Below are 113,785 nucleotides of genomic sequence, written 5' to 3'. Positions count from 1 at the left end.
GAGGTTGTGGCAGGGTTGGTCATGCGTCCGTCCATTATCGGGGGATGTGAGGCAAGATAATGGTTTCCCGGCAGTTCCGCGAGGGGCTTGGCCGTCACATTACGGAAACGATAGGATTGGCACGGGAGTAAGGGGCCCTGACGCGGATGCCGATCGGTGCTATGCTAGTTTCATGAATTACCGAGATATCATCTCGATTGAACCTGGCAAACGCGGTGGGCGACCCTGCATCCGCCACATGCGGATCGCTGTGGCAGATGTGCTCGGCTGGCTGGCTGCTGGCCAGACCCACGCTCAAATCCTCGACGACTTCCCCGAACTGACCGAGGACGATATCCGCGCTTGCCTGGCCTATGCCGCCGACCGCGAGAGGCGATTGGTGACCGCACCGATATGAGGCGCTGTTCGATCAGAACCTCAGTTTTGCAGAGCTACCAGGCCAGTGAATTCGTCCCCTTTGTGCTCTCTTTTGGCAAGATGGCCTAAAATTGGTTGCGGTGCGCAAGCGATTCTTATTTTGCGTGTACAGTCGGCGACAAGATATTCTGCCATCGCGAATCCTGAGAGGTTTGGGATGGCGAGTAAGGTCAGTTTCTGGGAGCGGATGTGGCCGACATCTTTGTCAGTTATACGTCTAAGGACCGCGAATGGGCCTTCTGGATAGGGCAGGAACTTGAGAAGCTGGGACATATTCCACGGCTTCATGAATGGGAAATCTCCGCCGGAGGCGATATTTCTCAATGGATGGAGGAAAGACATCACAGCGCCGATCACGTTCTATGTGTGGTGAGCGCTGCCTATCTCGACGCCCCTTATTCAAGCTGGGAGCGCCGCGCGGCTCATTGGGCCGCAACCACAGCCCGGCCGGGCTTCCTGATACCGATCTTTGTTGAATCCTGCGAGCCGCCCACTCTGTTCGCACCGCTGAAGCGCTGTGATCTGCATGGCTTGGGCGAGGCAGCGGCGAGGTCAAAGCTTGCGAGTTTTCTGACACCAGCATCAAAGCCGTCTCAGCCAATTCCGTTCCCGCGTGAGCCGCAGTCTTCAACAAATCATCATGCATTCCCTGGGACTGGTCCGTCTGTATTGGACGCACTCGGTCACGACGCTCCAAATTTGAACTTACCTCGACCACCACTTTTGGCTGCTGTGCCAAGATATCTCGGCTCGCACGATTTCGTCGGGCGAGAATCAGAACTGCAGACACTTTCTGATTGGTGCGCGGCGGCTGACCCGAATCCAATGTTGCTTCTCGAAGCCATCGGAGGATCAGGAAAAAGCATGCTCACTTGGGAGTGGACAACGAAACACGCGCAAACAGCGAGACCCGATTGGGCGGGTTTGTTCTGGTACTCGTTCTACGAGAAGGGAGCAGTCATGGCGGATTTTTGCTGCCAAGTGCTCGCCTACATGACGCAGAGGCCAATCGGAGAGTTTAGAAAGTTGGGGCCGGCGACACTCAGCGAATATCTTGTCGGAGAGTTGCAGCAGCATCCGTGGCTCTTAGTGTTAGACGGACTTGAGCGCATTCTTGTCGCCTATCATCGGCATGATGCCGCACAGGCACCGGACTCCGATGTTGGCTCAGAAGTTGATCAACTAGCACACCGAGATCCTTCTGCCGCAATACGCCCCGAAGATGGCGAGCTACTACGCCGGTTGGCGGCGGCAGCACCATCGAAAATTCTGGTGTCCTCAAGATTAACGCCGCGAATCTTGATCAATTCGTCGCACATGGCTGTGCCGGGCGTGCGTCGGGAGATATTGCCGGGCCTCCGCCCGGTTGATGCGGAGGCTCTGTTTAGGCGATGCGGAGTTACAGGCAATTCGAGGGAAATTCGTGCTTATCTCCAACACAACTGTGATTGTCATCCACTTGTTGTGGGGGTGCTCGCAGGTCTAGTCAGCGATTATCCTTATGACCGAGGCAATTTTGATCATTGGGTCCGCGATTTCAATGGTGGGATGGCGCTCAAGCTAGGTGAGCTTGGCCTTGTGAAGCGCCAGAATCATATTTTGCTGGCAGCTATCGATGCTTTGGATTCGAATGGTAGCCAACTGCTGCATCTTCTCTCAATTTTGCAAGGAGCTGTCGATTTCCAGACTTTAGGGGCTCTGAGTCAGACCCGCGAAGATGCCATCCCCGTGGGCCAGCCGAATGATGCGGAAATAATTGCTCAGCAGCGCTCTAGTTCGCGTGACCTTAATACGACGCTTCGCGACCTCGAGAAACGCGGGCTGCTGCAGTATGACGCCACAGAGAAGCGATATGACCTGCACCCTGTCGTTCGCAGTGTTGCAGCTGGTCGAATTGAAAAACAGGAAACGGATCGGCTTGGTCAAGGTATCGTCGATTATTTTACTCGACGTCAGCACGATCCGTGGGTGAACGCCGACACTCTCGAAGAGGTTGCTGACGGCATCCAAATTGTGAGTACGTTCCTGAGAATGCGGCGATATTCTGAAGGCTTCTACGCCTTACAAGGAGACCTCGCCAATGCTCTATATTTCAATCTTGGTGCGATCGCCGAACTGATTGCGTTAGCCGACGGCTTCTTTCCCGATGGACTGGATCGCGACCATCATTGAATGAACCGGAGGAGCGCTGGTACATCACAAATCTCGCAGCTGCATCGATCTCGCCAATTTCTCAAGAGCGTGCCCAAGACCTTTTTGAACGGGCTATCCGCCTTAGCCTTGAAAAGCGAATGATCAACTGCCTCTACGTCTCGATCTACGGCTTCGCTAATGCGCTCGCCGATGGGGTCAGAATGGCCGACAGCCTGAGGCTTCGTTCGCTCAGTCTCAATCTCGCGAAGGTTTCGCGAGATCCGGAGTTGCTCTTTATTTCGAAGCTCAGGGAATACGCCTTATCTGTACTTGGGAGTGACTGGGCATTAGCTGACGCCCTGTGGACCGAAATTGAAGCTCTTGGCCGGGATTGGACTCCGGGTAACTATAGGCCCGGCGATGCGGAGGGCGAGCGAGCTCGCGATCTGCTGTATCGCGGGAAGCTGACCGAGGACGCGATATTGAGCGCGGAGGAATTAGCTAAGCGGGGGGGCAATCGTCGCATGGTCAATTTCCTGCACGAAATTCGTGGAGAATGGCATCTCACGCGCAAGGAGCCTCATTGCGCAGCTGAGCACTTTTCTCGCGCGCTAGCGATGTACAAGGAAAACGGGCTTGGTAGCTCATACTGTGAATCTCGTCTCATCTTAGCCAGAATTCTGGCTGGCGAGGAATTTGATGCGATGAACCAAGCAAACGAAATCGAGAGTACTAGCGTGCGGTGCAGTTTGGCGATGGCTGAGCTGTGGCAGGTGCTGGGGGAGGAGAAAAGGGCGATCGAAAACGCGGCTGCGGTGTATAGTTTCGGTAAAGAGTGGGATGCTTACGTCGCACGTTGTCATCTTGATGCGGCGGAGGAGATCCTTAGAACTCTAGGCGCCGAGTTGCCGCCCTTGCCTGAGCAGAGTCGTGCACAGGGGCAGATGCTCCCGTGGGAGGCCAAAGTGTCTTCGCTGATTGATCAACTTCGCTCGGAACTCCCCACCGCGGGATGAATCTGACGTAAGTTCCGTCAAACCGCCGTGGTTAGCCAGCCGAGCGGAGCTAGCCTACGGCAGCTTGTCATATCCCTCGCCGAGCCCGTTCAGGCTGAGCGGGAAGCCGATGCCTTCTTCCGGGGTCTCGAAGATGATGAAGGTCGCGGTCTTGGCGGTGCGGAGCTGGCCGAGCAGCTTGTCGTCCATGACGACCTCGGCGACGCAGCCATTGGGCAGGCAGCGGACGAAGCCGGCGCGCCCAACGTCCTGGTTGTCGAGCTTGAGACCGAGGCCGGAGGGCAGCAGGACGCCCAGCGGGGCGACCACGCGCATCAGGCGGCTCTTCTGGTCGGCGGTCTTGAGCACGATCACGGTCAGGCCGGCATTGGAGCGGTCCTCGGCGACCACGCTCTGGATCAGGGCGCATTGCTCGGACTGGGCGCCCGGCGGGGTGTCGCAGCGGATCTGCCAGTCGCCATGGACGGAGCGCACCGCGCCCTGCGCATGGGCGAGGCCCGGCAGCGCCATGCCGATAGCCGCCGCCAGCAGGGCCGCCGCCGTCGTGAGGCCGCCAGCCTGCCTTTTAGCCCGCCTTGCCATGCCTCTCGAAAACCCCATCGGGTCGGTCCCTTTGCTCGCCTGGGTCGCTCGCTCCGGGCGGACTGATACGGGAATGACGGCGTCTTGAAGGCGATTCGCAAGCAAATTCCACGCCGCCACGGCCGCCGTCGCCCGCACGAATCAGGTTCCTGTGCGGCTGTCCGCCAGTGCCTACCGCGGGCAATTCCGCTGTCAAGCGGCAGCATCCCGGGAAATGGTATTTTTGTCTGATGTTACTAGGAAATATCTTGCGGGTGATGGCTGACAGACGAGGCTCAAGACTGCATTGCGATAGATCAAGAATTATGGTTTGAGAGGCTTGATTTCGGCGTTCTAGCGATCTGGCCCCAATTCCTCTTAGAGGTATTCTTGCGCGGCGGTTTGTCAGACGGGGGGATCGAATAAAGCGTTTCCCGAAAATAGGGGAATGCACTTGGGGTGATTTCGTTAGGGGAGCGCGAACGGCATGAAGATGTCGATGGGCCCGGTGGGCCGGCACTTGCTGGGATTGGCCGTAGCGGGTCTGACGCTGGCGACGGGCGGTGCGGCATCTGCCGAGCTCGGGCAACCGGCTGCGTGGGAGTGGACGCTGCAGCAGTCCGGATCCCCGGTGATGGACAACATCGTCTGGTTCCACAATTTCCTGTTCGTGCTGATCACGCTGATCACGCTGTTCGTTCTGGCGCTGCTCGTGATCGTGGTCGTGAAGTTCAACGCGCGAGCCAATCCGGTGCCGTCGCGGACCACGCACAACACGCTGATCGAGGTAGCGTGGACGCTCGTTCCGGTGCTGATTCTGGTCGGTATCTCGGTGCCGTCGTTCCGGCTCCTGTTCCTAGAGCTCGACGTGCCGAAGGCGGATCTGACCATCAAGGCGACCGGCAAGCAGTGGTACTGGTCCTACGCCTATCCTGATAACGGCAAGTTCGAGTTCGACTCGCTGATGGCCCAGGACAAGCAGCCCCGCCTGCTCGGCGTCGACAATGAGATGGTGGTGCCCGTCAACAAGGTGGTCCGGGTTCAGGTGACCGGGGCCGACGTGATTCATGCCTTTGCGCTGCCGTCCTTCGGCGTCAAGATCGACGCCATTCCGGGCCGGCTCAACGAGACCTGGTTCAAGGCCACCAAGACCGGCATGTTCTACGGCCAGTGCTCGGAATTGTGCGGCAAGGACCACGCCTTCATGCCGATCGCCATCCGCGTGGTGAGCGACCAGGAGTTCGCCTCCTGGGTCGAGACGGCGAAGAAGAAGTACGCGAGCGGCGGCACCAGCACCTACGCCTCCACGGCCGGCCCGACGCAGTGAGCGCCGGGCGAAGGGTTCGAGGAAACTGAAAGCGACATAAGGGCGGGACCTCCAGAGGTCCGATCGGGACGCAAGGCAGGATTAGAAAATGGCAACGAGCGCAGCGGCACACGGCGATCACGCGCAAGACCACGGACATGACGAGCACGCCCATCCGACCGGATGGCGGCGCTACGTCTATTCGACCAACCACAAGGACATCGGCACGATGTACCTGATCTTCGCGGTCATCGCCGGCGTCATCGGCGCCGCGATGTCGATCGCGATCCGTGCCGAGCTGATGTATCCGGGCGTGCAGATCTTCCACGAGACGCACACCTACAATGTGTTCGTGACCTCCCACGGTCTGATCATGATCTTCTTCATGGTCATGCCTGCGATGATCGGCGGCTTCGGCAACTGGTTCGTGCCGCTGATGATCGGCGCGCCCGACATGGCGTTCCCGCGCATGAACAACATCTCGTTCTGGCTGCTGCCGGCCTCGTTCGCGCTGCTGCTGATGTCGACCTTCGTCGAGGGCGAGCCGGGCGCCAACGGCGTCGGCGCCGGCTGGACCATGTACGCGCCGCTGTCGAGCTCGGGCCATCCGGGCCCGGCCGTCGACTTCGCGATCCTGTCGCTGCATCTGGCAGGCGCCTCCTCGATCCTCGGCGCCATCAACTTCATCACCACCATCTTCAACATGCGCGCGCCGGGCATGACCCTGCACAAGATGCCGCTGTTCGTGTGGTCGATCCTGGTGACGGTGTTCCTGCTGCTGTTGTCGCTGCCGGTGCTCGCCGGTGCGATCACGATGCTGCTCACCGACCGCAATTTCGGCACGACGTTCTTCAATCCCGAAGGCGGCGGCGATCCCGTGCTGTTCCAGCATCTGTTCTGGTTCTTCGGTCACCCCGAAGTGTACATCCTGATCCTGCCCGCCTTCGGCATGGTCAGCCAGATCGTCTCGACCTTCTCGCGCAAGCCCGTGTTCGGCTATCTCGGCATGGCCTACGCCATGGTCGCGATCGGCGGCATCGGCTTCGTGGTGTGGGCGCACCATATGTACACGGTCGGCATGTCCTCGGCGACGCAGGCCTATTTCGTCGCCGCCACGATGGTCATCGCGGTCCCGACCGGCGTGAAGATCTTCTCGTGGATCGCCACGATGTGGGGCGGCTCGATCGAGTTCCGCGCGCCGATGATCTGGGCGGTGGGATTCATCTTCCTGTTCACCGTCGGCGGCGTCACCGGCGTGGTGCTGGCGAATGCCGGCGTCGACCGCGTGCTCCAGGAGACCTACTACGTCGTCGCGCACTTCCATTACGTGCTGTCGCTCGGTGCGGTGTTCGGTATCTTCGCCGGCTGGTACTACTGGTTCCCGAAGATGTCGGGCTACATGTACAATGAAGGGCTCGCCAAGGCGCACTTCTGGGTCACCTTCATCGGCGTGAACCTGGTGTTCTTCCCGCAGCACTTCCTCGGCCTGTCGGGCATGCCGCGCCGCTATGTCGACTATCCCGACGCGTTCGCGGGCTGGAATCTGGTCTCGTCGGTCGGCTCCTACATCTCCGGCTTCGGCGTGCTGATCTTCCTCTACTGCGTGATCGACGCCTTCGCGAAGAAGGTGCCGGCTGGCGACAATCCGTGGGGTGCAGGTGCGACCACGCTGGAATGGACGCTGCCCTCGCCGCCGCCCTTCCACCAGTTCGAAGTGCTGCCCCGCGTGCAGTAAGCAAATGCTCGCGGCGCCCGTGACGGGCGCCGCGGCTCGACAACCAAGCGAGTCAGTCTAGTGTCCGTCCTCGACCACAACGCCGTCGACATCAATCCCCGCATCTCCGAAGCGGAGGTTGGCGATTACATCGCGCTCCTGAAGCCGCGGGTGATGTCGCTGGTGATCTTCACCGCGCTGGTCGGAATGGCGATGGCACCCGGGCATTTTCACCCGGTGCTGGCCATCACCTCGCTGCTCTGCATCGCCGTCGGCGCCGGCGCGTCCGGCGCGCTCAACATGGCGCTCGAAGGCGACATCGACGCCAAGATGTCGCGCACGGCGAACCGCCCGATTCCGCGCGGCCGCATCACCCGCCCCGAGGCGATGACCTTCGGCATGACGCTCGCCTTCTTCTCGGTGATGACGCTCGGCATCCTGGTCAACTGGATCGCGGGCGCGCTGCTCGCCTTCACCATCTTCTTCTACGTCGTGATCTACACGATCGGTCTGAAGCGCTGGACCGCGCAGAACATCGTGATCGGGGGTGCCGCCGGCGCGCTGCCGCCAGTGGTGGCCTGGGCCGCGGTCACCGGCACGGTCGACGTCGAGCCGCTGCTGCTGTTCGCCATCATCTTCTTCTGGACGCCGCCGCACTTCTGGGCGCTGGCGCTGTTCCGCTCCGACGATTACGCGCGCGCCGGCATTCCGATGCTGCCCAACGTCGCCGGCCCCGACGCAACCCGGCTTCAGATCCTGCTCTATACCATCGTGCTGATCGCGGTCGCTGCTGCGCCCTGGGCGCTCGGCTATTTCGACGCCATCTATGGCATCGTCTCGCTGATCCTCGGCGCCGGCATGCTGGCGTTCGCCGTCAACGTCTATGTGCGTCGCGAGCGTAGCCAATCGCTGCGGGCGACCCGCAAGCTGTTCGCGTTCTCCATCCTTTATCTGTTCGCGCTGTTTGCGACCTTGCTGGCCGAGGTCGTGTTCCGGGCGCTTGCGCCGATGGTAGGGGGCGCATGATCGCAGGAATGGCCGACAAACCCGAGATAGATGGAATCGTCCTCACCGAGGCGCAGAAGAAGAGCCGTCGTCAGCGCTCGATCGCGATCGCACTCGCGCTCGGTGTGCTCGTGGTGCTGTTCTTCGCCGTCACCATGGTCAAGGGGCCGGCCGTGCTCGTCCGGCCGATGTAGGAAACATGGATCAGAAGCCGACCATATCGCAGGATCAGAGCCGGACGGCCGCCAAAGGCCGCAGGCCTTCCAAAGGGCTTGGCCGCGACGTGGTGGTCGCCTCGATCTGCGGCGGCGTGGTCGCGCTGATGGTCGGCGCCTCCTACGCGGCGGTGCCGTTCTACAACTGGTTCTGCCGCGCCACCGGCTTCAACGGCACGACCCAGGTCGCGACCTCGGCGCCGGCCAGCGGTCCGATCGCACGAAAGATCGCGGTGCGCTTCGATTCCAACGTCGCGCCCGGCCTGCCCTGGAAGTTCGAGCCCGAGCAGAGCGAGATCGAGGTCAATATCGGCCAGGTCGTGACCGTCTTTTACACGGTGACCAACCAGGCCGCGCGGACCACCGCAGGCCAGGCCGCCTACAATGTCGCGCCGCTGACGGTCGGATCCTATTTCCAGAAGATCAACTGCTTCTGCTTCACCGAGCAGACCATGGCGCCGGGCGAGAAGCGAGAGATGCCGGTCGTGTTCTACGTCGATCCGTCGATCGCCGACGACCACGAGAACGACGGTCTCAATACGATCACGCTGTCCTATACTTTCTATCCGGTGAAGGATCCGGTGGTGAAGCCGCTCGCGGCCAGCGAAGACGACAAACGCAAGGGAAATCTCTGATCTCCGGGCTCACGCGCCGGGGTTGGAAATAAGGGGATAAGTGCCTGACAGGCACGGGATTGAGGAGCGAGACCGCAAATGGCAACGGCGCACACCAAGCATCACGACTACCATCTGGTCGATCCCTCGCCATGGCCCGTCGTCGGCTCCATCTCCGCCTTCATCATGGCGGTCGGCGCGATCACCTGGATGCACCACATGTTCTCGGCTGCGCCGATCATCTTCGGTGTCGGCACCGTCGGTGTGCTCTACACCATGGCGAGCTGGTGGGGCGACGTGATCAGGGAAGCCCAGTACAAGGGTGACCACACCCGCGTCGTGCAGCTGCATCACCGCTACGGCATGATCCTGTTCATCGCTTCGGAGGTGATGTTCTTCGTCGCCTGGTTCTGGGCCTATTTCAACGCGGCGCTATTCCCGGCCGACGCCGTCCACGCCACCCGCGATGCGGTGTTCGGCTGTGGTCTCGGGACAGCGGCCGGCGCCTGCGCCGTGCCAGGCACCTGGCCGCCGCACGGCATCGAGACCTTCGATCCCTGGCATCTGCCGCTCCTCAACACGCTGATCCTGCTCACCTCCGGCACCACGGTGACCTGGGCCCACCATGCGCTGCTCGAGAACGATCGCCAGGGCCTGAAGTATGGCCTGATCCTCACCGTCGTGCTCGGCGCGCTCTTCACCTGCGTGCAGGCCTATGAGTACAGCCACGCGGCATTCTCCTTCGGCGGCAACGTCTACGGCGCGACCTTCTTCATGGCGACCGGCTTCCACGGTTTTCATGTGCTGGTCGGCACCATCTTCCTGCTGGTGTGCCTGTTCCGCGCCTATGCCGGCCACTTCACGCCGACCCAGCATCTCGGCTTCGAGTTCGCCGCCTGGTACTGGCACTTCGTCGACGTGGTCTGGCTGTTCCTGTTCCTCTGCATCTATGTCTGGGGACACGGCGCCGAGACCATGGCCCACGGCGCGCACTGAGCGGGCTGACTTCGGATCGAGAAAGGGCGGCCCCGGGGCCGCCCTTTTGCTTTTCTGCGCGCAGGGGTTTCGGCAGAAACTGTGATAGACCCTGTCATCATGAACAAAGCCGACGACACGTCCGAGTCGCAAGCCACCGTCCTGCAGAGCGCGCTGCGCGGGCTTGCCTGCAAATGCCCGCGCTGCGGCCAGGGCAAGCTCTATGCAGGCTTCCTGACGCTTGCGCCGTCCTGCGAGCATTGCGGCCTCGACTACGCCTTCATCGATTCCGGTGACGGTCCGGCGATCTTCATCATCATGCTGGCCGGTGCGATCGTGGTCGGCTGCGCGCTCGTCGTCGAGGTCAAGTACCAGCCGCCGTATTGGCTGCATGCGGTGCTGTGGCTGCCGCTGATCCTTGCGACCACCCTGCTGCCGTTGCGCGCCATGAAGTCGCTGCTGATCGCGCTGCAATTCCACCATAAGGCGGCACCGGGCCGGCTGGTCGACCGCGCGAAATGAACGAGACCGCGCGCAAGCCCCGCGTGGCCGGCTTCGCGCTGTTCACGCTATTCCTGACTGCGGTCTGCATCGTGCTCGGTATCTGGCAATTGCAGCGCCGCATCGCCAAGCACGAGCTGATCGCCGCACTCACCGAGCGTCTCGCGGAGGCACCGGTCGCTCTGCCGACGCCGGCGCGATGGGCCGCGCTAAGCCCCGCGCGCGATGAATTCCGCCGTGTCAGCTTTACCGCGACCTATGCGCCGTTGCCTGATGCGATGGTCTATTCCCCCGGATCCGCCGTACGCAAGGATGCGTCAGGCCCCGGCACCTGGGCGTTCCTGCCGGCGCGGCTGCCGAGCGGCGAGACGGTGGTGATCGATGCGGGCTTCGTCGAAAATACCATGCAGGATCGCAGCGTCGAGGATCGCGCGGTCAAGAAGCTCGTCACGGGCCAGGCGGTCTCGTTCACCGGCTATCTGCGCTTCCCCGAGGCACCTGGCTGGCTGACCCCGGCGGCGAACCGCGACAAGCGGCTGTGGTTCGTGCGCGATCACGTGGCGATCGCGAGCGCGCTGGGCTGGGGCGCGGTTGCGCCGTTCTATGTTGACCTCGAGCAGCCCGCGCCCGAGAACGGCATTCCGCGGCCGGGGCCGCTCGACGTGCATCTCAAGGACGATCACCTGCAATACGCCATCACCTGGTTCACGCTTGCAGGCGCCGTGCTCATCGCCTTCGCCGTTTGGGCAAGAGGGCGGCGACGGGGCTGAGCTCCGTAGATCCGCATATGACGTCTCGGCGGCGCCAGAGCGAACGCCTCATCCTTCGAGACGACCGCTTCGCGGCCTCCTCAGGATGAGGCTCAGCTGCATCCATCCGCGTTGAAATGCTGCCGCATACTCATCCCTCATCCTGAGGGCCCGCCGCAGGCGGGCGTCTCGAAGGATGGCCGCAGTCGAATATATTTCTTCATATGCGACAGCCCTGCCAGGGAACCCGGTATCGCCCGGGGTTTACCATTCAGCGCACATTCACGAGTGTGGTCCTAAGCCGCCATCGTTTTTCCGCGGCCGACAGGATTGCAGCGTGAGCGATTTCGACCAGATGGGAATTGTCGTCGACTGGGTGGATGCCTGCAGGAAGGGCGACCTCGCGGCGCTCCTCGACCTCTATGCGGACGACGCCCACGTCGAATGCACGTGCAACGGCACGCAGCGCTATCGCGGCCGGAGCGAGCTCGAAGCCTATTGGCAGCCGCGGCTCAGCGCTTTCTCGTCGGTCGGTTTCGGGCTGGAGGAAATCCATCCTGCGCCACACGGCGTCGATCTCGAATATTCCGTCGCCGGCGCGCTACGCTTCCGCGCCTCGTTTTGTTTTAGTCCGGACGGCAAGATCCGCACCACGCTGTGCGAGCCGGCGCGACAGAACGCGCAGCTTGGCTGGGCGTGCTAGAGTTTCCGTCCTGATTAAGTCAGAACCGAACACCAGATTCTGTTTTGACGCGTTTTCTTCACGCGAACTGGTATCCACTTCGCTCGAAAAGGCTCTAGCCGGTGACCGGCGCCTCGCGTGCCGGCTCGGCGGGAAGGCGGCAGCGCACATAAGTCCTGTCGTCCACGCGCAGCAGTGACAGCGATCCGCTGAGTGCGCGCACGCGCTCATGCATGCCGGTCAGGCCGCGGCCGAACACATTACCTTCGGGAAAGCCGCCGCCATCGTCGGAAATCTCGATGACGACCGTCTCCCCGGCGAAGGTCGCCTGCACATGGGCATTGCTGGCGCCGGCATGACGCAGCACGTTGGTCAGCGCCTCCTGAATCACGCGATAGACGGTCTGAGCCAGCGGCCCGCCGATCGCGTTGAGATCCGGATCGATCGTGTCCGTCAGGTCGATAGACGGCGCCTGCTTGCGAAAATTCCGGAGCAGCGTCTGCACGGTGGTCTCCAGACCCAATTCCTCGATGTAGAGCGGTCGCAACCGGTCGAGGATGCGGCGGTTGGTCTGCTGGAGCGCCTCGACCGATTGCAACACATCCTGCGCCGAACTGCCGGGATTTCCCGCCGGGGGCGAGGCGTCGGCCAATGCGATCGTGCCGGCGCGGATGCTGAACAGCAGCGGGCCGAGTTCGTCGTGCAGTTCGCGCGCGAGATCGCGCCGCTCGTCGTCCTGGAGCGACACCAGGCGGTGCAGCAGGTCGCGATTATCCTGGCTCAATTGCGCCAGCGTTTCGGCCAGCGCATTGGCCTCCTCGCAGCTTTGCCGGATTTCCGGCGGTCCTCTGACCGGGATCGGCGTTGCGTAGTCGCCGCGCCGCATCCGCGTGAGTCCTTCGCCGAGATCTTGCAGCGGGCGCAGGGCCGATCCCGCGAAAACATAGGCAATGGTGCCGGTGAGCACCATCAGCACGGCAACGAGGATGGTCAGCGCGAGAAAGCCGATCCACTTCTCGAACAGGTCAGCCGACAGGTCCGGCAGGAAGACGAGATCGCCGACACGCTGGCCGTCGATCGTCACCGCAGCTGCCGCGTCCATGTCTGGAATGGTGAGCAGGTCGACAAACCATTGCGGTACGCCATGCGGCTTGCGCAGGCCGCCCCTCGCTGAGGACGCTGGACCCGTCTCCACGGCACGGAATTGGATATCGGAGGAGGTGTCCAGAGAATGGACAAAGGCGTCGAGCGTCTGCCGCGGGTTGTTCGAGGTGCGCAGGGTATTGTTGAGCGCGGCGGCAATGGTCTGAATCGAACGCCGCCCCGGCTCGTTCTCGTCCGCCAATTGGCCGGTCGCGAAGGTTTGGAGCAGCACGCCCCCCATGATCAGCGCGGCGAGGAAGCTCAAGCCGAGCGGCAGAAACAGTTGGGTCCTGAACGAGAAGCGTTGCCACATTAGGTCAATTCTAACGCGCGTCAGGGGATTTTGCTCTTTCCATTTGTTCCCGTCGGTTTATGAGTCGAAAAACTAGAGAATTACAATGCAAGATACTGCCAAGCCGGCGACCCGCGTCCTGATTGTCGACGACCATCCCGTGGTGCTGTCCGGTTGCCGCACCCTGTTCGCCACCGACCATTCGATCCGGATCGACGAGGCGACCGACGCCAAATCCGGGCATCGCGCCTATGTCAGCAAGCGGCCCGACGTCACTGTGATCGACATCAGCCTGCCCGACGTCTCCGGCTTTGAACTGATGCGGCGCATTCGTAAGGACGATCCTGACGCCAAGATCATCATGTTCAGCATGAACGACGATCCGGCCTTCGTGGTGCGGGCGGTCGAGCTTGGGGCGCAGGGCTACGTCTCAAAGGGCGACGATCCCCGGATCCTGCTCAAGGCGGTGCGCAAGGTGGTTGCGGGCGACAATTTCATCTCACCGCAGCTCGCGGAAGCCGTGACGTTTTCCGGCGCGGCGATCAAGGCCAATCCTGCCTCGCAGATGACGCCGCGGGAGCTCGAGATTCTTCGCCTGCTGGGTCGAGGCGACAAGATCGTGGAGGTCGCCGAGGCGCTCGGTATCTCCTACAAGACCGTCGCCAACACCACCTCCCTGCTCAAGCAGAAGCTCGGTGCCAAGAACCATTCCGACCTGATCCGGATCGCGGTGGAAATCGGGATGAACTGACGCCCGGGCGCCGAACCGGCTGCTCCAGGATGCTGCCGGTTCGGCGGGCGGACCGGTCTCGGCGCTCAGCCGGGCAATGCATGGATAGCGCCGATACCATCCGCCGACACAATGAGCGCAGCCATCGTTCGTTCCCGAACTGTCCGATCGTTCGGGATATAATGGCAGTGCGTGACGCAAGACCGCTCGCGAACGTTTGCCCGCGCCGAAGCGCGTCGGGAAAAACAGGAACATTTTCTCGCACATCCCGTTTTGTCCCTTGACGATGTCGTGACAGCCGACGAAAGCTTGCGCGAACAGTTTTTGCGGGTCGGTGACCCCAAGAGGCCAAACCGGTCTGCACACAACGACAGACCTTCCAAGAGAGGGCTGCGGCATTGCCGCAGCCCTTTTCGTTGGTAGCGTTTTTCCTTGGATGGCCCCCGGCGCGAAGCGGTTTCCTGATGCCGCAAAACACTTTATGGTGGCCCAAAGCCTCTGGCTGTTAACAAGTAGTTTCGTAAAATCAAAGGCTTGCGGATCGAGCCCAGGCTCGGCCGGCCTTTGGAGGGCAGTTTGACTCGTTATATCTCGACCCGGGGCGAGGCCCCCGAACTCGGCTTCTGCGACGTGATGCTGACCGGGCTCGCTCGCGACGGCGGCCTGTATGTGCCGGCCACCTGGCCGCAACTCGCGCCTGACGCCATCGCCGGCTTCTTCGGTCGTCCCTATTGGGAGGTCGCGGTCGAGGTGATCCGCCCCTTCGTCGCCGGCGAGATCTCGGACGCCGAGCTCGGCCGCATGGCGAACGAGGCCTACGCCACCTTCCGCCATCCGGCGGTGGTGCCGCTGCGCCAGATGGCGCCGCACCAGTTCGTGCTGGAGCTGTTCCATGGTCCGACGCTCGCCTTCAAGGACGTGGCGATGCAGCTGATCTCGCGGCTGATGGACCACGTGCTCGCCAAGCGCGGCCAGCGCACCACCATCGTGGTTGCCACCTCCGGCGACACCGGCGGTGCTGCGGTCGACGCGTTTGCAGGGCTCGAAAATGTCGATCTCATCGTGCTGTTCCCGCATGGCCGCATCTCCGAGGTGCAGCGGCGGATGATGACGACCACGGGCGCGGCCAACGTCCACGCGCTCGCCGTCGAGGGCAATTTCGACGATTGCCAGGCCATCGTGAAGGCGATGTTCAACAACCATCGCTTCCGCGATGCGACCTCGCTGTCCGGCGTCAATTCCATCAATTGGGCGCGCATCGTCGCCCAAGTGGTTTACTATTTCACCTCCGCCGTTGCCGTCGGCGCACCCGCGCGCGCGGTGGACTTCGTCGTGCCGACCGGCAATTTCGGCGACATCTTTGCCGGCTATGTCGCCAAGCGCATGGGTCTTCCGGTGCGGACCCTGGGCATCGCCGCCAACGTCAACGACATCCTGGCGCGCACGCTGAAGACCGGGATCTACGAGGTGCGCGAGGTCCACGCGACGGCGTCGCCGTCGATGGACATCCAGATCTCCTCGAATTTCGAGCGGCTGCTGTTCGAAGCTGGCGGGCGCGATGCCGCCGGCGTGCGCCGTCTGATGGATTCGCTGAAGCAATCCGGCCGCTTCGTGCTGCCCGATGCGACGCTGGCCGCGATCCGCGAGGGATTCGACGCAGGCCGCGCCGACGAGACCGAGACCGCGGCCGCGATCCGCGCCGCCTGGCGCGAGGCGGGCGAACTGGTCGACCCCCACACTGCGGTCGCGCTTGCGGTCGCCGACCGCGACACCACGGACAGGACGGTTCCCAGCATCGTGCTGTCCACCGCGCATCCGGCCAAATTCCCCGATGCGGTCGAAGCGGCCTGCGGCCAGCGGCCGCAACTGCCGGCCTGGCTCGATGGTCTGATGACCAAATCCGAACACATGAAGGTGATGAAGAACGACCAGGCCGAGGTCGAGCGGTTCGCGCTGTCGGTCAGCCGCGCCGCGAAACAGGGAGTTGCCGGATGAGCGTCGAGATTTCCAAGCTTGCGTCCGGCCTGACCGTCGTCACCGACAAGATGCCCCATCTCGAGACCGCGGCGCTTGGCGTCTGGGCCGGCGTCGGCGGGCGCGACGAGAAGCCCAACGAGCACGGCATCTCGCATCTCCTGGAACATATGGCGTTCAAAGGCACGACGAAGCGCTCGTCGCGCGAGATCGTCGAGGAGATCGAGGCGGTCGGCGGCGACCTCAACGCCGGCACCTCGACCGAGACCACGTCCTATTATGCGCGGGTGCTGAAGGCCGACGTGCCGCTCGCGCTCGACGTGCTCGCCGACATCCTGGCCAATCCGGCCTTCGAGCCCGACGAGCTCGAGCGCGAGAAGAACGTCATCGTGCAGGAGATCGGCGCGGCGCAGGACACGCCTGACGACGTCGTGTTCGAGCACCTCAACGAGCTCTGCTATCCCGACCAGCCGATGGGCCGTTCGCTGCTCGGCACCGCGAAGACCTTGCGTGCCTTCAGCCGCGACTCGCTGCGCGACTATCTGTCGACGCATTACCGCGGGCCGGACATGGTGGTGGCGGCCGCCGGGGCGGTCGATCACAAGCAGGTGGTCGCCGAGGTCGAGCAGCGCTTTGCCAGTTTTGAGGGGACAGCGGGTCCCAAGCCGCAACCCGCGCAGTTCGGCAAGGGCGGCACCAAGGTGGTGCATCGCGAGCTCGAACAGGCGCATCTGACGCTGGCGCTGGAGGGCGTGCCGCAGACCGATCTGTCGCTGTTCTCGCTCCAGGTCTTCACCAACATCCTCGGCGGCGGGATGTCATCGCGGCTGTTCCAGGAGGTGCGCGAGAAGCGCGGCCTCTGTTACTCGATCTACTCGTTCCACGCCCCCTATACCGACACCGGCTTTTTCGGCCTCTACACCGGCACCGATCCGGCCGATGCGCCCGAGATGATGGAGGTCGTGGTCGACATCATGAACGATTCGGTCGAGACCCTGACCGAGGTCGAGATCGCGCGGGCGAAGGCGCAGATGAAGGCGGGGCTGCTGATGGCGCTGGAGAGCTGCTCGTCCCGTGCCGAGCAGCTCGCCCGGCATGTGCTGGCCTATGGCCGGCCCCAGACCGCCGAGGAGCTGGTGGCCCGGATCGACGCCGTCAGCGTCGAATCGACCCGGGATGCGGCGCGTGCACTGCTTTCGCGCAGCCGCCCTGCGGTTGTCGCATTAGGCAGTGGCAGGGGTCTGGACACGGCGGTGTCTTTTGCGGAAGGATTGACCCGGGCACGCGCCAAGGCGCGGCTGCATTAGGAGCCGCGCACGGGTTGATCCGCCCCGGGGAAGCATCACCATGGCCCTCTTTCGCCTGCCATCCAGTGGACCCGCCGCTCTCGCGCCGCGCGGCAACGGCCTGTTGCTACGCGCGCCGCAGATGTCGGACTTCCTGCAGTGGGCCCATCTGCGCGAGTCCAGCCGCGATTACCTGACGCCCTGGGAGCCGATCTGGCCGTCGGACGATCTCACGCGCTCCGGTTTCCGCCGTCGCCTGCGCCGCTATTCCGAGGACATCGCCGCGGACCGGTCCTATCCCTTTCTGATCTTCCGGGAGCTCGACGGCGCCATGGTCGGCGGCATCACGCTCGCCAATGTCCGCCGCGGCATCGTCCAGGCCGGCACCATCGGCTATTGGGTCGGGAAGCCCCACGCTCAGCGCGGCTACATGACGGCCGCGCTGCGTGTGCTGCTGCCGACGCTGTTCGGCGAGCTCAATCTGCACCGGGTCGAGGCGGCCTGCATCCCGACCAATGCGCCCTCGATCCGGGTGCTGGAGAAGTGCGGTTTCTCGCGCGAGGGGCTGGCGCGCCGCTATCTCTGTATCAACGGGGTCTGGCAGGACCATTTGTTGTTCGGCCTGCTGCACGAGGATTTCCGCGGCTGAGCCGTTCGTTGATGTGACCAAAGTCTCCTGTGTGCCTGCCTTGGGTTCGCCGGTTTTGACGATATAACGGCGCAACCCGGCCGGTGATCGGCCGTGATGTTGTCATGGAGTGTGGGTGTTGATGGTGCAGGAGCTTCGGTCATCGCGGAATGCGTTGCGGCGGGGGGCGGCGGTCGCGCTGGCGTTGTCGGTTGCACTCGTCTCCGTCTCGCCGGTTGCGGCGCAGTCGCTGACCGATCGATTCAAGGGCCTGTTCGGCGGCAAGTCGGACGAGCCGGCTCAACCCAAGCCGGCACCTGCGCCAGGCCAGCCGGCGGCCGATGACGATCTTGACTGCCCGCAGGTCACGGTGCGTGCCGGAGCCTCCACCTATGCGGTCGGTGCCACCGGCAAGCCGGCCGTCGGCAACGAGATCCGCTTTCAGGCCACCATCACCAAGATGGCGCGCGAATGCGCCCGCAATGGCGGCGATATCACGGCCCGGATCGGCATCCAGGGCCGCGTCATTGCCGGTCCCGCCGGCGCGCCTGCGACCGTCGAGGTGCCGCTGCGCGTCGCCGTGGTGCAGGGCGGCGTCGGCGAGAAGGTGATCGCTTCCAAGGCCTACCGGACCACGGTCGGAATGTCGGAGGGCGGCAGCGTGCCGTTCACCTTCGTGGCCGAGGATCTGGTCTATCCGATGCCTTCGGCCAAGGACGCCGATAGCTATATCTTCTATGTCGGCTTCGATCCGCAGGCGCTGTCGCCCGAGCCGAAGGCGCGGGTGAAGAAGAAGTAGGGCGGTCTCGTGCCCCGGACGCGGCGCAGGCGCGCAGCGGTGCGACGCAGAGCCGGGGCCCATGTTGCGGTCAGCGTTATCGTGTGAGGCATGGGTCCCGGCTCTGCGGAGCAGCGTTACACGCTGCGCCGCGTCCGGGACACGGGAAGAAGCCATACCAACAAAAAAGCCGGCGCTCATCGCACCGGCTTTTTGATGGGTGAAGGCGAAGCCCCTCAGTTCAGCTTCTGCCTGACCTCGGTGATGCCCTTGGCGAGCAGATCGTCGGCGACCTGGCCCCTGACCGACTGCGACAGGATGGTGGAGGCGGCCTGGACGGCGGCTTCGGCGGCTGCGGCGCGGACATCGGCCACCGCCTGGGCCTCGGCGAGCGCGATCTTGCCCTCCGCGGTCTTGGTACGGCGAGCGACGAAATCTTCCACCTTGGCCCTGGCCTCGGTGGCGATGCGCTCGGCTTCGCTCTTCGCGTTGGCGATGATGTCGGCGGCCTCGCGTTCGGCCGAGGCGGTGCGCGCCTTGTAGTCGGCGAGTACCTTGGCGGCTTCCTGCTTGAGGCGCGTCGCGTCGTCGAGCTCGGCCTTGATGCGATCGGCGCGATGGTCGAGCGCAGTCATGGCTTTCTTGAAGACACCGAGATAGCCGAACCCGACCATCAGGATCACGAAGGCGATGGCGACCCAGGTTTCAGGATCGAAGAACATATCGATTAACCCTTCAAGGACGCATCAACGGCGGCATTGACCAATGCCGCGTCCGGAACCACGCCGGTGAGCTGCTGCACGATGGTGCCTGCCGCATCGGCCGCGATGTCGCGGACGTTGCTCATGGCGGTCGCACGGGTCGAGGCGATGGTCTTCTCCGCCTCGGCGAGCTTGGCCGCCAATTGCTCTTCCAGCGCCTTGCGCTCGGCGTCCGCCTGCGCATTCGCCTTGTCGCGGGATTCGTTGCCGATGGCCTGCGCGCGCAAGCGTGCCGAAGCAAGCTCGCTATCATAGGCCTTCAGCGCCGCTTCGGACTGGTCCTTCAGCTTCTGCGCTTCGGCGAGGTCGCCCTCGATCTTGTTCTGACGCGCCTCGATCGCACCGCCGACGCGCGGCAGAGCGAGCTTGGACACGATCACGTAAAGCGCGACGAAGAAGATCGCGAGCGACACCAGCTGCGAAGCATAGGTGCTGCTCTCGAACGGCGGAAAACCGCCACCGTGGTGACCACCGTCAGCCTCGGTGTGAGCGCCCGCCGCCGGACCTTTTGCGCCGCCATGACTTTCAGCCATGGAGTACTCCTGTTGCTGTCATGCGCGTCGCTTCGGCTGAAGCGGCGCGAAAATCGTCCTCAGAGCGGAACGAACAGCAGCAGCAGCGCGATCAGCAGCGAGAAAATGCCGAGCGCTTCGGTCACGGCGAAGCCGAAGATCAGATTGCCGAACTGGCCCTGAGCGGCCGAGGGGTTGCGAACGGCTGCGGCGAGGTAGTTGCCGAAGATCACGCCGACGCCGACGCCCGCGCCGCCCATGCCGATGCATGCGATGCCCGCGCCGATAAGTTTTGCTGCTGCCGGATCCATTTTAGACTCCTTGGAAGAAAGATTGGGTTTTGGGTGGAAATTCCCCGGACCGCTCAGTGTCCCGGATGAATGGCGTCGTTGAGGTAGATGCAGGTCAGGATCGCAAACACATAGGCTTGCAGGAATGCGACCAGAATCTCGAGAGCGTAAAGCGCGACCGTGAGCGCCAGCGGCAGCACGCCGCCGACCCAGCCGAGGGCGCCGAGCGAGAAGCCGAGCATGGCGACGAAGCCCGCGAACACCTTCAGCGCGATGTGGCCGGCCAGCATGTTGGCAAACAGACGGACGCTGTGGGAGACCGGCCGCAGGAAGAACGACAGGATCTCGATGAACATCACCAGCGGCAGGATGTAGCCGGGGACGCCGTGGGGCACGAAGATCGAGAAGAATTTCAGGCCGTTTTTGGCAATGCCGTAGATCAGCACCGTGAAGAAGACCAGCAGCGCGAGGGCCGCGGTGACGATCAGATGGCTCGAGATCGTGAAGGTGTAGGGAATGATGCCGACCAGGTTCGAAACGCAGATGAACATGAACAGCGAAAAGATCAGCGGGAAGAACTTCATGCCTTCCGAGCCGGCCGTCGAGCGGATGGTCGAGGCCACGAACTCGTAGGAGATCTCGGCGACCGACTGCAGGCGCCCGGGAACCAGCTGCGTGCCGCTGGCGAGCATCAGGATCGAGATGATCGCGACCGCCACCAGCATGTAGAGCGACGAATTGGTGAAGGCGATCGTGTGGTTGCCGATATGGCCCAGGGTGAAGAGAGGCTCGATGTTGAACTGGTGGATCGGATCGATTTTCATCAGCGCGGCATCTCTTGGTCTGCCGGGCGATGCCGGCGGGTCTCGGTCTGCCGGTCGGGCCCGGCCCGTACCGGCTCAAGCCGGCACGATCATTCCTCTCCTGGAGTGGATCGCTTAAGAACCACCGCGCCTGTTTTGACCCGCGCCTGCCGTTCTCACCACATTCACCACGCCGGCGACGAAGCCCAGCAGCAGGAACACGATGAATCCGAAAGGCGACGTCGACAGCAAGCGGTCGAAACCCCAGCCAATCCCCGCTCCGACAACGACCCCGGCGACCAACTCGGAGGATAACCGGAAACCAAGCGCCATCGCCGAGGCTCTGGCCGCTCTGTCTTCACCGTCACCTGCGGGTTGCTCGGTCTTGACGTGGCGGCCGCGAAATTCGGACAACCGCTGATCAAGATTTCCGAGCCGATCGGAAAGCGCAGCTTCCTCGGGCGATCTATCGCGATCTCCATTCTCGCCGTGTCCCGTGCCCTGTGTCATGCAACGAAGACCCGAAACGCCGCGGCTGAATGGAAATTGCGCCCGCCACCCTCAAAAGCCGCGCGGACCATACTGATGGCCCATAATCAAGTCAAGCCAAGTCACGATTGTGTCCATTCCCGTTATGTATATGATTTCTTTGGAAATATCGGCGCGGCCGGCAGCGCTGCACACAGCGTGACGCCGCACCGCAGCAGGTCTCCGCTGGATCGGCGAACGCAGTCGCCATTTCGCCCGGCTGCCGGGATCAAAGGGGGCCTCGCGATCGTTCATGTCAAAGGCGCGTTTTGGGCGGCGGATCGCCTCGCCGGGGTGTAGCATTTGCGAGACGTGCCACCTTTATGAGCGCCATCTTTGGACGTGCGACCGGCGCGTCGTGGCGGAGAACGCGATGAGACCAGCGAATTCATCCCCAGCATCATGGCTTGCGGCGGCGGCGTTCGCCGCGGCGATGGCCATCAGCGTCGGCTGCCTTGCCGCGCAATCCGCGCCCGACAGCGAAAACGGCCGCTACAGCATGACCCCCATCCCCGAGGGCGTGCTGCGGCTCGACAGCCGCACCGGCACCGTGTCGACCTGCACCCGGAGCGGCGCCGGCTGGGCCTGCTACGCCGTACCCGATGAACGTACCGCGCTCGACGCCGAGATCGGCAGGCTCCAGGCCGAAGTCGAGATGCTGAAGGAACGGCTTGCGGCGGGGCCGACCGTGTCAGGCAAGATCGACGAGGCGCTGCCGAAAACCGATCCGCTCAAGAAGGCGGAGCCGCAAGCACGAGAACCAAGGGCCGCCGAGGGCGAGCGCAGGATCGAGATCCCGCTGCCGAGCGACCAGGACGTCGATCGCGTGATGTCGTTCCTGGAAAAAGCCTGGCGTCGCCTGATCGACATGGCCAACCGCGTGCAGAAGGACGTGTCGGGGAAGATTTAGCGCGTGGTGAGATGCCGTAGGGTGGGCAAAGGCGCGAAGCGCCGTGCCCACCATTTGCGTCTCCGTTGAGTGAGTCGGTGGGCACGCTTCGCTTTGCCCACCCTACGGCAGCTTTCCGAATTGAGAGTGATGATGATGACATCAGCCAAATCCATCTCGCGCTCGGCGCCGTCGTCAGGGCCGGCCACCACCATCGCATCTTCGCTGCTGACCGTGCAGACGCCGGGGTGCGGCTTCAGCGACCTCACCGCCGAGGCGGCGCGGTTCATCGCCGACGTTCATGCGCGGGACGGCGTGCTCACGCTGTTCATCCGTCACACCTCGGCGTCTCTGACAATCCAGGAGAATGCCGACCCGTCGGTGCTGGTCGACCTCACTACGGTGCTGGCGCGGCTCGCGCCCGACGATGAAGATGCGGGCTGGACTCACGACACCGAAGGGCCGGACGACATGCCGGCGCATATCAAAACCATGCTGACGGGGACGTCGCTCCAGGTGCCGGTGCTGAACGGCAGGCTGGCGCTTGGCACCTGGCAGGCGATCTATCTGATCGAGCATCGCGCCCGCCCGCATCGGCGCGAGGTGGTGCTGCAATTCCTCGGCAGCAATCAGTAGCGCGTTTTCGAGCGAAGTGGCTGCCGGTTCGCGTCAAGAAAACGCGTCAAAACAAAGAATCCGGAGTTCAAAACAAAACCGGCCGCGGAGACCGCGGCCGGTTGGTGTTGATCTCGATCTGCGTCGATCAGGTCGACTTGATGTCGACGTCCTTGGTCTCCGGCAGGAAGAACAAGCCGATCACGACGGTAATCGACGCGAAGATGACCGGATACCAGAGGCCCGCATAGATATCGCCCGTCGAGGCCACGATGGCGAAGGCGGTCGCCGGCAGCAGGCCGCCGAACCAGCCGTTGCCGATATGGTAGGGCAGCGACATCGAGGTGTAGCGGATGCGGGTCGGGAACAGTTCGACCAGCATCGCGGCGATCGGGCCGTACACCATGGTGACGAAGATCACCAGGACGAACAGCAGTCCGACAACCGCCGCCACCTGCGGACGGAAGATGTCGAACGGATGCGCCATCTTCACGATGCCCGCATCGCCGGCCTTCGGATATCCGGCTGCCTGCACGGCGGCGAGGACTGCCGGATTGCCGTCCTTGGCGTTGGCGTAGGCAACTTCCTTGCCGTTGACCATCACCTTCACGCCGGAGCCGGCCGGACCTGGCGTGGTCGAGTACTTGACCGATGATTGCGACAGGTAGGCACGCGCGGTGTCGCAAGGCGAGGTGAAGACGCGGGTGCCGACCGGGTTGAACAGGTCGCCGCAACCTGCGGGATCCGCCACGACGTCGACCTTGACCGACTCGATCGCCTTTTCCAGCGCCGGGTTGGCGTTGGTGGTGATCATCTTGAAGATCGGGAAGAAGGTCAGCGCCGCGATCAGACAGCCGCCGAGGATGATCGGCTTGCGGCCGATCCTGTCGGAGAGCATGCCGAACACGATGAAGAAGCCGGTCCCGAGCAGGAGCGACCAGGCGATCAGCAGGTTGGCGGTGTAGCCGTCGACCTTGAGGATCGATTGCAGGAAGAACAGCGCGTAGAACTGGCCGGTGTACCAGACCACGCCCTGGCCCATCACGCCGCCAAGCAGCGCCAGCAGCACGAGCTTGCCGTTCTGCCAGTTGCCGAAGGCTTCCGTCAGCGGGGCCTTCGAGCTCTTCCCCTCGTCCTTCATCTTCTGGAAGATAGGGGATTCGTTGAGGCGGAGCCGGATCCAGACCGAGACGCCGAGCAGCAGCACGGAGACGAGGAACGGAATGCGCCAGCCCCATGCCGCGAAGTCGGGTTCGCCGAGCGCGGAGCGCGTGAACAGGATCACCAGCAGCGACAGGAACAGGCCGAGCGTCGCCGTGGTCTGGATGAAGGAGGTGTAGTAGCCGCGCTTGCCGTTCGGAGCATGCTCCGCGACGTAGGTCGCCGCACCGCCATACTCACCGCCGAGCGCCAGGCCCTGGGCGAGACGCAGCGCGATCAGGATGATCGGGGCCGCGATGCCGATGGTCGCCGCATTGGGCAGCAGGCCGACGATGAAGGTCGACAGACCCATGATCAGGATGGTGACGAGGAAGGTGTATTTGCGGCCGACGATGTCGCCGACACGGCCGAACACGATTGCGCCGAACGGGCGCACCAGGAAGCCCGCCGCGAAGGCCAGCAGCGCGAAGATGTCGCGGGTTGCCGGCGGATAGGCCGAGAAGAACTGCGCACCGATGATGCTAGCCAGCGAACCGTAGAGATAGAAATCGTACCACTCGAAGACGGTACCGAGCGAGGAGGCGAGAATGACGAACCGTTCGTCCTTCGTCATCCCTCCCGCGCCTGCTTGAGACACAGCCAATGTCGACATGTTGAGTCGCTCCCCGAAAAATCGTTTCCTCGCGCCCTGGATGTCCGGTCATGCCGGATCAACCCAAGCCTTGCCCCCAAGGTAACATTGGCGTGAAACCCGCCCCAATACGACTTTCGGCCTTTCGCACTGACGCTCGCCTGACGCCGCGGCCGTTCCATCCGGCAACATAGTGCCGGCTTGTGGATTAACCCCGTTGCCGCAAAGGGATAATGTCCACTTGCATGCCACGGCTGGTCGGGAAACAATTGACCAAGGCCCTGCGCCGGCCTACTGGCCCGGTGCGATTGCCAGCAAGAGAACGATGAACGCTCCCTCGACCCATCTCGTCATTGCCGATGACCATCCATTGTTCCGCGCCGCGCTGCGGCAGGCAGTGGCGGGCGTCCTGAGCTCGGCCAGGATCGACGAGGCTGGATCGTTCGAGGATCTGACCAAACTTTTGGAACAGACCTCCGACGTCGACCTGATCCTGCTCGACCTCTCGATGCCCGGGATCTCCGGCTTTTCCGGCCTGATCTATCTGCGCGCACAATATCCGGCCATTCCGGTGGTGATCGTCTCGGCGTCCGACGACAGCGCCACCATCCGCCGCTCGCTCGATTTCGGCGCCTCCGGTTTCATTCCGAAGCGATTCGGCGTCGAGACCTTGCGCGACGCCATCCTCAAGGTGATGGAGGGCGACGTCTGGGTTCCCGCCGACACCGATCTGTCGGCGGTCGCCGATCCCGACATGACGCGCCTGCGCGACCGGCTGGTGACGCTGACGCCGCAGCAGGTCCGGGTTCTGATGATGCTGTCGGAGGGGTTGCTCAACAAGCAGATCGCTTATGAGCTCGGCGTCTCCGAGGCCACCATCAAGGCGCATGTCTCGGCGATCCTGCAAAAGCTCGGCGTCGAAAGCCGGACCCAAGCCGTGATCGCTGCCGCGAAAATTGCCGGCGGCCAGTGGAAGCAGGGTACCCCGACGGGGTGAGCCTGGAAGAGGGCCTCTCGCAGCCTGTAGCCCGGATGAGCGAAGCGACATCCGGGACCGCTAGTGCGGCTAGCTAGCGAACCCCGGATATCGCTTCGCTCATCCGGGCTACGGGACCGCGCCTGTGTCGCTCCTCTGTCAATCGTTGGCCGCAAAAATATTCCACTTTACCGAAATTCGGTTTTAGCGTATGTGTCGCTCATCCCGGCTCATCCTTGAGGGGCGATCTTGTGGTCGTCACGTTCGCGAGCCGGGCTTGCGGTGGACGCGGCAGCGTTCGGGTGCGAGTGGCCAAGGGCAGGGCGGATTGCTCTCCGTGAGCCCAAGGCTTCGTTCCGACGAGCGGCGCTGCTAGGCTTCGTCTCGTCTGTAAGTTTCCGGCTCTGTCGACAGGGCTGGAAAAACTGCGGCGAAATGGCGAACCGTGCGTACGGCAAAACCGTGTGGTCCTGGCCGTCGTTGCTACGGTCAAGCCCTGGCGAATGCGGCATCCGCGTCAACCGGCGCGGTGCCGGTGAATTTCACGAAGGCGAGGGAGGCCAAAGAGAACTCGGCTCCCGGGAGAGCACGGCATAAGCCGTCCAACCATCGCGCAGGGAAGGCCGAGTGATTGGCACCACCTGTATGCTGCTGTGCGGTTTCATTGCGCTACATTTTCGCGCAGCGGACCGCGGGTGCGAGGTCAGCACCCGGCCTTCCCTGCGCCCTCTTGGACAAGAGGGTGGAGTGACGAAGCAAAGCTCGGGCGAAACACGCCGCGAGGACGCGAAGGTGTGTCTGCAAGTTGAATCTGCATTGGAGGATGACGATGCTGCCCCTTGCTCCGTCATTGCGAGCGCAGCGAAGCAATCCACTGTCTTTCCGCAGAGGGATTCTGGACTGCTACTCCGCTCTCGTGCCCCGGACGCAGCGCAGCGTCCCTTCGACGATGCGCTGCAGAGCCGGGGCCCATCTCGCCGCACTGTATCATGTCACTGCTGGGTCCCGGTTCTGCGCAGCAACGCAAGAGCGTTGCAGCGCGCCCAGGACACGAGCTGCACCGAGTCCGCGTCACAATGTTTGCAACAACTTGTCGGCGGCCCGGATATCGGCTGTCTCTGAGCCCTGGGCGAAGCCTTCATACGCCAATTGAAGCCATCGCTTCGCTTCCTCGCGCCGGCCGCGTTCGGCAAGGAGCCCCGCGAGATCGATCGCGGCCCGCAGCTCCCAGGCTTTGGCGCCTTTGCGACGACTCAATTCCAGTGATTGGACGAAGTGGGCTTCTGCCTGATCAGCGTCGGGCTGGGGCCTCGCCAAGAGAACCCTTCCCTTCATGCGCAGCAGCTCGGGCATGTACAGATGATCGCCGCTTTGCTCGACGAGGCGGATCGCATCGTCGATCAGGCCCGCACTCCGCTCGATCTGCCCAAGCGCCATCAAGCCCTGAACAAGCGCGATGTTGAACGTCGTGGTGAGCAGCTCGTAGCCGGCATCGTGGAGCTCACGCAGACACGTCCCGATCGTCTCGACGCCTTCGGCGGCATGGCCGCGCCGGATCGCCAGTTCGCCTTTGACGCCGCGGCCGACCGCAAGATAGGGGCCCATGGAGCGCGATTCGGCATGGGCGATGAAGCGGTCGATGTTCTCTTCCGCGGCCTCGAGGTCTCCGCTCCAGAGATCGATCGAGACCGCCCAGATCAACGCAATGCAGAGCGTGATCGGATGGTCCATCTGCGCGGCCTCGACGACCGTCTGTCGGGCCAGTTGCAGCGCATCCGCGGGGCGGCCCTGCAACCAGAACTCGCGCGCGAGCGAGATGCCGGCCCGGTTGCGGTGATCGAAGCCATAGACGGTGCTGATCCGTTCCGTGCCCGGCCCATGCCAGGCGGCCTCCAGCATCGTCAGCGCGTCGCGGTGCTCGCCGGCAAGATGCAAGGAGACACCGAGGAGCGAATGGGCGAGGGCGAGGGAGGCGGCATCGGCGAGTGTCCCGGCGACCGTAAGGCTTTGCTGCGCATAGCCGAGCGCGGCGTCGAACTGTCCCATCCGCTCGTGGAAAATATGCATGCGCCCGAGCAGTTGGAGCTGGTTCGGCGCGTCGCCGCGCGCCTCGGCGATCGCAAGGCTCCGGCTCAAGGCGGCGCGCGCCGCTTCGCTGCCGCCGCGCGTGAACATCAAGGTCAGTCCGAGCGCGCCCTGGATATGCATTTCCTCGGCGCAGCCGCGCGAGGACGGATCGATCGCAAGCAGCGCCCGTTCAGACCAGCGCCGGCACTCGACCAGCAGGGACATGGCCAGAAAGATGGGAGCGGCTGCAGCGGCGAGTGCAACGCCGATGCTGGCATCGCCGTCCGTGCCAAAACACCAGTCCAGCGCCGCGCGCACGTTGTGAAGCGCGGAAAAGTGGATCGCGCGCTCGTCGGCGCTCGGCACCGTGGCCCACGTCGTGCCGGCCTGCTCCAGCCATTGCCGGTAATAGGTCGCGTGCCGGGCGGCGAGCGCCGCGTCATCAGGCTCGATCTCGAGCAGATAGGCGCGCGTCGTGTCGAGCAGACGGTAACGCATCATGGCGCCGACCGGCCGCGCCGCGACCATCGACTTGGCCACCAGGCCGTCGATGGCGTCGAACAGGCGGGAGCGGTCGACACGTTCGTCCGGCACGATCTCGAGTGCGGCGTCGATGGTGAAGTGACCGGCGAAAACCGCGAGCCTGCGAAGCACGAGGCGTTCGATGTCGGACAAGAGCCCGTAGCTCCATGCCAGCGTCGCCTGCAACGTCTTCTGTCGCGGCGGCGCCGTGCGCTGGCCCTGCCAGAGCAGATTGAGGCGCTCGTCGAGCAGTGCTGCGGTCTGCTCCAGGCCGTAGGCTTCGACGCGGCCGGCGGCGAGTTCGATCGCCAGCGCCATGCCGTCGAGCTTGCGGCAGATCCCGGCGACGATCGCGGCATTGACATCGTCGAGCGCGATCTGCGCGCCGCCGGCCGTGGCACGTTCGAGGAAGAGTTGAAGCGCGGGATAAGTCTGCGCCGCGGCCGCCGTCAGCCCAGGATTGTCGGGCGGAACGGCGAGCGGCGCCAAGCGATAGACCTGCTCGCCCTCGACCCGCAGGGCTTCGCGGCTCGTCGCCAGGATATGGACATGCGGTGCGGCGTGGAAGATGTCGGCGGCCAGCGGCGCCGCCGTGGCGATGACGTGCTCGCAATTGTCGAGGATCAGCAGCATCCGCTTGTCCCTGAGATGGGCGAGCAGCGCAGGCAGAGGATCCTCGGTTTGCGCCGGCAAGCCCAGCATCAGCAGGATCGAGGTGATCACGAGATCGGGATCGCTCAGCGCGGCAAGATCGACGAAATGTGCGGCGTCGGAAAATGTCGCGAGCAGATCGTGAGCAATCGCAACCGCAACGGCGGTCTTGCCGACACCGCCCGGGCCGGCGATCGTGACGAAGCGCGAGGCGACGAGCCTGTCGGAGACGGCGGCGACCGCATCGTCGCGCCCCACCATCCGTTGCAGCCGGTTCGGCAGTTTGACGGGCGGCAATTCCGTTTGCGCGGCGGTGCGCCGCTCTGCCGGGATATTCACCTGCGAGATTGGCGCCACGAAGCAATAGCCGCGGCCGGAGAGTGTGGTGATGTAGCGGGCACCGTCCTTGCCCTCGCCAAGGGCCTTACGAAGCGCCGCGACGTGAAAGCGGAGATTGGCGTCCTCGACCGTCATGCCGGGCCACACCAGCGCCATCAGATCATACTTGCTGACGACCTGGTTCGGCCGCGACATCAGTGCGAGCAGCGTGTCGAAGGCCTTTGCGCCGAGCGGCAGCGCGACGCCGTCGCGCGTCACAAGTCTTTCATTTGGCGTCACGGTGAATGGCCCAAACGAGAGGGTTCCCGTTGCGGTGCCGGCCGGCTCGGTCATGGCGGAATCCTGATCCCTTCGAGCGGATCGGATAGCCAGATGATCGCAATCCGGCAAGGCCGTCCGCCGCCGCGATCAGACCGCGAATGCAGGCCCTTTGAGGAGCGCGAACCGAGACCTCACAACTTCTCACAAGTCCCAACGGGTGTGTCGCGGCAGCCGCTGCTATTCAGTTGTGCGACGGCAAGGAGACCTTCATGACCCAGGCGGCAAAGTTGCTTTACACGTCCCGGACCCACACCAGCGGCGGGCGACAGGACGGGATATCGCGCAGTTCCGACGGCCGCCTGGATGTCAAGCTGTCGCCGCCGGGCGGCACCGGCATCGGTACCAATCCCGAGCAATTGTTCGCGGCCGCCTGGTCGGCCTGCTTCGAGGGCGCGATGGAGATCGCGGCCCGCAAGCGGAAGATCGAGCTCCCCAGGAAATGCGCGATCGATGCGGAGATCGACCTGGTGCTCGACGAGGGCGCTTATTCCCTCAGGGCACGCCTCGATGTCAGCCTGCCCGGCCTCGATCGCGAGATCGCGCGCGGGATCGTCGATGAGGCGCATCAGACCTGTCCCTATTCCAAGGCCGTCCGCGGCAACATCGACGTCACGGTCGCGCTGATCTGACGGCACCACCTCCAACCATCAACAAGGTAGCACCATCATGAAACAGATCATCGATCAGCACCGCCGCCAGTTTTTCGGCATCGCCGCTGGAACCGTCGCCACCGGCCTCGGCGTGATCGGCCTCGCCCACGCCGAATCGAAAGCGCCGCGCTCTTCCGCGACGAACGCGTCGTTCGGCGCGATCAAGCAGATTGATGCCGGCGTCCTCAACGTCGGCTACGCGGAGGCCGGTCCTGCGGACGGTCCCGTCGCGATCCTGCTGCACGGCTGGCCCTACGACATTCACGCCTTCGTCGACGTCGCGCCGATCCTGGCAAAGGCCGGCTATCGCGTCATCATTCCCTATCTCCGTGGTTACGGCACGACGCACTTCCTCTCCGCCGAGACGCCGCGCAACGGCGAGCCGGCAGCAATGGCCGCCGATATCATCGCGCTGATGGACAAGCTCGACATCAAGAAAGCGGTGGTCGCCGGCTTCGATTGGGGCGCGCGCACCGCCGACATCATCGCCGCGCTGTGGCCGGAGCGCTGCCGCGCGCTGGTGTCGGTCAGCGGCTATCTGATCTCCAGCCAGGCCGCGGGCAACGCGCCGCTGCCGCCGTCGGCCGAGCTGCAATGGTGGTACCAGTTCTATTTCGCGACCGAGCGCGGCCGCGCCGGATACGAGAAGTACACGCATGATTTCGCAAAACTGATCTGGAAGCTGGCCTCGCCGCAGTGGAAGTTCGACGACGCCACTTTCGACCGCAGCGCGGCGGCGCTGGACAACAAGGATCACGTCGCGATCACGATCCACAATTACCGCTGGCGGCTCGGGCTCGCCCAGGGCGAAGCGAAATACGAGGCGCTCGAAAAGAAACTTGCGGCAGCTCCGGTGATCGGCGTCCCAACCATCACGATGGAAGGCGACGCCAACGGCGCGCCGCATCCCGATCCAAGCGCCTATGCCAAGAAGTTCTCGGGCCGCTACGAATTTCGCCTGATCACCGGCGGCGTCGGCCACAATCTGCCGCAGGAAGCGCCACAAGCGTTTGCCAAGGCCGTCATCGATGCCGACGGCGGTGCTTGATGATTTTGGCCGCACCTCGGTCCGGCAAGGGGCCGGAAAGGCCGGGCCGAGGCCTGACATGCGATCGCAGTTCAATGAAGCGTCAGCGAAAATGAAATCCGGAAAGTCAAGAATTCCATCCTCTACGGCGATGATCGTGTTGGCCGTGCTCCTCCTCGTCGTTGTCCTGACCTGCGTGCCGTATCTGGTCACGATCGCGTTCGCGCACGGGCAGGCCGATGCCTCGCCGATCTTCGGCGTCACTGTCCCGGAAGGCTACAAGCAGTGGGAGCTGATCGCGCCGGCCGAGGAGGCGGCTCCCCTGGACGAGCTGCGTGCCGTCGTCGGCAACAGGACCGCGATCGATGCTTATCAAGACAACAAGCTTCCGTTCCCGGACGGCACAATTCTGGTCAAGCGGGCCTGGAAGCGGAAGCAATCGCCCGAATTTGCGTCCGCGACGATTCCCGGTGAGGCCACCACCGTCCAGGTGATGGTGAAGGATTCCAGAAAATATGCCTCGACCGGCGGCTGGGGATTTGGTCGCTTCGTCAACGGCAAGCCGGTCGACGAGGCCCAGCATCGCACCTGCTTCGCCTGCCACGAAGCTCGTGTGAAGAGCCGCGACTACGTGTTTACGAGGCTTGCACCTTGAGTGCGGAAGTTCACTCCGCCGCCACCATCTGCTGCGTGCGCCACTGGCCGAGCAGGGCGCGCAGCGAAGCCGGCTTGACCGGCTTGTTGAGCACCGCGACCTTTTCGTCGCGCGCAGCCATTTGCACGGCGGGGCTGCGGTCGGCGGTGATCAGGATCGCGGGGATGCCGTCACCGAAGCGGCGGCGGATGTCGCGGATCGCCGCGATGCCGTTGCCGCGGTCGAGGTGGTAATCGACCAGCAGGCCGGTCACGCGGCGGCCGGCAGTTTCGATCGCGGCGATCGCGCCCTCGGGATCGGCGACCGCGATCACTTCGGCGTCCCAGGCCTTCAGCAGCGTGCGCATGCCGTCGAGGATCGCGGCGTCGTTCTCGATGCAGACGATCAGGGTCCCCGAGATCGAGGTGCGTGCGAGCGGCGTCGCACTGGTCACGGCCGCGGTGTGGGTGATCGCCTTTGCCGTCGGCACCGTCACGGAAAATACCGAGCCGCCGCCGACATTGGAATCGATGGCGATGTCGTGCTTGAGCACGCGTGCCAACCGCTCGACGATCGACAGGCCCAGGCCGAGGCCGCGGGCAATTCGCGCGCCCTGCTCGAGGCGGTGGAATTCCTTGAAGATCTCGCCGCGCTTGACCGCCGGGATGCCGACGCCGGTGTCGTAGACGCAGATCTTCAGCGTGGCGCCGCGGCGGCGGCAGCCGACCAGCACGCGCCCGCGCGGGGTATATTTGATGGCGTTGGAGATCAGGTTCTGCAGCAGCCGCCGCAGCAGGAGACGATCCGACTCCACCGGCAGCGAGCACGGCACGAAGACGAGCGCCAGATTCTTGGCGCGCGCGATCGGCGCGAACTCGATCTCCAGCGAGCGCATCAGGTCGGCCATCTTGAAGCTCGAGATCGAGGTCGTCATCGCGCCGGCGTCGAGCCTGGAGATGTCGAGCAGCGCGCCGAGGATCTCCTCGATCGCCTGGAGCGATTCGTCGATGTTCTCGACCAGTCGCGTCTCCTCGCCGCTGTGCTGACGCTCGACCAGACTCGTGACATAGAGCCGCGCCGCGTTCAGCGGCTGGAGAATGTCGTGGCTGGCGGCGGCGAGAAAGCGCGTCTTGGAGATGCTGGCGTCTTCGGCCGCGCTCTTGGCCAGCGCCAGCTCGGAATTCAGCCGGGTCAGCTCCTCGGTGCGGTCGCGCACCCGCTTTTCCAGCGTCGCATTGGCGCGCTCGAGCGCTTCGGCCGCCTCGAACGTGGGCGTGACGTCGGTGAAGGTAATGACGAAGCCGCCGCCGGGCATGCGGTTGGTCAAGATCTCGATCACCATGTGGCGGTCGGGCAGGCGCTCGAGATAAGGCTCGCCGTCGGTGGTGTAAGCCAGCAGCCGGCGCTCCAGCATGGCCTCGCGCTCGATCGGATCGGTCGGCTCGCTCACGCCCATGAATTCCAGGATTTCACGCAAGGGCGTGCCGAACTGGATGAAATGCGGGGGAACATTGAGGAGATCGCCGAACTGCCGGTTGGAGCAGATCAGTTGCAGATCGGCATCGAACACCGCGATGCCCTGGCGCACATGGTTGAGCGCGGTCTGGAGGATCTCGCGGTTGAAATGCAGCGCCGCATGGGAATCGTCGAGCAACTTGAGCGCAGCCTTCGCCGACACCGTCCGTTTGCGCAACAGCAGCGACATCACCAGACGCGAGGAGGCTGCGCCGATCGAGGAGGCGATCAGGTGCTCGGCGTGCTGCAGCAGCTCGAAATCGGCAGGCGCCCCGGACTCCAGCCGCACATTGCGCCGCGCGGAGAATGCCTCGAACGAATGCCGCGCGCGGTCAGGCCCGAGATATTGCGCCACCGTGGTCTGGATGTCCTGCACCGTGACGGTGGTGCGCCAGCGCCGGAAATTCGGGGAAATCGGCGCGAGCGTGTTGGGGACGAACAGATCGGCCTGGACCAGCTCGATCGAAGACGGCCGGCGCGCCAGCGACAGCAGCACATACGTGAGGATGTTGAGCGACAGCGACCAGACGACGCCATGCATCAGCGGCGGCAAATCGGCGCCGAACAGCGCCTGCGGCCGCAGCGCCTCGATCCCGAACGGGCCGTGCTGGAGCAGCAGGATCCCCGCCGTCGAAGTATCCATGAAGCTCGGGATGAACAGCGTGTAGAGCCACACCGCGAAGCCGACCAGCATGCCGCCGATCGCGCCGCGCGCGGTCGCGCGCCGCCACAGCAGTCCGCCGAAGAAGCTTGGTGCAAGCTGGGCGATGGCGGCAAAAGACAGCAGGCCGATCGCCGCGAGCTGAGTGTTGCCGAGCGCGCGGTAGTAGAAATAGGCCATCACCATGATGGCGAAGATCGCGAGCCGGCGCGAACGCAACAGGAAGTCGCTGAAATCGGCGCCGCCGGTGCGCCCCTCGGGTCGTCGTTGCAGCACCAGGGGCACCACGAGGTCGTTCGAAACCATGATGGAGAGCGCGACGCATTCGACGATCACCATCGCGGTCGCCGCCGACAGGCCACCGACGAAGACGGCGACGCTGAGCAGATCCGCGCCGCCCTCCATCGGCAGCGCCAGCACGTACATATCAGGATCGGCCGCGCCGAACGGGAAGCTGACGAGACCGGCGAACGCGATCGGGATCACGAACAGATTGATGGCGATAAGATAGAGCGGAAACAGCCAACGCGCGCGGCCGACCTCGGCATCCGAGGAATTCTCGACGACGCTGACGTGGAACTGGCGCGGCAGTAGCATGATCGCGCAGAGCGACAGCAGCGTCATGGTCAGGAAGTTGCCGATCGACGGCGAATAGTTGATGACGCGCACCGCCTCCGGTGTCTTCATCGCGCGCTCGATCAGTTCGTGCGGCGAGAACATCCAGAACGTGACGAAGATGCCCGCGGCGAGGAAGGCGACCAGCTTGATGATGGATTCGGTTGCGACCGCCAGCATCAGGCCGTGCTGGTGCTCGGTGGCGTCCGTCTGCCGCGTGCCGAACAGCACCGCGAAGGCCGCCATCGCCAGCGTCACCATCAGCGCCACGTCGCCGACGATCGGGATGTGGGAGAAGGCCTGGTCTTCGCTCAGGATGGTTTCGAGCGAGGAGGCCACCGCCTTGAGCTGCAGCGCGATGTAGGGCACCGAGCCGATGATCGCGATCAGTGCGACAGTTGCCGCCACTGCCTGGCTCTTGCCATAGCGCGCGCCGATGAAGTCGGCGATCGAGGTGATGTTGTGGGCCTTCGCGAGCTGGATCACACGGCGGAGGACACCGGCGCCGAGCCCGATCATCAGGACCGGGCCGACATAGATCGCGAGGAAGTCGGTGGAGGTGCGGGTGGCGAAGCCGACCGAGCCGAAGAAGGTCCAGGAGGTGCAGTAGATCGCCAGCGACAGCGGATAGATCAGCCCCGAGGCGCGGCCCCGCCCGGCCCGCGAGCGGCGGTCGCCATGGCTCGCCACCAGGAACAGAAAGCCGATATAGCCGAAGGCGGCGGCGATCACGCCCCAATCGTGCAGCATGGCGAGCGTGCTTCTCCCGGGGGCGCGCTGGCCGCGCCCGATCTCATTTTCCCTGTAAATCTAGCGCGTTGGGCGGGTGGAGGCGACAGCGAAATGCCGCGCGGGCGCGGGAACCGGGGTTGTCGTTAAGCGGTGCGCTGCCCCAAAGCTGCGCTGCCTCGGGCTCACCGAGAGAGTCCCCGCGCGGTACCCCCCTCCCTGACCCTCCCCCACAAGGGGGGAGGGAACGGAGAGAGCGTCCGCGTCGCAAGAATTCGAGACCGACCGTTACGCTGTGCGGCTACCCGATGTAAGGAGCCGCAACTCTCTCGCTCCCTCCCCCCTTGTGGGGGAGGGTGGGGAGGGGGGTAGCTCCGGGGACGGTGAAACTTAGATCGAAGAGAAGGCGAAGAAGCCTACTCCGCCGCCAGCGACTTCTCGCGCAGCGGCAGATCCAGGCGGTCCCACACCTGCAGCAGGGCTTCGGCGAGCTGATCGATCAGGCCATCGTCGTGATAGGGCGAGGGCGTGATGCGCAGGCGCTCGGAGCCCTTGGCGACCGTCGGATAGTTGATCGGCTGGATGTAGATGCCGTGCTGTTCGAGCAGGAGGTCGGAAGCCTGCTTGCACTTCTCGGCATCGCCGATGAACAGCGGGACGATGTGGGTGTCGCTCGACATCACCGGCAGGCCGGCGGCGTTGAGGATCGCCTTGACCCGGGCGGCGCGGTCCTGGTGACGCTCGCGCTCCCAGCTTGAGGTCTTCAGGTGCTTGATCGCGGCGGTCGCGGCCGAGCAGATCGCCGGCGGCAGCGCGGTGGTGAAGATGAAGCCCGGCGCATAGGAACGCACGGCGTCGATGATCTGGCCGTTGGCGGCGATGTAGCCGCCGAGGCAGCCGAACGCCTTGGCGAGCGTGCCTTCGAGAATGTCGATGCGATGCATCACGCCGTCGCGCTCGGCGATGCCGCCGCCGCGCGAACCGTACATGCCGACGGCGTGGACCTCATCGACATAGGTCATCGCGCCGTACTTCTCGGCGAGGTCGCAGATCTTGGCGAGCGGGGCGATGTCGCCGTCCATCGAGTAAAGGCTCTCGCAGGCGATCAGCTTGGGCCGGCTCGGGCCTGCAGCCTGCAACAGCGCTTCGAGATCGGCGAGGTCGTTGTGGCGGAACACGACCCGCTCGCAGCCGGACTGGCGGATGCCTTCGATCATCGAATTGTGGTTGAGCTCGTCGGACAGGATCAGGCAGTTCGGAATGAGCTTTGCGATGGTCGCGATGCCGGTCTGGTTCGAGACGTAGCCGGACGTGAAGAGCAGCGAGGCTTCCTTGCCGTGGAGATCGGCGAGCTCGGCCTCGAGCTGCACCAGCGGATGATGCGTGCCGGCGATGTTGCGGGTGCCGCCGGCGCCGGTGCCGACGCGAGTTGCGGTCTCGACCATCGCGCCCACCACTTTCGGGTGCTGGCCCATGCCGAGATAATCGTTGGAGCACCAGATCACGACGTCGCGCTTGCCCTTGGGCGAGTGCCAGAGCGCATGCGGGAACCGGCCGGCGATGCGCTCGAGATCGGCGAACACGCGGTAGCGCCGCTCGGTGTGGAGACGATCAAGGGCGGAATTGAAGAACTGGGCGTAATCCATCGTCAAACCTGCAGCGGAACCGACCAAAGACCCGCATATCCTTAGAGCTTTTCCAGCTCCAATGTCTATGCGCTATCCCACATTTGGACCTGCGGGGCATTTGGGCAAAATGCCCTATCGTGCGATTTGAAACTTGATCCGGATCAAGTTCGCGCGAGATGCAATGTTGCTCTGCACCATTGTGCCCAGGCTAATTGCGCGCCCCGATCGCCTGATGGGCGTGCGCGGCGGACTTGCGCACATGTCCGTCGTCATCGTTCAGCAGCAGGGTCAGCGCGGGTAGGACGTCCGGATCGCCGAAAGTCTCGGCGATCTCGCAGGCCCACAATCGATGCCGCGGAAGCTCATCCCTGGAAAAAGCATCGAACAGCAGCCGCCAATTGCCCGCGGCGGCGCCTCGCCGTAAGGTCCGCGCGGCTTCCTTCCGAACTCCGATTTCCGGATCGCGCCTGTAGAGATCAAAGGTCGAATGGAAATCCGCCTCATGCCAGATTTCCGCAAGGGCGCGAAGCGCGCACTCCCGCGTCGATGCTTCGGGCGCCCTCAGAAGGGGCAGCACGAGATCATGAGCTTCGGCAAGCTTCCATTGCTCGACGATGCCGCAGGCGGTGCGCCTGACGTAATCTGACGTGTCGGAAAACGCAGCGGCAATAATTGTGCGGAGTTCATGCCCCCGCTTGTGTTGTCCGATGACTTCGATTGCGGTTCGCCGCACAAAGGCGTCGCTCGCCGTTGACAGTGTCCGAAGCTCGCCCAGGGCTTCGTCGTCGTCCCGTGCTAGCAGATTGCGGATGGCCTCATGGGTCATCGGCGGCCCTGCAACTCAGGTCGTCCTGAACTGAAGCACGCCGTCCTTCGTCTCGGCCGTCAGCCGGCCTTCCACGATCATGTAGTTGACGTGGGCGACCAGTTCGCCGGCGGCGAAACCCATCTGGTGTTCGTCCAGCACGTGCTTGTTGAACACCACGGGCACCAATGCGCGCGAGGTCTGCGGCACCTCGCGGCAGGCTTCCGCGATCAGGCGGCAGCGCTCCTCGTGGTGATCGGCGAGCTGCTTGATGCGGGTCTTCAGCCCGTAGAACGGCACGCCGTGGCCGGGCAGCACCAGCACGTCATAGGGGAGAGTCGTGGTGAGGCTGGCGAGCGAGGCCAGATATTCGCCGAGCGAGTTCTGGTCGGGTTCGACCGCCCACACGCTGACGTTCGGCGAGATCTTGCTCAGGACCTGGTCGGCCGAGAGGAACAGCTTGTCGTCGGCGCAATACAGCATCACTTGGTCGAGCGCGTGACCGCCGCCGGTGATCACCTTGAAGCGGCGCGTGCCGATCACGACGTCCTCGCCATGCGAGATGCGGCGGTAGGACGGCGGCAACACCGAGACGCGCTTGAGATAATCCTGGCCGCGGCCGAGCAGCTTTTCGGTGAGCGACTCGTCCATGCCGTGGCGGCGGAAGAACAGCCGTTGCGCCTCCTGCCGCTCCTCGGTGCCGCGGTTCTGGTGATAGACCGATTGCAGATATTCGACCTGCGACATCACCAGCGGGCAGTTGAACCGCTCGACGATCCACCCGGCCAGACCGACATGATCGGGATGGGAATGGGTCACGATCAGGCGCGTGATGTTGACGCCCTTCAGCGGTCCGTCGAACAGCTTCGTCCAGGCTTCGATCGTCTCCTCGTTGCCGAAGCCGGCATCGATCATGGCATAGCCGTCGCCGTCGGCGAGCAGGTAGATGTTCACATGGTTGAGGCGGAACGGCAGCTTCAGCCGCGCCCACAACACGCCGGGCTTCACCTCGACGACCTGTTCGGGGCCGGGATGCTGTTCCCAAGGATAGCGCAGGGCGTCGGCGGAGGACTGCACGGTGTCGGTCTTTGCGTTCATGCTACCGGCTTAAACCCGCCGCCCCCGCCGCGCCAGCCGAAAAAGGGCGCTGGCGGGGCCCGCATAGCGGTCATTCCGGGTTACGGAACGGCGCCTACGCCGCCCGCATGTTGTTGAGAAACGCGTCGATCTCTCCGCGCAGCATGTCGGCCTCGCGGCGGAGCGCGTCGGAGGCGCCGAGCACTTCGTTCGCCGCTGCACCGGCTTCCGCCGAAGCCGTGGAGACGCCGACGATGTTGCTGGAGACCTCGCTGGTGCCGCCGGCCGCATGCTGGATGTTGCGGGCGATCTCGCGTGTCGCCGCGCCCTGTTCCTCGACCGCGGCGGCGATCGTCGTGGTGACGTCGTTGATCTCGCCGATGATCCGGCCGATGCCCTGGATGGCGCCGACCGCCGAAGTCGTCACTGACTGCATGCTGGCGATCTGGCTGCGGATCTCCTCCGTCGCTTTCGCAGTCTGGCTCGCGAGGCTCTTCACCTCGGAGGCGACCACCGCGAAGCCGCGGCCGGCTTCGCCCGCGCGCGCCGCCTCGATGGTGGCGTTGAGCGCCAGCAGATTGGTCTGCGAGGCGATGGTCTGGATCAGGTCGACCACGACGCTGATGCGGCTCGCGCTATCGGCGAGGCTCTGCACAGTGGCGTCGGTCGCGCCGGCTTCGTCGACCGCCTTCCTGGCAATCGCGGCCGAGGTCACGACCTGCTTGCTGATCTCCTCGATCGAGGACGAGAGCTGCTCGGTGCCTGACGATACGGTCTGCACGTTGACCGAGGTCTCTTCGGCTGCGGAGGCAACCGCGTTCACCAGCGCGTTGGACTGGTCTGCCGTGTTCGACATGCTCTGCGCGGTCGATTGCATCGAATTGGCCGACTGCGCGAGATTGTCGAGTGCGGAGCGGACCGCGCCCTCGAAGTCTGCAATCTTCGCCTCCATCTGCGCCGCACGCTCGGCCTTGGCGACGCGGTCCCTGTCCTGCTCGCTCGCAAGCGCCCGGGCTTCGATCATGCTGTCGCGGAACACTGTCAGCGTTTCCTTCATCGCGCCGATCTCGTCGTTCTGCCGGGAGCGGACGATCTCGGTGTCGAGGTCGCCGGCCGAGAGCAACTGCATGGCGCGTTGAAGCTCGCGAATGCGGCGCAGGATGTTGCGCCCGACATAGAGCCAGACGAACAGCGCCGAGCCGACCAGCGTTAGAGCGCCGAGTGCCAGCATCGCGGTGGTCGCGAGCGAGATCTCCTGCCGCGCCTGGAAGGTCGATGCGTTGGTCTCCTTCTGCACGCCCTCGACGAGTTGCTGCACGCTGATGCCGAGGCCGACATTGAGCTTGCGGGTCTCGTCCAGGATGGTCTGGCCGTAGTCGATGGCGTCGAGCTCCTTCTGGCGGATCTTGAACACGCCGGCTTTGCCCTCGCCGAAGGCGAACAGCTTTTGCACGGTGTCGCGCACCGCTTGCGTCGAGGCCATGTTCGGCAGGTCCTCGAGATTCGACTTGACGCGGTCGCGTGTCGCCTTGAACTCCTTCTCGATCGCCTCCAGCGTGTCGCTGTTGTTGGCCGACAGCGCCGCCATCATGTCGGCGGCCATCAGATTGCCGTTGGCGGAGATGGTCGCAACCTGGGAGACGGTGCGGGCGGCTTCGGTAGCATCGTCGGCGGACACTTCCGCCGCGCCGAGGATCGCGTTCAGGCGCGTTTGCGCATCCAGCATGGCAGGACCGGCCGCACCGACGAAGGTGAGCTGCGCCTTGCGGAGTGCTTCATATTGCTTGTCATGCAGCGCGCCGGTATCGAGCCGCTCGCGCGCGGCCGACACCAGGCTCTGGGTCGCCTCGTCGATGCTCTTGGCGGTGTCGCGCAACGCGGTTGCGATCTGCTTGTCGGCGCCGAGCTCGATGATCTCGCCGAGCTTGGCCATGGCGAGCTGCTGGATCTCCTGCACCTTTTTGGTGCGTTCGTTCAGCGCCTCGTCGGACGGCGACGCCAGGAGGCCCGGCCCTTGTGCCGCGAGCGTTGCGCTTTGCGATGCGAGTTGAAGGCTGGCGGACAGGCGCGGGATGTCGCGGCCGCTCAGGTCTATCATGGTGCTGCCGAGATGGTTGAAGACGAAGCCGGCGCCGGCTGCAATCACGAGGCCCATGCCCGCGATCACCGCGAAGGCCGTGAACAGGCTGCCCCGCACGCCCCATGTCGGCATTTTGAAACGGGGCCGGATACGACCAAGCAAACGGCCAAGGCCCAGACGGATCGCCATCGAAATTCCCCCACGCGTGATCTTTACGTTTTCGCCGCGGAGTATCCTCGGGTCAGGTTAAAAAATCGCAAGTTGCTCAATCGGTTGCGCGTTCCGCACAGCGAAAAAAAGAAGGGCCGGCAACGATGCCGGCCCTTCATCATGATAAGGTTTTGATAACCGTTCAGTAGCGCGCGACCGCCGAGTTGGCCCAGTTGAAGCGGTAGTTGACGCCCGCCTTGATGGTGTGGTCGTCGGTGGTGAAGTTGCCGGTGCCCGCCAGCGGACCACCGGTGAAGTGCGCGTCGCCGAAATTGTAGTACTGGTACTCGGCCTTGGCCGACCAGTTCGGGGCGAACATGTATTCGAGGCCGGCGCCGACGGTGTAGCCGTTGCGGTGATCGCCCGTGATGACGAAGGCCGCCGGCACGCCGCCGACAGTGACCTTCTCGTTGTTGTCGGAGTAGGCGTAGCCGCCCTTCACATAGAGCAGGCCCGGACCCCAGGTGTAGCCGACGCGGCCGGTGATCGAGCCGAGACCGCGCTGGTCGTTGGTGTAGGCGACGCCGCCCGGGAACACCGCGCCGACGCTGCCGGAGAGCCAGGAATACTGGCCTTCGACGCCGACGACGAAGTTCGGGTTGAACTGCCAGTCCGCACCAGCCTGCACGCCGCCGAGGAAACGGCCGTTGCCGTTATTGCCGGTGGAGAGGCCGCTGAAATTGTTGTCGCTGGAGAACGCGCCGCCGACATGGCCACCGATGTAGAAGCCGGTCCAGTTGTAGATCGGCGCGGCATAAGCGGGCGCGGGCGCCTTATAGTAATTGCGGTTACCGAGATCGGCACCGACTGCCGGCGCAGCAGCGCCCAGCACGAGCAGCGCAACGGTCGCAAACAGAATCTTCTTCATCGTCCAAACTCCAACACTTAGGTCCCCGGCAGGCGCGCTTTCCGCGCCGTCGTTGATTTTGCAGATAGCTCGCTTTTGACGAAAATGCTGTCACATCCGTGGCACAGCGGCAGCCAACCTAACGTATTGGGCCGTAAATGATTTTCGTGCTTAATGTCGGCTTAAGAAGTGGTGAAGGAAGGCTTAACTCGGCGCTGTCAGTGTAACTTGCGCGCGCATCTCATTAACCAAGACGGCGCCGCGCCTCATCGCGCATCTGTTCGCGGAATGCAGCGCGCTTTGCGGGCCGGTCTTCCTCGCGCACGTCATGACGATCGAAGACGTCGAACTTCTCCAGGATCGGGTAGCGCTCGCTCGCCATCGCGAGCACGCGCAGCACCTTGGTCGCGGACGGTGTCGGGCCGCTGACTTCCCAGCGCCGGATGGTGTCGGCGCCGCCCTTCTCCGGCAATCCGCAAAGCCGGGCCATGTCGGCCGCGGTGAGCTTGCGTTCGAGGACGTCCGAGAGATCGTTGCGGAGTTGCTTCAGTTCGGGACCGGTCATATCGCCTCAATACGCGAAGTCGATGAGGTGAATGCACTAGAGCATTATCGGTTCTGATTGAATCAGAACCGAAGCTCTAGATCCTTGTTTCGACGCGTTTTCTTCACGCGAACCGGCATCCACTTCGCTCGAAAACGCTTTAGCGCTGATTCGGGTCCATCCGAAGGCGAGGCGCGGTAGCGGGCGGGCGTGCTAGTCTCGCGCCCGCCGGGCTCAGCAAAGGAAAGAATAGTCGCATGCCCGTGTTCAAGCTGCCTCTGTCGGGGGACGTCGTGCAGTCCATCAACCCGATCACGTCGTTCTTCAGCCCGGCCGGCGGCCAGTTCGGTCTCGTGAACATCACGGTGGGCCAATCCTCGGCGCCCGATGTCGAGAAGGACCTACTGTCGGATGTCGGCAGTTACGGCAAGCAGATCGGCCAGGTCGCGGATGCGCTGCTCGTGGTCATTGAGCATCTGGAAGCGCTCGGTGACAGCGCATTCGGCGATGACAAGGCAATCGCGGCCTTCAAGGAACTGATGCACTCGGTCGCGACCGTCAAGGAGCGCCACAACCGCAAGGCCTGTCGTCCGCGGCGGCGCTGATCATGCCGTGCGACCGCGCTCCGGCACCTTCGTGTGCGCACGGAGTTATGAACGGAGTGCTATGGAATTCTTCCGAACAATGAACACTTGGCGTACGGGGTCTACGGCGACGAAAGGATCAGCGATGACAGGCATCAAATTCGCGATTGCCGCACTTATCACGGTTGGCCTAGCTACGGCCCCCTCCGTTGTCGAGGCGAAGAAGCACAGGTCCGCCAGACACTACAGCTCCGTTATGGCGGCCCCGAGTTATGGCAGCGTTGGAGGGTCGATGGCCGTGCCGTCGAGGGCTTACGGCAGCTCAGGACAGACGGTGGGGACGGTCACGGCGCCGTCGATCGGCACGTATAATTGGCCTTCCGTCGGCGTCACCAACTCGGTTCCGACCTGGAGCAATACCAACCCGCCGGTTCGATAGCACGCGAACGCTCTGGGCGAGAGCCGATGTCGATCAGCGCGGCCGGTCGCAAGGTGAAGATCGCAACGCCCCCAGAGGGGAGCATGCGCCCTCAGGCGCCCCGGCCGGCCTGTTGGCCGATCACGCAGCGCCATCCCGCGAGGCGCTCGGCCGGATGCTGGTTCATCCATTCGGCAAGCTGCGGCGCACCCATCAGGCACGATTGCATCGAGACGTCGGCGAAATCGGATGTGGTGACGGTCTGCTCATGACAGTTCGCTGGAGAGGCGAGGTTGCAGAGCACGGCGATGATCTTGATCACGCGAGGTTGCCTCCGTCGCTGCGACGCGCGGAGGCTCCGCTTGATCGTTCGCTCACCGGATCAGCCGTCGGGAAGATGCTGTCGTAGATCGCGCGCGCTTCCTGGATGAGGCGAATGCGCTCGCGCTCGGATTTCGAGACAAACTCAATAACCTGGCCCATGTCGTCTCCAATAGATTCTCAATCCATCATCACATGATGGAAATCATTTCATCCGGATGTGGGGTGTCGCCTTCGGCTTTGCAGCCGTGCGGGCGGTCACGAGGGATAAAAAGCCCGTGAGGATTCCGCTCCTGAGGGGGAGCGGGGTACCTTCAGCGATGCGCCGATCTCACGGCGCATCTGTTCGGCGGGGACCGCTTCGCAGCATCGTGATGAAGAGTTGAGCCCCGCGGGATGATGGCACTGCGGCACATTTTGTCGCGCGTGGAGTTGTAAGGTCACTCAGTGCACGGGTGCCTCGACGAACGGCATCGCGATTGAGAGACCGCGCCCGAAAGGATCAGCCATGACAAGAACGAAACGCTCCATTGCTGCACTTATCGCTCTCGGATTGGCTGCAGCGCCACTCGCCGTCAACGCACAAACGTCGGGGACGGGGACACCAAGCAGCACGAGCGGACGCTCCGGAGCACCAGTACAGCAAGGGACTATTGGAAGTTCCGGGCAGACCGTCGGGACCGTGACAGCGCCATCGGTCGGAACGTCCAACCAGCCCTCCGTCGGCGTAACAAACTCGGTCCCCACCTGGAACAACACGAATCCCCGACCGAAGTAGAAATCGCGATCGGCTGACTTACGCCGCCGGCGGGCGATCCTTGCGCCCCGGCACTGCCGCGAGCAGCTCGCGCGTATAGGCATGTTCGGGCGCGGCGAACAGCTGCGCGGTCGGCTTCAGTTCGACAATGGCGCCGCGCTGCATCACCGCAATGCGATCGCAGATTTGAGCAGCGACGCGCAGATCGTGGGTGATGAACAGCATCGACAGGCCAAGACGCGCCTTGAGGTCTTCAAGCAGTCTCAGCACTTGCGCCTGCACCGACACGTCGAGCGCGGAGACGGCTTCGTCGGCGACGATGATTTCGGGTTCGAGCGCGAGCGCGCGCGCGATGCCGATGCGCTGGCGTTGGCCGCCGGAGAATTCGTGCGGATAGCGTTCGAGTGCGCCGGCATCGAGGCCGACCATCTTGAGGAGATCGCGGGCGCGGTCGAACGCCACCTTCGGATCGGTGCCGGCCGCAATCGGGCCGTCGGCGATGATGTGGCCGACCTTGCGCCGCGGATTGAGCGAGGCGAACGGATCCTGAAAGATCATCTGGATGCGGTGGCGCTCGGCGCGCAGCGCCTTGCCCGCGAGCTTTGTGAGATCGGTCTCGCCGATCCGCACGGTGCCGCGATCGGCTTCGACCAGCCGCATCACAAGACGGGCCACCGACGATTTGCCGGAACCGGATTCGCCGACCAGGCCGAGCGTCTCGCCCTTGAGAATCGTGAAATTGACTTCGCGTGCGGCATCGACGCGACGGTCCTCGCGAAACCAGCCGCCCGAGGTGACGTAGGTCTTGTCCAGTCCGATCACCTCGACCGCTTTGGCCTGGTCGACGAGAGGGTTGCGGGCGGGCGGGTCCATCGTGGGCACGGCGGCGAGCAGCGCCTTGGTGTAGTCGTGCTGCGGCGCGTTGAAGACGGCCGAGGCGGGGCCTTCCTCGACCACCTTGCCGTGGCGCAACACGATGACCTGGTCGGCGATGTCGGCGACCACGCCGAAATCATGGGTGATGAACATCACCGCCATGTTGCGATTGCGCTGGAGGTTGCGGATCAGTTTCAGGATCTGCGCTTGCGTGGTGACGTCGAGCGCGGTGGTCGGCTCGTCCGCAACCAGCACCGCCGGTTCGAGCGCGAGCGCCATCGCGATCATGGCGCGTTGGCGCTGGCCGCCGGAGAGCTGGTGCGGATAGGCGCGCACGATGCGCTCGGGGTCGGGGAGGCCGACCTCGCGCGCCAGCGACAGCGCCTTGGCGCGCCGCTCCCTCGGCGTGAGCAGCCCGTGCGCCTCGAACATCTCCGCCATCTGATCGCCGATCCGCATCAACGGATTGAGCGCGGTCATCGGCTCCTGGAAGATCATCGCGAGCCGGCGGCCGCGCAGATCTCGCCAGCCGTCGTCGTCGAGTTTGAGCAGGTCGCGGCCTTCGAACTGGATCTCGCCGGAGGTGACGGTGACCGTGTCAGGCAACAGTCCCATCAGCGCATGCGCGCACATCGATTTGCCGGAGCCGGATTCGCCGACGACGCAGACGATCTTGCCGGGCCGCAGATCGAGCGAGACGCCGTCGACCGCGAACGGACGCTCGGCGCCCTTGGGCAACGCGATCCGCAAGTTCTTGATGGAGACGGCGGGCGGAGCGGTCATGATCAGCGGCCCTCCCGCGACAGCCGCGGATTGAGCGCGTCGTTGAGGCCTTCGCCGATCAAATTGAGGCCGAGCACCGAGATCAGGATGGCGACGCCGGGAAACACGGTGATCCACCACGCCTGGCGGATCACGGTGCGGCCGGCACCGACCATGTAGCCCCAGGAGATCAGGTTGGGATCGCCGAGGCCGAGGAACGCCAGCGAGGATTCCAGCAGGATCGCGGTCGCCACCATCAGCGAGGCCAGCACGATCACCGGCGACAGCGTATTCGGCAGGATTTCGCGCAGGATGATCCAGGTGTTGCTCTGGCCCGTGACCACGGCGGCCTGGACGTACTCCCGCGTGCGCAACGACAGCACCTCGCCGCGGACGAGCCGCGCGACCGGCGGCCAGCTCACCAGCGCGATCGAGGCGACGATCGAATAGATCGAGGGCTGCAGGATCGCGACGAGCACGATCGCGAGCGCAAAGCTCGGAATGGTCTGGAAGAACTCCGTGAAGCGCATCAGGGCGTCGTCGACCCTGCCGCCGAAATAACCGGCCATGGCGCCAATGGGAACGCCGACGACGAGCGCCACCAGGGTGGAGACCATGCCGACGAGCAGCGAGACGCGTGCGCCAAAGATCATGCCCGCGAACACGTCGCGGCCGAGTGCATCGGTGCCGAGCGGCACGGTCGCGAGCGTGAACGGCGGCAGGAACGGCCGCTGCACCATGCGCCAGGGCGAGTTCGGGAACAGCATCGGACCGAACAAGGCGACCGAGATCGCAAGCAGCAGGATGATGAGCCCGATGACGCCGCTCGGGCTCCTCAGCATCGATTTCCAGAACTGTTTCATGTGGTGAATTCGATGCGCGGGTCGACCAGGCGATAGACCAGGTCGGTGATGAGGTTGAAGATCAGGACCATGGCGGAGCAGATCACGAAGACGCCGAGCAGCAGATTGTAGTCGCGCTGCAGCAGGGCGTCGTACATCAGGCGTCCGATGCCGGGCCAGGCGAACACGGTCTCGGTGATGACGGCGCCGCCGATCAGGGTGCCGGAGTGGACGCCGGCGAGCGTCACGACGGGCAGCAGCGCGTTGCGCAGGACGTGGCGGCGCTGGATCACGGCGTCGGACAGGCCTTTGGCGCGCGCGGTCTTGACGAAGTCGAGCCGCTTCACCTCCAGCATCGAGGCGCGCGTCATGCGGGTGTAGGTCGCCATGAAGAACAGGCCCAGCGTCATCGCCGGCATGATCAGGTGCTTCGCGACATCGACGGCATGAGCGAAGCCAGTGAGGTTGGCGCCGACCGTCTCGTAGCCGAAGCTCGGCAGCCAATCCATGGTGACCGAGAACAGCAGGATGCCCATCAGCGCCACCCAGAAGATCGGCATGGCGTAAAAGATCAGCGCAAAGACGGTGATCGCGGTGTCGAGAAAGGTTCCGGCAAAGCGCGCGGCGAAGGTGCCGAAGAGAACGCCGAGCACGAGCGAGATCGCGAACGCCGTCAGCGTCAGCAGCAATGTCGCGGGCAGCCGCTCGCCGATCAGCTTCGCGACCGGCGCCTGCTGGCGGAAGGAGAAGCCGAGGTCGAGGGTAGCAATGCCCTTGACGTAGATGAAGAGCTGCTCGGGCAGCGGCTTGTCCAGGCCGAACTTCTCCCTGAGCTGCTGGACGAAGATCTGGTCGCTCGCCCCGGCCTCGCCCGCCATCACGACGGCGGGATCGCCGGGCGCAAGCCGGATCAGGAAGAAATTGAGGACGACGATCGCAAGCAGGACGATCACGCCCTTCACGACACGCTGAGCGACGAAGGAGAGCATCTAGAGGATCATATCGGTGATGTGACCTGGAGCGACAGAGATGGAGCGATCACCTCTCCCCGCCAGCGGCGAGAGGTGACGGAGGCAGCCCTCACTTGTCCAGCCATGCGTCCTTGAAGCCGTCGTTGACCCCGATCCCGGTCGTGATCAGGTTCTTGACCTTGCAACGCATGATGGTGGGGAATTGCAGCTCGAGCATCCAGGCCACCGGCACGTCCTCGACCAGGATCTTCTGCGCCTTCTCGTAGATCTCCTTGCGCTTGGAGTCGGGCGTTGCCACCGCGCCGTCGGCGAACAGCTTGTCGATTTCCGGGTTGGAGTAACCTTCGACGTTGTTGAACACCTGGCCCTTGGCAATGGCGCTGGAGACGTAGTTGCGGCCGACGCCGAGTGCGGGATCACCGTACTGGTAGAGATAGGTGAAAGCGATGTCGTAGTCCCAGTCGCCGATCTTCTGGTTGCCGCCGGCAACGTCGGTGGCGATGGTCTCGATGTTCATGCCGACGTCCTGGAGGTTCTGCTTCACGGCTTCACCCCAGCGCTGCCAGGTCTCGCCATAGGCGAGCGGCAGAAGGCGGATCTTCTCGCCCTTGTAGCCGGCTTCCTTCAGCAGCGCCTTGGCCTTGGCGGGATCGTAAGGGTATTTCGGCACGTCGTCGGTGTAGTATTTGATGGTCGAGGCCGACGGGCCGGTCGCGACCTTGCCGAGCCCGTTCCAGATCACGTCCTTGGCGAAGTCGCGGTCGATCGCAAACATGACCGCCTGCCGCACCCGCTTGTCGGCGAGCGGACCCTGGCGATTGTTGAGCCACAGCCAGGCCAGCGGCGAGAAGAACTCCCAGCCGGCGCCGGTGACGCAGGTGTCCTTCAGCTTGGACAGCCGCGGCACGTCGAAATTCTCGACCGAGCCGCCGGGCAGCACGTCGACCTTGCCGGTCTCATACGCCACCGAGCGCGCCGCGGCATCGGGAATGATTTGCCAGTAGATCTCGTCGAGATAGGGCTTGCCCTTCTCGTAATAGTTCGGGTTCTTGACCAGGCGGATGAAAGAGCCCTTCTGCCATTCCTTGAACATGAAGGGGCCGGTGCCGACAGGGGCGTTGTTGTAGGGATTGGTCTTCCAGTCGGTGCCTTCGTAGAGATGCTTCGGTACCATCGGCATCGAGCCGACCTCGAAGATGCCGAGGAACGGACCGAACGGCTGCTTCAGCGTGAACACCACCGTGTAGTCGTCGGGCGCCTCGACCTTGTCGACCTGCGCCAGATTGTTGCGGGCACGCGCGTGGGTCTGCTTCAGCATCTCGATTGAGAACAGCACGTCGGCGGCGGTGAAGGGCTTGCCGTCGTGCCAGGTCACGCCCTTCCTGAGCTTGAATATGTAGGTTTTGGCGTCCTCGCTGACGCTCCAGCTCTCGGCGAGCTCCGGCTGCGGTTCGAGCTTGGGGCTGTAGCGCAGCAGGCCTTCGAAAATGTTGCCCGACACCATCTGCACCGGGCCGTTCTGGACCATCGCCAGCATCAGGCCGGGCGGCTCGGGCTGAATCACGGCATTGATCGCTCCACCCGCTTTCGGCTCTTGCGCCAGCGCCGGGGCCGCGAGGCCGCAAGCCAGGAGGACACCAAGCAACACTCGTTTTGACATGTCGTATCTTTCTCAAGCGAGACCAGCCGCAAACGCTTCGCACGTCATGGCGCGCAAAGCTACGGCAGGCCCATCCCAGTCCCCATCCGGGATCGAGGCTCACACAGTCTCATTCGGCGCCGCAAGATGAAAGTCTCGACAGTGTTCGCCCAAAAAATGTACAGCGCGTCCTGTTATGGCATTTGACGGCCAAGCCGACGCCGCCGCGCCGCCCTGCTTCAGGAGGGCCGCAGCACCCGTTGCAACTCGGCAAGCGCGTCCGCGAGTTGCTCCCGGTGCGCGATGTCGTCCTTGGGGATGGCCGCGACACTGCCCGCGAGTTCGCGCAGGATTCCGGCGAGCGGGCCGAAATTGAGGTGCAGGTGCACCGATTTGCGCTCGTCCGCCGTGCCCGGATGCTGCAGCACCAGCGCAACGCCGCTTCCGTCGAGACGTGCCTCGAACCGCGATGAATGCCCGAAGGTGCCGACATAGAACTTGTCGGGATATTCGAGCGCGATCTCTGCCTTGTCGGGAACCGGCTTGGACATGTGAGCCTCATTGATGTCAGGCCATTCTGGCCGGGAATAAACTCGGCCGCCTTGCGATAGGTCAGAGGCGGGCTCGTTCCGGATTTGATTCGGATCAAAGCCGGGCTGCCGCTTCTGCGATCTGATGGCAGGACGGGTGAAGCCCCGCGTGCCCGGTCAACTGCGAGTCCATCGGCGATGAACGTCCATTCCACCCCATCCGAAGCGGATTCAGACGATAGCGCCATCTCTTTCGCAGACGAGGCGTCGGCACGTTGCGCGCAATTGCTCGGCGATGCTGGCCTCAGGCTGACGCGCCACCGCCTGGCGCTCGGCCAAATGCTGTTCCTCTGCCCTCATCGTCATGTGACAGCGGAGGGGCTTTATGAAGAAGCCACCGCCGCCAATCTGCGGCTGTCGCTTGCGACCGTCTACAACACGCTGAACCAGTTCACCGAAGCCGGCCTGTTGCGGCGGATCGCCGCCGACGGCATCAAGTCGTTCTTCGACACCGATACGTCCGTGCATCCGCATTTCTACCTCGAAGGCGAGGATGTGCTGGTCGACGTCACCGACGGCCTGACCTTCACCAGGATGCCCGAGGCGCTTCCGGGCCACGAGATCGCGCGGCTCGACGTCGTCGTCCATCTGCGCCGGAAGCGTGACGTAGACCCGGCATGACGATCGTCTAGCGCAAGCCCGCCCGCCGGAACCCTTCCAGATAGTGTTCGCGGTCGGCGTCGTTCGCCCATGGCAATTGCGTCGCGATCCAGCGCAGCGAGATGTTGGGCTGGGTGCGGCGGAGCTCGCCCAGCGCCATCTCCGCAAGCACGCCGTCGCCGGTCATGCCAGCAGAAACCGCCAGCACGCGGTAGGCGCCGGTAAGGTCGCCGCGGTGGCGGATCGCCTCCCGCGCGAGCGTGATGGCCTCGCCATAGCGCCGCTCGGTGAAGCGGGCATAGCCGGCGATGCCGTGATAGATCGCCAGGGATGGATCGCGCGGCGAGAGCCGCATTGCCCTCTGCGCTGCCTCGAATGAATCCTTCGGTCGTCCGGCATAGGACAGCGCCAGTGCGTAATAGCCCTGTGCCAGCGAGAAGTTGGGATTGAGCGCGAGCGCCTGCTCGAACTCGGACAGCGCGTCCGCAAGCCTTCGCGTCGAGAAGTAGACGCTTCCGAGCGCAGCGTGCGCCCAGGCATCCTCGTGGTCGCAGCGCACCGCGGCGAGCGCGGCGGCTTCGGCCACCGGTGCCACCACGGCAAGCTCGGCCCAGCCGAGATGCACGCCGAACATGTGGTTCGCCGCGAGCACCGACCGCGCCTGGCCGTAGTTCGGGTCGATGCCGACCGCGCGTTCCAGCAGCGCCCGCGCGGTCTCGTGATCCCGCCGCGTCACGCGCCAGTAATGCGACAGCGCCCGCATCAGGAGATCCCAGGCATCCAGGCTCGCGGGGGGCTTGCGATGGGCGCGAAAACTTTCCGCCGCATGAATCTGCGGCTCGATCGCCGCCGCGATCGCGTTGGTGATTTCGTCCTGCACGGCGAACACGTCGACCAGCTCGCGGTCGTAGCGCTCGGCCCAGAGATGGCTGCCCGTCGTGGCGTCGTTGAGCTGCGCGGTGATGCGCACCCGGTTGTCCGACTTGCGCACGCTGCCTTCGACGACGTAGCGGACGCCGAGTTCCTCGGCGATCTGCCGGATGTGGACAGCGCGGCCCTTGTAGGTAAAGGACGAGTTGCGGGCGATCACCATGAACCAGCGCTGCTTCGACAGCGCGGTGAGGATGTCCTCGCTGATCCCGTCGCCGAAATAGTCCTGTGCGGGATCGCCGCTCATGTTCTCGAAAGCGAGCACCGCGACCGCCGGGCGGTCCGCCAGGGCGCGCGGCAAAGCAGCGACGGGTTGCGTGGGGGCGGGCGCGGATGCCATTTCTTCCCGGACTTCGCCGACGAAACGAAAGCCCTTGCGCGGAATGGTCTTGATCAGCCGCTGGGTCGCACCGTCGTCGCCGAGCGCCTTGCGCGCGGCGTTGATCCGGCTGTTCAGGGCGGAATCAGAGATGATCCGATCGCTCCAAATCTGGCTGATCAGGTCATCCTTGCTGACCACACGGGTGCGCTGCGCCACCAGATAAAGCAGGAGATCGAACACCTGCGGCTGCAGCGGCACAGCCGCTCCGCTGCAGATGAGTTCCCGCAGGTCGCCGTCGAGCACGTTGTTTTCAAAGCGAAATCGCACGTTTCTGTCGTCTCAAGCAAAAATCAAAGTCGTCTCAGGCGAAAATCAACCGTCCGCGAAAGTCTTGGGACCTCCGGTGCGGCATGGTGCAGCGACCAATGAAGTGCCGGCGTTTTGGCACAACGGAGCTGTTTATGACCCAAATTGATCATCAGGTTGATCCTATCGGCCCGGTTGCGGGCTCACGCATTTTCAAGTTCATCGCCTTTCTGTACGGAATTGCGGCGTATCTCGTGTTTTTCGTCACCATTCTCTACGCCATCGGCTTCGTCATGGGGCTCGTGGTGCCGAAGACCATCGATACCGGGACCGATACGCCCGTGGCCGAGGCCGTCATCATCAATCTGCTCGTGATGGCCCTGTTTGCGATCCAGCACAGCGTCATGGCGCGCCGGCAATTCAAGGCCTGGTGGACGCAGTACGTCCCCAAGCCGGTCGAGCGCAGCACCTATGTGCTGTTTGCCAGCCTGTCATTGCTTCTCCTGTTCTGGCAGTGGCGTCCGCTGCCCACGGTCATATGGGACGTCGCGAACCCGGATCTTGCTGTGACGATCGTCACGCTGTCGCTGGTGGGCTGGGTCCTGGTGTTTACCTCGACCTTCATCATCAATCACTTCGAGTTGTTCGGATTGCATCAGGTGACCAATCATCTCGTCGGCAAGGAGGCGTCGCCGCCGCGCTTCAAGACGCCGCTGCTCTACAAGTTCGTCCGTCATCCGATCTATCTCGGCTTCATCATCGCGTTCTGGGCGGCGCCGGTCATGACCGCGGGCCATCTGCTGTTCGCCGCCGTGACGACGGCCTACATCTTCGTCGGCATCGCGCTGGAGGAGCACGACCTCATCGATCTCTTCGGCGACGAGTACCGGCACTACAAACAACGGGTGTCGATGCTTATTCCCTGGCGCAAGTCAGTATAGCTTGCGCGTCGTTCGGCCGCGTCCGCCGAAAGGAGGACGCGCGGCGGCGCCGAGGCGCGTAACGGAGCTTGCCGACCCGGCCTTCCACGTTTCTCGGGGTGAATCCCCCTCACCCCGGCGCTATTAGTGCGAGCGAAGCTCGTCGCGACCCCCGCATTCCTTTTTGCCGAGTTATCGGCAAACAGGAGCGGGGAGAGGAATCTAATCAATCATCAACGGAGACGACCTAATGAAACATGTTGGAAACTGCTTCTGTGGCGCGGTCACGATCGAGGTCACAGGCGCGCCGGAGGCGATGGGCTATTGCCACTGCAGCTCGTGCCGGTCGTGGTCGGGCGGTCCGGTGAACGCCTTCAGCCTGTGGAAACCCGAGGCCGTGCGTATCACCGAGGGTGCTCAGAATGTCGAGACCTTTGCGAAGACGCCGCTCAGCCAGCGCAAATATTGCAAGAAGTGCGGCGGTCATCTCATGACCAACCATCCGCCGCTCGGCCTGGTCGACGTCTTCACCGCCACCATCCCCACCCTCGCCTTCACGCCCGGCGTCCACGTCAACTACGCCGAGACGGTGCTGCCGATGCGCGACGGCCTGCCCAAACTCAAGGATTTTCCGGCCGAATTCGGCGGCAGCGGCGAGATGATGCAGGAGTAGCGGTCCCTTCTCCTCTCCCGCAAGCGGGAGAGGAGAAATTCGCTACCTCATCCCCGCACGCCGCAATCCCTCGAGGTAATGCTCGCGATCCTCTTGCCGCAGCATCGGCAGCTCGCGCGTGATCCAGGCCAGCGAGATGCCGGGTTGGGCGCGGCGCAAGCCTTCCAGGGCGGAAGCCGAGAGCACGGGATCCCCCGACATGCCGGCGGCGGCCGTCAGCACGCGATGCGCGCCGACGAAATCGGCGCGCTGCCGCATCGACTCGCGCGCCATCTGTGCGGCGCCTTCGTAATCGCGGCCGATGAACCGGGCATAGGCCGCGACGCCGCAATAGATCGCCGCGAGCGGGTCGCGCGGGCTCAGCCGCAGCGCGCGGCGCGCGGCGACATCGCCGTTCTGCCATCGTCCGGCGTAGCACAGCGTCACGCCGTAGAAGGCGTGCGCCATCGCAAAGTTCGGATTGAGGTTCAGCGCCAGCTCGAATTCCGCCAGTGCGTCGTCGAAGCGGCGGCGGAATAAATAAGCGTATGCCAGGCCGTGATGGGCCCAGGCATCCTCACGATCGGCCTCCACCGCCGCGAGCGCGGCGTGCTCGGCGACCGGCACGGTCGCGGCCATGTCGGACCAGCCCATATGCGCGCCGAAGATGTGGCTGGTCGCGAGCAGGCCGAGCGCCTTGCCATAGGCGGGATCGAGCGCGACGGCCTTCTCGAGCAATCCTTGCGCGGCGGCATTGTCCTCGCGGGTGATGCGCCAGTAATGCGACAATGCGCGCATCACGAGGTCCCAGGCATCCAGGCTTCCCGGCGGCTTCTGCTGGGCGCGAAAACTCTCGGCGGTATAGAGCTGCGGCTCGATCGCGGCGACGATCGCCTCGGTGATCTCGTCCTGCACGGCGAAGATGTCGGCAAGCTCGCGGTCGTAGCGTTCGGCCCAGAGATGGCTGCCGGTCGAGACGTCGTTGAGCTGCGCGGAGATGCGCACGCGATCGCCGCTCCGCCGCACGCTGCCTTCGAGCACGTAGCGCACGCCGAGCTCGCGCGCGACCTCGTTCATGTGCACCGCGCGGCCCTTGTAGACGAAGGAGGAGTTGCGCGCGATGACGAAGAACCAGCGCAGCTTCGACAGCGCGGTGATGATGTCCTCGCTGATCCCGTCCGAGAAATAATCCTGCTCGAGGTCGCCACTCATATTGGTAAAGGGCAGCACCGCGATCGCCGGCCGGTCCGGCAGCGCCAGCGGGGCCTGCAGTAGCTTCGCTCCGAAATCGGAGTCCGGCGCGGTCGCCCCACGCTTGGTTTCGACGTCGCCGACGAAACGAAAACCCTTGCGTGAGATGGTGCGAATCAGCGCCTGGTTGGCGCCGGTGTCTCCGACCGCTTTGCGTGCCGCATTGATCCGGCTGGTCAGGGTGGATTCGGACACGCTGCGCCCATGCCAGATCTTGTCGATCAGCTCGTCCTTGCTGACCACCCGGTCGCGGTTCTCCATGAGGTGGACGACGAGATCGAAGACCTGCGGCTCCACGGCAACGGGAACTTGCTCGCGGCTCAGCTCGCGCAAGTCGGTATCGAGCAGGTGATCCCGGAACAGAAACTGCACGTCGAAAACTCAGACCTCACGACATCGGGCAACGATGAAATCAAGACGGATTTCGGCTGATGTCTGTGAGTCCACCGAGGGGCCTGCCCGGTTCACCACGATCGCGTGATGGCAGGCATGCAGTTTACGGGGAGGAATGCAGCCTTGGTTAGAACGTGGCCGGTTCGGCCGGATTGTCGCGATTTCCTCACGTCATTGCGAGCGTAGCGAAGCAATCCAGCCTGTCGCCGCGCAGACAGCGTGGAGTGCTTCGTCGCAAGGGCTCCTCGCAATGTCGGTGTTGAGGCAATGGCGTGCGGCAGCTTCCCATGTTGTCCTGGCCTTCGCGACGGCATCGAATGTGTGACGAACGGTGAATGTCCATTGCCGAACAGTTCCGCGTGCGTAAGCTGCCGCCCACACAAAACACCAACCACGAAGAAACGCCCATGCCCGCTTTTCATGCCTCGACCACCGTGCTCGATTCCGTGCTGTTCCGCGATGCCTTCGGCACGCCGCAGATGCGGGAGGTGTTTTCCGATATCGCGACGGTCGCGCGCTATGCCGAGGTCGAGGTGGCACTGGCGAAAGCGGAAGCGAAGTGCGGGGTGATTCCGCACGATGCCGCCGACCAGATCGCGGCGCGGACCGATGTGGCCGCGCTCGATTTCGACCTGTTGCGGCAGGAGACCGATGTCGTCGGCTATCCGATCCTGCCGCTCGTGCATCAGATGGTGAAGCAATGCGGCGATGCCGGCCGCTATGTGCATTGGGGCGCGACCACGCAGGACATCATGGACACCGCCGTGGTGCTGCAATTGCGCGCCGGGCTCGAGCTCGTCGAGCAGGACATCGCCGCGCTGCGCACAATCCTTGCCGACCTCTCGAAGCGCCACCGCGACACGCCGATGGCGGGCCGCACCCATCTCCAGCAGGCGCTGCCGGTCACCTTCGGCTACAAGACCGCGATCTGGCTCGCGATGTTCGACCGCCACGCCGAGCGCCTCAGTGAATTGAAGCCGCGCGTCCTGGTCGGCCAGTTCGCCGGCGCCGCCGGCACGCTGGCCTCGCTCGGCGACAAGGGGTTCGAGGTGCAGGAAGCGCTCTGCGCCGAACTGAGGCTTGGCGTCCCCGCTTCGACCTGGCACGTCGCACGCGACGGTTTTGCCGAGGCCGTCAACTTCCTGGCGCTCGTCACCGGCTCGCTCGGCAAGATCGCGCTCGACATCATGATCATGGCCTCGACCGAATTCGCCGAGGTCTACGAGCCCTTCGTCAAGGGACGCGGTGCTTCCTCGACTATGCCTCAGAAGCGCAACCCGATCTCCTCGGAACTGATGCTCGCGGCGTCGAAGGCGGTGCGCCAGCACGCCGGCCTCATGCTGGATGCCATGGTGCAGGATTTCGAGCGCGCCACCGGGCCCTGGCACGCCGAATGGATGGCGATCCCCGAGAGCTTCGTGCTGACCGCCGGCGCCTTGCACCAGGCGAAGTTCGCGCTCGCCGGCCTCATCGTGGATGAAAGCAAGATGAACGAGAATCTCGCCGTCAGCCGCGGTCTGATCGTGGCCGAAGCCGTCATGATGGGGCTCGCGCCGCAGATCGGGCGGCAGGAGGCCCATGACGTGGTCTATGACGCCTGCCGGCTCGCCAATGAGAAAGGTCTTACGCTGGCGGACGCGCTCTCGTCCGATTCCCGCGTCTCTGTCAGAATCGACCGTGCCACGATCGAGGCGCTGACATCACCGAAAAATTACCTCGGCCTTGCTCCCGCCATGGTCGACCGGGTGCTGAAATCGGCAACGCGTTGAAAACCAAAATGCGCGAAACTGCGTATCTTTGGGGGGTCGCAAGGCACTCGCGCACTTGTGTCTCGCGATGCTAGACTTAGATTGGACGAGAGACGTTCGGCAGAGGATCCGGCATGACTGATCAACGCATCACCTCCACTCCCATCGATCCCGTGAAGCTCGACCGGCTGGCTGAGGTGGCGGTGAAGGTGGGCCTGGGCTTGCGGCCGGGCCAGGATCTGCTCTTGACGGCACCTGCGATCGCGTTGCCGCTGGTGCGGCGGATCGCGGTGCATGCCTACAAGGCCGGCGCCGGCATCGTGACGCCCATTCTCTCCGACGAAGAGATGACGCTGGCGCGCTATCGCCACGGCCACGACGACAGCTTCGATCGCGCCGCCAACTGGCTCTACGAGGGCATGGCCAAGGCGTTCTCGAACAACACCGCGCGTCTCGCCATCGTCGGCGACAATCCGATGCTGCTCTCGGGCGAAGATGCTTCCAAGGTCGCGCGCGCCAGCAAGGCCAATTCCATGGCCTATCAGCCGGCGCTGGAAAAGATCGTCAATTTCGACACCAACTGGAACATCATTGCCTACCCGAGCCCGTCCTGGGCGAAGCAAGTCTTTCCGAACGATCCTGAAGAGGTCGCGATCGGCAAGCTCGCGGACGCGATCTTCGCAGCGTCCCGCGTCGATCGCGACGATGCGCCGGCCAATTGGGCGAGCCACAATGCGGTGCTGCGGGAGCGCACCAACTGGCTCAACGGCCAGCGTTTCCGCGCGCTCCAGTATTCGGGACCGGGCACCGACCTCACCATCGGGCTCGCCGACGGCCATGAATGGGAGGGCGGCGCCTCGCTCTCCAAGAACGGCATCAGCTGCAACGCCAATATCCCGACCGAAGAGGTCTTCACCACGCCGCATTGCCGGCGCGTCTACGGCCATGTCGTGAGCTCGAAGCCGCTATCCTACCAGGGCACGCTGATCGACAACATCGCGGTGCGCTTCGAGGACGGCCGGATCGTCGACGCCAAGGCTTCGCGCGGCGAGGAGGTACTGAACAAGGTGCTCGACACCGACGAGGGCGCGCGGCGTCTCGGCGAAGTGGCCCTGGTGCCGCATTCCTCGCCGATCTCGCAGAGCGGGTTGTTGTTCTATAATACGCTGTTCGACGAGAACGCGGCCTCGCACATCGCGCTCGGCCAGTGCTATTCGAAGTGCTTCGTCAACGGCGCCCAGCTCACGCCGCAGCAGATCGCGGCGCAAGGCGGCAACCAGAGCCTGATCCATATCGATTGGATGATCGGCTCGGCCGAGACCGACATCGACGGCATTCTGGCCGACGGCAGCAAAGTGCCGGTGTTTCGCAAGGGCGAATGGGCGAAGTAACTACGCCGCCGCGTTGCGCAGCATCGGGCTGTTGTCGATGCTGAAGCGGTTGAACAGCGTCGTGAACGGGCTGCCGTCGGTGGCCCGCACGACGGCGTCGGAGGCCGCCACCGCGTCGTAGAGCGCACCGACCGGATCATTCGCCTCGGGCAGGTCGAGACCCCCGCGGATTTGCTCGCGGGCCTCGTTGACGTCGTCCTCGTCGTCGAGTGTGGCCTCCAGCGCATCCGCCGCCCGCCGCATCTCATGGAGATCACCGCCGGCGGAAAATTTGAGGATGTCGACCCAATAGGGGCGCGCCACGACGAGCTTGACGAAAGCCTCGAAACTCTCGGCGATGATTCCCGCGCGGCCTTCCGACGAGACGTAGAGCACATTCTGAGACGGCAGCAGAACGAACGCGCCGCCGGAGCCGTCACTGCCGATTTGCCGGGGGCTTTCGATGCCGTCGACGGTGAACCAAGGCTCCTCGTCGGTTGCGAAGGAGACATCGAGGCTGCCGAGCCAGGCCACGACCTCGCCTTGAGTTGCGAGAACCTCCGGGGTGAGGGGCATCGGCATGGCTCCTTTCAGATAGCTTCGCGCACTTTGTCGCACCCCGGAAAAGAAGGGTTCATGTGTACGAAATTGCAGGGAAATTGGGACGTTAACCGTTTCGCGTCTGCAACTTGCGGCTGATTGTCGGACCCTGCGTAAGAAAGAATTAAAAACCGGCTACTAGCGTTCCCGCCATCTTTGAACAATCCGGGCCGAGACCCGGCGGATCATATTTTATCCCCTGGGGGAACAGATGTCGCGCGCATTGATTGAAATCAGTAGTTGCAATGTAGATCTCGAGCTGCGGCCGATCGAACCGTCCTGGATCATCGAAGGCAATCCGGTGTCGCGCTCGCACATCCTGTCCACCAGCGCCGACGGCACCGCTTCGACCATCATCTGGGCCTGCACCGGAGGCCGCTTCAACTGGTATTACGACATCGATGAGACGATCATGATCATGGAAGGGTCGATCGTGCTCGAAAGCGACGGCATGCCGCCGAAGCGCTACGGCCCGGGCGACGTCATTTTCTTCCGCAACGGCGCGCATGCCAAATGGCATGTCGAGGGCCACGTCAAGAAGATCGCCTTCTGCCGCAAGACCAATCCCGTGATGATCGGCTTCCTGATCCGCGTCCTCAACAAGCTCAAGAAGATCTTCGTCTCCACCGGCGAGCGCCGTCCTGCCTCGCTGATGGGCGCCGGTTAGAGTTCAATCAGTTTCAAGGACGCTTCCCAGCGGTCACGACGGAACAGGGGGCCGGGATCAACATCCCGGCCCCTGTTCTCGTCATGGCGCCAATCACTTTAAGGCAGATCGAGCCGGTAGAAATCACTCGCGGTCTGCGAGAACAACGCCGTCTTCTCGGTCTCGCTCAAGGGCGCCGCGATACGCTTGAAGGCGTTGAAGATTACCTGATAGCTGCACTGGCCCTTGTCCGGCGGGAAATTGCTCTCGAACATCGCGCGCGTGGGTCCAAACGCCTCGATGCAGGTTTCAATGTAAGGCCGCCACGCCGCGGCAAGCTCCTCGGATAACGGCGGCCTCTCGCGCAAATGGAAGTCGTAGCCGAGCAGGCACATCGCGAGCCCGCCGAGCTTCACCACGACGTTCTCGCATTTCGCGATCTCCCGGATCGAGGCGCGCCATTGCGCAAACACCTCCTCGCGTCGCCCGGCAAAGCGGCCGATTCCGGCCGGGCCGCCGCAATGGTCGAGCACGATCCTGGTGTCGGGAAATGCGCGGGCGAGCTCGGTCAGCTCGCCGATTTGCGGATGGAACAGCCAGGCGTCGAAGCTCAGGTTCAGCGGCGCGAGACAGGCAAAGCCCTTCCGGAAGGTCGGGTCCTGCAACAATCCCTGCGGCCGGCTCGCATACATGCCGGCGACCGCGGGATCTGCGTCCCAGGCCGAGGAATGCCGGATGCCGCGGAAGCGACCGTTGCCCGCCGCGATCTCGGCCTCCAACACCGGTTGTGCGGCATCGCCGAGCAGCAGGTTGACGTGGCTGACGATGCCGGCGCAGATCGCCGCCTTGCCATAGCCGCCGCTGGCGCTCATCGCGGCGACGCCATTGGCGAACTCGACCTCGCCGACCGGCCGGAATGCTTCGGGCCCGTGCGCACGATACATCGAGCGGCAATCGACATAGACGGTGGCGGTGATGTTGTGGCCGGAGGCGATATCCGCCGCCATCTCCTCGATCAAATAGCGGTGCCCGCGATTCCAGAGATGGTGATGGGGATCGACGATCGGCCGTAAGGGATCGATGATCTCCTCGTGATGCAGCGCGAGCCAGTCCTCGCGCGGCTCGACGAATAGCCCGCTCGTGTTGGCGGGCAAACCGCTTGCGGCCATCGGCGTTCGCTCCCTTGATGTATGCTTCTTGTTCTGGGAGCCTAACACCTCGTTCTCGCGTGCAGCAGCGCGCGTTTCGCAACCGCACCCGTCATCGCGGGCACAGCGGCGCCGTCGTCAATCCTTGCGCCGCTTCGCCCTCACATCGACCAAAAGCCGCCAATCGGTTGCGGTGGCCGGCTTGACCTCGCCGAGCCAATGGAAGAAATCCTCGGTGATTTCCGTAAAACTCCAGCGCGTCAGGTCGCCGGCTTCGGTCGTGCCTTCCTGAACGATGTCGGCATCGCGTGGACGGCCGATCTGCTGGCGGAATATGCCGCGGCCGGGATCGAACCAGGAGATCCGCCAGGCATCGATGGTCGGATCGTAGACCCGCAGCGTCGTGCCGTACCAATTGCCGGCGATCGGCAAGGCCGGGCTGCCAGCCGGGCGCGGAATGATCCAGACGTCTTGCACGGCGCGGCCCTCCAGCACCCAGCCGAAATGGATTTCGCCGGGCGCGGTGTGTTTCGTTCCATCGGGTCCATGGGCGGTGATCTCGGCGTCCCAATCGCCGACGAAGCGGCCATAAAGCTGGAGCGCCGCCGCGTGCTCGGGGTTCGGTCCGTCCGCGTGCAATAATCTCGCAAAGTCGGTCATGTCCATCTCCTGTTTGCGAGGAGATCAGCACGACCGGACGGCAGCCGACTTGGAGAAAATTGCGCGGCGCCCGCCGTCAAGTCTTGTTGGGCGACAGATGCCCTATGCCAGGATTGGGCCTGTCGTTCGTTCGTCGGCTCGTCGCGCGTTCCGCGAGCCAAATGACGATGACGGAGACAATCACGAGACCCGCACCAAGCAACATCAGGCGCGAAAATGGCTCGCTCAGCACGAGGGTGCCGAGCAGTACAGCGATCACCGGGTTGACGAAAGTGTAGGTCGACACCAACGAGGTCGAGACGTTTTCCAGAAGCCAGTTGTAGGCAACGAATCCGATCACGCTGCCAGCGATGATCAGCCAAAGCACCGCTGCAAGCGAAGTCAGCGAAACCTCGCTCGGCCTGAAGTTTCCGATCTCGCCTGTCAGCCAACTGATCGTGAACAACACGGTACCGCCTATCGAAAGCTGGATGCCCGAAAGCAGGATAGCGGATGCCTGGCTCGACATGCTCCGGGACAAGATAGTCCCGGCCGACCATGACAAGGCCGCAGCCAGCAGCCAGACGACGGGAAGGATACTGATGCCGGCCTGCTCGACGTTTTGCCACGCCACGAGTCCGACGCCGAAGAAGCCCGGCACAAGAGCGAGCAGGGCGAAGGGCTTCGGTCGCTGATCGCCGGGGAACAAGACATCGATCAGCAGGATCCAGAACGGGATCGTGGCCAGCACGATGGCCGCCACGCCCGAAGGAACCGATTGCTGCGCGAAGGCGAGTACGCCATGGCAACCGACAAAGAACAGGAGCCCGCACAGGCTCGCCCTTATCCACGCCTGCGCGGATAGGTTCGCGACCTCACCGGCACTCATGGCCAGCAACAAGATGCCGCCACAGAGCGAACGCAGCGCCATCAGCAGAAATGGCGGAATCGATTTCAGGCCCAAAGTGATGGCGAAGTAGGTGGAACCCCACAGCAGGTAAATGGCCGCAAATGAGCCTATGACCAGCAACCTTCTGCTCATGACTGCTCCGATCGTAACTGATTTCGAAGCAACCAAGTCGGAGGAGGCTCATGCGTTCCGGCTCGGCGCGTCACACCCCGTCGAGGATGATCACCGTCGGCTTCGACGGCAACGCATCCCGAGACATCCGGAAACTTCGTTCCATGCGCCGGTCGATCTCGAACTGCTGGCCGATACGTTGCATGAAATCGTCGAGCGGGGTGGCGAAGCGGTGCATCGGCAGCACGACCGAGGCGCGCAGCCGCTTGGTGATCTCGGAGACGCCGTCGAGCGACATGGTGTAGGTGCCGTCGATCGGCACCATCACGATGTCGAGCCGCCCGATCTGGGCAAAATGGCTGTCGTCGAGCTTGTGGTGAAGATGGCCGAGATGGCCGATGCAGAGGCCCGCGACCTCGAAGATGAAGATCGAATTGCCGTCGCGGATCATGTCGGCGCCGGAATCGTCGCCGAAATAGCGACGGATGTCGGTGGTGACGTTGCGGATGAAGGTGTCGCCGATGCGCTCCGACACGATGGCCGGCTTGCCGTCCTCGCCCCAGCCATGCAGCACATGAGGAATGCGCTTGTCGGGATATAAAGAATAGTGCGTGCTGTGGGCCCGGTTCATGGTGACGACATCGGGCAGCCGGCCCACTTGGTAGGCCCCGCTATAGTCGGTCGCGATGCGCAAGCCGCCGGGCGTGTCGATGAAATAGGTGGAATGGCCTGCATAGGTAATCTGGACTTCAGCGGAGGCTGCGGCCTGCCGGAACGCGACCGGCGTCACGCGGGGTGCCGCATGCGCCATCGCCAGGCATTCGCTGCGCTGAGGTGATTGCTGCGCGAAGGCAGATGTTACCAGCCAACCGAGAAGCGCACAGACCGTCAGCAACAATCGAGACATCAGGAACCGTCCGGCGCTTATCGACGATCTGTGAGTGTATCTACGAATTATCCTCGCGTCATGTGGTGCCGGCGAGCCGCGCCATTCCACCGCTTGCTTTGATCAGTTTCACGGCCGCTTTGTCGAACGACACGAAAGTATCGGCCCCAAGCCAGTTGCCTTCGTGGGCGATGACGCCATCGGTAAAGTCACCCCCGGCCTCGAGGAGCGCTAATCCAGCCTCAGCTATGGGCCGGTTGACGACGACATTGGATGCATTGATCAAGTGCCGGATCGAAGCCGCGATATTTCCAGCAGAGGTTTTGTAGCCTCGTGAGAGGACCCAAGCCAACTCACATAATGCGGGGATCGAGATGGCTATGAGGTCCGCGTTCTCGAGAAGGGCTTCGGCCACCTTGCTCTGTTCGGCATCATCTTCGACCAGCACCCGTACCAGGACGTTGGTGTCGGGTGTTATCTTCATCGCTTGCTGGCCCAGCCGTCAGCAATGACCGCATTCATCTCCTCGATCGAGAGCGATCGACCGTTCGTCTTTCCCTTCAAAAAGCCGAAGGCATCCGAAATCTCTCCGGTGGGCCGAACTGCTCTCACCTCAACTCGCCCGCCAGGAAGCTTTTCTATCGAAATCTTGTCGCCCGGATGTACACCGAGGTGCTCCAGGAGGTCTTTCCGTAGCGTAACCTGCCCCTTTGCCGTGACCGTGAGCGTGCTCATGGGGATCCCTCAATACTGAGTCCTCGATAGGTAAGGCATTTTATCCTTACTTTCAAGGCAGGCAGCCTTCACTCCCGCCTTGGGCTGAACTTCCAGGTGATGGCGACGAGGCCCGCGGTGATCAGGCCGCTGACGAGACCGACGATGGGCAGCGTGAGCACCAGCGCGGCGCTGGCAGCCCAGCCGATCGAGGAGAACGCCTCGGCAAAGGTCGCAAGTCGCGACGAGGTCTGGCGACGGCGAAATTGGCTGCGCCGGGCCTGCACCCGGAACCAGAGCTGGATTGCGGTGGCGGAGGCCGCGCTGACGATGACCGCACCGGCGCTGACCGCGGCCTGGAACGCCGAGGCGAAAGCGAGCGCCGCGATCAGCGGGCAGAAGACGATGGCGATCGCGATCAGCACCACCTCGATCTTGGCGCGGATGACGCTGGACGGCGTCAGCGGCGCGGTCGCAACCAGGTCGGGCGCGTCCTCGCCCGAGATCGTCAGCCAGGCAAGCCCGCCGGCGAGTTGGCCGGCCGCCATGACGATGACGGGCGTGATCAGCGTCAGCGCCGCGGAGCTGTCGGCAAAGTTGCGCCAGAGCAGCAGCGCCGGCGGCACCAGATAGAGCAGCTGCATCAGCGTCTGCGAGATCAGCCAGGGATCGCGCCAGAGCAGCGAAAATTCCTTGCGCCGCAGGGCATGCTGACGCGATCCGCCGCGGAACGGGCGCTCCTTCGCGCTGCGACGGCCGGACGCGCCATAGGCGGCGGCATCGATCGCCGTGTCGGCGAAGCGGCCCGAGAAGATCGCCATGACGCTTCCGAGCAGCACGAGCCCGAGCGCTAGGAGCAGCAGCAGCGCTTCGGCGTCTCCCATCGCCGCCCGCGCCGGCCACCACCAGATGCTGTCGGCATCGGGCGCGTAAGCGGCCAAGCTACCCGAGGTCAGGATGGTGAAGCGCGACAGCGTGCCGTAGGACATGATCGCCGCCACCTGAAGCGCGATCACGAAGCCGGCGCCGATGATGGCGGCGAGGATCTGGGCGACGAACCGTGTCCGCGCCGGACCGATCAGGCGAAACAGCAGGATGGTGACGGCGATCGCGATCGCTGCGGCCGACAGGCCCATGGCGACAACGACGCCGAACGCAGCAAGCCAGCGCGCGCCGCCCCCGAATACCAGCACGTCGATGAAGGGCGTCGAGAACAGCAGCGCCATCACCGTGATGGCGAGCGCGATCGCGGCGATGCGCACCGAGAACAGATTGGCCAGCGTCGCGGGTGAGGACATGATGAGGTCGAGATCGGCGCGTGCGTAAAACACCCGGGTCACCGATTCGATTGCCTGCGACAGCATCAGCGTCCAGGCGAGAAAAATCGTCGCCGAGATCACGATCAGCGAGGATTTGTCGAGTGGCAATTGCAGGTCGGCGAAGCGGCCGATCACCGCCCAGGCCGGTACGTGCAGCAGCGCCGCGAAGAACAGCAGGCCGATTACCGCCGCACGTGTTCGTTTGCGCCGCCCGCCGGTCATCATGGCGAGCCATTCGCGCCAGGCGAGCCGGAGCTCGTGGCGGGCGAACCAGGACAGCGCGGTGGCCGAGCTCATGCGGCTTCCGGAAGCGTCACCAGCGCGATGAAGAGATCTTCCAGGCTGGTGTCGGCGTGCCCGTTTTGCTGCCGGAGCTCGGTTAGCGTGCCCTCGGCAACCAGGCGGCCGGCTGCGATCACACCGATACGGTCAGCCATGCGTTCGGCGACCTCGAGGATATGCGTGGTCATGATGACGGTGCAACCGGCGCGGACGCGCTCGCTCAGGAGTCCCTTGACATGGCGGGCGGAGACGGCATCCAGTCCCGTCAGCGGTTCGTCGAGGATGATGAGGCGGGGATCGTGCACCAGGGCGCCGGCGAGGGCGACCTTCTGGCGCATGCCCTTGGAAAAACCCTCGCAGCGTTCGTGCCGGTGCGGCTCGAGCCCGAGCGAGTTCAGGAGACCCGCGGCGACCGGTTCCGAGGCCGATGGTGCGATGCCCCACAGACCGGCCACGAATTCGAGATATTCGAGCGGCGTGAGCTTGTCGTAGATCATGGGCTCGTCGGAGACCCACGCCATCACCTGCTTGGCGGCGACGGGGTTTTGGAGCGCATCGATGCCGAAGATGGAGACCGCGCCGGCATCGGGCCGCAAAAGGCCTGCAACCATGCGCAAAGTGGTGGTCTTGCCGGCGCCGTTGGGGCCGACCAGCGCATAGAATTCGCCGGCATGGATGGTGAGATCGAGGTTATCGACCGCCAGACGGTCAAAACACTTCGTTAACCCCATGACTTCGAGCGCCGAGTCGTCCGTCTTCATGGCGGCCACACCTTGCGGTTTTGCATCGCTCGCGACCATGCCCCGAAGATGTTTCGGCACCGTGAATCGCGCTGCCGCAAATTCCGTCATCCGGATTGGACTAATGGCAAGTCACCGTTTGTTGACAGCGCTTGGCGGTTCAGGCTGAATTGGCAAAGGGACGAATGGCGCTAACGCAGCGAAACGACTGCGTAGCGACTGAACACAAGATGCGGCAAGGCGGTCAGGAAGAACCGCCGGTTGTATCGGGAGGATGCGCGACGATGCTGGATTTCGTTCAGCAGCTGGTCAGCGGTGTTGCGCTCGGCTGCGTCTACGGCCTGATCGCGCTCGGCTTCGTGCTTGTCTACAAGGCCACCGAGGTCGTCAATTTCGCGCAGGGCGATTTGATGATGCTGGGCGGCTTCTTTGCCTTCACCTTCATTGGCATGATGGGGCTGAACTACTGGGTCGGCTTTGCCGGCGCGGTGGCGGCAATGGCGCTGTTCGGCATGCTCGCCGAGCGCGTGGTGGTGCGGCCGATCCTCGGCTATCCGCAATTCTCCATCATCATGGCCACCATCGGGCTCGGCTATTTCCTGCGCTCGGTCTCCGGCATGATCTGGGGCACCGACGATTTCAAGATCGACACGCCCTTCAGCCAGGGCGTGCTGCGGATCGGTTCGCTGGTGCTCGCCCATGACAAGCTCTCGGTGATCGCGGCCACCGTCATCCTCTGCGCCCTGCTCTGGCTGTTCTTCAACAAGACCACGCTCGGGACCGCGATGCGCGCCAGTTCCGAGAACATGCTGGCCGCCTATTACATGGGCATCCCGGTCAAGCGCGTGGTGTCGATCGTCTGGGCGATCAGCGCGGCGGTTGCGACCTGCGCCGGCGTGCTGCTGGCGCCGATCACCTTCATCCATTCCAATGTCGGTCTGGTGCTGGGGCTGAAAGCGTTTCCGGCCGCCGTGCTCGGCGGCTTCGGCTCGATCCCCGGCGCCGTCGTCGGCGGCGTCCTGATCGGCGTCATCGAGAGCATGGCCGGCTTCTATCTGGCCGAGGGCTGGAAGGACGTCGCGCCCTACGTCGTGCTGCTCGCCGTGCTCTTGCTCAAGCCCGAAGGCCTGTTCGGCCTTCATGTCCGCAAGAAAGTCTGAACGCATGCGCTTCCTGTTCAAGACCGACTACGAGGACGACATCAGGCTGTTTCCGCATTCTGGCTATTACGTCTCCTACGGTCTCCTGCTGGCCGTGCTGCTGATCGCGCCCTATGTGCTCTCCAGCTATCTGATGAGCCAGCTCGTCTTCGTCTGCATCTATGCGACCGTCGGCGTGGCGCTGCTGATTCTGACGGGTTTCACCGGGCAGGCCTCGCTCGGGCACGCGGCGTTTCTCGCGATCGGTGCGTATACGGCGGCCTATTTGCAGAAGTATGGTGTGCCGTTCCCGGTCTACTTTCTCGCCGCCGGGCTCCTGACCGGGCTGATCGGTGCGCTGGTCGGATTCCCCGCGCTGCGGCTGCAAGGCATTTATCTCGTCATCGCCACCATCTCCTTCGCCTTCATCGTCGAGGAGATTCTGGCGCGATGGGAGAGCGTCACCAACGGCAACGAGGGCATGCGGATCAAGGCGGTGTCGCTGTTTGGGGTCGCAGTCTCGCGCGACAGCCCCACTTTCTATTTCCTTTGCCTCGCCGTGCTGGTGCTGACCATCGTCGGCACGCTCAATTTGCTGCGGTCGCCCACGGGGCGCGCCTTCGTCGCGATCCGCGACAGCGAGACGGCGGCGCGCAGCATGGGCGTCAATGTCGCGCTGTACAAGGTGAAGTCCTTTGCGATCTCCGCGGCGATCACCGGCTTCGCCGGCGTGTTGTTCGCGCACAAGCTCTCCTTCATCTCGCCGGAGATGTTCACGCTTCAGCTCTCGATCGAGTTCATCATCGTGATCCTGATCGGCGGCACCTTCAGCCTGCACGGCGCAGTGCTGGGAGCGATCTTCATCGTGATGATCGATCCGTTCCTGACCTACCTCAAGGACGACATGCCCGGCATCATCGCCGGCATTGCAGCGACGTTCGGAGCGGGCACGCAAGCCGCGGCCAATGTCCAGTCCAAGGTCGCGGCCTTTGCCTCGCTCAACGGCTTGAAAGGCGCCATCTACGGCATCATCATCGTATTGTTCGTGCTGTTCGAGCCGCTCGGGCTTTACGGCCGCTGGCTCAAGATCAAACTCTTCTTCCAGCTGTTCCCGCTTTACAAGCGCGCCACCTTCAAGCGGCAGAAGATCTACGTGAAGTCGGAGCGCAACCGATGAGCTATTTTCGCGCCGAGAGTTTGTCGCTGCATTTCGGCGGGCTGAAGGCCGTCGATGCGGTGTCGTTCGCGGTCGAAAAGGGCGAGATCCTCTCGATCATCGGGCCGAACGGCGCCGGCAAGAGCTCGATTTTCAACCTGATTTCGCGGATCTACCGGCCGACCTCGGGTCGCATCTTTTTCGAGGATCAGGACATCACGGAGCAGCCGCCCCATGACATCGCAAGGCTTGGCATCGCCCGCACGTTCCAGAACATCGAGCTGTTCGAGAATGCGACGGTGTTGTCGAACCTGCTGGTCGGCCGCCACCGGCATTCGACCACGCAGCTTTGGCAGGAGCTGTTGTTCCTGCCAGGCGTACGCGCCGACGAGAAGGTGCATCGCCGCAGGGTCGAGCAGGTCATCGAATTCCTCGATCTCGAGCCCTACCGCGACAAGCTGATCTCGGGTCTGCCTTACGGCGTGCGCAAGGTGATCGAGCTGGCGCGCGCGCTATGCTCGGAGCCGAAGCTGATCCTGCTCGACGAGCCGTCCTCGGGCCTCAACGTGGAGGAGACTGACGACATGTCGTTCTGGATCCGCGACCTGAAGAGCGAGCTCGGCGTCACCGTGCTGATGGTCGAGCACGACATGTCGCTGGTCAACCGCGTCTCCGACCGCGTCATCGCGCTGAACTACGGCAGGGTGCTGGCGATGGGCTCGCCGGCCGAAGTGCAAGAGCACCCCGATGTCGTCGCCGCCTATCTGGGAGCCTGACGCGATGGATGCCGTGGCGACACCAGATATCATCCTGAAACTCTCCAACATCGAGAGCTATTACGGGCCGATCATGGCGATCCGCGGCATCTCGCTCGAAGTGCCGCGCGGCCGCATCGTCACGCTGCTGGGCGCCAACGGCGCCGGCAAGACCACGGTGCTGAAGACGATCTCGGGCATTCTCGACCCGCAGAAGGGCGCCATCGAGTTCATGGGCAAGTCGATCCAGCGCATGGAGGCGGACAGGATCGTGCGGCTGGGCCTCAGCCATGTGCCGGAGGGCCGCGAGGTGTTCCCGTTCCTCTCCGTGCGCGAGAACCTGATGATGGGGGCCTATCCGCGCAAGGATCGCGACGGCGTCGCGGACGATCTGGAGCGCGTCTACGGCTATTTCCCGCGGCTGAAGGAGCGCATCAACCAGCCGGCCGGACAGCTCTCCGGCGGCGAGCAGCAGATGCTCGCAATCGGCCGCGCGCTGATGAACCGGCCGACGCTGTTGCTGCTCGACGAGCCCTCGCTTGGGCTGTCGCCGCTGCTGGTGAAGGAGATCTTCGCCATCATCCGTCGGGTCAACGAGGAGCAGGGCATGTCGATCCTGCTGGTCGAGCAGAACGCCAAGGTGGCGCTGGAGACGGCGCACTATGGCTATGTGCTGGAAATCGGCCGGATCGTGATGAACGACAGCTGCGACCGCTTGATGCATTCGAAGGACATCCAGGAATTCTACCTGGGCGCCAAGGAAGCCGGCGCACGAGGCGAGCGGCGCTGGAAAAAGAAGAAGACTTGGCGTTAGAGGAAGCCTTAAATACCAAAGTCCATCCGCTAATATAGACCGCCGGCAAGGCAGGCAGTGGAGGGGAGCGCGACAAGGAGGAGACGTGCATGGCCCGACCGGCGGTGCTGACGGTCGCTGACACGATCGCGAAAAGCTTTTTGCGCGCCGCGGAGACGCGGGGCGACAGGCCGGCTATACGCGAGAAGAAATTCGGGATCTGGCAGCCGACCAGCTGGCGCGAATGGCTGGAGATCTCGAAGGAGATCGCCTACGCGCTGCACGCCATCGGCTTCAGGCCCGGCGACGTTGCTTCCATCATCGCCAACGCCGTGCCGGAATGGGTCCATGTCGACATGGGCATTCTGTGCGCCGGCGGCGTCTCTTCCGGGATCTATCCGACCGATGCCTCATCCCAGGTCGAATATCTCGTCAACGATTCCCGGACGAAAGTGATCTTCGCCGAGGACGAGGAGCAGCTCGACAAGATCCTGGCCTCCCGCGCACGCTGTCCGTCCCTGCGAAAGATCATCGTGTTCGACATGGAGGGCCTTAGCGGCTTCTCCGACGACATGGTGATGTCGCTCGACGAGTTCCGCGCGCTCGGGCGCAACCACATGGCCGGCCGCGAGGCGCTGTGGCAGGAGATGGTCGACAGTCGCAGCGCGAGCGATCTCGCGGTCCTCGTCTATACATCCGGCACCACGGGCCCGCCCAAGGGCGCCATGCACGCCAATCGCAGCGTCACGCACCAGATGCGGCACGCCGATGATTTCATTCCAGCGCGCGAGAACGAGGAGCGGCTGATTTTCCTGCCGCTCTGCCACGTCGCCGAGCGGATCGGCGGCTATTACATCTCGGTCGCGCTCGGCTCGGTGATGAATTTTGCCGAGAGTCCCGAGACTGTGCCGGACAATCTGCGCGAGGTGCAGCCGACCATCTTCCTCGCGGTGCCGCGGATTTGGGAGAAGTTCTATTCCGCGATCACCATCGCGCTGAAGGATGCGACGCCGTTGCAGCAATGGGTGTACCGCCGCGCCATCGACATTGGTTATCGCATGGTCGATTGCAGGATCGAAGGGAAGCCGCCGCCGCTGTCGTTGCGCATCGCCAACGGCATCGCTTACCGGCTCGCTTTTCGCAACATCCGACGCATGATCGGGCTCGACCGATGCCGCATCGCCTTCACCGGCGCGGCGCCGATCGCGCCGGAGCTGATCCGCTGGTATCTCGCGCTCGGCATCGACATCCACGAACTCTACGGCCAGACCGAGAATTGCGGGGTCGCCACCATGATGCCGGCGGAAGGCATCAAGCTTGGCTCGGTGGGCAAGGCGGTGTCGTGGGGGGAAGTGGCGCTGTCGCCCGACGGCGAGATCCTGATCAGGGGCGACTTCCTGTTCATGGGCTATCTGAATCAGCCGGAGAGGACAGCTGAGGCGATCGACCATCGCGGCTGGCTGCATACCGGCGACGTCGGCACCATCGACAATGAGGGCTTCGTCCGCATCACCGACCGGATGAAGGACATCATCATCACCTCGGGCGGCAAGAACATCACGCCGTCCGAGATCGAGAATCAGCTGAAATTCTCGCCCTACATCTCGGATTCCGTGGTGATCGGCGACAAGCGGCCATACCTCACCTGCCTCGTGATGATCGACCAGGAGAATGTCGAGAAGTTCGCGCAGGACCACGACATCCCCTTTACCAATTATGCCAGCCTGTGCCGCGCGGCGGAGATCCAGGATCTGATCTGGCGCGAGATCGAAGCGGTCAATGCCAATTTCGCCCGCGTCGAGACCATCAAGAGATTCTATCTGATCGAACGCCAGCTCACTCCGGAGGACGAGGAGCTGACGCCGACCATGAAGCTGAAGCGCGGCTTCGTGAACAAGCGTTATGCCGCCGAAATCGACGCGATGTATCCGGCGCGGGCGGTGGCTTGAACAATCTTGTTTAAATAACAGCGAAGGAGTGATGGCCCCACCCTTCGCACCATAAGGGCCCCAAGGAGAGGAGACGTCAATGTCGAGATCGTTGAGAACGTTCGGCCTTGCGGCAGGCGCGGTGGTGCTCACCTGTCTGCCCGCCGTCGCGCAAACCAAGGTCACCAATGAAGGCATCTCGGCGTCCGAGATCGTCATCGGCACCCATCAGGATCTGTCGGGGCCGATCAAGGTCTGGGGCGTGCCGGTCTCCAACGGCATGAAGATGGCGGTCGAGGAAATCAATGCGGCCGGTGGCATCAATGGCCGCAAGATCAGGATGATCCTCGAGGACAACGGCTACGATCCGAAGAAGGGCGTGCTGGCGTCCCAGAAGATGGTCGAGCGCGACAAGATATTTGCAATGATCGGCTCGATGGGATCGGCGCCGACGCTCGCCGCGCAGGACATCCTGTTCGATGCCGGCGTGCTCCAGCTCTTCCCGCTGACCGCCGCCGAGTTCACCTTCAAGTTCGACCCGGCCAAGCCGCAGGAGCGGCTGAAGTTCAACAACCTCTTGCCCTATGTTGAGAGCACGCGCGCCGCGCTGAAATACATGGTGGAGTGGAAGAACTTCCAGAAGCCCTGCATCATGCACCAGGACGACGAGTACGGAAAGAACGTGCTCGACGGCTTCACCCAGCAATTGACGGTCATGAAGCTGCAGCCGGCGTCGGTGACGAGCTACAAGCGCGGCGCCTCCGATTTCAGCGCGCAGATCGCCAAGATGAAGTCCGACGGCTGCGATCTCGTCGTGCTCGGCACCGTGATCCGCGAGACCATCGGCGCGATGACGGAGGCGAAGAAACTTGGTTGGGACGTTACTTTCCTGGGGGCGACGCCGACCAACGTGCTGGAAGTGCCGGCACTCGGCAAGGACGCCGTCGAGGGCCTTTATGCGGCGAGCGGCTTCGAGATCCCCTATGAGGACACCGCCAAGGGCAAGGTCCACGACTGGCTCATCAACTACAAGAAGATGTTCAACACCGATGCCAATACCCAGGCGATCATCGGCTACAACGCGGTGACGACGTTTGCGTTCTACGCCAACAAGGCGGGCAAGGATCTGACCGGCCAGAAGATGCTGGACGCGCTGGAATCGGGCGACAAGTTCCTCGACATCTTCAACTCGCCGCCGACCAAATTCTCCAAGACCGACCACCTCGCCAACACCATCACCCAGGTGCAGCAGGTCAAGGGCGGCCGCTGGGTTCTGGTGAAGGACAATCTGATGTTTTGATTTCTTCGCCTCTCCCCGCATGCGGGGAGAGGCCGGGATTTGCGCAGCAAATTCCGGGTGAGGGGGCTCTCCGCGAGTCGACCTGTCACCGGATTCGCTGAAGCAGCCCCACACCCCAACCCTCTCCCCGTAAGAACGGGGCGAGGGAGAGCACACAGCCCTACGATCCCCCACCCGCGGTGCCTGAATTCACCGGGGCCAGCTCGTCTTCCCGGCAGCGCCAGCCATCGGCGGCTTTGACAAACGCAAATGTGCGCTGGATTCGCAGGCGGCGCGTGACGTTGAAGGCGTCTGCGGAGCGCTCCTTGTTGCTGACGCCAGGCTGCGGACGACCCGTCCTGGGGTCCCAGCAGGTGCCCGTGCACGTCGTGGCGACCTTGCTGCAGGTGGCGAAGGGCGCCAGCACGGCCATCTCGATTTCGCCCGTGACCTGCGCCTCCTGCTCGCCCACCTGGCTATCGAGCGCATAGACGCGGTTGATGCGGAGGAAGTTGCCGCAGGAATTGGCCGCGTGGATTCGCGCGGCACAGAAGTCGACGGCATCGGTGTCGGGCGCGCGGGCTGCGACCTGCCGGCCGAACACCTTCTTCGGATCGCCTTTCGCCGCGCCAATCTCGTCGGTCTTGTGCTTCAGATAGCCGGCGAGACAGTCCTCCGCGGACTCGAGCTCCCCGAGCGGCACGTTCTCCTTGCCGACCAGATTGCATTTGCGATCGCGCTCCCGCGTCCACCGGCCATATTCGGCAAAGGCAAAGCGTGCCGAGGTCGGATCGAGCTTGCCGATCAGGCCGAGGACCTGGCTGTTCAAGTCGGTCTCGGCAAGCGCCAGCGACGGGTCCGCACAGATCAGCGCGCCTGCGGCGGTGTTGGCGGCGAGACAGTCGAAATCCGGATCGCGTACGATCGCGGCGCGCTCCTCGGTCACCTTGAGAAGACATGCCTTCACCCGGTCGAAATCGTCGGTGCGGATCGCGGTCTGGCCGACGATGCCGCAACCGAGGTTGCGCTGGCGAATCCAGATCGCGTTCTCCTCGATCCCAGGCAGACGATCGGGGAGGCGGGCAAGCCGTGCCTCGATTCCCGTGCTCAGCTTCTCGGCGGCGGCGGCAAGCTCGGCATCACCGCAGAACAATTGATTGCCGGGATCGCGGATCTGCTGGCAGTTGTTCCTCGCGAACAGCGGCAGCCTGTCGGCGACGGAGCGGTCGGACGGGCCGGATTGCGACAAGCCTGGAGCCGCCGGCAAGGCCAGCAGCGCAAGCACAGTCAGCACGATGAACCGCATTCCGGTCGCCCCCGCATAGCCGCGGCCATGCTAGCGTCCTGGATCGCACTGTGGAATGGGTTTGTGGGTAAGCGTACTTTGTGCTGGTAGCCCGGATGGAGCGCAGCGCAATCCGGGATTCGTGCGACAGGCGGCGGCCCCGGATTTCGCGGAGCCCGTCATCGGGCGGCGCTGTGCGCCGACCCGGTGGCTCCATCCGGGCTACAAGAAAGTCAACGCGCCTCGGCGGCGATCATCGAGAACCGCACGGGTTCGTCGACATACTTCATCACGGCCGACTGGTAGAGCACGAACAACGGCTGGTAGCTCCGTGCGGCGTCGTCCTCGACCATCGCCATGCGGCGGTTGTCGAGCATCAGCCAGTGGCCGTCGAGCCGTGCAGCGACAACCGCATGCTCTTCGCCGGCCCTGACGTCGCGCACCACGACGATACGGAGATCTTCGGCGGCAACGCCCGCGAGCTTAAGAGCGGCGAGCTTGGCAATGGCGTAATCCTCGCAATCCCCGGCGCCGCGCGCGAAGGTCGCGAGAGGTGAGCTCCAGACGTCCTCAGAACCGTCAGCGGCGGCACGGATGGCGAGGTTGATGGCGCGATTGGTCTCGCCCAGCAGAGCGCGGCCGTCACGGCTGCGGGCCTGGTCGACGATGGCGAGCAGTTTCAGCGCAGCCGGCGAAGCGCAATTGTCCCGGTCGCCGTCGCACAGCGCGAGCTGCACCATGTCATCGTCGAGCCTGGACCTCAGCGCGAGCCATTTTTGTTGCAGGCTGCCGGCGGAGATGGCGAAGGCGAACACGCCGAACGGCTCGGCGGATTTGCGCACGAGGACGCCGGCTCCCGGCGACAACAGCGTGCCAGCGCGAAGCTCGGCGGCCGATCCGAGCAGGATCAATCCGCACAGCACTAGGATTGCGCGCCAAGCGCGCGAACGAGCAGCGGTCTCCATCTGACATCCCCTTCCGGCTTCGCTAGGTCCCCCTCGACCTGCACGTGCCGGGCTTTGTTGCTTTCGCGGAGATAGTGCGAGGCAGGCGGTTTTGTTCTGCTTAACGCGCCCGGCTGGGGTCCCAAAACCGGGCAACAGGCTGAAACGGGCCTGCTCATATTGCGTAAAATTTTACGATTCGCCGGCTAGGAGAGCGGCAGTTGCCGCGAAGAAGGACCAATTGCAGGCACAAGTTGTGGTGGAACTGATTCTGCGCCTTATGGCTAACGGCTCGCTATTTCACGGCTTCTGTTGGTTGGATCACAGATTTGGCCCCGTATTTGCCGCAGGGTGGTGCGGGGCACCACGAACAAAAGATGACATAAGTATCTATTGTGGGATTTCTGCAATATAATACATGAGGTTACTTGGAATGAGCGAAAATAAGCGCTGCTTTACGTATGAGTATTTGAAAGATTACTTTGACTTCTCTGCAGGTGCCCAGCCGCCTGAGAGCATCGACCGCTTGGTGATGCGAAATCACACAAGCAATAGGTGGTTTCGCTAAGGACTTGGTAATGATATGCAAGTTTAGGCGAGCGATACTTACTTAGATTTTAACTCCTTTTTTGGTGCCCGGATTGAATTACGCTGGCAAATTTGACGCCGCGATTTCCTTGGACGGCTTGGGTTCCCGATCGCCCGCCGATGGCCACGTCGATTCCTTTACCGCAAAGGCACATGGTCATGTGCCTGACGGCGCATTCGTCGTTCCCGACCCGAACCTGATCTTCAACGGCGATTTCAAGCGCGCCGGTCTCGACCTCGTGCTGTCCCATGACGGCCACGACTTCGTCGTTCACGACTATTTCAGGGGCGACAAGCGCGCGGCGATCGCCTCGCCCGACGGCGCGCACCTCACCGGCGACGTCGTCAACGCACTCACCGGCCATGTGCAATATGCGCAGGCCGCCTCCGGCATTGCCGCCGCCCAGGTCATCGGCCACGTCACCAAGCTCTCCGGCAGCGCGACCGCGGTTCGTAACGGCGTCTCCGTCATCCTGAACAACGGCGACAACGTCGAGAAGGGCGACGTGGTCTCGACCGGTGGCGACTCGACGCTCGGCATCACGTTCATCGACGGCACGGTGTTCGGCCTGTCCTCCAATGCGCGGATGGTGCTGAACGAGATGGTCTACGACCCCAACGGGTCGAACAATTCCTCTCTCCTCAGTCTGGTCGCGGGCACCATCACCTTCGTTGCCGGCGAGACCGCCAAGCACGGAGACATGAAGGTCGACACGCCAGTCGCCACCATGGGTATCCGCGGCACGGCGGTGCTGAGCCAGATCAACTTCGTCGTTCCCGCCGGCGGCGGCGATCCGCAGCCGCAGGCGAGCTTCCAGGTGCTGGTCGAGCCGAACGGCACGACGGGCTCCTACATCCTGTTCGACAAGGTCACGCTGCTGCCGATCGCGACGGTCAACCAGGCCGGCCAGATGATCCAGATCAGCGGCGGCAACGTCTCGATCTCCAATGCGCTGATGTCGCCGGACATCCAGAAGCTGATCACGGACGTGTTCACGCTGAAGTTCACGGACAACAACAGCAACACCAAGCTGACCCAGAACTTCACCGACTCGATCACGCAGACCGGCAACATTGTCGTGATCAAGACGGACACCGGTGCCACCGCGACCGCGACCTTCACGAATCTCACTCAGCCGGGAGCGCAGGATTCCGGCCATGATCCGTCGAGCAGCACCCGCATTCCCGGCCCGCCCGATGCACGCAGCCTTGATCTCAATGGGAATGTGCAGAAGGCGTTCGCGCTGACTGAGCGTGCGGATACGACCGGCGACACGACGCATTCCGACACCATCTCCGGCCTGATCACCTTCGTCGACCAGAACCTGGGCGACCGGCCGACGGTGAGCATAGACCTCGGCGACGCGCCGAACTATCTCTACAAAAATGCCGGCCAGCAGGATGTCACCAGCGCGCTCTCTGCACTCCAGAAGCAGGACATCGCGGCAACGCAAATCCAGATCAGCGTCGCCGCAGCCGGCGGTAACAACAACAACGGCTCGGCGGTCTGGACCTACACGATTCCCGACCACGTCTTCGACTTCCTAGCGGCCGGTGAAACGTTGACGCTGACTTACAAGGTTCGCGTCAACAATAATTTCTCGGTCAATCCCGAAACGTCGCCCATCGACATCACCATCACGATCACCGGCACCAACGACAAGCCGGTGATCACCACCAGCGTTCCCGTCATCATCTTCGAGGGCGGCACCAGCAAACCCGGTGGCCCGCTCACCAGCGAGGTGCCGACTTCGGGCACGCTGACCTTCACGGATGTCGACCTCACCGACGCCCACACGGTCGCGGTCAAGCTGACCAGTGCGACCCTGCCTGATGGTAGCGTTCCGCCCGGCCCACTCGCGGCGTTCCAGAGCGCGATGTCGGTCGCGATCGCGGCGGGCGCCGACAGCAAGGGCAGCGGCACCGGCACCATCAGCTGGTCGCTGGCCGACCTGCCGGTCTACCTCGCCGACTTCATCCCCAAGGGTGAGGTGCTGACGCTGGCCTACACCGTGACGCTCAAGGACGCGCAAGGCGCCACCTCGCAGCAGACCATCACCGTCACGATCACCGGCACCGACGCTCCCGCCGTGGTGTGGATCGCGACCGACAAGCCCGGTGCTCCCTCCGGCGGCTTCTGGAAGGATGCGGCCAATTGGGCAACCGGCACGGTCCCGACCATCAATGACGACGTCATCGTCATCACCGATCAGTTGCACGGGCTGACGCCGTCCTACCCGGTGACAATCGACACGGCAGCCTACGCCAAGTCGATCACGATGAACGACTACGACACCGCGGTCGGCCACAAGGCACCGGAAGTCATCAACAAGAGTGCGCTGACGATTGCGGGCGAGATCAGCCTCAAGGCCGATTCGAAGCTCACCAATTTCGCGGCAAGCACGATCTCGGTTGGTGGCAAGGCCGAGTTCCTGGACAGTAGCGTGCTCACCAATGCCGGCTATCTGACGCTTGCGGCCGGTGGCGATTTCGCTGGCGGTACCACGATCGCCAATTCCGGCACGATTGAGCTGTCCGGCGGCACGCTGAAGACGCTCGCCGCAATTAACAATGCCGGCGGCACGCTCAAGGCCGATGCCGGCACGACGCTGATCGTCGACACTGCCACCATCAGCGGCGGCACGGTCACCATCGCCGGCACGTTGGAACTCGATGGCAGCAGCGTCCTCAAGAACGGCACGCTGAACAATTCAGGGGCGGTCAACGTCAAGGGCACAGCGGAGTTCGCCCACGAGACCGTCTCCAACACCTCCGGCGGCACGATCAAGGTGCTGGCGAATGGCTGGCTGACGATCGACCAGGGCGCGACCGTTACCAATACCGGCAACGTCACGATCGATGCCGCGGGCAAGCTGACAGTGAACGGCGCCACCATCAGCGGCGGCACGATCAACGGTCTCGGCACGATCGACGTTACCGGCGCCAGCACGATCGATGGCGGCGCGACGCTGAGCACGAGCACGGTCACTGTCGAGAACGGCATCGCGCTGACGCTCGATGGCATGACGGTGTCGGGCTCGACCATCAGCGGCGGCGGCAGCGTGGTGCTGAAGGGCACCGTGCTGTTGGAAGGCAACGCCAAGATCCAGAATGGCCCGATCACCAACATCGGCACGCTGGAGATCGCCGGCGCGGCGACGCTGCTCAACGATGTCCTCACCAACACTGGGCACACCGTCCATGTCGACGGCGGCAAGACCCTGACGCTGTCCGGCGCCGAGATCACAGGCGGCACGATCGACGGCCCCGGCACCATCGACGTCACTGGCGCCAGCACGTTCGACGGCGGCGCCACACTGAGCACGGCTGCAGTTACCGCCGATGCCAAGCTGACGCTGGACGGCATCACGGTTTCGGGCTCGACGATCACGGACAATGCAGGCATCGAGCTTGACAACACCGTCAAGCTTCAGGACGGCGCCAGCATCCGGGGTGGCGCGGTCGCCAATATCGGCACGCTGAAGATCGCCGGCGCTGCAACGCTGCTCAATGACGTCGTGACCAACACCGGCACGGTGACGGTCGATGGCGGCCAGACGTTGACACTGTCCAGCACGGAGATTTCGGGCGGGGCTGTCAACGGCGTCGGCACGATCGACGTCACTGGCGCCAGCACGATCGATGGCGGCGCCACGCTGAGCACGGCCACAGTTATCGCCGATGCCAAGCTGACGCTGGACGGCATCACGGTGTCGGGCTCGACGATCACGGACAATGCAGGCATCGAGCTCGACAACACCGTCAAGCTCCAGGACGGCGCCAGCATCCAGGGTGGCGCGGTCGCCAATACCGGTACGCTGAAGATCGCCGGCGCTGCGATGCTGCTCAACGACGTCGTGACCAACACCGGAATGGTGACGGTCGATGGCGGCCAGACGTTGACACTGTCCAGCACGGAGATTTCGGGCGGGGCTGTCAACGGCGTCGGCACGATCGATGTCATCGGCAGCAGCAAGATCGATCAATCGGCGACGCTGAGCACCGCTGCCGTGACGGTTGAGAGCGGCGTCATACTGACGCTGGATGACGTGACCGTTGCGGGTACCGCAATCGCCAATCATGGCACGGTCAAGGTCGATGCAAGCAGCAAGCTGACATTGAACGGTGCAAGCCTGACCGGCGGCGCGCTCATTGTTTCGGGCACGCTGAATTCGACCGGCACAACTGCGATTACCGACGCTAACATCTCGAACAACTATCTGATCGAGGCAACCCTGGGCGCGTTGACGCTGTTGGCGACGACCTCCGCAAGCTCGATCGCGAATGACGGCATCCTCCGGGCCAATGGCGCCGAGCTCGACATCAACGGCGAAGCCGTCACTAACACCGGCACGTTGGCGGCGATCGATCACGGGACACTGAAGCTGATCGGGATGAAGGCGACCAATACCGGCAGCGGTGCCGTCTCGGTCGAGTCCGGCTCGACACTCGATCTCCAGGGCGCGACCATCGACGGCGGCACGGTGACGATTGCCGGTACGCTGGAATCGACCGGCACGAGCGCGATCGACAACGCCGACATCACCAACACCGGCACGATCACGGTCACCAGCGGCACGCTGACGATCGATCCCGCCACGCTTCACACCATCACCAATCACAATCTGATTCAGGCGAATGGTGGTGTGCTCGGCGTCTCCGGCGAAGACATCTCCAACACCGCGGATCTCGAGGCGATCAACTATGGCACGCTGAAGCTGACAAATCTGACTGTCAGTAACAGCGGCACCGGAGCGATCACGGTCGATGGTCACTCGAAGCTCTATCTGACCGACGTCTCGATCAACGGCGGCAGCCTGAGCAATGCCGGCAATCTCTACAGCGCCGGCGTCGATACGGTCACGGGCAGCGTCACCAATACCGGCATCATCGAGGTCCAGAGCGGCACGCTCGACCTTGCGGGCGGCATCGCCGGTTCAGGCAAGGTGATCGTCGATGTCGGCGCGACGCTGGAGTTTTCGGGCGCGACCGGTTCGATCCACATCGTCAATTCCGGCTCGATCGTGGGCACCGGTGGCAATGCGGCGATCCACATCCAGCAGGACACGACCGGTTCGGTGATCGACAATTCCGGCACCATCGGGCCGGCCGCCGCCTTGAGCGTGACCTCCGCGACCGATGCGATCGTCGAGACCGACGGCAGCCTCACGATCAACAACACCGGCCACATCAACGGCAATGTCTCGGTCGCTACCGCGACCTTCAACAACGAGCTGGGCGGCACCTGGACGGTCGCCGGCACGAGCGTGTTCGGCAATGCGTCGACGATCGTCAATGACGGTGTCATCGATCTCCTCAACGGCGCCTCGATCTCCCTGAGTGGGCCTGGCCTCGTCAATCACAACCACATCGACAGCTGGGGCACGGCGTCGATCTCGGGCACCATCGCCAATACCGGCACCATCGAGGTCCATGGCGAGTTGTCGCTGTTCGGCTCGTTGACCGGCACGGGCTCGGTCACCGTCGATGCCGGCGCGCTGCTGAAGCTCGAAGGCACGGTCGCGCAAACGATCGCACTTCACGGCAACGGCGCCGCGCTTGAGATCGATACGGACACGTTCGGCGGCTCGATCGCAGACTTGTCCGTGAACGACACGATCGAATTATCGACGATCCAGTGGGGCCCCGGCACCAGCGCCGTCTACTTGCCCAATGCTGCCGATCCTGCGAGCGGCGGCATGCTCACGGTCACCGGCAACGATGGCAAGACCATTGACCTGACTCTCGTCGGCGACTATCGCAACGCGCACTTCGCGGGCAGCGACGATGGCGGCCACACGCTGATCACGATGCATGCGATCGACGACGCGCCGGCGTTCGACATGGTCAATGCATCCCTGACCGCGAACTTCTCCGAGCGCGAAAGCACCACCGGCTCCGGCGATTCCGACCCGCTGCCCGCCGCAACCGGCTCGATTCACTTCACCGACATCGACCTGACGGACCGTCCGATAGCGACAGTTGCAGTCACCGACCAGGCTGTGACCTGGCTGGATGGCGGCACCGACCTCACCGCGTCGCTCACCGACGACGAGACCGCCGCGTTGAAGGCCGCGCTGATCTATGGGCAGACCGGCAAGAACAATGGCACCGTCAACTGGAGCTATTCGATCGTCGACGGTGCGCTGGATTTCCTCGCCAAGGACCAGACCGCGAAGGTCGACTCCACCATCACGCTCACGGACGATTACGGCAAGATCCATACGGCCGAGGTCAGCGTCACCATCACTGGCAAGAACGACATTCCGACATTGGCCGCGGTCACCACGGGTCCACTTGTTGACACCGCCGCCACCGATAGCTTCCCGAACATCACGGGAACGCTGGTCGGGACCGACGCCGACCATGGCGAGACGGCAACGTTGCACTACGCGGTGATGGATGGAGCGAACGCGGTCACGACGGTCGCCGGTCATTACGGTTCGCTGACGGTGGATGCCGTCGGCAGCTACAGCTACGTTCCGGATGCTGCGGCGATCAACGCGCTGTCGGCAGGCCCTTACTCGGACGTCTTCACGATTCAGACCAAGGACGCGCAGGGTGCTGTCGGCACGGCGTCATTCACGGTCGCCGTCACCGGCGCCAACGACACGCCGGTGTTGTCCAATGGCAGCATCGGGAAACTCACCGACACGGCCGCAGCGGATAGTTTCTCCGACCTCACGGGACAGGTGGTCGGGACCGACGTCGACACCGGCGACACGCTGAGCTATGCCCTGCTTGACGCAGGTCACCAGGCCGTCGCGACGGTCACGGGTCATTATGGCGCGCTGACGCTCAATAGCAACGGCAGCTATAGCTACGTTCCCGACGCTGCGTCGATCAACGCCCTGCCGGGAGGCTCCTATTCGGATAGTTTCACGGTCAAGGTCACCGACGCGCATGGCGCTGCCACCACCGCGACATACACGGTGGACCTGACGGGCGCCAACGACACGCCGACGCTGTCCGATCTCAACATCGGCTCGCTCACGGACACGGCTGCGACTGACAGTTTCGCCAATCTCACCGGCAAGCTGGTCGGGACCGATGCTGACAGTGGCGAGACGGGGTCGCTGACCTATGCCGTGCTTGATGCGACGCATCATGCGGCTGCAACGGTCGCAGGCCACTACGGCTCGCTAACGGTGAACGCGAACGGCAACTACAGCTACGTTCCGGATGCAACCGCCATCAACGCACTGCCGCAGGGATCCTATTCGGATACGTTCACGGTACAGACGACGGACGTTCATGGGGCCGCGGGCACGGCGACACTGACAGTCGGCGTGACCGGCGCGAATGACACGCCGATGTTCGATCTCGATCACGTGAGTGTTAGGCAAGACGACGACGAGCAGGTGATCGTCCATGGCCTTTCGTTGGTCGACCCGGACGCTGCTCCGAATGAGATATTCACGCTGGCTGCCACGACTGAGGCTGCCGGCAGCAATGCGAGCCCGTCGTCGCGCTCCGGTCTATTTGCAAACATCAATGGGAGCCTGAATACCGTTATCTACAATGAAGGCAGCGCAGAGCCGCCCACGGACAAGATCACGCTCACCGTGACCGACGGGCACGGGGCGAGCGATACCATTCACTTGATTTTCAACCTTCCTGAAAGTGCGAACGACCACGCGCGGATCACCGGCACGACCGGCAAAGATCTGTTCATCGGAACCGGCTATCAGGATCAGTTCGTGTTCGCGGCCGACTCGAACCGCGATATGATCGTGAATTTCACGCCGGGTCAGGACCACATCGATCTCTCGGCAGTTGTGACGACCTCCAATCTTTCCGCCTGGATGGCCCAGCATGTGGCCGGGTCACCTACCAATTCGGCGGACACCCTGATCACGATCGACGCGGCAGACACGATCGTCCTGAAGGGCGTCACCGCGGCCCATCTCCATGCGAGCGACTTCATCGTCCACGCCTGATGACCGCTTGGGTGCCAAGCCGCCGGCTGCCATTGCCCGTGAAAGCGTGATATTCAACCGCCATGAAACGTCTCAAAATCCTGCGGCGGTGGTTTGCGCGGAAGTTGGGGTTTGCGCGGCTGATGTGCCTTGCGCTGCTGGTCGTGTTTGCCGGCGCTCGCCTGTGGGATCCGCCGCCGATCCAGGAACTGCGGCTGCGCACCTTCGACATGTTTCAGTTGATCGATCCGCGCCACAAGGCGGCGCGGCCGGTCACGATCGTCGACATCGACGACAAGAGCCTCGCCAAGCTCGGCCAATGGCCGTGGCCGCGGACGCGGATCGCCGACATGATACAGAACCTTACCAGCAACGGCGCGGTCGCAATCGGCTTCGACGTCGTGTTCTCGGAGGCCGACCGGCTCAATCCGGATCTGGTCGCGAGCCACATGCGCTACCTCGACGATGCCACCCGCGCCAAGTTGCGCGAGCTGCCGAGCAACGACCAGATCCTTGCCGAAGCGATCAAGCGCTCGCGCGTGGTGCTGGGCGAGACGGGGCTTCCAGCAGTCTTGTCCGAACTCGACAAGTCACTTCCATTCACCGGCGTAGCGACGCTCGGGGAGGACGGGTCTGAACGCTTCATGTTCGACTTCCCGGGCTTGTTGCGCAACGTGCCTGTGATCGAGAAGGTCGCGGCCGGACGCGGCCTGTTCTCGATCAGACCCGAGCGCGATGGCCTGATCCGCCGCGTGCCGATGATCCTGCGGGCGCAGGACAACATCATGCCCTCGCTGAGCCTGGAGATGCTGCGCGTCGCCACCGGCACGCCGACGCTGCTGATCAGGACCGACAAGAGCGGTATCCGCACGATCCGCCTCAAGGGCCTGGAGATCCCGACCGACAAGAACGGCCAGCTGTGGATGCATTACGCCCGCCCGGACCCCTCGATCTACGTCTCTGCGGCCGATGTGCTCGACAATAGCGTGTCGCCCGGCAAGATCGCCGGCAAGCTGGTCCTGATCGGCACCTCCGCGGGCGGGTTGAACGACCTCAAGACCACGCCGGTGTCCTCGACCATGCCCGGCGTCGAGATCCACGCCCAGGTGCTGGAGAGTGTGCTGAGCGGCGCGGTGATCTCCCAGCCCGGCTATGCGCTCGTTGTCGAGCTGCTCGCCGCGCTCGTCATCGGCTTGCTCGTCATCATCTTCACGCCGAACCTCGGACCGGTCCGCCTCGTACTTGCCGGCGCGACCTTCGCCGCGATCCTGATCGGAGTGTCCTGGTTCTACTATGCCCAGCGCCGCTATCTCATCGACTTCACCTATCCGCTGCTCTCGACCACCGCGATCTATCTGACGCTGATCTTCGCGAGCTTCGTGCGCGAGCAGCGGCAGCGCGTGCAGATCCGCGGCATGTTCGCGCAATACATGTCGCCGGTGCTGGTCGAGCAACTCGCGCAGTCACCGGAAAAGCTCGTCCTCGGCGGCGAGGAGCGCGAAATGACGATCATGTTCTCCGACGTGCGCGGCTTCACCACCATATCGGAAACCTACAAGCACGACCCGCAGGGCCTGATCGCGCTGATGAACCGCTTCCTGACCCCTCTGACCGACGTGATCATCGATCAGAAGGGCTATATCGACAAATATATGGGCGACGCCATCATGGCGTTCTGGAACGCGCCGCTCGACGATGCCGAGCACGAGGTCAACGCCTGTGAGGCCGCGATCGAGATGCTGGAGCGGATCGACGCGGTGAACAAGGACCGCGAACAGGAAGCCACGGATGGCGGCCACGTCTACATCCCGCTCAATGTCGGTATCGGCCTCAACACCGGCATCGGCGTCGTCGGCAACATGGGCTCCGACCTGAAGAAGAACTATTCGGTGCTCGGCGACAGCGTGAACCTGGCCTCGCGCCTGGAAGGCCAGTCGAAGGAGTACGGCTTTCCCATCATCGTCGGCTCGAGGACCGCGCTCGCCGCCAAGGACAAGTTCGCGATCCTCGAGCTCGACTTCATCATGGTCAAGGGCAAGACCGAGCCCGAAGTGATCTACGCCATCGCCGGCCGCGAGGACGTGATGCATTCCGGCGCCTTCCAGCGCCTGCGCAACGTCACCATCGAAATGCTGGCCTGCTATCGCGGCCGCGACTGGCAGGGCGCGCTGGACGCCATCGAACGCGGGCGCAGGAGCGAGGATGCCGACACGCTGGAAAAGCTGTTCAAGCTCTATGAAGTGCGTATCAAGGAATTCCAGGTGAATCCGCCGGCGGAGGGGTGGACCGGGGCCTATGCACTGCTGACGAAGTAGGGGGCAGATGTGCGGTTTTGAAGCTAACCACACACTCGCTGTCGTCCCGGCGAACGCCAGAACCCATTACCCCAGGGAGAAGTTGTTACGGCGAGCGGCCAACCACCAATCTTCGGCAAATGAAATTCGGTGGTTATGGGTCCTGGCTTTCGCCAAGACGACGGCAGAGGGTTGAGCTGTCGCCTCACTCCGCCCCGATCGTCGTCAGGTCCTGGAACCAGTGCTGCGCCTGGACGAACTGCTTGACCTTGGGCGACAGCGCATGCGGGTTGGTGTCGTGCACCACCCACACCAGCGTGGCGTCGTCGACGATCAGCGCGTGCGCCTGCGCCAGCAGCTCGTCCTGCTTGGTGCTGTCGAAAGTCTGCTTGGCCTCGTCGATCAGCGCGTCGACCTTCGGGTTCTTGTAGCCGCCCCAGTTGACGCCGACCGGCGCGATCTGGCTCGAATGGAAGAAGCGGACGATGGCGTAGAGCGGGTCGGAGGTGACGTAGGCGATGTTGTTGGCGGTGATGCCGGCGTTCATCTCGTCGGCCGCGCCCTTGCGCCAGTGCGTATAGAGTGTCTCGAGCTCGACGACCTTGAAATCGATGTCGATCCCGATCTCCTTGAAGCTCTGCTGCAAAAATTCGTTCATCGGCAGCGACAGCATCTGGCCGGTGCCGCCCTGTGCGATGATGAAGGTCGCCTTCAGCGGCTTCGCCTTGGAGTAGCCGGCTTCCTCGACCAGCTTCTTCGCCGCGGCGACATCGTATTTCAGCTCGAAGCTCGGCTTGCCGAACCACGGGCTCGACGGATCGACCTGTCCCTTGGCGGGTTTCGCAAGGCCATTCATCAGGCCCACCACGGCCTCACGATCGATCGCGAGGTTCAGCGCCTTGCGCAGGCGGATGTCGGTCCAGGGCGAGCCCGGCAGCACGCTCAGATGATAATTCCAGACATGCGGCGTGACGTTATCGACGAGCTTCATGCCGGCGGCCTTGAGCTGCGGCACGGCATCCGGCGCCGGCGTTTCGATCAGGTCGACTTGCCCGGCCAGCAGCGCATTGGTGCGCGTCAGCGCTTCCGGCATCGGCACCAGCACGAGCTTGTCGACCTTGGGAATGCGCTTCTTGTTCCAGTAATCCGGATTCTTCGTGAGCTCGGCGAGCTCGCGCGGCACCAGTTTTGTCAATTTGAACGGGCCGGTCCCCGAAGGCTGGCTCGCGAACTTGTCCCAGTCCTTGCCGAGCTTCTCGTATTGCGTCGGGCTCGACACCAGGAACCACAGCATCTGATAGGGAAAGAAGGAATCGACCGTCTTGGTGGTGATCTCCACCGTGGAGTCGTCGATCTTGGCGTAGCTCGCGACCGAGGGCAGGCGGGTCTTGACCTGGGCGCTCTGGCGCTTGTCGAATTGTGGCGCCTTGTCGTTGAGCACCTTGTCCAGATTCCAGATCACGGCGTCGGCGGTGAACTCGCTGCCGTCGTGAAACTTCACGCCCTTACGCAAGGTGAAGCGCCATTTGGTCTTGTCGGTATCGTCGACCTTCCATTCGGTGGCGAGCCCCGGCACCAGTTTGCCGGGTCGATCGGCGACGTCCATCTCCCAGGCCACGAGCGGATCGTAGATGGTGTAGGCCGTGAACTGATAGGCGCCGGCGCCGCGATCGGGCTGGCCGGTGGTCAGCGGGATGTCCGCCATCGAAATGCCGTAGCGCAGCACCGTTTCGGCGCCCGCCGGAATCGCGGACAACGCCAGTGCAAGCACGGCGAAACAGGTCGATAGTCGGATACGCATGGCCAAAGCTCCAAGGAAGACTTCAAGGGAGAATTGGAGCCAAACCTGCAATCTTGATGCCAGAATAGGCAGCGAGGTGCTTTCGCCGACGTGTCATCACAAGGACTTGTCGTCGCAGGGGCAATTTGCAGAATAAGTTTCCCCATTGGCATAGGCATTGCATACGATTGCATCAAAATTAGTCATCGAAGCCGGAAAAGGATTGAGGCAATGCTGATCAACAAAAACAAGACCCGCGCGGCGCTGATCGCGTTGCTGGCGCTCAGTAGCGCGGCTGCGTGGCCGCGCGTCGCCAGTGCCGAAACCGTGCTGCGCATCGCCATGACGGCTGCCGATATTCCGCGCACGCTGGGCCAGCCCGATCAGGGTTTTGAAGGCAACCGCTTCACCGGCCTCACCATGTATGACGCGCTCACCGGCTGGGACCTGTCCTCGGCCGACAAGGCGAGCGTGGTGATCCCCGGCCTTGCCACCGAGTGGAAGGTCGACGATGCCGACAAGACCAAATGGACTTTCAAGCTGCGCTCCGGCGTCACCTTCCATGACGGCTCGCCGTTCAATGCGGACGCCGTGGTGTGGAACGTCGAGAAGGTGCTGAAGCAGGACGCGCCGCAATTCGACGCCAGCCAGGTCGGCGTCACGGCCTCGCGGATGCCGACGCTGGCGTCCGCGAAGAAGATCGACGACATGACGGTCGAGCTCACCACCAAGGAGCCCGATAGCTTCCTGCCGATCAACCTCACCAATCTCTTCATGGCGAGCCCGGCGAAGTGGCAGCATTTCTACGAGAAGGCGGAAGGCGCTGACGCCAAGGCCAAGTCGCAGGCCGCATGGACCGCGTTTGCGAAGGACGCCGCGGGCACCGGCCCGTGGAAGATGGCCGCGTTCACCCCGCGCGAGCGGCTGGAGCTGGTCAAGAATGCGAGCTACTGGAACAAGGACCGCGTGCCCAAGGTCGACAAGATGGTGCTGTTGCCGATGCCGGAGGCGAACGCGCGCACCGCGGCGCTGCTCTCCGGGCAGGTCGATTGGGTCGAGGCACCGGCGCCGGACGCTTTGCCCGAGCTCAAGCAGCGCGGCTTCAAGCTCTACGCCAACGAGCAGCCGCACGTCTGGCCGTGGCAGTTCTCGCGCGTCGAGGGCTCGCCCTGGAACGACATCCGCGTGCGTAAGGCAGCAAACCTCTGCGTCGATCGCGAAGGACTCAAGGACGGCCTGCTCGCGGGGCTGATGGTGCCCGCGACCGGCACCTTTGAGCCCGGCCATCCCTGGCGCGGCAAGCCGACCTTCGAGATCAAGTATGACAAGGCGGCTGCGCAGAAGCTGATGCAGGAGGCCGGTTTCGGCCCGAGCAAGAAGCTGACGGTGAAGACCCAGACCTCTGCCTCCGGCTCGGGCCAGATGCAGCCGCTGCCGATGAACGAATATCTCCAGCAGGCGCTGGCCGAATGCTATTTCGACGTGCAGCTCGACGTCATCGAGTGGAATACGCTGTTCACCAATTGGCGCCGCGGCGCCAAGGATCCCAGCGCCAACGGCTCGAACGCGACCAACGTCACCTACGCGGCGATGGATCCGTTCTTCGCGCTGGTGCGCTTCCTGCAATCGGGCATGGCTCCGCCGGTCTCGAACAATTGGGGTTTCATCAACAATCCCAATTTCGACGAGCTGGTGAAGAAGGCGCGGCAAACCTTCGATCCCGCCGCGCGTGACGCGGCGCTCGCCGAACTGCACGCGGCCTCCGTCGATGACGCAGCCTTCCTCTACGTCGCCCACGACGTTGGCCCCCGTGCCATCAGCCCGAAGGTGACAGGCATCGTGCAGCCAAAGAGCTGGTTCATCGACTTCTCGCTGGTGTCGATGCAGTAATTCTCTCAGCTTGCTCAGTGCACCCTCTCCCCTTGTGGGAGAGGGTGGCTTCGCAAAGCGAAGCCGGGTGAGGGGTCTCTCTCCGCGAATGCGGACCTCTCAACTGACGCAGTACATCCGCGGATAGATACCCCTCATCCGGCGCTTCGCGCCACCTTCTCCCACAAGGGGAGAAGGGAAGAAAAGAAACAACGTGCTCGCCTATATCGCCAGACGCATCGTCTACGTCGTCCCGATCGTCATCAGCGTCGCGCTGGTGTGTTTTCTGCTCGTGCACATCACGCCGGGCGATCCGCTGGTGGCCGTGCTGCCGGCTGACGCCTCGCAGGAGCTCGCCGCGCAGCTCCGCACCGCCTATGGTTTCGACCGCCCGCTGCCGGTGCAGTTCGGGCTTTGGCTGCTCCGCGCACTTCATGGCGATCTCGGCAATTCCATCGCCACGGGCCGCCCGGTGCTGGCCGAGGTCATGCGCGCGGTCAGCAACACGGTCACGCTGGCGATTGCGGCGGCGATCATCGGCTTCACCATGGGCATCCTGCTCGGCCTGATCGCCGGCTATTTCCGCGAGACCTGGATCGACAAGCTGGCGACATCCTTTGCCATCGCCGGCGTTTCGGTGCCGCATTACTGGCTTGGCATGGTGCTCGTCATCATCTTCTCGGTTCAGCTGAACTGGCTGCCCGCCGTCGGCGCCGGACCCGGCGGCTCGGCCGCCTGGGCCTGGGACTGGGCGCATTTGCAATATCTCGTGCTGCCGGCGATCACGACCTCGGTGATCCCGATGGGCATCGTCACCCGCACGGTGCGCGCGCTGACCGGCGACATTCTCAGCCAGGACTTCGTCGAGGCGCTGCGTGCAAAAGGCCTGCACGAGCGCGGGGTGTTCCGCCACGTCATCAAGAACGCCGCGCCCACCGCGCTCGCCGTGATGGGACTTCAGCTCGGTTACATGCTTGGCGGCTCGATCCTGATCGAGACCGTGTTCTCCTGGCCGGGCTCGGGCTTCCTGCTCAACTCCGCGATCTTCCAGCGCGACCTGCCGCTGCTCCAGGGCACGATCCTGATCCTGGCGCTGTTCTTCGTCTTCCTCAATCTGCTGGTCGACATCGCGCAAGCCGCGATCGACCCGCGCATCAAGCGGGGCTAGCGATGAGCGAGCTTCCGTTGTCCGTCACCTCCGACGCCGCGCTTCAGTCCGCGCCCGCGACCAAGGCGCGCGGCTATTGGGCGACCGTCGGCCGCCGTATCCGGCGCGACAAGGTCAGCATGGTCTGCGCGCTGGTGCTGCTGCTGATCTTCCTGTCCGCGATCGTTGCGCCGTGGCTCGGTCTGGAAGATCCGTACAAAGGTTCGATGATCCGGCGCCTGCGCCACATTGGCACATCAGGCTACCCGCTCGGCACCGACGAGCTCGGCCGCGACATGCTGGCGCGGCTGATCTATGGCGGGCGGCTGTCGCTTCTCATCGGCATTCTGCCTGTGATCCTCGCCTTCTGCATCGGCACGTCGCTCGGCCTAGTTGCCGGCTATGTCGGCGGCAAGCTCAACACCGCGATCATGCGCACCATCGACGTGTTTTACGCGTTTCCGTCTGTGCTGCTGGCGATCGCGATCTCCGGCGCGCTGGGCGCGGGCATCCTCAATTCCATCGTGTCGTTGACCGTCGTGTTCGTGCCGCAGATCACCCGCGTCGCCGAAAGCGTCACGACGGGCGTGCGCAACATGGACTTCGTCGACGCCGCGCGCGCCTCCGGTGCCGGTCCCTTCACCATCATGCGCGTGCACATTCTCGGCAACGTGCTCGGTTCGATCTTCGTCTATGCCACCAGCCTGATCTCGGTTTCGATGATCCTCGCGGCAGGCCTGTCCTTCCTTGGACTCGGCACTAAGCCGCCGGAGCCGGAATGGGGCCTGATGCTGAACACCTTGCGGACCGCGATCTACGTCAACCCCTGGGTCGCTGCGCTCCCCGGTGCAATGATCTTCGCGGTCTCGATCTGCTTCAACCTGCTCTCGGACGGCCTGCGTAGCGCCATGGACATCAGGAACTAGCCATGAGCGAAACCAACCTCTCTGTCGCAATGCTGGAGCCGATCGAAGACCTCGGCGGCGTCGCCCAGCCGCTGCTCCAGGTCAACGGCCTGACCAAGCATTTCCCGGTGCGCGGCGGATTGTTCGCCGCAAAGCGCACCGTGCGTGCCGTCGACAATGTCTCCTTCTCCGTCGCCAAGGGCGAGACCGTCGGGATCGTCGGCGAATCCGGTTGCGGAAAGTCGACCACCGCGCGGCTGCTCATGCACCTGATGCCGCGCGATACCGGCGACATCATTTATGACGGCATGAGCGTCGGCCAGTCGCTCTCCTTGCGCGAGCTGCGCCGCGGCATGCAGATGGTGTTCCAGGATTCCTACGCTTCGCTCAACCCGCGCCTGACGATCGAGGAATCGATCGCCTTCGGCCCGAAGGTGCATGGCATGGCCGACGGCGCTGCGCGCGCGCTGGCGCGCGAGCTGCTGGGCAAGGTGGGCCTGGTTCCTGCAAATTTCGCCAACCGCTACCCCCACGAGATCTCCGGCGGCCAGCGCCAGCGCGTCAACATCGCGCGCGCGCTGGCGCTCTCGCCGCGGCTGGTGATCCTCGACGAAGCGGTCTCCGCGCTCGACAAATCCGTCGAGGCGCAGGTGCTCAATTTGCTTGCCGATCTCAAGAGCGAGTTCGGCCTGACCTATCTCTTCATCAGTCACGATCTCAACGTCGTGCGCTACATCAGCGATCGCGTGCTGGTGATGTATCTCGGCGAAGTGGTCGAACTCGGCCCGGTCGACCAGGTCTGGGACCAGCCGGCGCATCCCTATACGCGCGCACTCCTTGCCGCGATGCCGTCCTCGGATCCGGACCGTCGCACCGAGACGCCGCCGATCACGGGCGATCCGCCCAATCCGATCGATCCGCCCTCGGGCTGCCGCTTCCACACCCGTTGCCCGTTTGCGGAGCCGCTCTGCGCAAATGCGACACCAAAACTCACCGCGCTCGATAGAATGGGCCACGAGGCCGCGTGCTACATGGCGATCCCGGGTTCAGGCCATAGCCGCGCGCCGAAGGAGGAAACCGTATGACGAGACCGACGACAAAAGAGATCAAGGCGACGGCACAGGTCGCCGGCGTTCCCGTCGACGACGAGATTGCGACGCGCATCTCCAATTCCATCGGACCGGCCTTCGAGGGCTTTGCGGCCATTGCCGGCACGTTGCCGTTCGATCTCGAGCCCGCGCTCTATCCGATCGCGCAGACTGCGAAGCTCTCGAAATGAGCGCCGAGCCCGCATTGATGACGCTCACCGAGGCCGCGCGCGCGATCGCGATGAAGCAGGTGTCCTCGCATGAGGTGACGCGCGCGCTGCTGCATCGTATCGCGCAGTGGCAGCCGCACCTCAACGCCTTCATGTCGATCGAGGCAGAGGCGGCGCTGAAGGCCGCCGATGCCGCCGACGCCGAACTCGCCAAGGGGGAAGTCCGCGGTCCGCTGCACGGCGTGCCGCTCGCGCACAAGGATATGTATTACGACGCAGGCCACGTCGCGACCTGCGGCTCGCTGATCCGCCGCGATTTCGTTCCGACAGTGACCTCCACCGCCTTGCAGCGGCTGAAGGACGCCGGCCAGGTTCGGCTCGGCACGTTGCATCTCGCCGAATTTGCCTATGGCCCGACCGGCCATAACGCCCATTACGGCCCTGTTCGGAATCCCTGGAACGTGGCGCACATCACCGGCGGCTCGTCCTCGGGTTCGGGCTCGGCGGTCGCGGCGCGACTGACCTATGCCGCGCTCGGCTCCGACACCGGCGGCTCGATCCGCATGCCCGCGCATTTCTGCGGCGTCACGGGATTGAAGACCACCGTCGGCCGGGTCAGCCGCGCCGGTGCGATGCCGCTGTCGCAGTCGCTCGACACGGTCGGCCCGCTCGCCCGCACGGCCGAGGATTGCGCGCTGCTGCTGGCCCTGATGGCCGGTCCCGATCCCGAGGATTCGACTGCGAGCCACGAGCCGCTGTCTGACTATGTCGGCGCGACCAGGGGCTCGCTGAAGGGCCTCAAGGTCGGCGTCCCCTCGTCCTTCTATGTCGACGATCTCGACGGCGAGGTCGCGCGCGTGCTGGACGAAACCATCGCGGTGCTCAAGCGTGAGGGCGCCGACATCGTCACGGTCGAGCTGCCCGATCAGCGGCAATTGTCCGCGGCAAGCCAGCTCGTGCTTGCGGCCGAAGCCGCCGCCTTCCACAAGCGCTGGATGATCGAGCGGCCGCAGGATTACGGCCCGCAGGTGTTGATGCGGCTCCAGAACGGCCTTGCGGTCCCCGCCATCACCTACCTCGAGGCGATGCGCTGGCGCGGGCCGGCACTGGCCGCGCACAACACTGCGACATCAGGTGTCGACGCGATCATCGCGCCGGCGTCTCCGGTGCCGGCGCCGACGATCGAGGAGAGCGACGTCGGCGGCGGGCCGAACGCGCCGGCGCTGTTGCAGCGGCTGACGCTGTTCACCCGTCCGGTGAATTACCTTGGCCTGCCGTCGCTCACGGTGCCCTCGGGCTTCACCAAAAATGGTCTTCCGATCGGCATGCAGCTGATCGGCCGCTCGTTCGATGAAGCGACGCTGCTCACCATCGGCGCCGCATTCCAGCGCGCCACCGATTATCACGACAGGCTGCCGAAACTTCCGTCATGACAAAGCTCGTCGAGATCTCAGGCCTGAACATCCGCTTCACCGGCGAGCGCACGGTCTATGCCGTGAACGATCTCAGCCTTTCGCTCGGCGACGGCGAGGTACTCGGCCTGCTCGGAGAGTCCGGCTCGGGCAAGAGCGTGACCTTGCGTGCACTGATGCGGCTGTTGCCGAAGAAGCGCACGCAGATCACGGGCAAGGTCAACGTCATGGGCCGCGACGTGCTCGCGATGAACGAGGAGCAGCTGTCGTCGTTCCGCGGCCAGACCGTGTCGATGATCTTTCAGGAGCCGGCGCTCGCGCTCGATCCGGTCTACACCATCGGCGCGCAGATCGCCGAAAGCGTGGTGCGTCACGAAGGCAAGTCCTATGCGGAGGGCAGGGCGCGCGCACTCGAAATGCTCGATGTCGTGCGCATTCCTTCCGCAAAACGCCGGCTCGATGCCTATCCGCACGAGATGTCCGGCGGCATGCGTCAGCGCGCGATGATCGCGCTGGCGCTCGCCTGCCGGCCGAAGATCCTGCTCGCGGACGAGCCGACCACGGCGCTCGATGCCACCGTGCAAATCCAGATCCTGCTGCTGCTGCGCGAGCTGCAGCGCGAGTTCGGCATGTCCGTCATCTTCGTCACCCACGACATCGGCGTCGCCATCGAGATCTGCGACCGGGTCGCTGTGATGTATGCCGGCCAGATCGTGGAGCAGGGCACGCTTCGCGACATCGTCCGCTCACCGGTGCATCCCTACGCCAAGGGCCTGCTCGCCTCGACCGTCCACGGGGCCAAGCGGGGACAGCGGCTCGAGACCATCCCCGGCACCCCGCCGTCGCTTGGCGAGAGGCCGCACAACTGCTCCTTTGCGCCCCGCTGCGCCGCTGCCCAGCCGCGCTGCCTGGAGCAATTGCCTGGGAATGTGGAGGTCGGGCTGGGCAGGGCAGCACGGTGCGTGCTGGCAGAGCCGGTCACCGCGCTGTCATGATCTTTGGACCGCCAGCGGGGAACGGGGGGAACAGCATTCAGACCTCGTTCATCCCGGTTCCGCTTCCATGGAACCGTTCACGGAGAGGGACCTCACTTATGTACATTTCCAATGAAGGCCTGCTTGTCATCCTGTTCGTCGGCCTCGTGGCTGGCTGGTTGGCCGGCAAGGTGGTGCGCGGAACCGGGTTCGGCATCATCGGCGACATCGTGGTCGGCATCGCCGGCGCGCTGGTGGCAAGCTTCCTGTTTCCGAAGCTCGGCATTCACATCGGCACCGGACTGATATCGGAGATCGTCTATTCCGCGATCGGCGCGGTCATCCTGCTGCTAGTGGTGCGGCTGGTCCGCGGCGGCGGCCGATTCTAATGGCGCCCGAGTTCAATTGATCGAACTTTTGACCTCTCCCCGCCCGGGGAGAGGTGACATGTCTGCAAGAAAAAGCCGCAAGATCGTGAGATTCCGGACTTGCGTGCAAGGTCGGTCGAGGGTGATGTGGGCTATAGGGGTCCCGGGTGTTCGACTGCGTTGGGCGATGAGCGCAAACGCGATGTTAATCCGGGTCAATTACTCCTGAATTTGCCTTTGAAATCAGGGGCTTTGGCCCCTACCCGAAAGAGATCAGACTGATGGCAGCCGTTCCCGGCGTCCGCCGCTCAGAGCTCGGTGATGCGCTGCGCGCCTGTCGCACGGCGTTTGTCGGCGTCGGCTTGATGAGCTGCATGATCAACCTGCTCTATCTGACCGGGTCGATCTTCATGCTGGAGGTCTACGACCGGGTGCTGCCGAGCCGCAGCATTCCGACCCTGGTCGGCCTGATCGTCCTCGCCAGTTTCCTCTACATGGCGCAGGGCGTGCTGGACATGATCCGCAACCGGATCCTGGGCCGGGTCGGCACCGCGCTGGACGAAGCCCTGAACAAGCGGGTGTTCGACACCATCGTCCGCCTGCCGCTGCTGGTCGGCAGCCGCAACGAGGGGCTTCAGCCGCTGCGCGATCTCGACAATGTCCGCTCCTTTCTTGGCGGCATGGGCCCGAGCGCGTTCTTCGATCTGCCCTGGCTGCCGCTCTATCTCGCCATCTGCTTCGCCTTCCACGTCATGATCGGCGTCACCGCGCTGGTCGGCGCCGTCATCCTGGTCGGATTGACGCTGGTCACCGAGTTCATGTCCCGCCAGCCGGCGAAAGACGCGATGGGGCTTGCCGCCCAGCGCAACGATCTCGCCCAGGCCAGCCGCCGCAATGCCGAAGTCATGGTGTCGATGGGCATGGCCGGCCGGATGAACGCGCGCTGGAGCGAGGCCAACGAAAAATATCTCGACGGCAACCAGCGTGCGAGCGATGTCGCCGGCGGTCTCGGCGCGGTCGCAAAAGTGCTGCGCATGATGCTGCAATCGGCCGTGCTCGCGGTCGGCGCCTATCTCGTCATCCACCAGGAAGCGACCGCCGGCATCATCATCGCCGGCTCGATCCTGTCGGCCCGTGCGCTCGCGCCGGTCGATCTTGCCATCGCGCACTGGAAATCCTTTGTCGCGGCACGCCAGAGCTGGCACCGCTTGACCCGCCTTCTGGAGCAGATGCCGGCGCAGACGATGCCGACCCAGTTGCAGGCGCCCACCAGCCGCCTCTCGGTCGAAGGCATCGCCATGGTGCCGCCGGGCGACCAGCGCCTCATCGTGCAGGACGTCACCTTTGCGCTCGAAGCCGGCAACGGCCTCGGCGTGATCGGACCGAGCGGCTCCGGCAAGTCGTCGCTGATCCGCGCGCTGGTCGGCGTCTGGCAACCGGTTCGCGGCAAGGTGCGGCTCGACGGCGCGGCGCTCGACCAATGGGCGTCCGACATGCTCGGCCGCCATATCGGCTACCTGCCGCAGGACGTCGAATTGTTCGGCGGCACCATCGCGCAGAACATCAGCCGGTTCGATCCCGAGGCCACCTCCGACGGCATCATCGCCGCCGCCAAGGAGGCCGGCGTGCACGAGATGATCATCAAGATGCGCGAGGGCTACAACACCCAGGTCGGCGAGCAGGGCACGGCGCTCTCCGCGGGCCAGGCGCAGCGCGTGGCGCTGGCGCGCGCTCTCTATGGCAACCCGTTCCTGATCGTGCTCGACGAGCCCAATTCCAATCTCGACACCGAAGGCGACGAAGCGCTGACCCGCGCCATCCGTGCGGCACGCGAGCGCGGCGCCATCGTCATCGTGGTGGCGCACCGTCCGATCGGCGTGGAAGCGGTCGACCAGATCCTGGTGCTGCGCGACGGCCGCATGCAGGCCTTCGGGCCGAAGGAGCAGGTGCTCGCCCAGGTGCTCCAGCCGCGCGTGACACCGCCGGCGCCGATCAAGATCGTCAGCGAAGGCGGAGCCAAGGCATGAGCACGATGGCGCTCGGCGGCGCGAAGCCCGCCGCGAAGCGGACCGTACGGCAGTCGATCCGGTTCCACCTGATGCTCGGGCTTGGGATCGTGCTGGTCCTCCTGGTCGGCCTCGGCGGCTGGGCTTCGACGGTGCAGATTTCCGGCGCGCTGATCGCGCCGGGTCAGATCGTGGTCGAATCCAACGTCAAGAAGGTCCAGCATCCGACCGGCGGCGTCGTCGGCGAGCTGCGCGCGCGCGATGGCGACGTGGTCAAGGCCGGCGACATCGTGGTGCGGCTCGACGACACCGTCACCAAGGCCAACCTCGCCATCGTCACCAAGAATCTCGATGCGGCGCAGGCGCGTGCGGCGCGGCTCCAGGCCGAGCAGCGCGGGATCGACAGGATCGACTACCCGCAAGCGCTGCTCGATCGCAGCAACGATCCCGACGTCAAGGCGCTGCTCTCCGCCGAAACCAAGCTGTTCGACGTCCGCGTCAACGGACGCGCCGGCCAGAAGGCGCAGCTGCGCGAGCGCATCCAGCAGCTCAACGAGGAGATCGAGGGCCTCTCCGCGCAGGAGCGGGCCAAGGACAGGGAAATCTCACTGGTGCAGCAGGAGCTCGTGGGTGTCCGCGATCTCTATGACAAGCATCTGGTGCAGATCTCCCGCCTGACCACGCTCGAACGCGATAGCGCCCGTCTCAACGGCGAGCGTGCGCAATACATCGCCTCGCGCGCGCAGGCCAAGGGCAAGATCACTGAGACCGAGCTGCAGATCATCCAGGTCGACAAGGACATGGTCAGCGAGGTCTCCAAGGATCTGCGCGAGACCAACGACAAGATCGGCGAAATGATCGAGCGCAAGGTCGCCGCCGAGGACCAGCTTCGCCGCGTCGACATCCGCGCGCCGCAGGACGGCATGGTGCTGCAATCGACGGTGCATACCGTTGGTGGCGTCATCACCGCCGGCGACGCCCTCATGCTGATCGTGCCGCAGGCCGACGATCTCCAGGTCGAAGCCAAGGTCAATCCGGTCGATATCGATAAGCTCCAGATCGGCCAGAAGACGCTGCTGCGCCTGTCCGCCTTCAACCAGCGCACCACGCCGGAGCTCAACGGTGTCGTCAGCCGCGTCTCGCCCGACGTCACCACCGATCAGCGCACCGGCCAGAGCTACTACACCATCCGCGTCTCGCTGTCCGCAGAAGAGGTCGCCAAGCTCGGTGACTCCAGGCTGATCCCCGGCATGCCGGCGGAAGCCTTCGTCCAGACCGGCGACCGCACCATGCTGTCCTATCTGATGAAGCCGCTGCACGACCAGTTCATGCGGGCGTTCCGCGAGAAGTGACGCGGGGAAGCGTCGCCTCCTTTCGTCATCGCTAGCGTAGCGAAGCAATCCAGGTTGCCTTCGCGGCGAGATTTCTGGATTGCTTCGCTACGCTCGCAATGACGGGGGGGGCTTCTTTCTTGCTTTAGTTTTCTTGCTATAGTTCGATTCAGCCCCAGCAACCCGGCATCGAACAATGCAATCCGTCCAATCCCCACCCTCCGTCGCCACCGAATCCTTTTCCGACGCCGGCCTCGCCGTCGCCCGCCTCGAAGAGATCTACGAGCGCAACACGAAGTTCCTGCGTGATCGGTTCGAAGCTTACGTCAACGGCGAGGCAATCACGACGCGGGTGCGGGCCTTCTATCCCTTCGTCCGTGTCACCACCGCGACGCATGCGCGGCTGGATTCGCGTCTCGCCTACGGCTTCGTCGCCCGGCCCGGTGTGCACGAGACCAGCGTCACGCGTCCGGATCTGTTCCGGACTTATCTGACCGAGCAGATCGGGCTGTTGATCCAGAACCACGGCGTCCCGGTCGAAATCGGCGAGTCCAGCGAACCGATCCCCGTTCACTTCGCCTATCGCCGCGACATCAACATCGAAGCCGCCATCACCACCAGCGAGAACTCGCCCGTGACGCGATCGCTGCGCGATGCCTTCGACGTGCCTGATCTGGCCACCATGGACGATGCCATCGCCGACGGCACTTTCGAGCTCCAGCCCGGCGCGCCCGAGCCGCTGTCCTTGTTTCGGGCGGCCCGCGTCGACTACTCGCTGCGCCGGCTCTACCACTACACGGGCACAGATCCAGAGCATTTCCAGAACTTCGTGATCTTCACCAACTACCAGTTCTACGTCGACGCCTTCGCGCAGCTCTGCCAGCAGCGGCTTCAGGCTGGCGAGGCCGGCCTCGATGCCTTCGTCGCTCCCGGCAACGTGATCACGCGCAGCGGCGGCGCGTCGACGGGCGTTGCGCCCGCGCGCGCGCCGCAGATGCCGGCCTTCCATTTGGTCACCCCCGGTTATCGCGGCATCACGCTGATCAACATCGGCACCGGTCCGTCCAACGCGCGTAATGTCACCGACCATGTTGCCGTGCTGCGGCCCCATGCCTGGCTGATGCTCGGCCATTGCGCGGGCCTGCGCAACACGCAGCGGCTCGGCGACTATGTGCTCGCCCACGGCTATGTGCGCGAGGACCATGTGCTTGATCGTGAGTTGCCGCTGTGGGTGCCGATCCCGGCGCTCGCGGAGATGCAGGTCGCGCTCGAGGAGGCGGTCGAGGACGTCACCGGGCTCGAGGGGTTCGAGCTCAAGCGCCTGATGCGTACCGGCACCGTCGCGAGCGTTGACAACCGCAATTGGGAGATCAGCGGTCCCGATGTCATTCGCCGCTTGTCGCAATCGCGCGCGGTTGCGCTCGACATGGAATCGGCCGCGATTGCCGCCAACGGCTACCGCTTTCGCGTCCCCTACGGCACGCTGCTGTGCGTCTCCGACAAGCCTCTGCACGGCGAGATCAAGCTCGCAGGCATGGCCAGCGAATTCTACCGCCGCCGCGTCGGCCAGCATCTCGAGATCGGCTTGAAGGCGCTGGAACGGCTTAAACAGCAGGAATCCGAGCGGTTGCATTCGCGAAAGCTCCGCAGTTTCGCTGAAGTCGCATTTCAGTAGGCCATGGATTGCCTTTGCTGCTGACAAGCAGCGGGATTTTCGGCATTTTCGGCGCGGGGTCGACCGGGACGACTTGATGCCACTCATGCGCGACAGGATCATTGGCCATGATCTCGAACGGCTCGCCTTTCGCTTCACCATGCTGAACGACGGCGAGGTCGTACACTGCCAGATCAGCGACGCCGCGATGGACGAGCTTGCGGGCATGCAGGGCACCGAAAGCAGCGCGCGGCAGGCCCAGTTCCTGTCGCTGCGCGAGACCATCGAGCGCCTCGCCTCAGACCTCTACGACGAGGCGCCGCGGGTCAGGGGTCATGTGGTGCGGATCTTTACGCGACATTTGCAGCGGTAGTGCCGCTCCGGGCTCTGCCGTCATGCTCCGGGGCAGTTCATCGGTTGGTCAAGATCTGGTCTTGCCGGGCTTACCTTCCCGCAACGTGCCCGGCGGGCTGAGGACCGCGTCTCTTGCATCAGCTGTCAAACATGATCACGCTGCGCAGCGTCTTGCCGGCTTTCATGTTGGCAAAGCCTTCGTTGATCTCGGAGAGCTTCAGCTTGGCCGAGATCCAGTCCTCCAGGTGCAGCCGGCCGCGCAGGTAGAAATCCACCAGCCGCGGCATGTCGACGCGAAAATGGTTCGAGCCCATCGATGAGCCCTGGATCCTGCGCTCGCGCAGGAAGTCGAAGCCATGCAGCTCGATCTTCTGGCCGAACGGAATCATGCCGACGATGGTGGCCGTGCCGCCGGAGGCAAGCATGCCGAAGGCCTGCTCCGCGGTCTCCTTGCGGCCGAGCACCTCGAACGAATGATGCACGCCGCCATTGGTGAGATCGCGCACCTGCTTCACGACGTCGCCGTCTGCCGGATTGATGATGTCGGTGGCGCCCAGCTTGGTCGCGAGCTCGAGCTTGGCCGGATTGGTGTCGATGGCAATGATGCGGCCGGCGCCGGCGATCTGCGCGCCGTTGATCGCAGCCATGCCGACACCGCCGCACCCGATTACGGCTACGGTCTCGCCGGCCGTCACCTTCGCCGTGTTCACGACCGCGCCGTAGCCGGTAATGACGCCGCAGCCGATCAGCGCCGCAAGATCGAGCGGCATCTCCTTGCGGATTTTGACGATCGCGTTCTCGTGCACCAGCATCTGCTCGGCGAAGGACGACAGGTTGAGAAACTGATGCAGCTTCTCCGAGCGTGCCCATTGCATCCGATTGGATGCCCCCGGCAGCAATTTCACCGTAGTGTCGGTGCAGAGCACCGTGCGGCCCGTGGTGCAATTGTCACAGGTGCCGCAGAACACCGAAAGACAGGTGACGACATGATCACCGGGCTTCACATAAGTCACGTCGGAGCCGACCTGCTCGACGACACCGGCCGACTCGTGCCCGAGCACCGCAGGCAGCGGATGTGGATACAGGCCTTCCATGAAGTGCAGATCGGAGTGGCAGAGACCTGCGACCGACGTCCGGATCAGGACCTCGCGCGGGCCGGGCTTCGGCAGGCTGACATCCTCGATGACCAGGGGCTTGTTGACTTCATGGAGGACGGCGGCCTTCATCGAGCACTCCCTATCGCTTTTTTTGCTTTGAACGCGGGTGCAGCCTACGCTGCCAGGACCAGTTCGCCAACCTCGCTCATGCCAGCATCACGGTCGCCGAGCAGCAGTGCGGCGATCTTCTGCTGCACGGCATTTTCCGTCAGCCGGAACGGATCGCTCGGCGATACCCGGTGATCGATCACCAGCCGCGACAACAACAGCCTTCGCGCATCGCCACGCATGTCGTGAATGCGATGTGCCTCCCAGGCGAGCGCGACGGCGCTGGCAACATGATAGAGCAGGCTGGTGGCACGGCGCGCATCGGCCTCATTGTCGGCCTTTCCCGCGACCTCGCGTGCGAAGCCGACCGCGCGATCGGTGAGAGTGTGAAGCCGGTCGCGCCAAGCCTGCGGCACCGAGGGGCTGTCATCGAGGCGGGCGTGCAGATCGGCTGCGAGCGCGGATTCGGCGCCGTGGCGACCGACGGCGCGCCTCAACGCATCGATCGCGACGATGTTGCCGGTGCCTTCCCAGACCGAGCCGAGATGCGCGTCGCGCAGCAGGCGGGCGGTCGCGAACTCCTCGATGTAACCGATGCCGCCGCGCATCTCGAGCGCATCGCCACAGACCTTTCGGGCATCGCGGGTCGCGCGGAATTTCAACGTTGGCGTCAAGATGCGCAGCAGTGCGGCCGCATCCTGGCTGCCGGCCTCGGCGCGGTCGAGCGCGTCCGCAGTGAGAAAGCTCATCGACAACGCCTGCTCGACCGGCAGCATGATCTTCAGTATCTGGCGCCGGCCCAGCGGCAGGTCGATGATGCGGTTGCCGAACACCACACGGTTTTTTGCCACCGTCATCGCGTCATGGTAGGCCCGCCGCATCAGCGCGGTGGATTTGACGCCATTTGACAGCCGCGACGAGTTCACCATCTCGGCCATCTGAACGAAGCCACGGTCGAGCTTGCCGACCGCATAGGCGATCGCGCCTTCGAGCTTGATTTCACCCGAGGCCATCGAGCGCGTGCCGAGCTTGTCCTTCAGACGCACGATCCGGTAGTGGTTCTGCGAACCGTCGTCGAGGAAGCGCGGCATCAGGAACAAACCGACTCCGCGCGTGCCGGGGCCGGCGCCCTCGGGGCGCGCCAGCAGCATCACGACTTTTGCGTCGGCGTTCGAGCAGAACCATTTCTCGCCAGTGAGGCGCCAATGGTCGCCTTCCTGCACGGCCGTCGTGGTCAGCGTGCCGACATCGGAGCCGCCTTCCTTCTCGGTCATGAACTGGCCGCCTTGGGTCAGCTTGCTCATGTCGGTCTGGGTCAGGCCGTCGAGATATTTCGCCTTCAGCGCCTCGCTGCCGAAATTCGCCAGCAGCTTGGCGCAGCCGTCGGTGACGTTGATCGGGCAGCCCATGCCGAATTCGGTCTGGTTGAACAGGAAGGTGAAGGCGTGCTTGGCGACGACGGGATACTTGTCCGGCCAGCCCATGATGCCCTTGCGGATCGAGAGCGCGTGGATGCCGAACTCGCCGAACGCTGCCTTCTCCAGCTCGCGATAGGCCGGGTGGTATTCGATCCACTGCAAATCGCGGCCGAACTTGTCGCGCTGGTGCAGCACCGGCGTGTGCCGGTCGGCGAGCCGCGCGCAATCGTCGAGATGTCCGCCGGCGAGTTCACCAAGGCGATCGAGATGCGGCTCGACGTGGCGGAATAGCGTCTCCGGCAGATGGATGCGCAGGAGATCGGTGAGGGCGTGGTCGGCGCGGTAGAAATTCATGCCGGTAGTGTCGGGAGCCAGCAGTCCGGATGGTGCGGCCGCGACCTGTTTTGCCTGCGCAGGGGCCGGCTTGTGCATGATCGTCCTCTTCGTTTCCGCCTTGCGGTCATTTTGCGCTGATTTGGCGCTTGCCGCTTGAGATGATGTCGATCATGCTCCAGTCGCGAAAGCGGATAAAGCCGCAAATTGTCAGGGAGGCATGATCGCCGCGTCGGAGCAATTCGCTCTGCGGAATTGTGATCCTCCCCGGGTGGTTGTCCGCGCGGACCGTGCATAGATCAGCGGCTTCCCGTCTTCGAGAGATCACGTCATGGAACACCCGAAATACAAGATCGCCCTCATCGTCGGCGCCGGCGAAGGCCTGAGCGCCTCGCTGGCGCGGCTGTTGTCCGCCCAGGGCATCCGCGTCGCACTGGCCGCGCGAAAAATCGAGAAGCTCGGCGCACTCTGCAGCGAGACCGGCGCCAAGGCCTATGCCTGCAACGCCACCGACCCTGATGAGGTCGAACGCCTGTTCGGCCTGGTCGAACGCGAGATCGGTACGCCCGATTTGGTCGTCTACAACGCGAGCGGCCGGGCGCGCGGGCCGTTCGTCGATCTCGTTCCGGCCGACGTGGCGCAGGCCATTGCGGTCAGCGCCTATGGCGGCTTCCTGGTGGCGCAGCAGGCGGCCAAGCGCATGCTGCCGAACCAGCACGGCGCGATCCTGTTCACCGGCGCTTCGGCAAGCGTCAAGGGCTATGCGCAGTCCGCGCCATTCGCGATGGGCAAGTTCGCACTGCGCGGGCTGGCGCAGAGCATGGCGCGCGAATTGTCGCCGCAAGGCATCCATGTCGCACATTTCGTGATCGATGGCGGCATCAGAAGCGCAGCGCGCACGGAAGCGCCGGAGAAGCCGGATTCGATGCTTGATCCCGATGCCATCGCGGAGAGCTACTGGAACGTGTTGCAGCAGCCGCGCAGCGCCTGGAGCTGGGAGCTGGAGCTGCGGCCCTGGGTCGAGAAGTTTTGAGGCAAGCTGCCGTAGGGTGGGCAAAGGCGCATAGCGCCGTCACCATCAACCACGAAACAGCAAATGGTGGGCACGCTTCGCTTTGCCCACCCTACAAGGGCGGGAATCATGAGCACGGAAATCACCATCGATACCGGCACCAACGAACTCCTCTGCGCGATCCGCGATCGCGTCGCATTGATCACGCTGAACCGGCCGGAGGCGCGCAACTCGCTGTCGGACGCGCTGACCCCGGCGCTACGCACCATGATCCGCTCCTGCGGCGAGAACCCCGATGTCGGCGCGCTGCTGATCACCGGCGCGGGCGAAGCGTTCTGCGCGGGCGGCAACGTCAAGGGCATGGGCGCGCATCGCGACCCGAAGAAGCTGGAAATGTCCTTTGACGACAAGGTCGCCGATCTCCAGGAGCGGCAGCGCCTGCTCACCGGCGCGCTGGTCTCGGTGCGCAAGCCGACCATCGCCGCGCTGCCGGGGCCGGCGGTCGGCGCGGGGCTCGCCATCGCCATGGCCTGCGACATCCGCATTGCCGCGCAATCGGCCTTCGTGGCTACCGGCTATGCGCGCATTGCGCTCAGCGGCGATTATGGCATCGCGTGGCTGTTGACGCGCCTCGTCGGCACCGCGCGGGCACGCGAGCTGCTGTTCACCGGCGATCGGGTCGATGCTGCCAGATGCGAGGCCATCGGCCTCGTCAACCGCGTGGTGCCCGACGACAAATTGCAGGCAGAGGCCTTTGCGCTGGCAAAATCCCTCGCTGAAGGTCCGCGCCTCGCGCTGCGCTACATGAAGGACAATCTCGACGAGGCCCTGCTGTTCGATTTCGAGACCGCGCGCGACCACGAAGCCGAACGTCTGGTCCGCCTGACCACGACCGCCGATCACAAGGAAGCGGTGCAGGCCTTCATCGAGAAGCGCCAGGCGGTATTCACGAGGAAGTAGGGAGCTGTAGCCCGGATGGAGCGAAGCGAAATCCGGGACGCTTCAGCTGAAGCCCGAAACCCGGATTGCGCTTCGCTCCATCCGGGCTACGAAGAATAAAAAAAGCCCGGCGCTGTTTGACCAGAGCCGGGCTCGAGTGGTGTCAGACCGAGGCTGAGGGGCTATCGGCCTGACGGGAAAGGGCAACGAGACGCCAACTCGCGCAGGGAATGTCCTTCGGTGCGACGGAAATCTCCTTGTCGAAGCGCACCAGCTTCCAGTCGTCAGGATGATTGACGAAGGCGAAGTCCGATTTGCGCGCGAGCGAGATCATGGCCGCGTTGGAGCGCAGCGTGTCGCCGAACATGTGGTCGGCGCCAAGCGCGGCCGCGCGGCATTCGAGATTCTTCATCAGCACGGTGGCGATGCCGTGGCCCTGCCAGCGGTCGGCAACCGACAGACCGAATTCAAGCGTCGCGGTTTCGGCATGCAGTGCGTAGCGCGCTTCGGCGACGATGGTCTCGAAGCCGTCGACCATCATGGTCGCCACCACGGTAAAACGCTCGCGCTCGCCGACCTGGAGGAATTCGTGCAGCAGGCCCTGCGGCAGTTCGCTGATCGCGCCGAAGAAGCGGTTGTAACGGGACCGCGTCGAGAGCGAGCGAAAATAGTGCTGGAGCTCCTCGGTGTCGCGCGGTTCGACGAAGCGAACGCGCAGCGCCTCGCCGTGTCGCGTGCGCAGCGTGTCCGAATACTGCTTCAGATCTTCCAGGCGAAGAGTGCTCATGACACGCGCCCCAAGGGGACCAAAGGGAAAGGGACCGCCGGCGCCCCCACAGTCAGGCGGCGCCGGCCTGGCGGCCAATCAGGCTCGCCAGAAGGGTTTGTCGGCCTCATAGGCCACATCGCTCCAGGACAGCCCGACGTCCTGGAGGTCACGCGCGGACCAGTTGGTGAGCTCACGCCGGGTCCGGTAGCGCTCGTGCCAGACGTGAAGGGTCTCGCCGATCTGGTGGATCAGCCCTGGCGCATGATGATTTGTCATCGAATTCTGGGTCAAAGTAGACATTGTCAGCTCCTGGAGCTAAGTTGACCCCTAATATCGGCTTCCGAGTGCACTGCGACAAACGACAATTTGTACTCTTTCGCATGAAATAACGTCATGTATCCTGCTGCCAGATGACTGCCAGATTGCCCTCCCTGAATGGATTGCGGGCCTTTGAGGCCGCCGCGCGCCATCTCAGCTTCACGCTGGCGGCGTCCGAGCTGAACGTGACCCAGACCGCGATCAGCCATCAGATCCGCAGGCTGGAGGAGGAGCTCGGCATCCGCCTGTTCGTCCGCCAGAACCGCGCGCTGGCGCTGACGGCCGAGGCGCGCGACTATCTGCCAGGCGTCCGCGCCGCCTTCAACGACCTTCGCCTTGCCACCGACCGGCTGCTGCGCAAGGACGACGACAAGGTGCTGACGGTCTCGACGCTGGCCTCGCTTGCCGCAAAATGGCTGCTGCCGCGGCTGACCGATTTCCAGGAGCACCATCCCGGCATCGACGTCCGCATCACCACCTCGACCAGCCTCGTCGACTTCCAGCGCGACAATGTCGATGCCGCGATCCGCTATGGCCGCGGCCAGTGGCCGGGCTTGCGCGCCGACTGGCTGATGGCCGACGAGCTGTTTCCGGTGTGCAGCCCGTCTCTTTTGCGCGGTGACAAGCCGTTGCGCTGTCCCGAGGACCTCAAGAGCCACATGCTGCTGCACACCTCCAACGCCAACAGCGACGACTGGCGGCTGTGGTTGACGGCGGCCGGTCTGCCGGCCGACATCGCCAGGCAGCCCGGCATCACCTTCGACATGATCTTCATGACCGTCCAGGCCGCGATCGACGGCATCGGCGTGGCGATGGGGCGGACCTCCTACGTCCAGGACGACATCGCCAAGGGCCGGCTCGTCGTTCCTTTCAAGATCGCGCTGCCGGCCGATGCCGGCTTCTACCTCGTCGCGCCGGAGGGCCGCCGCGAAGCGCCGAAGCTCGCCGCATTCCGCGACTGGATGATCGCCGCAACGCGGAATAAAGCCTGATATCGTGCCGGCGCATGTCCGGCCACCTGCTTCGCTACAACTCCACCACGACGTAATCGCTCTCGACCTTCACCGTGACAGTCTCGGCGACATACGGCCCCTTCACCACGCTCGCACCCGGCTCGACATGAGCCGGGTAGGCCTTCACGCGGAAGCGGCGGGGGTCGCAGTAAGACTGGCCGGTACGGATGTCGAACTCCCAGCCATGCCAGGGGCAGCGAATGATCTCGCCGAGCTTGGTATATTCGATCTCGCCCGGATCCTTCGATTGCGCGAGCCCGATCAAGGGTCCCTCGCACAGCGCCGCGCCCTGATGCGGGCAGCGGTTCATCAGGCCGAAATATTCACCCTTGATGTTGAAGATTGCGATCGGCCGTCCGTCGATCTCCAGAAATTTTCGCGTGCCGGGCGGAAGCTCATCGACCGCGGCAATCACATGCCGCGCCATCAAGCGATCCCGTACAGCTTCTTCGCATTGCCGAGATAGAACGCCTCGCGGTTGTCGTCACTGACGCCCGCGGGCAACACGCGCGACGGCTCGTCATAATCCCAATGGGGATAGTCGGTGGCGAACAGCAGCCGGTCCCAGCCGATCCACTTGATGACGTCGAACAGATCCTCGCGCCGCTCCGGATCCTCCATCGGCTGCGTCGTCCACCACACCTGCTCGCGGATATATTCCGACGGCGGCCGTTTGACATGCGGCACCTCGCTCCGCAGCCGCTGCCAGACTTTGTCGAGCCGCCACGCCAGCGACGGCGCCCAGCCGAAGCCGGCCTCGATCATCACCATCTTCAATTTCGGGAAGCGCTCGAACACGCCCTCCAAAACAAGGCTCGCCAGCGCCGATTGCTGGCATTGCGAGTGGCCGACCATCTCCTCGATGTAGTAGGAAGGCCAGCCCGACGGCGTGATCGGATTGCCGCCGAAGCCGAAGGCGTGGACGCCGACGGGAAGGCCGGCCTCTTCCGCGGCCTGATAGATCGGCCAGTAGCGGCGCTGGCCGAGCGGCTCGACATTGCGGCTGAGCAGCAGCACCTGGACGAAATTCTTGTCGCCGGCGCGCTCGCGGATTTCCGCGGCGGCCGACAGGCCGTCCTCATTGCCGACGACGATGGACGCCTTCAGCCGCTTGTCCTTGCTGGTCCATTTGTCGATCTGCCAGTCGTTGATCGCCGAGCACAAGGCGGCCGAGAGCTCGTGGTTGCGGATGCCCTGCCCGGTGTTGAGCGGATTGAGCACGCCGAGCTGAACGTTGTTGGGATCGAGCAGCTGCTTCTGCATGAAGGACAGCGAGGAGCCCTGCGGCCCGCCTTCCGGCGGATAGGCGTCGCGGCGCGAGGCGTTGGGTTGGGCCTTCGGATAGGGCGGACCTTCCATCATGCCCTGATAGGCATGGACGCCGTAGACTTCGAGATGATGCTGCCAGCGTTTGGCGAGGTAAGGATAGAGTTCGGCGCGGGTCGCGCGTGCCGGATGGATGTCGCAGTCCGCGATTGCGGTTTTGACGGTCAGTGGGGAAGCGGCTTCGGAGCTTTCGCGGAACTGAATATTCATCGCCTTGCCTCCTTTGGCAGCGGCTAAGTCAGGCGGGGATAGGTCGCATGCGGATTATCGATCATGATCTTGCGCACGAGATCGGGGGTGAGACCTGCGGGCAGCGCCTCCTGGCCGTCGAACTGCCAGTGCGGATAGTCGGTGGAGAATACGACCAATTCGTCCGACTGCATATGATCAAACAGGCGAATTAATGTCGTCTCGTCCGGCGGCGCATCGAATGGCTGTAACGAGAAGCGGATGTTGCTGCGCACAATGTCCAGCGGCGCGCGATCGACCCATGGCGTCTCCATCCGCACCCCACGCCAGAACTTGTGCAGGCGCCACAGAAATGGGGAGATCCAGGACACGCCAGATTCCAGCATCACCATCTTCAGTCGCGGATATTTGGCGAACACGCCCTCGACGATCAGGCTGGTGAGCTGGGTCTGGAACGCCTGGGCCTGACCGGCATAATCCTCGATGTGGTAGGAACCCCAGCCCACGGCGGTCGGCGGATTGTGATAGGCGGAACCGGCATGAATGCCGATCGGTAATTCCAGCCGTTCTGCCGCCTCATAGATCGGCCAGAGCGCGCGCTTTCCGAGCGGCGTATCGCCCATCACCAGCATCAGCACCTGCACGAAGCGGCGATCCGCCGCACAGCGCTCGATCTCGGCGACGGCCTTCTCGACGCTTTGGGTGGGGATCACGATCGAGCCGCGCAGCCGCGGGTCGCGATCGAGCCATTCCTTCACGAGCCAGACGTTCAGTGCGCGGCAGAAGGCGGCCTGCAGATCCTCGGAAAACACCATCTGCACGCCATAGAGCGGATTGCAGATGGCATGCGAGAGCTGAAAGGGATCGAGCACATGGCGCTGCATGTCCGCAAGGCTCTCGCCCGGCTTGCCGCTTTCGGGGCGCCAGTCGGGCCGCGCCGTGATCGGCGAGTTCTGCGGGTAGGATTGCGAGATGAGATCGACCATGCCGCGCGTCGTCACCTGATCGCGCCAATAGTCGTTCAGGTACGGCAGCAGGCTGGTCAGATGCGGCACGGCCGGATGCACATCGCAATCCACCCCGCCAGCGATCAGGGACGCCATGACGTGTCCTTCACGTTTCCTCGTCGCGTCTTCTCGCGGGCGGCGCTTGGCCGCTCCGCCTCTTGACTGCCATTCAAGCAGGCCTGCCCGTTGGCTGCAACTCGGCCAAGGCCGCTGTCATATGCTAGAAAGGCCGAGCTCGGTTGCGAAGGCATAAGGGGTCAAGGAATGAAAGAGCTCGTCGGCGTTGCGGAACAGGTCGCAGCGAAACTGATCGTGCGCAAACAGACAATTGCCGTGGCGGAATCCTCGACCGGCGGCCTGATCTCGGCCAGCCTTCTCGCGGTACCCGGCGCGTCCGCTTATTTCCTCGGCGGCGCCGTAGTCTACACCCGCGATGCCAGGCGCGTGCTGATGGATATTTCGGACGAAGGAATGAAGGGCTTTCGTTCCTCGTCGGAGCCCTACGCGCAACTGTTGGCCGAGCGGATGCGCAGCCGTTTCAACTGCGACTGGGGCCTGTCCGAGACCGGCGCGTCCGGTCCCACCGGCAATCGCTACGGCGATGCGGCGGGCCACAGCTGCATGGCGGTTGCCGGGCCCGCAGTTGAGGTGATGACACTGGAGACGTGCAGCAACGACCGCTTGGCCAATATGCAGATGTTTGCGGCGACAGCGCTGAAATTGCTGCTGAAGAATCTGGAGCAGTGACCTGGCGCGCCGTCGCAACGACGAACGCATCAATCGTCGAACATCTTCGGCGGCACGAACCCGCCGAACTCGCGTTCGATCAGCTCGGCGAGCTTGAGCGGCGTCCGGTCCTCGAGGAAGGGCCCGATGATCTGCACGCCGACCGGCAGCCCGTCCTTCGACAGGCCGAGTGGAACAGCCGTTGCCGGCAGGCCCGTCAGCGTGGCAATGCCGGGCCACGCAAGCTGGTCCGGATAGGCGTGGTCCTTGCCGTCGATATTGATCCGGCGCTTTTCCTGCTCCGGCGAATGATCATGCGGATAGGCCGGCGTGGGCATGATCGGACAGATCACCGCATCGAATGTCCTGAACAGGTGTCGCCATTGCGCGCGTAGGCCGGCGCGGGCGCCTTCGTCGAACACCCAGGCCTGATGCGTGCTGGTGATACCACGCAGCCGTTCGGCAGCGAGGCTCTTGTCGTCGGGCGAGAGCTGCGCTGCACCGGCACGCGCGCCCGCGAGATCGTCCGGCGGAAGGAAGGCGCCGAGGAAGCTCATCAGCATGCGCATGTAGAGGCGAGAGGCATCGGTGAAGTCGGGAAACAGAGGGCTTTCCCGCGTGATGCTTGCACCTGCGCCCGCCAATTGTTTCGCCAGCTTCTCGATCGTGCTGCGAATATCGGCATTCGCAGGCAGCAGCGGATGGCTGTCGATCACCAGCACGCGGAAATCCTTCAGCGCGCGGTGTCGCGCCTCCGGCAGCGCGAGCTTGTATCCGATGCCCAGGTCCAACGGATCGGGGCCTGCCATCACGTCCAGGAGCAGGGGCAGGTCGACTGCGCTCCGCGCCATCGGACCGATCACCGCCATGTCGCGCTCCATCGGGATGGCCGGAAAGGGCGGCGGCGTGTGGCCGCGCGTTGGACAGAGATTGTAGGTCGGCTTGTGCGCATAGACCCCGCAGTGGAAGGCGGGCACGCGCAGCGAGCCGCCGATGTCGGACCCGAGCGAGAGTGGTCCATAGCCCGTCGCGAGCGCCGCAGACGAGCCGCCCGACGAGCCACCCGGCGTGCGGCCGAGATCGAATGGATTGTTGGTCGTACCGTAGATCTCGTTGTAGCTCTGCCAATCAGCTAACCCTACGGGCACGTTGGTCTTGCCGAGGATAACGCCACCGGCCTCCTTCACCCGGGCGATCGACAGCGCATCCTCCGGCGGCCTGAAATCTTTCTGCGGCGTCCAGCCCCAGCTCGTGGGCAGGCCGGCGATGTTGAAGGATTCCTTGATCGTCATCGGCAGGCCGAGCAGCGGCTTGCGCTCGCCGCGCGCCAATGCGGCG

Annotated in this window: 102 protein-coding genes (2 of these 102 running past the window's edge); 56 read left to right on the top strand and 46 right to left on the bottom strand. The window is 63.9% G+C overall.

What is annotated here, in order from left to right:
- Positions 1-23 carry the start of a metalloprotease TldD gene (tldD, locus tag ABIB90_RS07100; protein WP_219684757.1) on the bottom strand. Its footprint begins 1,405 nt before the window's first position, so 23 of the gene's 1,428 nt are visible here — the first part of the coding sequence; it begins with the start codon at positions 21-23; the stop codon falls past the left edge of the window.
- A 149-nt stretch (positions 24-172) separates the two neighbouring features.
- Between tldD and ABIB90_RS07095 the strand changes: the two genes are divergently transcribed.
- From ABIB90_RS07095 to ABIB90_RS07085, 3 genes are all read left to right on the top strand, one after another.
- Positions 173-397, top strand: a complete 225-nt coding sequence (locus tag ABIB90_RS07095; RefSeq protein ID WP_007599426.1) for a DUF433 domain-containing protein — start codon at positions 173-175, stop codon at positions 395-397.
- A 209-nt stretch (positions 398-606) separates the two neighbouring features.
- On the top strand, positions 607-2,589 hold the full coding sequence (locus ABIB90_RS07090; RefSeq protein WP_354200528.1) for a TIR domain-containing protein: 1,983 nt from the start codon (positions 607-609) through the stop codon (positions 2,587-2,589).
- Complete coding sequence (locus tag ABIB90_RS07085) at positions 2,586-3,566, top strand: hypothetical protein (RefSeq protein WP_354200527.1); 981 nt, start codon at positions 2,586-2,588, stop codon at positions 3,564-3,566. The genes ABIB90_RS07090 and ABIB90_RS07085 overlap by 4 nt, the downstream gene beginning before the upstream one ends.
- Before the next feature lie 54 nt (positions 3,567-3,620).
- Here ABIB90_RS07085 and ABIB90_RS07080 read toward each other — a convergent pair whose 3' ends face one another.
- The gene (locus tag ABIB90_RS07080) at positions 3,621-4,166 is read right to left on the bottom strand and encodes an invasion associated locus B family protein (RefSeq protein WP_354200526.1); all 546 of its coding nucleotides are present in this window, start codon (positions 4,164-4,166) and stop codon (positions 3,621-3,623) included.
- A 448-nt stretch (positions 4,167-4,614) separates the two neighbouring features.
- Between ABIB90_RS07080 and coxB the strand changes: the two genes are divergently transcribed.
- The 9 genes from coxB (at position 4,615) to ABIB90_RS07035 (ending at position 11,909) form a co-directional block, all read left to right on the top strand.
- Entirely contained in the window at positions 4,615-5,454 is an 840-nt protein-coding gene (gene coxB, locus ABIB90_RS07075) for a cytochrome c oxidase subunit II (RefSeq protein ID WP_354200525.1), read from the top strand.
- A gap of 88 nt (positions 5,455-5,542) precedes the next feature.
- Positions 5,543-7,168 (top strand): cytochrome c oxidase subunit I, encoded by a 1,626-nt coding sequence (gene ctaD, locus ABIB90_RS07070; RefSeq protein WP_007605061.1) that lies wholly within the window; start codon positions 5,543-5,545, stop codon positions 7,166-7,168.
- A gap of 60 nt (positions 7,169-7,228) precedes the next feature.
- Positions 7,229-8,173 carry a heme o synthase gene (locus tag ABIB90_RS07065; RefSeq protein WP_219684755.1) on the top strand — a complete coding sequence of 315 codons (945 nt, stop codon included), beginning with the start codon at positions 7,229-7,231 and terminating at the stop codon, positions 8,171-8,173.
- Positions 8,170-8,346, top strand: a complete 177-nt coding sequence (locus ABIB90_RS07060; protein ID WP_007599435.1) for a cytochrome c oxidase system small membrane protein — start codon at positions 8,170-8,172, stop codon at positions 8,344-8,346. The genes ABIB90_RS07065 and ABIB90_RS07060 overlap by 4 nt, the downstream gene beginning before the upstream one ends.
- Before the next feature lie 5 nt (positions 8,347-8,351).
- Positions 8,352-9,002, top strand: coding sequence for a cytochrome c oxidase assembly protein (locus ABIB90_RS07055; RefSeq protein ID WP_354200524.1), 651 nt, complete (start codon positions 8,352-8,354; stop codon positions 9,000-9,002).
- Between the two features lie 78 nt (positions 9,003-9,080).
- Positions 9,081-9,977 carry a cytochrome c oxidase subunit 3 gene (locus ABIB90_RS07050; protein WP_007599437.1) on the top strand — a complete coding sequence of 299 codons (897 nt, stop codon included), beginning with the start codon at positions 9,081-9,083 and terminating at the stop codon, positions 9,975-9,977.
- Positions 9,978-10,076: 99 nt separating this feature from the next.
- Positions 10,077-10,478 (top strand): DUF983 domain-containing protein, encoded by a 402-nt coding sequence (locus ABIB90_RS07045; protein WP_007599438.1) that lies wholly within the window; start codon positions 10,077-10,079, stop codon positions 10,476-10,478.
- Complete coding sequence (locus ABIB90_RS07040; protein WP_354200523.1) at positions 10,475-11,227, top strand: SURF1 family protein; 753 nt, start codon at positions 10,475-10,477, stop codon at positions 11,225-11,227. Before ABIB90_RS07045 ends, ABIB90_RS07040 begins: the two co-directional genes overlap by 4 nt.
- A 316-nt stretch (positions 11,228-11,543) precedes the next feature.
- Positions 11,544-11,909: a nuclear transport factor 2 family protein gene (locus ABIB90_RS07035; protein WP_007599441.1), complete on the top strand. Its 366-nt coding sequence runs from the start codon at positions 11,544-11,546 to the stop codon at positions 11,907-11,909.
- Between the two features lie 94 nt (positions 11,910-12,003).
- On the opposite strand, the gene ABIB90_RS07030 is transcribed toward ABIB90_RS07035, so the two are convergent.
- On the bottom strand, positions 12,004-13,344 hold the full coding sequence (locus ABIB90_RS07030) for a histidine kinase (RefSeq protein ID WP_007599442.1): 1,341 nt from the start codon (positions 13,342-13,344) through the stop codon (positions 12,004-12,006).
- An 85-nt stretch (positions 13,345-13,429) separates the two neighbouring features.
- Between ABIB90_RS07030 and ABIB90_RS07025 the strand changes: the two genes are divergently transcribed.
- From ABIB90_RS07025 to ABIB90_RS07005, 5 genes are all read left to right on the top strand, one after another.
- Complete coding sequence (locus ABIB90_RS07025; RefSeq protein ID WP_007599443.1) at positions 13,430-14,074, top strand: response regulator transcription factor; 645 nt, start codon at positions 13,430-13,432, stop codon at positions 14,072-14,074.
- A 555-nt stretch (positions 14,075-14,629) separates the two neighbouring features.
- Complete coding sequence (thrC, locus tag ABIB90_RS07020) at positions 14,630-16,048, top strand: threonine synthase (RefSeq protein ID WP_354200522.1); 1,419 nt, start codon at positions 14,630-14,632, stop codon at positions 16,046-16,048.
- Positions 16,045-17,334, top strand: coding sequence for a M16 family metallopeptidase (locus ABIB90_RS07015; RefSeq protein WP_007599446.1), 1,290 nt, complete (start codon positions 16,045-16,047; stop codon positions 17,332-17,334). The genes thrC and ABIB90_RS07015 overlap by 4 nt, the downstream gene beginning before the upstream one ends.
- 40 nt (positions 17,335-17,374) lie before the next feature.
- Positions 17,375-17,962: a GNAT family N-acetyltransferase gene (locus ABIB90_RS07010; RefSeq protein WP_007599447.1), complete on the top strand. Its 588-nt coding sequence runs from the start codon at positions 17,375-17,377 to the stop codon at positions 17,960-17,962.
- A 121-nt stretch (positions 17,963-18,083) separates the two neighbouring features.
- Positions 18,084-18,740 carry a hypothetical protein gene (locus ABIB90_RS07005; RefSeq protein WP_219684773.1) on the top strand — a complete coding sequence of 219 codons (657 nt, stop codon included), beginning with the start codon at positions 18,084-18,086 and terminating at the stop codon, positions 18,738-18,740.
- 215 nt (positions 18,741-18,955) lie between these two features.
- Here ABIB90_RS07005 and ABIB90_RS07000 read toward each other — a convergent pair whose 3' ends face one another.
- The 5 genes from ABIB90_RS07000 to ABIB90_RS06980 form a co-directional block, all read right to left on the bottom strand.
- Entirely contained in the window at positions 18,956-19,441 is a 486-nt protein-coding gene (locus ABIB90_RS07000) for a F0F1 ATP synthase subunit B family protein (protein ID WP_219684750.1), read from the bottom strand.
- A gap of 5 nt (positions 19,442-19,446) precedes the next feature.
- A complete protein-coding gene (locus tag ABIB90_RS06995) occupies positions 19,447-20,013 on the bottom strand; it encodes a F0F1 ATP synthase subunit B family protein (protein WP_354200521.1) in 567 nt (188 codons plus the stop codon).
- Positions 20,014-20,072: 59 nt separating this feature from the next.
- Entirely contained in the window at positions 20,073-20,303 is a 231-nt protein-coding gene (locus tag ABIB90_RS06990; RefSeq protein WP_007599451.1) for a F0F1 ATP synthase subunit C, read from the bottom strand.
- 53 nt (positions 20,304-20,356) lie between these two features.
- The gene (locus ABIB90_RS06985; RefSeq protein ID WP_007599455.1) at positions 20,357-21,106 is read right to left on the bottom strand and encodes a F0F1 ATP synthase subunit A; all 750 of its coding nucleotides are present in this window, start codon (positions 21,104-21,106) and stop codon (positions 20,357-20,359) included.
- A 114-nt stretch (positions 21,107-21,220) separates the two neighbouring features.
- Positions 21,221-21,595, bottom strand: coding sequence for an AtpZ/AtpI family protein (locus ABIB90_RS06980; RefSeq protein ID WP_007599457.1), 375 nt, complete (start codon positions 21,593-21,595; stop codon positions 21,221-21,223).
- 391 nt (positions 21,596-21,986) lie between these two features.
- Between ABIB90_RS06980 and ABIB90_RS06975 the strand changes: the two genes are divergently transcribed.
- Together ABIB90_RS06975 and ABIB90_RS06970 are read left to right on the top strand one after the other, a co-directional pair.
- Positions 21,987-22,523: a hypothetical protein gene (locus ABIB90_RS06975; protein ID WP_007599459.1), complete on the top strand. Its 537-nt coding sequence runs from the start codon at positions 21,987-21,989 to the stop codon at positions 22,521-22,523.
- A gap of 135 nt (positions 22,524-22,658) precedes the next feature.
- Positions 22,659-23,138, top strand: a complete 480-nt coding sequence (locus ABIB90_RS06970; protein ID WP_035995416.1) for a secondary thiamine-phosphate synthase enzyme YjbQ — start codon at positions 22,659-22,661, stop codon at positions 23,136-23,138.
- A 127-nt stretch (positions 23,139-23,265) separates the two neighbouring features.
- On the opposite strand, the gene ABIB90_RS06965 is transcribed toward ABIB90_RS06970, so the two are convergent.
- Positions 23,266-24,891 (bottom strand): MFS transporter, encoded by a 1,626-nt coding sequence (locus tag ABIB90_RS06965; protein ID WP_198288262.1) that lies wholly within the window; start codon positions 24,889-24,891, stop codon positions 23,266-23,268.
- Positions 24,892-25,234: 343 nt separating this feature from the next.
- On the opposite strand from ABIB90_RS06965, the gene ABIB90_RS06960 reads away from it, so the two are divergent.
- Positions 25,235-25,906, top strand: coding sequence for a response regulator (locus tag ABIB90_RS06960; protein ID WP_007599462.1), 672 nt, complete (start codon positions 25,235-25,237; stop codon positions 25,904-25,906).
- 1,050 nt (positions 25,907-26,956) lie between these two features.
- On the opposite strand, the gene ABIB90_RS06955 is transcribed toward ABIB90_RS06960, so the two are convergent.
- The gene (locus ABIB90_RS06955) at positions 26,957-29,797 is read right to left on the bottom strand and encodes an ATP-binding protein (protein WP_354200520.1); all 2,841 of its coding nucleotides are present in this window, start codon (positions 29,795-29,797) and stop codon (positions 26,957-26,959) included.
- A gap of 197 nt (positions 29,798-29,994) precedes the next feature.
- On the opposite strand from ABIB90_RS06955, the gene ABIB90_RS06950 reads away from it, so the two are divergent.
- From ABIB90_RS06950 to ABIB90_RS06940, 3 genes are all read left to right on the top strand, one after another.
- Positions 29,995-30,414, top strand: a complete 420-nt coding sequence (locus tag ABIB90_RS06950; protein ID WP_354200519.1) for an organic hydroperoxide resistance protein — start codon at positions 29,995-29,997, stop codon at positions 30,412-30,414.
- A gap of 37 nt (positions 30,415-30,451) precedes the next feature.
- Positions 30,452-31,483: an alpha/beta fold hydrolase gene (locus tag ABIB90_RS06945; RefSeq protein ID WP_354200518.1), complete on the top strand. Its 1,032-nt coding sequence runs from the start codon at positions 30,452-30,454 to the stop codon at positions 31,481-31,483.
- A gap of 130 nt (positions 31,484-31,613) precedes the next feature.
- On the top strand, positions 31,614-32,117 hold the full coding sequence (locus ABIB90_RS06940) for a cytochrome P460 family protein (protein WP_219681159.1): 504 nt from the start codon (positions 31,614-31,616) through the stop codon (positions 32,115-32,117).
- A 10-nt stretch (positions 32,118-32,127) separates the two neighbouring features.
- On the opposite strand, the gene ABIB90_RS06935 is transcribed toward ABIB90_RS06940, so the two are convergent.
- From ABIB90_RS06935 to ABIB90_RS06905, 7 genes are all read right to left on the bottom strand, one after another.
- Positions 32,128-35,637: a PAS domain-containing hybrid sensor histidine kinase/response regulator gene (locus ABIB90_RS06935; RefSeq protein ID WP_354200517.1), complete on the bottom strand. Its 3,510-nt coding sequence runs from the start codon at positions 35,635-35,637 to the stop codon at positions 32,128-32,130.
- Positions 35,638-36,032: 395 nt separating this feature from the next.
- The gene (hemA, locus tag ABIB90_RS06930; RefSeq protein WP_354200516.1) at positions 36,033-37,262 is read right to left on the bottom strand and encodes a 5-aminolevulinate synthase; all 1,230 of its coding nucleotides are present in this window, start codon (positions 37,260-37,262) and stop codon (positions 36,033-36,035) included.
- Positions 37,263-37,452: 190 nt separating this feature from the next.
- The gene (locus tag ABIB90_RS06925) at positions 37,453-38,070 is read right to left on the bottom strand and encodes a HEAT repeat domain-containing protein (RefSeq protein ID WP_354200515.1); all 618 of its coding nucleotides are present in this window, start codon (positions 38,068-38,070) and stop codon (positions 37,453-37,455) included.
- 15 nt (positions 38,071-38,085) lie between these two features.
- Positions 38,086-39,147 carry an MBL fold metallo-hydrolase gene (locus tag ABIB90_RS06920; RefSeq protein WP_354200514.1) on the bottom strand — a complete coding sequence of 354 codons (1,062 nt, stop codon included), beginning with the start codon at positions 39,145-39,147 and terminating at the stop codon, positions 38,086-38,088.
- Between the two features lie 94 nt (positions 39,148-39,241).
- Positions 39,242-41,395 (bottom strand): methyl-accepting chemotaxis protein, encoded by a 2,154-nt coding sequence (locus ABIB90_RS06915; RefSeq protein ID WP_354200513.1) that lies wholly within the window; start codon positions 41,393-41,395, stop codon positions 39,242-39,244.
- 163 nt (positions 41,396-41,558) lie between these two features.
- Positions 41,559-42,284 (bottom strand): outer membrane protein, encoded by a 726-nt coding sequence (locus tag ABIB90_RS06910; protein ID WP_007599475.1) that lies wholly within the window; start codon positions 42,282-42,284, stop codon positions 41,559-41,561.
- A gap of 223 nt (positions 42,285-42,507) precedes the next feature.
- Positions 42,508-42,828, bottom strand: a complete 321-nt coding sequence (locus ABIB90_RS06905; protein ID WP_007599476.1) for a hypothetical protein — start codon at positions 42,826-42,828, stop codon at positions 42,508-42,510.
- A 236-nt stretch (positions 42,829-43,064) separates the two neighbouring features.
- Between ABIB90_RS06905 and ABIB90_RS06900 the strand changes: the two genes are divergently transcribed.
- Together ABIB90_RS06900 and ABIB90_RS06895 are read left to right on the top strand one after the other, a co-directional pair.
- Positions 43,065-43,412 (top strand): hypothetical protein, encoded by a 348-nt coding sequence (locus ABIB90_RS06900; protein WP_007599478.1) that lies wholly within the window; start codon positions 43,065-43,067, stop codon positions 43,410-43,412.
- 124 nt (positions 43,413-43,536) lie between these two features.
- Positions 43,537-43,830, top strand: a complete 294-nt coding sequence (locus tag ABIB90_RS06895) for a hypothetical protein (protein WP_007599485.1) — start codon at positions 43,537-43,539, stop codon at positions 43,828-43,830.
- Positions 43,831-43,921: 91 nt separating this feature from the next.
- Here the strand turns inward: ABIB90_RS06895 and ABIB90_RS06890 are convergent, their stop codons facing one another.
- The gene (locus tag ABIB90_RS06890) at positions 43,922-44,131 is read right to left on the bottom strand and encodes a hypothetical protein (RefSeq protein WP_007599488.1); all 210 of its coding nucleotides are present in this window, start codon (positions 44,129-44,131) and stop codon (positions 43,922-43,924) included.
- Positions 44,128-44,292, bottom strand: coding sequence for a hypothetical protein (locus tag ABIB90_RS06885; protein ID WP_354200512.1), 165 nt, complete (start codon positions 44,290-44,292; stop codon positions 44,128-44,130). The genes ABIB90_RS06890 and ABIB90_RS06885 overlap by 4 nt, the downstream gene beginning before the upstream one ends.
- Positions 44,293-44,638: 346 nt before the next feature.
- On the opposite strand from ABIB90_RS06885, the gene ABIB90_RS06880 reads away from it, so the two are divergent.
- Positions 44,639-44,908, top strand: coding sequence for a hypothetical protein (locus ABIB90_RS06880; RefSeq protein ID WP_246648674.1), 270 nt, complete (start codon positions 44,639-44,641; stop codon positions 44,906-44,908).
- A gap of 18 nt (positions 44,909-44,926) precedes the next feature.
- Here ABIB90_RS06880 and ABIB90_RS06875 read toward each other — a convergent pair whose 3' ends face one another.
- The 5 genes from ABIB90_RS06875 to ABIB90_RS06855 all read right to left on the bottom strand — a co-directional run bounded on the left by ABIB90_RS06875 (position 44,927) and on the right by ABIB90_RS06855 (position 50,528).
- The gene (locus ABIB90_RS06875; RefSeq protein ID WP_354200511.1) at positions 44,927-46,546 is read right to left on the bottom strand and encodes an ABC transporter ATP-binding protein; all 1,620 of its coding nucleotides are present in this window, start codon (positions 46,544-46,546) and stop codon (positions 44,927-44,929) included.
- A 2-nt stretch (positions 46,547-46,548) separates the two neighbouring features.
- Complete coding sequence (locus ABIB90_RS06870) at positions 46,549-47,388, bottom strand: ABC transporter permease (RefSeq protein WP_018458168.1); 840 nt, start codon at positions 47,386-47,388, stop codon at positions 46,549-46,551.
- The gene (locus ABIB90_RS06865) at positions 47,385-48,356 is read right to left on the bottom strand and encodes an ABC transporter permease (protein ID WP_007599498.1); all 972 of its coding nucleotides are present in this window, start codon (positions 48,354-48,356) and stop codon (positions 47,385-47,387) included. Before ABIB90_RS06865 ends, ABIB90_RS06870 begins: the two co-directional genes overlap by 4 nt.
- A 91-nt stretch (positions 48,357-48,447) precedes the next feature.
- Positions 48,448-49,998 (bottom strand): ABC transporter substrate-binding protein, encoded by a 1,551-nt coding sequence (locus ABIB90_RS06860; protein WP_007599500.1) that lies wholly within the window; start codon positions 49,996-49,998, stop codon positions 48,448-48,450.
- A 218-nt stretch (positions 49,999-50,216) separates the two neighbouring features.
- Positions 50,217-50,528 (bottom strand): hypothetical protein, encoded by a 312-nt coding sequence (locus ABIB90_RS06855; protein WP_354200510.1) that lies wholly within the window; start codon positions 50,526-50,528, stop codon positions 50,217-50,219.
- A gap of 177 nt (positions 50,529-50,705) precedes the next feature.
- On the opposite strand from ABIB90_RS06855, the gene irr reads away from it, so the two are divergent.
- On the top strand, positions 50,706-51,188 hold the full coding sequence (irr, locus tag ABIB90_RS06850; RefSeq protein WP_007599502.1) for a Fur family transcriptional regulator Irr: 483 nt from the start codon (positions 50,706-50,708) through the stop codon (positions 51,186-51,188).
- A 7-nt stretch (positions 51,189-51,195) separates the two neighbouring features.
- Here irr and ABIB90_RS06845 read toward each other — a convergent pair whose 3' ends face one another.
- On the bottom strand, positions 51,196-52,746 hold the full coding sequence (locus tag ABIB90_RS06845; protein WP_354200509.1) for a winged helix-turn-helix domain-containing protein: 1,551 nt from the start codon (positions 52,744-52,746) through the stop codon (positions 51,196-51,198).
- Positions 52,747-52,880: 134 nt separating this feature from the next.
- Here ABIB90_RS06845 and mddA point away from each other — a divergent pair, with 134 nt between their 5' ends.
- Positions 52,881-53,666 carry a methanethiol S-methyltransferase gene (gene mddA, locus ABIB90_RS06840; RefSeq protein ID WP_007599504.1) on the top strand — a complete coding sequence of 262 codons (786 nt, stop codon included), beginning with the start codon at positions 52,881-52,883 and terminating at the stop codon, positions 53,664-53,666.
- 229 nt (positions 53,667-53,895) lie between these two features.
- Positions 53,896-54,318 (top strand): GFA family protein, encoded by a 423-nt coding sequence (locus tag ABIB90_RS06835; protein ID WP_354200508.1) that lies wholly within the window; start codon positions 53,896-53,898, stop codon positions 54,316-54,318.
- Positions 54,319-54,360: 42 nt separating this feature from the next.
- Here the strand turns inward: ABIB90_RS06835 and ABIB90_RS06830 are convergent, their stop codons facing one another.
- Positions 54,361-55,920: a winged helix-turn-helix domain-containing tetratricopeptide repeat protein gene (locus ABIB90_RS06830; protein ID WP_354200507.1), complete on the bottom strand. Its 1,560-nt coding sequence runs from the start codon at positions 55,918-55,920 to the stop codon at positions 54,361-54,363.
- A gap of 428 nt (positions 55,921-56,348) precedes the next feature.
- Here ABIB90_RS06830 and pcaB point away from each other — a divergent pair, with 428 nt between their 5' ends.
- Both pcaB and ABIB90_RS06820 read left to right on the top strand, forming a co-directional pair.
- A complete protein-coding gene (gene pcaB, locus ABIB90_RS06825) occupies positions 56,349-57,710 on the top strand; it encodes a 3-carboxy-cis,cis-muconate cycloisomerase (protein ID WP_007599510.1) in 1,362 nt (453 codons plus the stop codon).
- Positions 57,711-57,823: 113 nt separating this feature from the next.
- Entirely contained in the window at positions 57,824-59,080 is a 1,257-nt protein-coding gene (locus ABIB90_RS06820; RefSeq protein WP_063994582.1) for an aminopeptidase, read from the top strand.
- Here the strand turns inward: ABIB90_RS06820 and ABIB90_RS06815 are convergent, their stop codons facing one another.
- Positions 59,081-59,635 carry a hypothetical protein gene (locus ABIB90_RS06815; RefSeq protein ID WP_354200506.1) on the bottom strand — a complete coding sequence of 185 codons (555 nt, stop codon included), beginning with the start codon at positions 59,633-59,635 and terminating at the stop codon, positions 59,081-59,083. It abuts the gene before it with no gap.
- A 235-nt stretch (positions 59,636-59,870) separates the two neighbouring features.
- Between ABIB90_RS06815 and ABIB90_RS06810 the strand changes: the two genes are divergently transcribed.
- Entirely contained in the window at positions 59,871-60,326 is a 456-nt protein-coding gene (locus tag ABIB90_RS06810) for a cupin domain-containing protein (protein WP_219681121.1), read from the top strand.
- 98 nt (positions 60,327-60,424) lie between these two features.
- Here the strand turns inward: ABIB90_RS06810 and ABIB90_RS06805 are convergent, their stop codons facing one another.
- The 8 genes from ABIB90_RS06805 to ABIB90_RS06770 all read right to left on the bottom strand — a co-directional run bounded on the left by ABIB90_RS06805 (position 60,425) and on the right by ABIB90_RS06770 (position 67,075).
- Positions 60,425-61,474, bottom strand: coding sequence for an amidohydrolase family protein (locus ABIB90_RS06805; protein ID WP_354200505.1), 1,050 nt, complete (start codon positions 61,472-61,474; stop codon positions 60,425-60,427).
- A gap of 117 nt (positions 61,475-61,591) precedes the next feature.
- Entirely contained in the window at positions 61,592-62,113 is a 522-nt protein-coding gene (locus ABIB90_RS06800) for a hypothetical protein (RefSeq protein WP_007599519.1), read from the bottom strand.
- Between the two features lie 76 nt (positions 62,114-62,189).
- Complete coding sequence (locus ABIB90_RS06795; RefSeq protein ID WP_354200504.1) at positions 62,190-63,134, bottom strand: EamA family transporter; 945 nt, start codon at positions 63,132-63,134, stop codon at positions 62,190-62,192.
- 70 nt (positions 63,135-63,204) lie between these two features.
- Positions 63,205-64,020 carry an MBL fold metallo-hydrolase gene (locus ABIB90_RS06790; protein WP_354200503.1) on the bottom strand — a complete coding sequence of 272 codons (816 nt, stop codon included), beginning with the start codon at positions 64,018-64,020 and terminating at the stop codon, positions 63,205-63,207.
- 58 nt (positions 64,021-64,078) lie between these two features.
- Entirely contained in the window at positions 64,079-64,483 is a 405-nt protein-coding gene (locus ABIB90_RS06785) for a type II toxin-antitoxin system VapC family toxin (protein ID WP_007599522.1), read from the bottom strand.
- Entirely contained in the window at positions 64,480-64,734 is a 255-nt protein-coding gene (locus ABIB90_RS06780; protein ID WP_007599523.1) for an AbrB/MazE/SpoVT family DNA-binding domain-containing protein, read from the bottom strand. Before ABIB90_RS06780 ends, ABIB90_RS06785 begins: the two co-directional genes overlap by 4 nt.
- A gap of 68 nt (positions 64,735-64,802) precedes the next feature.
- Positions 64,803-66,329 (bottom strand): permease, encoded by a 1,527-nt coding sequence (locus ABIB90_RS06775; protein WP_219681131.1) that lies wholly within the window; start codon positions 66,327-66,329, stop codon positions 64,803-64,805.
- Positions 66,326-67,075 (bottom strand): ABC transporter ATP-binding protein, encoded by a 750-nt coding sequence (locus tag ABIB90_RS06770; RefSeq protein ID WP_219681133.1) that lies wholly within the window; start codon positions 67,073-67,075, stop codon positions 66,326-66,328. Before ABIB90_RS06770 ends, ABIB90_RS06775 begins: the two co-directional genes overlap by 4 nt.
- Before the next feature lie 263 nt (positions 67,076-67,338).
- Between ABIB90_RS06770 and ABIB90_RS06765 the strand changes: the two genes are divergently transcribed.
- The 6 genes from ABIB90_RS06765 (at position 67,339) to ABIB90_RS06740 (ending at position 74,125) form a co-directional block, all read left to right on the top strand.
- A complete protein-coding gene (locus ABIB90_RS06765) occupies positions 67,339-68,214 on the top strand; it encodes a branched-chain amino acid ABC transporter permease (RefSeq protein WP_354159640.1) in 876 nt (291 codons plus the stop codon).
- A gap of 4 nt (positions 68,215-68,218) precedes the next feature.
- Positions 68,219-69,370, top strand: coding sequence for a branched-chain amino acid ABC transporter permease (locus tag ABIB90_RS06760; protein WP_027515317.1), 1,152 nt, complete (start codon positions 68,219-68,221; stop codon positions 69,368-69,370).
- A complete protein-coding gene (locus ABIB90_RS06755) occupies positions 69,367-70,125 on the top strand; it encodes an ABC transporter ATP-binding protein (RefSeq protein WP_007599535.1) in 759 nt (252 codons plus the stop codon). Before ABIB90_RS06760 ends, ABIB90_RS06755 begins: the two co-directional genes overlap by 4 nt.
- A gap of 4 nt (positions 70,126-70,129) precedes the next feature.
- Positions 70,130-70,918 carry an ABC transporter ATP-binding protein gene (locus ABIB90_RS06750; protein ID WP_007599536.1) on the top strand — a complete coding sequence of 263 codons (789 nt, stop codon included), beginning with the start codon at positions 70,130-70,132 and terminating at the stop codon, positions 70,916-70,918.
- Between the two features lie 89 nt (positions 70,919-71,007).
- Positions 71,008-72,846: an AMP-dependent synthetase/ligase gene (locus ABIB90_RS06745; protein WP_354200502.1), complete on the top strand. Its 1,839-nt coding sequence runs from the start codon at positions 71,008-71,010 to the stop codon at positions 72,844-72,846.
- Positions 72,847-72,925: 79 nt separating this feature from the next.
- Positions 72,926-74,125, top strand: coding sequence for an ABC transporter substrate-binding protein (locus tag ABIB90_RS06740; protein ID WP_354200501.1), 1,200 nt, complete (start codon positions 72,926-72,928; stop codon positions 74,123-74,125).
- Between the two features lie 160 nt (positions 74,126-74,285).
- Here the strand turns inward: ABIB90_RS06740 and ABIB90_RS06735 are convergent, their stop codons facing one another.
- Together ABIB90_RS06735 and ABIB90_RS06730 are read right to left on the bottom strand one after the other, a co-directional pair.
- Positions 74,286-75,410 carry a lysozyme inhibitor LprI family protein gene (locus ABIB90_RS06735; RefSeq protein WP_354200500.1) on the bottom strand — a complete coding sequence of 375 codons (1,125 nt, stop codon included), beginning with the start codon at positions 75,408-75,410 and terminating at the stop codon, positions 74,286-74,288.
- Between the two features lie 212 nt (positions 75,411-75,622).
- On the bottom strand, positions 75,623-76,354 hold the full coding sequence (locus ABIB90_RS06730; protein WP_354200499.1) for a transglutaminase-like cysteine peptidase: 732 nt from the start codon (positions 76,352-76,354) through the stop codon (positions 75,623-75,625).
- 728 nt (positions 76,355-77,082) lie between these two features.
- On the opposite strand from ABIB90_RS06730, the gene ABIB90_RS06725 reads away from it, so the two are divergent.
- Positions 77,083-84,861: a VCBS domain-containing protein gene (locus ABIB90_RS06725; protein WP_354200498.1), complete on the top strand. Its 7,779-nt coding sequence runs from the start codon at positions 77,083-77,085 to the stop codon at positions 84,859-84,861.
- A gap of 62 nt (positions 84,862-84,923) precedes the next feature.
- The gene (locus tag ABIB90_RS06720; RefSeq protein WP_354200497.1) at positions 84,924-87,155 is read left to right on the top strand and encodes a CHASE2 domain-containing protein; all 2,232 of its coding nucleotides are present in this window, start codon (positions 84,924-84,926) and stop codon (positions 87,153-87,155) included.
- 184 nt (positions 87,156-87,339) lie between these two features.
- On the opposite strand, the gene ABIB90_RS06715 is transcribed toward ABIB90_RS06720, so the two are convergent.
- On the bottom strand, positions 87,340-88,935 hold the full coding sequence (locus ABIB90_RS06715; protein ID WP_219681149.1) for an ABC transporter substrate-binding protein: 1,596 nt from the start codon (positions 88,933-88,935) through the stop codon (positions 87,340-87,342).
- Between the two features lie 210 nt (positions 88,936-89,145).
- On the opposite strand from ABIB90_RS06715, the gene ABIB90_RS06710 reads away from it, so the two are divergent.
- The 12 genes from ABIB90_RS06710 (at position 89,146) to ABIB90_RS06655 (ending at position 102,211) form a co-directional block, all read left to right on the top strand.
- The gene (locus ABIB90_RS06710; protein WP_354200496.1) at positions 89,146-90,804 is read left to right on the top strand and encodes an ABC transporter substrate-binding protein; all 1,659 of its coding nucleotides are present in this window, start codon (positions 89,146-89,148) and stop codon (positions 90,802-90,804) included.
- 193 nt (positions 90,805-90,997) lie between these two features.
- Positions 90,998-91,951, top strand: a complete 954-nt coding sequence (locus ABIB90_RS06705) for an ABC transporter permease (protein WP_007599552.1) — start codon at positions 90,998-91,000, stop codon at positions 91,949-91,951.
- Between the two features lie 2 nt (positions 91,952-91,953).
- A complete protein-coding gene (locus tag ABIB90_RS06700) occupies positions 91,954-92,856 on the top strand; it encodes an ABC transporter permease (protein WP_027570091.1) in 903 nt (300 codons plus the stop codon).
- Between the two features lie 2 nt (positions 92,857-92,858).
- Positions 92,859-93,920, top strand: coding sequence for an ABC transporter ATP-binding protein (locus ABIB90_RS06695; RefSeq protein WP_354200495.1), 1,062 nt, complete (start codon positions 92,859-92,861; stop codon positions 93,918-93,920).
- The gene (locus ABIB90_RS06690) at positions 93,917-94,114 is read left to right on the top strand and encodes a hypothetical protein (RefSeq protein ID WP_106941722.1); all 198 of its coding nucleotides are present in this window, start codon (positions 93,917-93,919) and stop codon (positions 94,112-94,114) included. Before ABIB90_RS06695 ends, ABIB90_RS06690 begins: the two co-directional genes overlap by 4 nt.
- On the top strand, positions 94,111-95,526 hold the full coding sequence (locus tag ABIB90_RS06685; RefSeq protein ID WP_354200494.1) for an amidase: 1,416 nt from the start codon (positions 94,111-94,113) through the stop codon (positions 95,524-95,526). Before ABIB90_RS06690 ends, ABIB90_RS06685 begins: the two co-directional genes overlap by 4 nt.
- Positions 95,523-96,500: an ABC transporter ATP-binding protein gene (locus ABIB90_RS06680; RefSeq protein WP_354200493.1), complete on the top strand. Its 978-nt coding sequence runs from the start codon at positions 95,523-95,525 to the stop codon at positions 96,498-96,500. Before ABIB90_RS06685 ends, ABIB90_RS06680 begins: the two co-directional genes overlap by 4 nt.
- A 98-nt stretch (positions 96,501-96,598) precedes the next feature.
- Positions 96,599-96,868, top strand: coding sequence for a GlsB/YeaQ/YmgE family stress response membrane protein (locus tag ABIB90_RS06675; RefSeq protein WP_148738875.1), 270 nt, complete (start codon positions 96,599-96,601; stop codon positions 96,866-96,868).
- Positions 96,869-97,128: 260 nt separating this feature from the next.
- A complete protein-coding gene (locus ABIB90_RS06670; RefSeq protein WP_354159616.1) occupies positions 97,129-98,874 on the top strand; it encodes a type I secretion system permease/ATPase in 1,746 nt (581 codons plus the stop codon).
- On the top strand, positions 98,871-100,205 hold the full coding sequence (locus ABIB90_RS06665) for an HlyD family type I secretion periplasmic adaptor subunit (protein ID WP_007599563.1): 1,335 nt from the start codon (positions 98,871-98,873) through the stop codon (positions 100,203-100,205). Before ABIB90_RS06670 ends, ABIB90_RS06665 begins: the two co-directional genes overlap by 4 nt.
- Before the next feature lie 175 nt (positions 100,206-100,380).
- A complete protein-coding gene (locus ABIB90_RS06660) occupies positions 100,381-101,859 on the top strand; it encodes an AMP nucleosidase (RefSeq protein ID WP_219682969.1) in 1,479 nt (492 codons plus the stop codon).
- Positions 101,860-101,935: 76 nt separating this feature from the next.
- Complete coding sequence (locus ABIB90_RS06655) at positions 101,936-102,211, top strand: DUF1488 family protein (protein WP_007599567.1); 276 nt, start codon at positions 101,936-101,938, stop codon at positions 102,209-102,211.
- A gap of 118 nt (positions 102,212-102,329) precedes the next feature.
- Here the strand turns inward: ABIB90_RS06655 and ABIB90_RS06650 are convergent, their stop codons facing one another.
- Together ABIB90_RS06650 and ABIB90_RS06645 are read right to left on the bottom strand one after the other, a co-directional pair.
- Positions 102,330-103,418 carry a Zn-dependent alcohol dehydrogenase gene (locus ABIB90_RS06650; protein WP_007599569.1) on the bottom strand — a complete coding sequence of 363 codons (1,089 nt, stop codon included), beginning with the start codon at positions 103,416-103,418 and terminating at the stop codon, positions 102,330-102,332.
- A 44-nt stretch (positions 103,419-103,462) separates the two neighbouring features.
- Positions 103,463-105,247, bottom strand: a complete 1,785-nt coding sequence (locus ABIB90_RS06645) for an acyl-CoA dehydrogenase family protein (protein ID WP_354200492.1) — start codon at positions 105,245-105,247, stop codon at positions 103,463-103,465.
- 232 nt (positions 105,248-105,479) lie between these two features.
- On the opposite strand from ABIB90_RS06645, the gene ABIB90_RS06640 reads away from it, so the two are divergent.
- Complete coding sequence (locus ABIB90_RS06640) at positions 105,480-106,181, top strand: SDR family oxidoreductase (protein ID WP_354200491.1); 702 nt, start codon at positions 105,480-105,482, stop codon at positions 106,179-106,181.
- 108 nt (positions 106,182-106,289) lie between these two features.
- Positions 106,290-107,120: an enoyl-CoA hydratase gene (locus ABIB90_RS06635; protein WP_354159607.1), complete on the top strand. Its 831-nt coding sequence runs from the start codon at positions 106,290-106,292 to the stop codon at positions 107,118-107,120.
- Between the two features lie 142 nt (positions 107,121-107,262).
- On the opposite strand, the gene ABIB90_RS06630 is transcribed toward ABIB90_RS06635, so the two are convergent.
- Together ABIB90_RS06630 and ABIB90_RS06625 are read right to left on the bottom strand one after the other, a co-directional pair.
- Positions 107,263-107,886: a GNAT family N-acetyltransferase gene (locus ABIB90_RS06630; protein ID WP_354159605.1), complete on the bottom strand. Its 624-nt coding sequence runs from the start codon at positions 107,884-107,886 to the stop codon at positions 107,263-107,265.
- 78 nt (positions 107,887-107,964) lie between these two features.
- Entirely contained in the window at positions 107,965-108,168 is a 204-nt protein-coding gene (locus tag ABIB90_RS06625) for a DUF1127 domain-containing protein (RefSeq protein WP_007599575.1), read from the bottom strand.
- Between the two features lie 110 nt (positions 108,169-108,278).
- Between ABIB90_RS06625 and ABIB90_RS06620 the strand changes: the two genes are divergently transcribed.
- Positions 108,279-109,178, top strand: coding sequence for a transcriptional regulator GcvA (locus tag ABIB90_RS06620; RefSeq protein ID WP_354200490.1), 900 nt, complete (start codon positions 108,279-108,281; stop codon positions 109,176-109,178).
- 34 nt (positions 109,179-109,212) lie between these two features.
- On the opposite strand, the gene ABIB90_RS06615 is transcribed toward ABIB90_RS06620, so the two are convergent.
- Genes ABIB90_RS06615 through ABIB90_RS06605 form a run of 3 tightly spaced genes read right to left on the bottom strand, consistent with a single transcriptional unit; the run spans position 109,213 to position 111,817 of the window.
- Positions 109,213-109,626: a Rieske (2Fe-2S) protein gene (locus ABIB90_RS06615; protein WP_354200489.1), complete on the bottom strand. Its 414-nt coding sequence runs from the start codon at positions 109,624-109,626 to the stop codon at positions 109,213-109,215.
- Positions 109,626-110,735: an amidohydrolase family protein gene (locus ABIB90_RS06610; protein WP_354200488.1), complete on the bottom strand. Its 1,110-nt coding sequence runs from the start codon at positions 110,733-110,735 to the stop codon at positions 109,626-109,628. The genes ABIB90_RS06615 and ABIB90_RS06610 overlap by 1 nt, the downstream gene beginning before the upstream one ends.
- A gap of 23 nt (positions 110,736-110,758) precedes the next feature.
- Positions 110,759-111,817: an amidohydrolase family protein gene (locus tag ABIB90_RS06605; protein WP_354200487.1), complete on the bottom strand. Its 1,059-nt coding sequence runs from the start codon at positions 111,815-111,817 to the stop codon at positions 110,759-110,761.
- A gap of 168 nt (positions 111,818-111,985) precedes the next feature.
- On the opposite strand from ABIB90_RS06605, the gene ABIB90_RS06600 reads away from it, so the two are divergent.
- Complete coding sequence (locus tag ABIB90_RS06600; protein WP_354200486.1) at positions 111,986-112,468, top strand: CinA family protein; 483 nt, start codon at positions 111,986-111,988, stop codon at positions 112,466-112,468.
- A gap of 29 nt (positions 112,469-112,497) precedes the next feature.
- Here ABIB90_RS06600 and ABIB90_RS06595 read toward each other — a convergent pair whose 3' ends face one another.
- On the bottom strand, positions 112,498-113,785 hold the 3' portion of the coding sequence (locus tag ABIB90_RS06595) for an amidase (protein ID WP_354200484.1). 185 nt of this gene lie beyond the right edge of the window; the window shows 1,288 of its 1,473 coding nt (coding positions 186-1,473); the start codon falls outside the window, past its right edge; the stop codon is at positions 112,498-112,500.

Source organism: Bradyrhizobium sp. JR4.1 (genome assembly GCF_040548605.1).
GTDB classification, from domain to species: Bacteria; Pseudomonadota; Alphaproteobacteria; order Rhizobiales; family Xanthobacteraceae; genus Bradyrhizobium; species Bradyrhizobium canariense.
The sequence above is the reverse complement of the archived record's forward strand: the minus strand, read 5'-3'. Positions and strand labels throughout refer to the sequence as shown.

What these genes read in the sequence shown, in the direction of transcription:
- ABIB90_RS06805 (WP_354200505.1), bottom strand. Translation starts at nt 61,474, where the DNA reads ATGGCCGCAAGCGGTTTGCCCGCCAACACGAGCGGGCTATTCGTCGAG.
- ABIB90_RS06635 (WP_354159607.1), top strand. Translation starts at nt 106,290, where the DNA reads ATGAGCACGGAAATCACCATCGATACCGGCACCAACGAACTCCTCTGC.
- ABIB90_RS07045 (WP_007599438.1), top strand. Translation starts at nt 10,077, where the DNA reads ATGAACAAAGCCGACGACACGTCCGAGTCGCAAGCCACCGTCCTGCAG.
- ABIB90_RS06915 (WP_354200513.1), bottom strand. Translation starts at nt 41,395, where the DNA reads ATGGCGATCCGTCTGGGCCTTGGCCGTTTGCTTGGTCGTATCCGGCCC.
- ABIB90_RS06905 (WP_007599476.1), bottom strand. Translation starts at nt 42,828, where the DNA reads ATGACCGGTCCCGAACTGAAGCAACTCCGCAACGATCTCTCGGACGTC.
- ABIB90_RS06995 (WP_354200521.1), bottom strand. Translation starts at nt 20,013, where the DNA reads ATGGCTGAAAGTCATGGCGGCGCAAAAGGTCCGGCGGCGGGCGCTCAC.
- ABIB90_RS06680 (WP_354200493.1), top strand. Translation starts at nt 95,523, where the DNA reads ATGACAAAGCTCGTCGAGATCTCAGGCCTGAACATCCGCTTCACCGGC.
- ABIB90_RS06750 (WP_007599536.1), top strand. Translation starts at nt 70,130, where the DNA reads ATGGATGCCGTGGCGACACCAGATATCATCCTGAAACTCTCCAACATC.
- ABIB90_RS06935 (WP_354200517.1), bottom strand. Translation starts at nt 35,637, where the DNA reads ATGCTGCACGATTGGGGCGTGATCGCCGCCGCCTTCGGCTATATCGGC.
- ABIB90_RS06795 (WP_354200504.1), bottom strand. Translation starts at nt 63,134, where the DNA reads ATGAGCAGAAGGTTGCTGGTCATAGGCTCATTTGCGGCCATTTACCTG.
- ABIB90_RS06780 (WP_007599523.1), bottom strand. Translation starts at nt 64,734, where the DNA reads ATGAGCACGCTCACGGTCACGGCAAAGGGGCAGGTTACGCTACGGAAA.
- ABIB90_RS06600 (WP_354200486.1), top strand. Translation starts at nt 111,986, where the DNA reads ATGAAAGAGCTCGTCGGCGTTGCGGAACAGGTCGCAGCGAAACTGATC.
- ABIB90_RS06740 (WP_354200501.1), top strand. Translation starts at nt 72,926, where the DNA reads ATGTCGAGATCGTTGAGAACGTTCGGCCTTGCGGCAGGCGCGGTGGTG.
- ABIB90_RS07095 (WP_007599426.1), top strand. Translation starts at nt 173, where the DNA reads ATGAATTACCGAGATATCATCTCGATTGAACCTGGCAAACGCGGTGGG.
- ABIB90_RS07000 (WP_219684750.1), bottom strand. Translation starts at nt 19,441, where the DNA reads ATGTTCTTCGATCCTGAAACCTGGGTCGCCATCGCCTTCGTGATCCTG.
- ABIB90_RS06710 (WP_354200496.1), top strand. Translation starts at nt 89,146, where the DNA reads ATGCTGATCAACAAAAACAAGACCCGCGCGGCGCTGATCGCGTTGCTG.
- ABIB90_RS07050 (WP_007599437.1), top strand. Translation starts at nt 9,081, where the DNA reads ATGGCAACGGCGCACACCAAGCATCACGACTACCATCTGGTCGATCCC.
- ctaD (WP_007605061.1), top strand. Translation starts at nt 5,543, where the DNA reads ATGGCAACGAGCGCAGCGGCACACGGCGATCACGCGCAAGACCACGGA.
- ABIB90_RS07015 (WP_007599446.1), top strand. Translation starts at nt 16,045, where the DNA reads ATGAGCGTCGAGATTTCCAAGCTTGCGTCCGGCCTGACCGTCGTCACC.
- ABIB90_RS06920 (WP_354200514.1), bottom strand. Translation starts at nt 39,147, where the DNA reads ATGAACGCAAAGACCGACACCGTGCAGTCCTCCGCCGACGCCCTGCGC.
- ABIB90_RS06690 (WP_106941722.1), top strand. Translation starts at nt 93,917, where the DNA reads ATGACGAGACCGACGACAAAAGAGATCAAGGCGACGGCACAGGTCGCC.
- ABIB90_RS06975 (WP_007599459.1), top strand. Translation starts at nt 21,987, where the DNA reads ATGAGACCAGCGAATTCATCCCCAGCATCATGGCTTGCGGCGGCGGCG.
- ABIB90_RS06745 (WP_354200502.1), top strand. Translation starts at nt 71,008, where the DNA reads ATGGCCCGACCGGCGGTGCTGACGGTCGCTGACACGATCGCGAAAAGC.
- ABIB90_RS06945 (WP_354200518.1), top strand. Translation starts at nt 30,452, where the DNA reads ATGAAACAGATCATCGATCAGCACCGCCGCCAGTTTTTCGGCATCGCC.
- ABIB90_RS06610 (WP_354200488.1), bottom strand. Translation starts at nt 110,735, where the DNA reads ATGAATATTCAGTTCCGCGAAAGCTCCGAAGCCGCTTCCCCACTGACC.
- ABIB90_RS06645 (WP_354200492.1), bottom strand. Translation starts at nt 105,247, where the DNA reads ATGCACAAGCCGGCCCCTGCGCAGGCAAAACAGGTCGCGGCCGCACCA.
- coxB (WP_354200525.1), top strand. Translation starts at nt 4,615, where the DNA reads ATGAAGATGTCGATGGGCCCGGTGGGCCGGCACTTGCTGGGATTGGCC.
- ABIB90_RS06895 (WP_007599485.1), top strand. Translation starts at nt 43,537, where the DNA reads ATGACAGGCATCAAATTCGCGATTGCCGCACTTATCACGGTTGGCCTA.
- ABIB90_RS06755 (WP_007599535.1), top strand. Translation starts at nt 69,367, where the DNA reads ATGAGCTATTTTCGCGCCGAGAGTTTGTCGCTGCATTTCGGCGGGCTG.
- ABIB90_RS06885 (WP_354200512.1), bottom strand. Translation starts at nt 44,292, where the DNA reads ATGGGCCAGGTTATTGAGTTTGTCTCGAAATCCGAGCGCGAGCGCATT.
- ABIB90_RS06665 (WP_007599563.1), top strand. Translation starts at nt 98,871, where the DNA reads ATGAGCACGATGGCGCTCGGCGGCGCGAAGCCCGCCGCGAAGCGGACC.
- ABIB90_RS06615 (WP_354200489.1), bottom strand. Translation starts at nt 109,626, where the DNA reads ATGGCGCGGCATGTGATTGCCGCGGTCGATGAGCTTCCGCCCGGCACG.
- ABIB90_RS06985 (WP_007599455.1), bottom strand. Translation starts at nt 21,106, where the DNA reads ATGAAAATCGATCCGATCCACCAGTTCAACATCGAGCCTCTCTTCACC.
- ABIB90_RS06775 (WP_219681131.1), bottom strand. Translation starts at nt 66,329, where the DNA reads ATGAGCTCGGCCACCGCGCTGTCCTGGTTCGCCCGCCACGAGCTCCGG.
- ABIB90_RS06865 (WP_007599498.1), bottom strand. Translation starts at nt 48,356, where the DNA reads ATGCTCTCCTTCGTCGCTCAGCGTGTCGTGAAGGGCGTGATCGTCCTG.
- ABIB90_RS06940 (WP_219681159.1), top strand. Translation starts at nt 31,614, where the DNA reads ATGATCGTGTTGGCCGTGCTCCTCCTCGTCGTTGTCCTGACCTGCGTG.
- ABIB90_RS06685 (WP_354200494.1), top strand. Translation starts at nt 94,111, where the DNA reads ATGAGCGCCGAGCCCGCATTGATGACGCTCACCGAGGCCGCGCGCGCG.
- ABIB90_RS07010 (WP_007599447.1), top strand. Translation starts at nt 17,375, where the DNA reads ATGGCCCTCTTTCGCCTGCCATCCAGTGGACCCGCCGCTCTCGCGCCG.
- ABIB90_RS06980 (WP_007599457.1), bottom strand. Translation starts at nt 21,595, where the DNA reads ATGACACAGGGCACGGGACACGGCGAGAATGGAGATCGCGATAGATCG.
- ABIB90_RS06650 (WP_007599569.1), bottom strand. Translation starts at nt 103,418, where the DNA reads ATGAAGGCCGCCGTCCTCCATGAAGTCAACAAGCCCCTGGTCATCGAG.
- irr (WP_007599502.1), top strand. Translation starts at nt 50,706, where the DNA reads ATGAACGTCCATTCCACCCCATCCGAAGCGGATTCAGACGATAGCGCC.
- ABIB90_RS06640 (WP_354200491.1), top strand. Translation starts at nt 105,480, where the DNA reads ATGGAACACCCGAAATACAAGATCGCCCTCATCGTCGGCGCCGGCGAA.
- ABIB90_RS06925 (WP_354200515.1), bottom strand. Translation starts at nt 38,070, where the DNA reads ATGACCCATGAGGCCATCCGCAATCTGCTAGCACGGGACGACGACGAA.
- ABIB90_RS06655 (WP_007599567.1), top strand. Translation starts at nt 101,936, where the DNA reads ATGCCACTCATGCGCGACAGGATCATTGGCCATGATCTCGAACGGCTC.
- ABIB90_RS07055 (WP_354200524.1), top strand. Translation starts at nt 8,352, where the DNA reads ATGGATCAGAAGCCGACCATATCGCAGGATCAGAGCCGGACGGCCGCC.
- ABIB90_RS06835 (WP_354200508.1), top strand. Translation starts at nt 53,896, where the DNA reads ATGAAACATGTTGGAAACTGCTTCTGTGGCGCGGTCACGATCGAGGTC.
- ABIB90_RS06675 (WP_148738875.1), top strand. Translation starts at nt 96,599, where the DNA reads ATGTACATTTCCAATGAAGGCCTGCTTGTCATCCTGTTCGTCGGCCTC.
- ABIB90_RS06960 (WP_007599462.1), top strand. Translation starts at nt 25,235, where the DNA reads ATGAACGCTCCCTCGACCCATCTCGTCATTGCCGATGACCATCCATTG.
- ABIB90_RS07005 (WP_219684773.1), top strand. Translation starts at nt 18,084, where the DNA reads ATGGTGCAGGAGCTTCGGTCATCGCGGAATGCGTTGCGGCGGGGGGCG.
- ABIB90_RS06730 (WP_354200499.1), bottom strand. Translation starts at nt 76,354, where the DNA reads ATGGAGACCGCTGCTCGTTCGCGCGCTTGGCGCGCAATCCTAGTGCTG.
- ABIB90_RS06700 (WP_027570091.1), top strand. Translation starts at nt 91,954, where the DNA reads ATGAGCGAGCTTCCGTTGTCCGTCACCTCCGACGCCGCGCTTCAGTCC.
- mddA (WP_007599504.1), top strand. Translation starts at nt 52,881, where the DNA reads ATGACCCAAATTGATCATCAGGTTGATCCTATCGGCCCGGTTGCGGGC.
- ABIB90_RS06800 (WP_007599519.1), bottom strand. Translation starts at nt 62,113, where the DNA reads ATGACCGACTTTGCGAGATTATTGCACGCGGACGGACCGAACCCCGAG.
- ABIB90_RS07025 (WP_007599443.1), top strand. Translation starts at nt 13,430, where the DNA reads ATGCAAGATACTGCCAAGCCGGCGACCCGCGTCCTGATTGTCGACGAC.
- ABIB90_RS06785 (WP_007599522.1), bottom strand. Translation starts at nt 64,483, where the DNA reads ATGAAGATAACACCCGACACCAACGTCCTGGTACGGGTGCTGGTCGAA.
- ABIB90_RS06965 (WP_198288262.1), bottom strand. Translation starts at nt 24,891, where the DNA reads ATGACGAAGGACGAACGGTTCGTCATTCTCGCCTCCTCGCTCGGTACC.
- ABIB90_RS06630 (WP_354159605.1), bottom strand. Translation starts at nt 107,886, where the DNA reads ATGAGCACTCTTCGCCTGGAAGATCTGAAGCAGTATTCGGACACGCTG.
- ABIB90_RS06855 (WP_354200510.1), bottom strand. Translation starts at nt 50,528, where the DNA reads ATGTCCAAGCCGGTTCCCGACAAGGCAGAGATCGCGCTCGAATATCCC.
- ABIB90_RS06620 (WP_354200490.1), top strand. Translation starts at nt 108,279, where the DNA reads ATGACTGCCAGATTGCCCTCCCTGAATGGATTGCGGGCCTTTGAGGCC.
- ABIB90_RS06820 (WP_063994582.1), top strand. Translation starts at nt 57,824, where the DNA reads ATGACTGATCAACGCATCACCTCCACTCCCATCGATCCCGTGAAGCTC.
- ABIB90_RS07030 (WP_007599442.1), bottom strand. Translation starts at nt 13,344, where the DNA reads ATGTGGCAACGCTTCTCGTTCAGGACCCAACTGTTTCTGCCGCTCGGC.
- ABIB90_RS06900 (WP_007599478.1), top strand. Translation starts at nt 43,065, where the DNA reads ATGCCCGTGTTCAAGCTGCCTCTGTCGGGGGACGTCGTGCAGTCCATC.
- ABIB90_RS06880 (WP_246648674.1), top strand. Translation starts at nt 44,639, where the DNA reads ATGACAAGAACGAAACGCTCCATTGCTGCACTTATCGCTCTCGGATTG.
- ABIB90_RS06870 (WP_018458168.1), bottom strand. Translation starts at nt 47,388, where the DNA reads ATGAAACAGTTCTGGAAATCGATGCTGAGGAGCCCGAGCGGCGTCATC.
- ABIB90_RS06955 (WP_354200520.1), bottom strand. Translation starts at nt 29,797, where the DNA reads ATGACCGAGCCGGCCGGCACCGCAACGGGAACCCTCTCGTTTGGGCCA.
- ABIB90_RS06605 (WP_354200487.1), bottom strand. Translation starts at nt 111,817, where the DNA reads ATGGCGTCCCTGATCGCTGGCGGGGTGGATTGCGATGTGCATCCGGCC.
- ABIB90_RS06950 (WP_354200519.1), top strand. Translation starts at nt 29,995, where the DNA reads ATGACCCAGGCGGCAAAGTTGCTTTACACGTCCCGGACCCACACCAGC.
- ABIB90_RS06660 (WP_219682969.1), top strand. Translation starts at nt 100,381, where the DNA reads ATGCAATCCGTCCAATCCCCACCCTCCGTCGCCACCGAATCCTTTTCC.
- ABIB90_RS06815 (WP_354200506.1), bottom strand. Translation starts at nt 59,635, where the DNA reads ATGCCCCTCACCCCGGAGGTTCTCGCAACTCAAGGCGAGGTCGTGGCC.
- ABIB90_RS06695 (WP_354200495.1), top strand. Translation starts at nt 92,859, where the DNA reads ATGAGCGAAACCAACCTCTCTGTCGCAATGCTGGAGCCGATCGAAGAC.
- ABIB90_RS06860 (WP_007599500.1), bottom strand. Translation starts at nt 49,998, where the DNA reads ATGTCAAAACGAGTGTTGCTTGGTGTCCTCCTGGCTTGCGGCCTCGCG.
- ABIB90_RS06790 (WP_354200503.1), bottom strand. Translation starts at nt 64,020, where the DNA reads ATGTCTCGATTGTTGCTGACGGTCTGTGCGCTTCTCGGTTGGCTGGTA.
- ABIB90_RS06735 (WP_354200500.1), bottom strand. Translation starts at nt 75,410, where the DNA reads ATGCGGTTCATCGTGCTGACTGTGCTTGCGCTGCTGGCCTTGCCGGCG.
- ABIB90_RS06875 (WP_354200511.1), bottom strand. Translation starts at nt 46,546, where the DNA reads ATGACCGCTCCGCCCGCCGTCTCCATCAAGAACTTGCGGATCGCGTTG.
- ABIB90_RS06970 (WP_035995416.1), top strand. Translation starts at nt 22,659, where the DNA reads ATGACATCAGCCAAATCCATCTCGCGCTCGGCGCCGTCGTCAGGGCCG.
- pcaB (WP_007599510.1), top strand. Translation starts at nt 56,349, where the DNA reads ATGCCCGCTTTTCATGCCTCGACCACCGTGCTCGATTCCGTGCTGTTC.
- ABIB90_RS06810 (WP_219681121.1), top strand. Translation starts at nt 59,871, where the DNA reads ATGTCGCGCGCATTGATTGAAATCAGTAGTTGCAATGTAGATCTCGAG.
- ABIB90_RS07040 (WP_354200523.1), top strand. Translation starts at nt 10,475, where the DNA reads ATGAACGAGACCGCGCGCAAGCCCCGCGTGGCCGGCTTCGCGCTGTTC.
- ABIB90_RS07060 (WP_007599435.1), top strand. Translation starts at nt 8,170, where the DNA reads ATGATCGCAGGAATGGCCGACAAACCCGAGATAGATGGAATCGTCCTC.
- hemA (WP_354200516.1), bottom strand. Translation starts at nt 37,262, where the DNA reads ATGGATTACGCCCAGTTCTTCAATTCCGCCCTTGATCGTCTCCACACC.
- ABIB90_RS06625 (WP_007599575.1), bottom strand. Translation starts at nt 108,168, where the DNA reads ATGTCTACTTTGACCCAGAATTCGATGACAAATCATCATGCGCCAGGG.
- ABIB90_RS06770 (WP_219681133.1), bottom strand. Translation starts at nt 67,075, where the DNA reads ATGAAGACGGACGACTCGGCGCTCGAAGTCATGGGGTTAACGAAGTGT.
- ABIB90_RS06715 (WP_219681149.1), bottom strand. Translation starts at nt 88,935, where the DNA reads ATGCGTATCCGACTATCGACCTGTTTCGCCGTGCTTGCACTGGCGTTG.
- ABIB90_RS07080 (WP_354200526.1), bottom strand. Translation starts at nt 4,166, where the DNA reads ATGGGGTTTTCGAGAGGCATGGCAAGGCGGGCTAAAAGGCAGGCTGGC.
- ABIB90_RS06760 (WP_027515317.1), top strand. Translation starts at nt 68,219, where the DNA reads ATGCGCTTCCTGTTCAAGACCGACTACGAGGACGACATCAGGCTGTTT.
- ABIB90_RS06910 (WP_007599475.1), bottom strand. Translation starts at nt 42,284, where the DNA reads ATGAAGAAGATTCTGTTTGCGACCGTTGCGCTGCTCGTGCTGGGCGCT.
- ABIB90_RS06765 (WP_354159640.1), top strand. Translation starts at nt 67,339, where the DNA reads ATGCTGGATTTCGTTCAGCAGCTGGTCAGCGGTGTTGCGCTCGGCTGC.
- ABIB90_RS06670 (WP_354159616.1), top strand. Translation starts at nt 97,129, where the DNA reads ATGGCAGCCGTTCCCGGCGTCCGCCGCTCAGAGCTCGGTGATGCGCTG.
- ABIB90_RS06720 (WP_354200497.1), top strand. Translation starts at nt 84,924, where the DNA reads ATGAAACGTCTCAAAATCCTGCGGCGGTGGTTTGCGCGGAAGTTGGGG.
- ABIB90_RS06990 (WP_007599451.1), bottom strand. Translation starts at nt 20,303, where the DNA reads ATGGATCCGGCAGCAGCAAAACTTATCGGCGCGGGCATCGCATGCATC.